Source organism: Streptomyces diversicolor, from assembly GCF_057537855.1.
Window position 1 is genome coordinate 1 of sequence record NZ_BAAJXA010000029.1, and the last position, 110,801, is coordinate 110,801.

Annotated in this window: 106 protein-coding genes, 7 pseudogenes and 1 riboswitch (1 of these 114 running past the window's edge); of the genes and pseudogenes, 60 read left to right on the forward strand and 53 right to left on the reverse strand. The window is 72.8% G+C overall.

Annotation, left to right across the window (positions count from 1 at the left end; all coding sequences use genetic code 11):
* Positions 1 to 108: 108 nt before the first annotated feature.
* The 11 genes and pseudogenes from clsA to AC27LF_RS29855 all read left to right on the forward strand — a co-directional run.
* Positions 109 to 717 carry a cardiolipin synthase ClsA gene (gene clsA / locus AC27LF_RS29805; protein ID WP_351742118.1) on the forward strand — a complete coding sequence of 203 codons (609 nt, stop codon included), beginning with the start codon at positions 109 to 111 and terminating at the stop codon, positions 715 to 717.
* A gap of 115 nt (positions 718 to 832) precedes the next feature.
* A complete protein-coding gene (locus tag AC27LF_RS29810) occupies positions 833 to 3,328 on the forward strand; it encodes a sugar phosphate nucleotidyltransferase (protein WP_479659842.1) in 2,496 nt (831 codons plus the stop codon).
* Between the two features lie 98 nt (positions 3,329 to 3,426).
* Complete coding sequence (locus AC27LF_RS29815) at positions 3,427 to 4,335, forward strand: DUF881 domain-containing protein (RefSeq protein ID WP_479659841.1); 909 nt, start codon at positions 3,427 to 3,429, stop codon at positions 4,333 to 4,335.
* The gene (locus AC27LF_RS29820; RefSeq protein ID WP_003988855.1) at positions 4,332 to 4,664 is read left to right on the forward strand and encodes a small basic family protein; all 333 of its coding nucleotides are present in this window, start codon (positions 4,332 to 4,334) and stop codon (positions 4,662 to 4,664) included. Before AC27LF_RS29815 ends, AC27LF_RS29820 begins: the two co-directional genes overlap by 4 nt.
* Before the next feature lie 5 nt (positions 4,665 to 4,669).
* Positions 4,670 to 5,503 (forward strand): DUF881 domain-containing protein, encoded by an 834-nt coding sequence (locus tag AC27LF_RS29825; protein ID WP_479659840.1) that lies wholly within the window; start codon positions 4,670 to 4,672, stop codon positions 5,501 to 5,503.
* A 130-nt stretch (positions 5,504 to 5,633) separates the two neighbouring features.
* Complete coding sequence (locus tag AC27LF_RS29830; RefSeq protein WP_479659839.1) at positions 5,634 to 6,524, forward strand: zinc-ribbon and FHA domain-containing protein; 891 nt, start codon at positions 5,634 to 5,636, stop codon at positions 6,522 to 6,524.
* A 43-nt stretch (positions 6,525 to 6,567) separates the two neighbouring features.
* Positions 6,568 to 7,305, forward strand: coding sequence for a transcriptional regulator FtsR (gene ftsR, locus AC27LF_RS29835; protein ID WP_479659838.1), 738 nt, complete (start codon positions 6,568 to 6,570; stop codon positions 7,303 to 7,305).
* Between the two features lie 86 nt (positions 7,306 to 7,391).
* Entirely contained in the window at positions 7,392 to 7,865 is a 474-nt protein-coding gene (locus tag AC27LF_RS29840) for a bifunctional nuclease family protein (protein ID WP_026253112.1), read from the forward strand.
* A gap of 271 nt (positions 7,866 to 8,136) precedes the next feature.
* A complete protein-coding gene (locus AC27LF_RS29845) occupies positions 8,137 to 8,823 on the forward strand; it encodes a MerR family transcriptional regulator (RefSeq protein ID WP_479659837.1) in 687 nt (228 codons plus the stop codon).
* 321 nt (positions 8,824 to 9,144) lie between these two features.
* A complete protein-coding gene (locus tag AC27LF_RS29850; protein WP_479659836.1) occupies positions 9,145 to 10,548 on the forward strand; it encodes a DNA polymerase IV in 1,404 nt (467 codons plus the stop codon).
* Between the two features lie 306 nt (positions 10,549 to 10,854).
* Positions 10,855 to 11,172: pseudogene (locus AC27LF_RS29855) on the forward strand (vWA domain-containing protein); the annotation flags it as partial.
* Between the two features lie 250 nt (positions 11,173 to 11,422).
* Here AC27LF_RS29855 and AC27LF_RS29860 read toward each other — a convergent pair.
* The gene (locus AC27LF_RS29860) at positions 11,423 to 11,797 is read right to left on the reverse strand and encodes a PRC-barrel domain-containing protein (protein ID WP_479659835.1); all 375 of its coding nucleotides are present in this window, start codon (positions 11,795 to 11,797) and stop codon (positions 11,423 to 11,425) included.
* Positions 11,798 to 11,911: 114 nt separating this feature from the next.
* A riboswitch (glycine riboswitch) is annotated at positions 11,912 to 12,007 on the forward strand.
* Between the two features lie 176 nt (positions 12,008 to 12,183).
* On the opposite strand from AC27LF_RS29860, the gene gcvP reads away from it, so the two are divergent.
* Positions 12,184 to 15,069 carry an aminomethyl-transferring glycine dehydrogenase gene (gene gcvP / locus AC27LF_RS29865; RefSeq protein WP_479659834.1) on the forward strand — a complete coding sequence of 962 codons (2,886 nt, stop codon included), beginning with the start codon at positions 12,184 to 12,186 and terminating at the stop codon, positions 15,067 to 15,069.
* A gap of 104 nt (positions 15,070 to 15,173) precedes the next feature.
* Here gcvP and AC27LF_RS29870 read toward each other — a convergent pair whose 3' ends face one another.
* From AC27LF_RS29870 to modA, 4 genes are all read right to left on the reverse strand, one after another.
* Positions 15,174 to 15,593 (reverse strand): TOBE domain-containing protein, encoded by a 420-nt coding sequence (locus AC27LF_RS29870; RefSeq protein WP_479659833.1) that lies wholly within the window; start codon positions 15,591 to 15,593, stop codon positions 15,174 to 15,176.
* A 77-nt stretch (positions 15,594 to 15,670) separates the two neighbouring features.
* The gene (locus AC27LF_RS29875) at positions 15,671 to 16,762 is read right to left on the reverse strand and encodes an ABC transporter ATP-binding protein (RefSeq protein ID WP_479659832.1); all 1,092 of its coding nucleotides are present in this window, start codon (positions 16,760 to 16,762) and stop codon (positions 15,671 to 15,673) included.
* Between the two features lie 247 nt (positions 16,763 to 17,009).
* Complete coding sequence (gene modB / locus AC27LF_RS29880) at positions 17,010 to 17,870, reverse strand: molybdate ABC transporter permease subunit (protein ID WP_479659831.1); 861 nt, start codon at positions 17,868 to 17,870, stop codon at positions 17,010 to 17,012.
* Positions 17,867 to 18,694: a molybdate ABC transporter substrate-binding protein gene (modA, locus tag AC27LF_RS29885; RefSeq protein ID WP_479659830.1), complete on the reverse strand. Its 828-nt coding sequence runs from the start codon at positions 18,692 to 18,694 to the stop codon at positions 17,867 to 17,869. The genes modB and modA overlap by 4 nt, the downstream gene beginning before the upstream one ends.
* A gap of 208 nt (positions 18,695 to 18,902) precedes the next feature.
* Between modA and AC27LF_RS29890 the strand changes: the two genes are divergently transcribed.
* Entirely contained in the window at positions 18,903 to 19,364 is a 462-nt protein-coding gene (locus AC27LF_RS29890) for a molybdopterin-dependent oxidoreductase (RefSeq protein WP_479659829.1), read from the forward strand.
* A gap of 18 nt (positions 19,365 to 19,382) precedes the next feature.
* On the opposite strand, the gene AC27LF_RS29895 is transcribed toward AC27LF_RS29890, so the two are convergent.
* The 3 genes from AC27LF_RS29895 to AC27LF_RS29905 all read right to left on the reverse strand — a co-directional run bounded on the left by AC27LF_RS29895 (position 19,383) and on the right by AC27LF_RS29905 (position 22,740).
* On the reverse strand, positions 19,383 to 19,778 hold the full coding sequence (locus AC27LF_RS29895; protein WP_479659828.1) for a TOBE domain-containing protein: 396 nt from the start codon (positions 19,776 to 19,778) through the stop codon (positions 19,383 to 19,385).
* 384 nt (positions 19,779 to 20,162) lie between these two features.
* The gene (locus AC27LF_RS29900) at positions 20,163 to 20,681 is read right to left on the reverse strand and encodes a hypothetical protein (protein WP_479659827.1); all 519 of its coding nucleotides are present in this window, start codon (positions 20,679 to 20,681) and stop codon (positions 20,163 to 20,165) included.
* Positions 20,682 to 20,784: 103 nt separating this feature from the next.
* Positions 20,785 to 22,740: an APC family permease gene (locus AC27LF_RS29905; protein ID WP_479659826.1), complete on the reverse strand. Its 1,956-nt coding sequence runs from the start codon at positions 22,738 to 22,740 to the stop codon at positions 20,785 to 20,787.
* Between the two features lie 698 nt (positions 22,741 to 23,438).
* On the opposite strand from AC27LF_RS29905, the pseudogene AC27LF_RS29910 reads away from it, so the two are divergent.
* Positions 23,439 to 24,949: pseudogene (locus tag AC27LF_RS29910) on the forward strand (glycoside hydrolase family 43 protein).
* 103 nt (positions 24,950 to 25,052) lie between these two features.
* Here the strand turns inward: AC27LF_RS29910 and AC27LF_RS29915 are convergent.
* Together AC27LF_RS29915 and AC27LF_RS29920 are read right to left on the reverse strand one after the other, a co-directional pair.
* A complete protein-coding gene (locus AC27LF_RS29915; RefSeq protein WP_479659848.1) occupies positions 25,053 to 25,259 on the reverse strand; it encodes a DUF5999 family protein in 207 nt (68 codons plus the stop codon).
* 304 nt (positions 25,260 to 25,563) lie between these two features.
* Positions 25,564 to 26,148, reverse strand: a complete 585-nt coding sequence (locus AC27LF_RS29920) for a hypothetical protein (RefSeq protein WP_404031949.1) — start codon at positions 26,146 to 26,148, stop codon at positions 25,564 to 25,566.
* Between the two features lie 553 nt (positions 26,149 to 26,701).
* Between AC27LF_RS29920 and AC27LF_RS29925 the strand changes: the two genes are divergently transcribed.
* The gene (locus AC27LF_RS29925) at positions 26,702 to 28,219 is read left to right on the forward strand and encodes a glutamate-cysteine ligase family protein (protein WP_479659825.1); all 1,518 of its coding nucleotides are present in this window, start codon (positions 26,702 to 26,704) and stop codon (positions 28,217 to 28,219) included.
* A gap of 50 nt (positions 28,220 to 28,269) precedes the next feature.
* Here AC27LF_RS29925 and AC27LF_RS29930 read toward each other — a convergent pair whose 3' ends face one another.
* Complete coding sequence (locus AC27LF_RS29930) at positions 28,270 to 30,051, reverse strand: substrate-binding domain-containing protein (RefSeq protein WP_479659824.1); 1,782 nt, start codon at positions 30,049 to 30,051, stop codon at positions 28,270 to 28,272.
* 187 nt (positions 30,052 to 30,238) lie between these two features.
* On the opposite strand from AC27LF_RS29930, the gene AC27LF_RS29935 reads away from it, so the two are divergent.
* Entirely contained in the window at positions 30,239 to 31,039 is an 801-nt protein-coding gene (locus AC27LF_RS29935) for a CPBP family intramembrane glutamic endopeptidase (protein ID WP_479659847.1), read from the forward strand.
* Positions 31,040 to 31,090: 51 nt separating this feature from the next.
* Here the strand turns inward: AC27LF_RS29935 and AC27LF_RS29940 are convergent, their stop codons facing one another.
* Positions 31,091 to 31,900, reverse strand: coding sequence for a PhzF family phenazine biosynthesis protein (locus AC27LF_RS29940; RefSeq protein ID WP_479659823.1), 810 nt, complete (start codon positions 31,898 to 31,900; stop codon positions 31,091 to 31,093).
* Between the two features lie 186 nt (positions 31,901 to 32,086).
* On the opposite strand from AC27LF_RS29940, the gene AC27LF_RS29945 reads away from it, so the two are divergent.
* On the forward strand, positions 32,087 to 32,710 hold the full coding sequence (locus AC27LF_RS29945) for a PadR family transcriptional regulator (RefSeq protein WP_479659822.1): 624 nt from the start codon (positions 32,087 to 32,089) through the stop codon (positions 32,708 to 32,710).
* 316 nt (positions 32,711 to 33,026) lie between these two features.
* Here AC27LF_RS29945 and AC27LF_RS29950 read toward each other — a convergent pair whose 3' ends face one another.
* Positions 33,027 to 33,455 carry a type II toxin-antitoxin system Rv0910 family toxin gene (locus AC27LF_RS29950; RefSeq protein WP_479659821.1) on the reverse strand — a complete coding sequence of 143 codons (429 nt, stop codon included), beginning with the start codon at positions 33,453 to 33,455 and terminating at the stop codon, positions 33,027 to 33,029.
* 324 nt (positions 33,456 to 33,779) lie between these two features.
* Here AC27LF_RS29950 and AC27LF_RS29955 point away from each other — a divergent pair, with 324 nt between their 5' ends.
* The 3 genes from AC27LF_RS29955 to AC27LF_RS29965 all read left to right on the forward strand — a co-directional run bounded on the left by AC27LF_RS29955 (position 33,780) and on the right by AC27LF_RS29965 (position 36,650).
* On the forward strand, positions 33,780 to 34,418 hold the full coding sequence (locus AC27LF_RS29955; RefSeq protein ID WP_479659820.1) for a peptidase: 639 nt from the start codon (positions 33,780 to 33,782) through the stop codon (positions 34,416 to 34,418).
* A gap of 99 nt (positions 34,419 to 34,517) precedes the next feature.
* Positions 34,518 to 35,516, forward strand: a complete 999-nt coding sequence (locus tag AC27LF_RS29960) for an EamA family transporter (RefSeq protein ID WP_479659819.1) — start codon at positions 34,518 to 34,520, stop codon at positions 35,514 to 35,516.
* A gap of 180 nt (positions 35,517 to 35,696) precedes the next feature.
* Positions 35,697 to 36,650 (forward strand): DMT family transporter, encoded by a 954-nt coding sequence (locus AC27LF_RS29965; RefSeq protein WP_479659818.1) that lies wholly within the window; start codon positions 35,697 to 35,699, stop codon positions 36,648 to 36,650.
* A 116-nt stretch (positions 36,651 to 36,766) separates the two neighbouring features.
* On the opposite strand, the gene AC27LF_RS29970 is transcribed toward AC27LF_RS29965, so the two are convergent.
* Entirely contained in the window at positions 36,767 to 37,399 is a 633-nt protein-coding gene (locus AC27LF_RS29970; protein ID WP_479659817.1) for an FMN-binding negative transcriptional regulator, read from the reverse strand.
* A complete protein-coding gene (locus AC27LF_RS29975; RefSeq protein ID WP_479659846.1) occupies positions 37,399 to 38,082 on the reverse strand; it encodes a pyridoxamine 5'-phosphate oxidase family protein in 684 nt (227 codons plus the stop codon). The genes AC27LF_RS29970 and AC27LF_RS29975 overlap by 1 nt, the downstream gene beginning before the upstream one ends.
* Before the next feature lie 35 nt (positions 38,083 to 38,117).
* Here AC27LF_RS29975 and AC27LF_RS29980 point away from each other — a divergent pair, with 35 nt between their 5' ends.
* Complete coding sequence (locus tag AC27LF_RS29980; RefSeq protein ID WP_479659816.1) at positions 38,118 to 39,449, forward strand: aminotransferase class I/II-fold pyridoxal phosphate-dependent enzyme; 1,332 nt, start codon at positions 38,118 to 38,120, stop codon at positions 39,447 to 39,449.
* 509 nt (positions 39,450 to 39,958) lie between these two features.
* On the opposite strand, the gene AC27LF_RS29985 is transcribed toward AC27LF_RS29980, so the two are convergent.
* A complete protein-coding gene (locus AC27LF_RS29985) occupies positions 39,959 to 40,939 on the reverse strand; it encodes a DMT family transporter (RefSeq protein WP_479659815.1) in 981 nt (326 codons plus the stop codon).
* Between the two features lie 74 nt (positions 40,940 to 41,013).
* Between AC27LF_RS29985 and AC27LF_RS29990 the strand changes: the two genes are divergently transcribed.
* Positions 41,014 to 41,916: a LysR family transcriptional regulator gene (locus AC27LF_RS29990; protein ID WP_479659814.1), complete on the forward strand. Its 903-nt coding sequence runs from the start codon at positions 41,014 to 41,016 to the stop codon at positions 41,914 to 41,916.
* A 15-nt stretch (positions 41,917 to 41,931) separates the two neighbouring features.
* On the opposite strand, the gene AC27LF_RS29995 is transcribed toward AC27LF_RS29990, so the two are convergent.
* The gene (locus AC27LF_RS29995) at positions 41,932 to 42,399 is read right to left on the reverse strand and encodes a pyridoxamine 5'-phosphate oxidase family protein (protein ID WP_479659813.1); all 468 of its coding nucleotides are present in this window, start codon (positions 42,397 to 42,399) and stop codon (positions 41,932 to 41,934) included.
* A gap of 74 nt (positions 42,400 to 42,473) precedes the next feature.
* On the opposite strand from AC27LF_RS29995, the gene AC27LF_RS30000 reads away from it, so the two are divergent.
* On the forward strand, positions 42,474 to 43,118 hold the full coding sequence (locus tag AC27LF_RS30000) for a cysteine hydrolase family protein (RefSeq protein WP_479659812.1): 645 nt from the start codon (positions 42,474 to 42,476) through the stop codon (positions 43,116 to 43,118).
* 3 nt (positions 43,119 to 43,121) lie between these two features.
* Here the strand turns inward: AC27LF_RS30000 and AC27LF_RS30005 are convergent, their stop codons facing one another.
* From AC27LF_RS30005 to AC27LF_RS30050, 10 genes are all read right to left on the reverse strand, one after another.
* On the reverse strand, positions 43,122 to 43,616 hold the full coding sequence (locus AC27LF_RS30005) for a Rieske (2Fe-2S) protein (protein ID WP_479659811.1): 495 nt from the start codon (positions 43,614 to 43,616) through the stop codon (positions 43,122 to 43,124).
* 330 nt (positions 43,617 to 43,946) lie between these two features.
* On the reverse strand, positions 43,947 to 44,408 hold the full coding sequence (locus AC27LF_RS30010) for a hypothetical protein (protein WP_479659810.1): 462 nt from the start codon (positions 44,406 to 44,408) through the stop codon (positions 43,947 to 43,949).
* A gap of 64 nt (positions 44,409 to 44,472) precedes the next feature.
* Positions 44,473 to 44,880 (reverse strand): gas vesicle protein K, encoded by a 408-nt coding sequence (locus tag AC27LF_RS30015; RefSeq protein ID WP_479659809.1) that lies wholly within the window; start codon positions 44,878 to 44,880, stop codon positions 44,473 to 44,475.
* Complete coding sequence (locus tag AC27LF_RS30020; protein ID WP_479659808.1) at positions 44,877 to 45,122, reverse strand: gas vesicle protein; 246 nt, start codon at positions 45,120 to 45,122, stop codon at positions 44,877 to 44,879. Before AC27LF_RS30020 ends, AC27LF_RS30015 begins: the two co-directional genes overlap by 4 nt.
* The gene (locus tag AC27LF_RS30025; RefSeq protein WP_479659807.1) at positions 45,119 to 45,958 is read right to left on the reverse strand and encodes a GvpL/GvpF family gas vesicle protein; all 840 of its coding nucleotides are present in this window, start codon (positions 45,956 to 45,958) and stop codon (positions 45,119 to 45,121) included. Before AC27LF_RS30025 ends, AC27LF_RS30020 begins: the two co-directional genes overlap by 4 nt.
* The gene (locus AC27LF_RS30030) at positions 45,955 to 46,407 is read right to left on the reverse strand and encodes a gas vesicle protein (RefSeq protein WP_479659806.1); all 453 of its coding nucleotides are present in this window, start codon (positions 46,405 to 46,407) and stop codon (positions 45,955 to 45,957) included. Before AC27LF_RS30030 ends, AC27LF_RS30025 begins: the two co-directional genes overlap by 4 nt.
* Before the next feature lie 84 nt (positions 46,408 to 46,491).
* Positions 46,492 to 46,749 carry a gas vesicle protein GvpG gene (locus AC27LF_RS30035; RefSeq protein ID WP_479659805.1) on the reverse strand — a complete coding sequence of 86 codons (258 nt, stop codon included), beginning with the start codon at positions 46,747 to 46,749 and terminating at the stop codon, positions 46,492 to 46,494.
* On the reverse strand, positions 46,749 to 47,462 hold the full coding sequence (locus AC27LF_RS30040) for a GvpL/GvpF family gas vesicle protein (protein WP_479659804.1): 714 nt from the start codon (positions 47,460 to 47,462) through the stop codon (positions 46,749 to 46,751). The genes AC27LF_RS30035 and AC27LF_RS30040 overlap by 1 nt, the downstream gene beginning before the upstream one ends.
* 3 nt (positions 47,463 to 47,465) lie before the next feature.
* Entirely contained in the window at positions 47,466 to 47,897 is a 432-nt protein-coding gene (locus AC27LF_RS30045) for a gas vesicle structural protein GvpA (protein WP_479659803.1), read from the reverse strand.
* 78 nt (positions 47,898 to 47,975) lie between these two features.
* Positions 47,976 to 48,281 (reverse strand): gas vesicle protein GvpO, encoded by a 306-nt coding sequence (locus tag AC27LF_RS30050; protein ID WP_479659802.1) that lies wholly within the window; start codon positions 48,279 to 48,281, stop codon positions 47,976 to 47,978.
* A gap of 31 nt (positions 48,282 to 48,312) precedes the next feature.
* On the opposite strand from AC27LF_RS30050, the gene AC27LF_RS30055 reads away from it, so the two are divergent.
* The 8 genes from AC27LF_RS30055 to AC27LF_RS30090 all read left to right on the forward strand — a co-directional run bounded on the left by AC27LF_RS30055 (position 48,313) and on the right by AC27LF_RS30090 (position 54,813).
* Entirely contained in the window at positions 48,313 to 48,435 is a 123-nt protein-coding gene (locus AC27LF_RS30055; protein WP_479659801.1) for a hypothetical protein, read from the forward strand.
* Between the two features lie 250 nt (positions 48,436 to 48,685).
* Positions 48,686 to 49,450 (forward strand): HipA family kinase, encoded by a 765-nt coding sequence (locus AC27LF_RS30060; protein ID WP_479659800.1) that lies wholly within the window; start codon positions 48,686 to 48,688, stop codon positions 49,448 to 49,450.
* On the forward strand, positions 49,447 to 49,863 hold the full coding sequence (locus AC27LF_RS30065; protein WP_479659799.1) for a DUF3037 domain-containing protein: 417 nt from the start codon (positions 49,447 to 49,449) through the stop codon (positions 49,861 to 49,863). Before AC27LF_RS30060 ends, AC27LF_RS30065 begins: the two co-directional genes overlap by 4 nt.
* A gap of 173 nt (positions 49,864 to 50,036) precedes the next feature.
* A complete protein-coding gene (gene fabG / locus AC27LF_RS30070; RefSeq protein WP_479659798.1) occupies positions 50,037 to 50,798 on the forward strand; it encodes a 3-oxoacyl-ACP reductase FabG in 762 nt (253 codons plus the stop codon).
* Between the two features lie 20 nt (positions 50,799 to 50,818).
* Positions 50,819 to 51,580 (forward strand): SDR family oxidoreductase, encoded by a 762-nt coding sequence (locus AC27LF_RS30075; RefSeq protein WP_479659797.1) that lies wholly within the window; start codon positions 50,819 to 50,821, stop codon positions 51,578 to 51,580.
* Between the two features lie 251 nt (positions 51,581 to 51,831).
* Positions 51,832 to 53,409: an ABC transporter substrate-binding protein gene (locus tag AC27LF_RS30080; RefSeq protein WP_479659796.1), complete on the forward strand. Its 1,578-nt coding sequence runs from the start codon at positions 51,832 to 51,834 to the stop codon at positions 53,407 to 53,409.
* Positions 53,410 to 53,490: 81 nt separating this feature from the next.
* Positions 53,491 to 54,174: a uracil-DNA glycosylase gene (locus AC27LF_RS30085; RefSeq protein ID WP_479659795.1), complete on the forward strand. Its 684-nt coding sequence runs from the start codon at positions 53,491 to 53,493 to the stop codon at positions 54,172 to 54,174.
* 141 nt (positions 54,175 to 54,315) lie between these two features.
* A complete protein-coding gene (locus AC27LF_RS30090) occupies positions 54,316 to 54,813 on the forward strand; it encodes a hypothetical protein (protein ID WP_479659794.1) in 498 nt (165 codons plus the stop codon).
* Between the two features lie 917 nt (positions 54,814 to 55,730).
* On the opposite strand, the gene AC27LF_RS30095 is transcribed toward AC27LF_RS30090, so the two are convergent.
* Together AC27LF_RS30095 and AC27LF_RS30100 are read right to left on the reverse strand one after the other, a co-directional pair.
* Entirely contained in the window at positions 55,731 to 56,243 is a 513-nt protein-coding gene (locus AC27LF_RS30095) for a DinB family protein (protein WP_479659793.1), read from the reverse strand.
* Positions 56,233 to 56,877 carry a TetR/AcrR family transcriptional regulator gene (locus AC27LF_RS30100; RefSeq protein ID WP_479659792.1) on the reverse strand — a complete coding sequence of 215 codons (645 nt, stop codon included), beginning with the start codon at positions 56,875 to 56,877 and terminating at the stop codon, positions 56,233 to 56,235. The genes AC27LF_RS30095 and AC27LF_RS30100 overlap by 11 nt, the downstream gene beginning before the upstream one ends.
* A gap of 133 nt (positions 56,878 to 57,010) precedes the next feature.
* Between AC27LF_RS30100 and AC27LF_RS30105 the strand changes: the two genes are divergently transcribed.
* Both AC27LF_RS30105 and AC27LF_RS30110 read left to right on the forward strand, forming a co-directional pair.
* On the forward strand, positions 57,011 to 58,186 hold the full coding sequence (locus AC27LF_RS30105; RefSeq protein WP_479659791.1) for an FAD-dependent monooxygenase: 1,176 nt from the start codon (positions 57,011 to 57,013) through the stop codon (positions 58,184 to 58,186).
* A 212-nt stretch (positions 58,187 to 58,398) separates the two neighbouring features.
* A complete protein-coding gene (locus AC27LF_RS30110; RefSeq protein WP_479659790.1) occupies positions 58,399 to 59,310 on the forward strand; it encodes a Gfo/Idh/MocA family protein in 912 nt (303 codons plus the stop codon).
* Here AC27LF_RS30110 and lnt read toward each other — a convergent pair.
* Complete coding sequence (gene lnt, locus AC27LF_RS30115) at positions 59,228 to 60,808, reverse strand: apolipoprotein N-acyltransferase (RefSeq protein WP_479659789.1); 1,581 nt, start codon at positions 60,806 to 60,808, stop codon at positions 59,228 to 59,230. The two genes, AC27LF_RS30110 and lnt, sit on opposite strands and share 83 nt — an antisense overlap.
* Positions 60,809 to 60,884: 76 nt before the next feature.
* Positions 60,885 to 61,370 carry a nuclear transport factor 2 family protein gene (locus AC27LF_RS30120; protein WP_479659788.1) on the reverse strand — a complete coding sequence of 162 codons (486 nt, stop codon included), beginning with the start codon at positions 61,368 to 61,370 and terminating at the stop codon, positions 60,885 to 60,887.
* Between the two features lie 160 nt (positions 61,371 to 61,530).
* On the opposite strand from AC27LF_RS30120, the gene AC27LF_RS30125 reads away from it, so the two are divergent.
* On the forward strand, positions 61,531 to 62,520 hold the full coding sequence (locus AC27LF_RS30125; protein ID WP_479659787.1) for an LLM class flavin-dependent oxidoreductase: 990 nt from the start codon (positions 61,531 to 61,533) through the stop codon (positions 62,518 to 62,520).
* A 129-nt stretch (positions 62,521 to 62,649) separates the two neighbouring features.
* Here AC27LF_RS30125 and AC27LF_RS30130 read toward each other — a convergent pair whose 3' ends face one another.
* Complete coding sequence (locus AC27LF_RS30130; RefSeq protein WP_479659786.1) at positions 62,650 to 63,396, reverse strand: hypothetical protein; 747 nt, start codon at positions 63,394 to 63,396, stop codon at positions 62,650 to 62,652.
* Positions 63,397 to 63,851: 455 nt separating this feature from the next.
* Here AC27LF_RS30130 and AC27LF_RS30135 point away from each other — a divergent pair, with 455 nt between their 5' ends.
* Both AC27LF_RS30135 and AC27LF_RS30140 read left to right on the forward strand, forming a co-directional pair.
* Positions 63,852 to 64,028, forward strand: coding sequence for a hypothetical protein (locus AC27LF_RS30135; protein WP_479659785.1), 177 nt, complete (start codon positions 63,852 to 63,854; stop codon positions 64,026 to 64,028).
* A gap of 321 nt (positions 64,029 to 64,349) precedes the next feature.
* Positions 64,350 to 65,090, forward strand: a complete 741-nt coding sequence (locus AC27LF_RS30140; RefSeq protein ID WP_479659784.1) for an SDR family oxidoreductase — start codon at positions 64,350 to 64,352, stop codon at positions 65,088 to 65,090.
* 91 nt (positions 65,091 to 65,181) lie between these two features.
* On the opposite strand, the gene AC27LF_RS30145 is transcribed toward AC27LF_RS30140, so the two are convergent.
* Positions 65,182 to 65,361: a hypothetical protein gene (locus tag AC27LF_RS30145; RefSeq protein ID WP_479659783.1), complete on the reverse strand. Its 180-nt coding sequence runs from the start codon at positions 65,359 to 65,361 to the stop codon at positions 65,182 to 65,184.
* Between the two features lie 96 nt (positions 65,362 to 65,457).
* Positions 65,458 to 65,595: pseudogene (locus AC27LF_RS30150) on the reverse strand (undecaprenyl-diphosphatase); the annotation flags it as partial.
* A gap of 403 nt (positions 65,596 to 65,998) precedes the next feature.
* On the opposite strand from AC27LF_RS30150, the gene AC27LF_RS30155 reads away from it, so the two are divergent.
* From AC27LF_RS30155 to AC27LF_RS30165, 3 genes are all read left to right on the forward strand, one after another.
* Positions 65,999 to 67,582 (forward strand): ATP-binding protein, encoded by a 1,584-nt coding sequence (locus AC27LF_RS30155; RefSeq protein WP_479659782.1) that lies wholly within the window; start codon positions 65,999 to 66,001, stop codon positions 67,580 to 67,582.
* Between the two features lie 713 nt (positions 67,583 to 68,295).
* Positions 68,296 to 69,075: a hypothetical protein gene (locus tag AC27LF_RS30160; RefSeq protein ID WP_479659781.1), complete on the forward strand. Its 780-nt coding sequence runs from the start codon at positions 68,296 to 68,298 to the stop codon at positions 69,073 to 69,075.
* Positions 69,076 to 69,194: 119 nt separating this feature from the next.
* A complete protein-coding gene (locus AC27LF_RS30165) occupies positions 69,195 to 70,292 on the forward strand; it encodes an integrase core domain-containing protein (RefSeq protein WP_479659780.1) in 1,098 nt (365 codons plus the stop codon).
* Between the two features lie 135 nt (positions 70,293 to 70,427).
* Here the strand turns inward: AC27LF_RS30165 and AC27LF_RS30170 are convergent.
* Positions 70,428 to 70,721, reverse strand: a pseudogene (locus tag AC27LF_RS30170) (helix-turn-helix domain-containing protein); the annotation flags it as partial.
* A 137-nt stretch (positions 70,722 to 70,858) separates the two neighbouring features.
* On the opposite strand from AC27LF_RS30170, the pseudogene AC27LF_RS30175 reads away from it, so the two are divergent.
* The 3 genes and pseudogenes from AC27LF_RS30175 to AC27LF_RS30185 all read left to right on the forward strand — a co-directional run.
* Positions 70,859 to 71,742, forward strand: a pseudogene (locus AC27LF_RS30175) (IS630 family transposase); the annotation flags it as partial.
* Positions 71,743 to 71,783: 41 nt separating this feature from the next.
* Positions 71,784 to 72,968, forward strand: coding sequence for an IS4 family transposase (locus tag AC27LF_RS30180; RefSeq protein WP_479659779.1), 1,185 nt, complete (start codon positions 71,784 to 71,786; stop codon positions 72,966 to 72,968).
* A 231-nt stretch (positions 72,969 to 73,199) separates the two neighbouring features.
* A pseudogene (locus AC27LF_RS30185) lies at positions 73,200 to 73,388 on the forward strand (IS630 family transposase); the annotation flags it as partial.
* 48 nt (positions 73,389 to 73,436) lie between these two features.
* On the opposite strand, the gene AC27LF_RS30190 reads toward AC27LF_RS30185, so the two are convergent.
* Complete coding sequence (locus AC27LF_RS30190; RefSeq protein WP_479659778.1) at positions 73,437 to 74,312, reverse strand: undecaprenyl-diphosphate phosphatase; 876 nt, start codon at positions 74,310 to 74,312, stop codon at positions 73,437 to 73,439.
* A 278-nt stretch (positions 74,313 to 74,590) separates the two neighbouring features.
* Here AC27LF_RS30190 and AC27LF_RS30195 point away from each other — a divergent pair, with 278 nt between their 5' ends.
* Positions 74,591 to 75,724: a Gfo/Idh/MocA family protein gene (locus tag AC27LF_RS30195; RefSeq protein WP_479659777.1), complete on the forward strand. Its 1,134-nt coding sequence runs from the start codon at positions 74,591 to 74,593 to the stop codon at positions 75,722 to 75,724.
* 232 nt (positions 75,725 to 75,956) lie between these two features.
* Here the strand turns inward: AC27LF_RS30195 and AC27LF_RS30200 are convergent, their stop codons facing one another.
* Positions 75,957 to 76,421 (reverse strand): winged helix-turn-helix transcriptional regulator, encoded by a 465-nt coding sequence (locus tag AC27LF_RS30200; RefSeq protein WP_479659776.1) that lies wholly within the window; start codon positions 76,419 to 76,421, stop codon positions 75,957 to 75,959.
* Between the two features lie 116 nt (positions 76,422 to 76,537).
* Here AC27LF_RS30200 and AC27LF_RS30205 point away from each other — a divergent pair, with 116 nt between their 5' ends.
* Entirely contained in the window at positions 76,538 to 77,707 is a 1,170-nt protein-coding gene (locus AC27LF_RS30205; RefSeq protein ID WP_479659775.1) for a thiolase family protein, read from the forward strand.
* Between the two features lie 4 nt (positions 77,708 to 77,711).
* On the opposite strand, the gene AC27LF_RS30210 is transcribed toward AC27LF_RS30205, so the two are convergent.
* Positions 77,712 to 78,503 (reverse strand): TVP38/TMEM64 family protein, encoded by a 792-nt coding sequence (locus AC27LF_RS30210; RefSeq protein ID WP_479659774.1) that lies wholly within the window; start codon positions 78,501 to 78,503, stop codon positions 77,712 to 77,714.
* Positions 78,504 to 78,889: 386 nt separating this feature from the next.
* Between AC27LF_RS30210 and tuf the strand changes: the two genes are divergently transcribed.
* Positions 78,890 to 80,068: an elongation factor Tu gene (gene tuf, locus AC27LF_RS30215; protein ID WP_479659773.1), complete on the forward strand. Its 1,179-nt coding sequence runs from the start codon at positions 78,890 to 78,892 to the stop codon at positions 80,066 to 80,068.
* A 571-nt stretch (positions 80,069 to 80,639) separates the two neighbouring features.
* Positions 80,640 to 81,485 (forward strand): spermidine synthase, encoded by an 846-nt coding sequence (locus AC27LF_RS30220; protein WP_479659772.1) that lies wholly within the window; start codon positions 80,640 to 80,642, stop codon positions 81,483 to 81,485.
* Between the two features lie 274 nt (positions 81,486 to 81,759).
* On the opposite strand, the gene AC27LF_RS30225 is transcribed toward AC27LF_RS30220, so the two are convergent.
* Positions 81,760 to 82,767: a DUF8017 domain-containing protein gene (locus AC27LF_RS30225; RefSeq protein ID WP_479659771.1), complete on the reverse strand. Its 1,008-nt coding sequence runs from the start codon at positions 82,765 to 82,767 to the stop codon at positions 81,760 to 81,762.
* Between the two features lie 102 nt (positions 82,768 to 82,869).
* On the reverse strand, positions 82,870 to 83,955 hold the full coding sequence (locus AC27LF_RS30230) for a lysylphosphatidylglycerol synthase transmembrane domain-containing protein (RefSeq protein WP_479659845.1): 1,086 nt from the start codon (positions 83,953 to 83,955) through the stop codon (positions 82,870 to 82,872).
* Between the two features lie 514 nt (positions 83,956 to 84,469).
* Here AC27LF_RS30230 and AC27LF_RS30235 point away from each other — a divergent pair.
* Positions 84,470 to 85,114, forward strand: a complete 645-nt coding sequence (locus AC27LF_RS30235) for a DedA family protein (RefSeq protein ID WP_479659770.1) — start codon at positions 84,470 to 84,472, stop codon at positions 85,112 to 85,114.
* On the opposite strand, the pseudogene AC27LF_RS30240 reads toward AC27LF_RS30235, so the two are convergent.
* Positions 85,081 to 85,351 (reverse strand): annotated as a pseudogene (locus AC27LF_RS30240) (3-phosphoshikimate 1-carboxyvinyltransferase); the annotation flags it as partial. The gene AC27LF_RS30235 and the pseudogene AC27LF_RS30240 sit on opposite strands and share 34 nt — an antisense overlap.
* The gene (locus tag AC27LF_RS30245; RefSeq protein WP_479659769.1) at positions 85,350 to 85,877 is read right to left on the reverse strand and encodes a gamma carbonic anhydrase family protein; all 528 of its coding nucleotides are present in this window, start codon (positions 85,875 to 85,877) and stop codon (positions 85,350 to 85,352) included. The pseudogene AC27LF_RS30240 and the gene AC27LF_RS30245, both read right to left, overlap by 2 nt.
* Before the next feature lie 140 nt (positions 85,878 to 86,017).
* Here AC27LF_RS30245 and AC27LF_RS30250 point away from each other — a divergent pair, with 140 nt between their 5' ends.
* The 3 genes from AC27LF_RS30250 (at position 86,018) to AC27LF_RS30260 (ending at position 88,080) form a co-directional block, all read left to right on the forward strand.
* Positions 86,018 to 86,782 (forward strand): acyltransferase, encoded by a 765-nt coding sequence (locus AC27LF_RS30250; protein ID WP_479659768.1) that lies wholly within the window; start codon positions 86,018 to 86,020, stop codon positions 86,780 to 86,782.
* Between the two features lie 137 nt (positions 86,783 to 86,919).
* Positions 86,920 to 87,492 carry an XRE family transcriptional regulator gene (locus tag AC27LF_RS30255; RefSeq protein WP_479659767.1) on the forward strand — a complete coding sequence of 191 codons (573 nt, stop codon included), beginning with the start codon at positions 86,920 to 86,922 and terminating at the stop codon, positions 87,490 to 87,492.
* A 30-nt stretch (positions 87,493 to 87,522) separates the two neighbouring features.
* On the forward strand, positions 87,523 to 88,080 hold the full coding sequence (locus tag AC27LF_RS30260) for a YbaK/EbsC family protein (protein WP_479659766.1): 558 nt from the start codon (positions 87,523 to 87,525) through the stop codon (positions 88,078 to 88,080).
* Between the two features lie 2 nt (positions 88,081 to 88,082).
* Here the strand turns inward: AC27LF_RS30260 and AC27LF_RS30265 are convergent, their stop codons facing one another.
* On the reverse strand, positions 88,083 to 89,336 hold the full coding sequence (locus tag AC27LF_RS30265; protein WP_479659765.1) for a cation diffusion facilitator family transporter: 1,254 nt from the start codon (positions 89,334 to 89,336) through the stop codon (positions 88,083 to 88,085).
* A 61-nt stretch (positions 89,337 to 89,397) separates the two neighbouring features.
* On the opposite strand from AC27LF_RS30265, the gene AC27LF_RS30270 reads away from it, so the two are divergent.
* Positions 89,398 to 89,763: an ArsR/SmtB family transcription factor gene (locus AC27LF_RS30270; RefSeq protein WP_479659764.1), complete on the forward strand. Its 366-nt coding sequence runs from the start codon at positions 89,398 to 89,400 to the stop codon at positions 89,761 to 89,763.
* 42 nt (positions 89,764 to 89,805) lie between these two features.
* Here the strand turns inward: AC27LF_RS30270 and AC27LF_RS30275 are convergent, their stop codons facing one another.
* A complete protein-coding gene (locus AC27LF_RS30275; RefSeq protein WP_479659763.1) occupies positions 89,806 to 91,023 on the reverse strand; it encodes a 4-hydroxybenzoate 3-monooxygenase in 1,218 nt (405 codons plus the stop codon).
* Positions 91,024 to 91,057: 34 nt separating this feature from the next.
* On the reverse strand, positions 91,058 to 91,477 hold the full coding sequence (locus AC27LF_RS30280; RefSeq protein ID WP_479659844.1) for a CoA-binding protein: 420 nt from the start codon (positions 91,475 to 91,477) through the stop codon (positions 91,058 to 91,060).
* A gap of 191 nt (positions 91,478 to 91,668) precedes the next feature.
* Here AC27LF_RS30280 and AC27LF_RS30285 point away from each other — a divergent pair, with 191 nt between their 5' ends.
* The 5 genes from AC27LF_RS30285 to AC27LF_RS30305 all read left to right on the forward strand — a co-directional run bounded on the left by AC27LF_RS30285 (position 91,669) and on the right by AC27LF_RS30305 (position 97,930).
* Positions 91,669 to 92,427, forward strand: coding sequence for a hypothetical protein (locus tag AC27LF_RS30285; protein ID WP_479659762.1), 759 nt, complete (start codon positions 91,669 to 91,671; stop codon positions 92,425 to 92,427).
* Positions 92,424 to 92,996, forward strand: a complete 573-nt coding sequence (locus AC27LF_RS30290; protein ID WP_479659761.1) for a SixA phosphatase family protein — start codon at positions 92,424 to 92,426, stop codon at positions 92,994 to 92,996. Before AC27LF_RS30285 ends, AC27LF_RS30290 begins: the two co-directional genes overlap by 4 nt.
* Positions 92,997 to 93,005: 9 nt before the next feature.
* On the forward strand, positions 93,006 to 93,632 hold the full coding sequence (locus AC27LF_RS30295) for a YigZ family protein (RefSeq protein ID WP_479659760.1): 627 nt from the start codon (positions 93,006 to 93,008) through the stop codon (positions 93,630 to 93,632).
* Between the two features lie 141 nt (positions 93,633 to 93,773).
* A complete protein-coding gene (locus AC27LF_RS30300) occupies positions 93,774 to 94,937 on the forward strand; it encodes an exonuclease SbcCD subunit D (RefSeq protein WP_479659759.1) in 1,164 nt (387 codons plus the stop codon).
* Positions 94,934 to 97,930, forward strand: coding sequence for an AAA family ATPase (locus tag AC27LF_RS30305; RefSeq protein ID WP_479659758.1), 2,997 nt, complete (start codon positions 94,934 to 94,936; stop codon positions 97,928 to 97,930). The genes AC27LF_RS30300 and AC27LF_RS30305 overlap by 4 nt, the downstream gene beginning before the upstream one ends.
* 98 nt (positions 97,931 to 98,028) lie before the next feature.
* Here the strand turns inward: AC27LF_RS30305 and AC27LF_RS30310 are convergent, their stop codons facing one another.
* A complete protein-coding gene (locus tag AC27LF_RS30310) occupies positions 98,029 to 98,475 on the reverse strand; it encodes an Lrp/AsnC family transcriptional regulator (RefSeq protein ID WP_479659757.1) in 447 nt (148 codons plus the stop codon).
* Between the two features lie 142 nt (positions 98,476 to 98,617).
* Between AC27LF_RS30310 and AC27LF_RS30315 the strand changes: the two genes are divergently transcribed.
* Together AC27LF_RS30315 and AC27LF_RS30320 are read left to right on the forward strand one after the other, a co-directional pair.
* Entirely contained in the window at positions 98,618 to 99,091 is a 474-nt protein-coding gene (locus AC27LF_RS30315) for a rhodanese-like domain-containing protein (protein WP_479659843.1), read from the forward strand.
* A gap of 76 nt (positions 99,092 to 99,167) precedes the next feature.
* Positions 99,168 to 99,683 (forward strand): immunity 21 family protein, encoded by a 516-nt coding sequence (locus AC27LF_RS30320; protein ID WP_479659756.1) that lies wholly within the window; start codon positions 99,168 to 99,170, stop codon positions 99,681 to 99,683.
* 118 nt (positions 99,684 to 99,801) lie between these two features.
* Here the strand turns inward: AC27LF_RS30320 and AC27LF_RS30325 are convergent, their stop codons facing one another.
* The 4 genes from AC27LF_RS30325 to AC27LF_RS30340 form a co-directional block, all read right to left on the reverse strand.
* Positions 99,802 to 101,493: a DUF885 domain-containing protein gene (locus tag AC27LF_RS30325; RefSeq protein WP_479659755.1), complete on the reverse strand. Its 1,692-nt coding sequence runs from the start codon at positions 101,491 to 101,493 to the stop codon at positions 99,802 to 99,804.
* Between the two features lie 158 nt (positions 101,494 to 101,651).
* Positions 101,652 to 103,100 (reverse strand): GNAT family N-acetyltransferase, encoded by a 1,449-nt coding sequence (locus tag AC27LF_RS30330; RefSeq protein ID WP_479659754.1) that lies wholly within the window; start codon positions 103,098 to 103,100, stop codon positions 101,652 to 101,654.
* 259 nt (positions 103,101 to 103,359) lie between these two features.
* Positions 103,360 to 104,946 carry an alkaline phosphatase D family protein gene (locus tag AC27LF_RS30335; protein WP_479659753.1) on the reverse strand — a complete coding sequence of 529 codons (1,587 nt, stop codon included), beginning with the start codon at positions 104,944 to 104,946 and terminating at the stop codon, positions 103,360 to 103,362.
* A gap of 273 nt (positions 104,947 to 105,219) precedes the next feature.
* A complete protein-coding gene (locus tag AC27LF_RS30340; protein WP_479659752.1) occupies positions 105,220 to 106,062 on the reverse strand; it encodes an alpha/beta fold hydrolase in 843 nt (280 codons plus the stop codon).
* A 178-nt stretch (positions 106,063 to 106,240) separates the two neighbouring features.
* Between AC27LF_RS30340 and AC27LF_RS30345 the strand changes: the two genes are divergently transcribed.
* Together AC27LF_RS30345 and AC27LF_RS30350 are read left to right on the forward strand one after the other, a co-directional pair.
* Positions 106,241 to 107,125 carry an RNA polymerase sigma-70 factor gene (locus AC27LF_RS30345; RefSeq protein WP_479659751.1) on the forward strand — a complete coding sequence of 295 codons (885 nt, stop codon included), beginning with the start codon at positions 106,241 to 106,243 and terminating at the stop codon, positions 107,123 to 107,125.
* 235 nt (positions 107,126 to 107,360) lie between these two features.
* A complete protein-coding gene (locus AC27LF_RS30350) occupies positions 107,361 to 108,122 on the forward strand; it encodes a GntR family transcriptional regulator (RefSeq protein ID WP_479659750.1) in 762 nt (253 codons plus the stop codon).
* Between the two features lie 20 nt (positions 108,123 to 108,142).
* On the opposite strand, the gene AC27LF_RS30355 is transcribed toward AC27LF_RS30350, so the two are convergent.
* The 3 genes from AC27LF_RS30355 to AC27LF_RS30365 all read right to left on the reverse strand — a co-directional run.
* The gene (locus tag AC27LF_RS30355) at positions 108,143 to 109,300 is read right to left on the reverse strand and encodes an ROK family transcriptional regulator (protein WP_479659749.1); all 1,158 of its coding nucleotides are present in this window, start codon (positions 109,298 to 109,300) and stop codon (positions 108,143 to 108,145) included.
* Between the two features lie 100 nt (positions 109,301 to 109,400).
* The gene (locus AC27LF_RS30360) at positions 109,401 to 110,066 is read right to left on the reverse strand and encodes a response regulator transcription factor (RefSeq protein WP_479659748.1); all 666 of its coding nucleotides are present in this window, start codon (positions 110,064 to 110,066) and stop codon (positions 109,401 to 109,403) included.
* A gap of 14 nt (positions 110,067 to 110,080) precedes the next feature.
* Positions 110,081 to 110,801, reverse strand: partial view of a sensor histidine kinase gene (locus AC27LF_RS30365; RefSeq protein WP_479659747.1) — the 3' portion only. Its footprint extends 434 nt past the window's final position; 721 of the gene's 1,155 nt are visible here — the last part of the coding sequence; the start codon falls outside the window, past its right edge — the gene reads right to left on this strand; it ends in the stop codon at positions 110,081 to 110,083.

Below are 110,801 nucleotides of genomic sequence, written 5' to 3' on the forward strand. Positions count from 1 at the left end.
TCCCTTTATAGCTCCGGCTCTTGGGCATACAGCCCGAGGGCCGGAGCTTTTTTGCGTGAGGTAGGGTCAGGGAGAGTCGTCGGTTCTTTTCCCACAGGAGGCCCCCGGGTGGAGGTCCAGGAGACCCGAGTCCAGACGGACCGGGTCCTCACCATCCCGAACATCCTCAGCATGGCGCGTCTCGTCGGCGTACCGCTCTTCCTGTGGTTGATCCTCAGGCCCGAGTTCGGCGGCCCCAAGAGCGACGGCTGGGCACTGTTGGTGCTCGCGCTGAGCGGGATCAGTGACTACCTGGACGGCAAGCTCGCCCGGCGCTGGAACCAGATCAGCAGCCTCGGCCGGCTCCTGGACCCCGCCGCCGACCGGCTCTACATCCTCTCGACGCTGGTCGGCCTCACCTGGCGCGAGATCCTGCCGCTCTGGCTCACGGCCGTACTCCTGGCGAGAGAGCTGGTCCTCCTGGTGATGGTGGGCATCCTCAGGCGTCACGGCTACCCGCCGCCGCAGGTGAACTTCCTGGGGAAGGCCGCGACCTTCAATCTGATGTACGCTTTCCCGCTGCTCCTGCTCAGTGACGGAACCGGCTGGATCTCGTCACTCGCTGCTATTTTCGGATGGGCGTTCGCCGGATGGGGTACGACGCTGTACTGGTGGGCAGGAGTGCTCTATGTAGTGCAGGTCCGCCGACTGATCCGTGCGGACACCATGGCCGATTGAACTCGGCGATTGTCCGGACGTACCGGCTCGATGGCCCTCGGCGGAAAAGTGCGGGACAATCTTGACGGGTGAAGTCGGCTAGACCGTTCGTCTCTTGGAGGAGGACGCTTCCGACATGAAGGCCGTCGTGATGGCCGGTGGTGAAGGCACACGCCTTCGCCCGATGACCTCAAGCATGCCCAAGCCGCTCCTGCCCGTGGCCAACCGCCCGATCATGGAGCACGTCCTGAGGCTGCTCAAAAGGCATGGGCTCACCGAGACCGTGGTCACCGTGCAGTTCCTGGCCTCGCTCGTCAAGAACTACTTCGGTGACGGCGAAGAGCTCGGAATGGAGCTCACCTATGCCAATGAGGAGAAGCCACTCGGTACCGCCGGAAGCGTCAAGAACGCCGAAGAGGCGTTGAAGGACGATGCCTTCCTCGTCATCTCCGGCGACGCGCTGACCGACTTCGACCTCACCGACCTGATCAATTTCCACAAGGAAAAGGGCGCGCTCGTCACGGTGTGTCTGACGCGGGTGCCCAATCCTCTGGAGTTCGGCATCACCATCGTCGACGAAGAGGGCAAGGTCGAGCGTTTCCTGGAGAAGCCGACCTGGGGGCAGGTCTTCTCCGACACCGTGAACACGGGCATCTACGTGATGGAGCCCGAGGTCTTCGACTATGTCGAGCCGGACGTTCCCGTCGACTGGTCCGGTGATGTCTTCCCCCAGCTGATGAAGGAGGGCAAGCCGGTCTACGGCTATGTCGCCGAGGGCTACTGGGAGGACGTCGGCACCCACGAGTCGTATGTGAAGGCGCAGGCCGACGTCCTTGAGGGCAAGGTCGACGTGGAGATCGACGGATTCGAGATCTCCCCGGGCGTGTGGGTGGCCGAGGGCGCCGAGGTGCACGCGGACGCCGTGCTGCGCGGGCCGCTCTACATCGGCGACTACGCCAAGGTGGAGGCCGGCGCCGAGATCCGGGAGCACACGGTCGTCGGGTCCAATGTCGTCGTCAAGAGCGGGGCGTTCCTGCACCGGGCCGTGGTGCACGACAACGTGTACATCGGACAGCACAGCAATCTGCGGGGCTGTGTCGTCGGGAAGAACACCGACATCATGCGCGCGGCCAGGATCGAGGACGGCGCGGTCATCGGCGACGAGTGCCTGATCGGTGAAGAATCGATCGTTCAGGGCAATGTGCGGGTCTATCCGTTCAAGACGATCGAGGCCGGTGCGTTCGTCAACACCTCGGTGATCTGGGAGTCCCGCGGTCAGGCACACCTGTTCGGCGCGCGTGGCGTGAGCGGGATCCTGAACGTGGAGATCACACCGGAACTCGCCGTGCGGCTGGCCGGCGCCTATGCGACCACCCTGAAGAAGGGGACGACCGTCACGACGGCCCGTGACCATTCGCGGGGCGCGCGTGCCCTGAAGCGCGCGGTCATCTCCGCCCTTCAGGCCAGCGCCATCGACGTACGGGACCTGGAGAACGTGCCGCTGCCTGTGGCCCGGCAGCAGACCGCGCGGGGCAGCGCCGGCGGCATCATGATCCGGACCTCGCCGGGGGTGCCGGACTCGGTGGACATCATGTTCTTCGACGGACAGGGCGCCGACCTCTCCCAGGCCAGCCAGCGCAAGCTGGACCGGGTGTTCGCCCGGCAGGAGTACCGGCGGGCGTTCCCCGGGGAGATCGGCGACCTGCACTTCCCGGCCAGCGTCTACGACTCGTACACCGGGTCGCTGCTGCGGAACATCGACACCACCGGGATCGCCGAGTCGGGGCTCAAGGTCGTCGTGGACGCCTCCAACGGCAGTGCGGGTCTCGTCCTGCCCAGCCTGCTCGGCAAGCTCCGGGTGGACTCCCTGACCGTCAATCCCGGCCTGGACGAGGCGCGGCCCACGGAGACCGGCGACATGCGCCGCGCGGGGCTGGTGCGGCTCGGTGAGATCGTCGCGTCCTCCGGGGCGGCCTTCGGGGTGCGGTTCGACCCGGTGGGCGAGCGGCTGTCCCTCGTCGACGAGAAGGGCCGCATCATCGAGGACGACCGGGCACTGCTCGTGATGCTCGATCTCGTGGCCGCGGAGCGGCGCAGCGGCCGTGTCGCGCTGCCGGTGACCACGACGCGGATCGCGGAGCAGGTGGCCGCGTACCACGGCACCCAGGTGGAGTGGACCACGACGTCCCCCGACGACCTCACGCGCGTGGGGCGCGAGGAAGGGACGATCTTCGGAGGAGACGGCAAGGGCGGGTTCATCGTCCCGGAGTTCAGCGGCGTCTACGACGGTACGGCGGCCTTCGTACGGCTGATCGGGCTGGTGGCCCGGACGCAGCTCACGCTCAGCCAGATCGACGCGCGGATTCCGCGGGCGCACGTCCTCAAGCGTGATCTGGCCACTCCGTGGGCCGTCAAGGGGCTGGTCATGCGGCGGGTCGTCGAGGAGGCCGGAGACCGGTCCGTCGACACCACGGACGGCGTGCGGGTCGTGGAGCCGGACGGTCGCTGGGTGATGGTCCTGCCCGACCCGGCGGAGGCGGTCACTCATCTGTGGGCGGAGGGACCGGACGACGAATCCGCCCAGGCACTGCTCGACGAGTGGTCGTCCGTGGTGGACAGCGCCGGGCGCTGAAACCCCCAGCACGCGCGCGTGCCGGACATGTGTCCCCAAGGGGGCCTGTCCGGCACGCCGGTGGGGCCATTCGGAGGTACTGCTCGCGACGTGCGACGATGTGCGGCATGCCGCAGCATCCCCCCGTTCGGAGCACACCGGCCTCACGGCCCGCGCGCCCGGACGCCTCCATGTCGTTGATCACCAACGTCATGGATCACAGCCTCGACGACGGGTACGCCGAGGCCGCCGCCCGCAGGAAGACCCAGGGCGAAGGGGGCCTGCCGAAGACGCTCCGGGCGAAGCTCGGTCTCGCCGGCGGTCTGGTGCTCGCCGCGCTCGTCGTGACCGTCGGAGCGGCCCAGGCCCGCGTGGCGGCGCCCGTGGTCGCCAAGGAACGGCAGGAACTGCTCGATCGCATCGACCGGGAGACCGAGACGGCGGACCGGCTGGAGGGCGGCGTCGACAAGCTGCGGGACGATGTGAGCGCCCGGCAGCGGGCCGCTCTGCGGCAGAGCGGCGGCAGCGAGCAGGCCGATCTCGTGGGCATCCTCTCGGGCGCCGTGGCGGTGCACGGCCCCGGAGTGAAGCTCGTCGTGAACGACGCGAAGGACGCCACCACGGGCGGCGACGGCAACCCGCGCACGACATCCGGATTCTCCGACACCGGCCGGGTGCGCGACCGTGACATGCAGCGCGTGGTCAACGGGCTGTGGGCGGCGGGCGCGGAGGCCGTCTCCATCAACGGGCAGCGGCTGACCGCCCTGTCCGCGATCAGGGCCGCGGGCGACGCGATACTGGTCGACAACAAGCCGCTGGTGCCGCCCTACACGGTGCTGGCGGTGGGGGACGGGGACCAGCTCAGCACCCGGTTCCAGGACGGCGCCGACGGACTGTATCTGCATGCCCTTGAGGACGGCTACGGCATTCGGGCCGACATCTCCGTGGAGAGCGACCTTCGGCTGCCCGCCGCGCCGAGTGTGATCGTACGTACAGCACAGCCGAACACTGGGAAGGGCACATCGTGATCGCCGTACTGGGCCTCGTCGTGGGAGTCGTGGCCGGGCTGTTGGTTCGTCCGGAGGTTCCGGCGGTCGTCGAGCCGTATCTGCCGATCGCCGTGGTCGCGGCGCTCGACGCCGTATTCGGCGGTCTGCGGGCCATGCTGGACGGGATCTTCGACGACAAGGTCTTCGTGGTCTCGTTCCTGTCGAACGTGGTCGTGGCCGCCCTGATCGTGTTCCTGGGTGACAAGTTGGGCGTGGGCGCACAGCTGTCCACCGGTGTCGTCGTGGTCCTCGGCATCCGCATCTTCTCCAATGCCGCGGCCATCCGGCGGCATGTGTTCCGGGCGTGAGGCCGATGAGCAAGCAGGACGAGCAGTCGGAGAACAGGCTGCGCAGGGAACTGCCCGACGAGGTGCCCGCGCCGGGCCCCGTGCCGCAGCCCCGGACCAAGGAGCCCGAGCAGGAGCTGACCGGCCGCCAGCGGCTGGTCGACGGCCTGTGGCCGCCGCGGGTCTCCCGGGCGCAACTCATCGTCGCCCTGCTGCTGTTCGGCCTCGGCTTCGGGCTGGCCGTACAGGTCGCGTCGAACAGCGACAGCGACAATGCGCTGCGCGGCGCCCGCCAGGAAGATCTTGTGCGCATCCTCGATGAACTCGACAACCGTACGCAGCGTCTTGAGGACGAGAAGACGGGACTCGAACAGCAGCGTCAGGAGCTGGAGAACAGCTCGGACCAGGCCCAGGAGGCACGCAGGCAGACGGCCGAGAAGGAGCGGCAACTCGGCATTCTGGCGGGCACCGTGGCGGCGCAGGGCCCCGGCATCACGATGACGGTCGACGACTCGAAGGGAACGGTCAAGGCGGACATGCTGCTCGACGCGATCCAGGAGCTGCGCGCGGCCGGCGCGGAGGCGATCCAGGTCAACGGCGTACGCATCGTCGCCGGCACGTACTTCACCGACTCCGGCAACAGCGTGAGCGTCGACGGGAACAAGATCAACGCCCCTTATCGTTTCAAGGTCATCGGCAAGCCGCAGGACCTTGAGCCGGCGCTCAACATTCCGGGAGGCGTGGTGCAGACTCTGGAGAAGGAGCAGGCCACCGTGACCATCGAGCGGTCCGACAAGATCATTGTTGACGCCTTGCGACCGGTGAAGCAGCCTGACTACGCTCGGTCGTCCTCCCGGTGAATCGGCAGTGCATGGCGGAGGTCCGGCAGGGGCATGAGGTTGCGGGGGGTCGGCGCACCGAAGGGGTGGTGCGTGGTGGAAACTGTTTGGTGGATACGGACGTTGTGAGGATGTCCGGGTCGACCGGTGTATGGAATCAGGGTTCGTCCTGCCCCACGGGCGGGTCTGTTTCGGTCAAGGGGAATCGCCCGTGAAGTTGTTTGCGAAGTTGTTCGGCAAGAGCGCGCGAGAGGGCGGCGGCAACGCGACCGCCCGCCACCGCGCACAGCCTGACGCAGAGGGCCAGCGCCCGCTGTTCCGGGACCAGCTGGGTGGCCCGGGCGGCGACATTTCCGGAGGTCAGGGCGCGCCGTCTGTTGACCCTGCCCAGTCCAGCGGCATAGGTTTCGGGCAACCGTCAACCTCAAGTGCGGGTGGAGGGTTTACCCCCGGCCCGTACGCGTCCAATGTCCCGGCGGGGCAGCCGCGGCAGGAGGATCCGTCCATGTCGGTCCTGGTGTGTACGAGGTGCGGTAACCGCAACGCGGAGAACGCCCGCTTCTGTTCCAACTGTGGCGCGCCGCTGCGTGCCGGCGCCGCCGCCGAGCGGCCGTCGGAGACGACGTCCACCATCTCCATCTCCGGTCTTGAGGCGTACGACGCCGAGACCACCGGGCAGACACAGCTGCCGGCGCTCTCTCCCGAGGCGCAGGCCGCCGTCGACGCGCTGCCGCTCGGCTCGGCGCTCCTGGTGGTCCGCCGCGGCCCGAACTCGGGCAGCCGCTTCCTGCTGGACGGGGACCTGACCACGGCCGGCCGTCATCCGCAGAGCGACATCTTCCTGGACGACGTGACGGTCTCGCGCCGTCACGTGGAGTTCCGGCGCTCTCCCGACGGCTCGTTCACGGTGGCCGACGTGGGCAGTCTGAACGGCACCTACGTCAACCGCGAGCGGATCGACCAGGTCGCTCTGTCGAACGGTGACGAGGTGCAGATCGGCAAGTACCGGCTGGTCTTCTACGCGAGCCGGCACGGCATCTGACCAGCCCCCCGGACACCGTCCGGGGGGACTCCAGGGAAGGTCCATGCTTCAAACACCGCGCGGTGGTGCCGGACACGGCACCACCGCCAGGGACAGCGGGCTGATGAGCATCGGCGCTGTGCTGAACGTGCTGCGTGAGGAGTTCCCCGAGGTCACCGTCTCCAAGATCCGCTTCCTGGAGTCGGAGGGCCTGGTCGAGCCGCAGCGGACCCCTTCGGGGTACCGCAAGTTCAGCGCCGGCGACGTCGAGCGACTGGGCCACGTCCTGCGGATGCAGCGGGACCACTATCTGCCGCTCAAGGTGATCCGGGAGCACCTTGACGCCGTGGAGCGGGGCGAGGCGGTACAGCTGCCGGTCATGGGGCGGCAGCGGGACGCCGAGGACGCCCTGGAGCCCGTCGAGGGGCGCACGGCGGCCCGGATCGGGCGGGCGGAGCTGCTGGCCGCCGCCGAGATCGAAGAGGACGATCTCCAGGAGTGGGAGTCGTACGGGCTTCTCGCCCCCTTGGAGGACGGGGTGTACGACGCGGAAGCGGTGACCGTCGCCTCCCTTGTGGCCGAGCTGGGTCGGTTCGGGATCGAGCCGCGCCACCTTCGGGTGATGAAGGCCGCTGCCGACCGCGAGGCGGGCCTCGTCGACCAGGTGGTGGCCCCGCTCAGGCGCCACCGGAACCCGCAGACCAGGGCCCATGCGGAGGCCCGCACGAGGGAGCTGGCGGCGCTCACCGTCAGGCTGCACGCGGCGCTGGTGAAGACCGCGCTGGGCGTGCGGCTGCCGTGAGCGGCGCCGGTGCTCCGTCGGCCACATCGCGCACCCGTTCCCTGCCCGACTACCCAAACGTCCCGGGCACGGCCTAGGGTTGCTGTGTGAACGAGCTCGATGTCGTAGGTGTCCGGGTCGAGATGCCCTCCAACCAACCGATCGTGCTCCTGCGTGAAGTGGGCGGCGACCGGTACCTCCCCATCTGGATCGGGCCGGGGGAGGCGACCGCGATCGCCTTCGCCCAGCAGGGGATGGCTCCCGCACGGCCGCTGACCCACGACCTGTTCAAGGACGTGCTGGAAGCCGTCGGTCAGGAGCTCACCGAAGTACGCATCACGGATCTGCGTGAGGGCGTCTTCTACGCGGAGCTGGTGTTCGCCAGCGGGGTCGAGGTCAGCGCCCGTCCGTCCGATGCCATAGCGCTGGCACTGCGCACCGGAACACCGATCTACGGCAGTGACACGGTGCTCGACGACGCCGGCATCGCCATTCCGGACGAGCAGGAGGACGAAGTGGAGAAGTTCCGCGAGTTCCTCGACCAGATCTCGCCCGAGGACTTCGGCACCAGCAGCCAGTGAGTCCGGCGGCCCGGCCCGGCGGACCAGGGGTCCGCGTCGGGCTGGTGCTGGTGGACGGTCCCGTGACGGGGGCTCGGCCGGGCACATGCCTGCGGCCTTTGAGAGCGTCCTGCGGCTCCCCGCGAGCGCATTCGGCTAGCCTTTCCCCGCGGTGGGGCACGGCAAACCACTCTTAGGGTGATTATCACTCGGCGTGGCGAGTGTGGCGATCGTTGACGCACTCCTGGCGACTGCCTACCGTCGTGAAGGCAGGTCAAGGACGGAGGTCGGCGTGAGAAGCAGCGGCGACGGTACGGCTGGGGGTGCCCCCGGACGCGATTTCGGGGAGAGCGGTCCGTACCCTTCCTCAAGCGCTCGGCTCCGCCCCAGCGGGGGGTACCCCCCATCCGGCAGCGGCGCGGCCGAGCACGCCCCGCAACGGCCCACGGCCGTACCGGGCGGCGGAGGGGCGGTGTCCATGACATCCGAGCAGATCGGCTACCGGGGGCCTACGGCTTGCGCGGCGGCCGGCATCACCTATCGGCAACTGGACTACTGGGCCCGCACGGGCCTCGTCGAGCCCAGTGTGCGGCCCGCCTACGGGTCGGGGACGCAGCGGCTGTACAGCTTCCGGGACGTCGTCGTCCTCAAGATCGTCAAGCGGTTCCTGGACACCGGAGTGTCGCTGCAGAACATCCGGAGCGCCGTCCAGCACCTCAGGGAACGCGGTTTCAGCGACCTGGAGCGCATGACGCTGATGAGTGACGGGGCCACCGTCTACGAGTGCACCTCGCCCGACGAGGTGCACGCGCTGCTCCAGGGCGGGCAGGGCGTCTTCGGCATCGCCGTGGGAGTGGTCTGGCGGGACGTGGAAAGCGCCCTCTCCCAGCTGCACGGGGAGCGCATCGACACCGGCGAGACGCTGGTCGGGCACAACCCCGCGGACGAGCTGGCACGACGACGCAACAGGGCGGTCTGAACGGCGCGGGTCCCCTGCCGGTCTGGGCGGGGTGGCTGCGGTTCTCTGCCGGTCTGCGTGGCGTGGCTGGGGTCCTGTGTCGGTCTGCGTGGGCCGACTGGGGGCCCTGCCGGTCCGAGCGGCGGGCCTGTGTGTGCCTGCGGTCCGCGGGGGCGGCCGAGGTCCCCTGTTGGTCTCATGGGGTGGCTGCTTCCTTCGCCGGGGCTGCGTGGGGTGGCTGGGGTTTCCGGGGCTTCCGCGCCGGGGGCTCTGGCCTGGTCCCCGGCCGTGTCGTCGGCCGGCGGCGGGGCATTGTCAGTGGCGTGGTGCAGCATCGGAGATGTGAGGAACACGCCCACGATCCTGCATCTCGACATGGATGCCTTCTTCGCCTCGGTGGAGCAGGCGTCCAAGCCGAGCCTGCGCGGGAAGGCCGTCATCGTGGGCGGGCTCGGGCCGCGTGGGGTGGTCGCCACCGCCTCCTACGAGGCGCGGGTCTTCGGGGTCCACTCGGCGATGCCCATGGCGCAGGCGCGCCGGCTGGCCCCCAACGCCGCCTACCTCGTGCCGCGCTTCGGGCTGTACCGCTCGATCAGCGAGCAGGTGATGCGGCTGCTGGGGGAGCTGTCACCGCTGGTGGAGCCGCTGAGCCTGGACGAGGCGTTCGTGGACCTGGAGGCCGGCGGGACGGCCTGGGACGAGGGATCGGCGCGGCTGGCCGGAGTGAAGCTGCGCGCGGACATACGGGCCGTCACCGGGCTCACCGGCTCGGTCGGGCTCGCCGCCTCCAAGATGCTCGCGAAGATCGCCTCCGAGCAGGCCAAGCCGGACGGTCTGGTACTGATCGAACCGGGCACGGAACGCGCCCTGCTCGGGCCCATGTCGGTGCGGACCCTGCCGGGGGTGGGCCCGGCGACCGGCGACCATCTGCGGCGGGCCGGGATCGCCACGGTGGAGGAGATCGCCGAGGCGGGCGAGGACGAGTTGGTCCGGCTGCTGGGCAAGGCCCACGGGCACTCGTTGTACGCGATGGCGCTGGCGCACGACGAGCGGCCCGTGGTGGCCGAGCGGGAGACCAAGTCGGTGTCCGTCGAGGACACGTACGACGTGGACATCCACGATCGGGTCCGGGTCGGCCTGGAGGTGCAGCGGCTGGCCGACCGGTGTGTGCGGCGGCTGCGCGAGGCGGGACTGTCCGGGCGGACCATCGTGCTGAAGGTACGGCGGTACGACTTCTCCACGCTGACCCGATCGGAGACGTTGCGAGGGCCCACGGACGATCCCGCGGTGGTGCGGGAGGCGGCGGCCCGGCTGCTGGATTCCGTGGACACGACGGGCGGGGTACGGCTGCTCGGGGTCGGTGTCTCCGGCCTCGCCGACTACACGCAGGAGGACCTGTTCGCGCAGGCGGCGGGGGAACTGGCCGAGGCGGTGCCGGAGGAGAGCGTGACCGAGGCCATGGAAGAGCCGCCGTCGGCCGCTGAGCGGCACTGGCCCGCGGGGCACGATGTGCGGCACGCCGACCACGGACACGGCTGGGTGCAGGGCAGCGGCCTGGGGCGGGTCACGGTCAGATTCGAGACACCGGGGTCCGAGCCGGGACGGGTACGGACGTTCCGGGTCGACGATCCCGACCTTGAGCCGGCGGATCCGCTGCCACTGGTGCCGGGAGGAGCGCAGGGGAGCGAGGGTGGAGCGGTGGGGGGACCCGGTGGTGGGCCGACGGTAGTGCGAGACAGCGGCTGAAGCGGGGGCGCCGGGCGGGGCCCGGTGGGATTCGCCGACGGGGTCGCCGGGGCCATGTGGGGTGTGCGGCTGCCGCCGCGGGTGTGCTCGGCGGTCGTGCGGCCGCTGGGGTGCGGTGGCTGGGGTGTGGTGATTGAGGGTGCGGTGGTGGGGGCGGGTGTCGGTATCCGGACGGGCCGTTGGGGCGCCGGGGGCGCAGGCAAGGGGCGGATGCCGGTGGGTGGCGGGGGGCGCGCGGGATGCCGGTGGGGTGGTGGAGGGCAGGCGGGATGCCGGTGGGGATGGCGCGAGTCATAGGGGGCCACAGGTGGGGGCACCCAGCGGGACCGGCTGTCGGCGGCGTTCGGCGGCCTCGAACCGGTGCCGGGCGGCGCCACGGGCCTGTACGACACGACGCTGGCCGCGTACCGGGCGGCGACGGCGTCGTACGCGAAGGGCAGGTTCAACGCGCTGGTCGGGCTGAGGGACGGGGTGAACGAGGACCCGGGCAGCATCTCCCGCTCCGCGCTCGTCGCCGAACTGGAAAAGCTCAGCGACCCCGGGCGGCCCGTCCCGCTGGTCGTCATCGCCGTGGGTCCCGAGGCGTCCCGGGACGAGGCCGCGCGGGCGGCCGGGGCCACGGGGTGCGGGGATGTGTTCTTGGCGCGTTGGTCGGCGGGGTGGGAGGTGGGCGCGGATGTGCGGGGGTGTTCGTGGGCGCGGCCGGAGGAAGGGGCAGGCGAGTGGGCGGTGGTGTGAAGGGCGGCGACCGGTGCGGCGGGTTGTGGCGTGGACGGCGTGGCGGAGAGGGCGTCGGGTGTGGCCGGTTGTGGGAGGGAGGGGGCCGGGTGGGCGTGGGACGGGGGCGTTGGGCCGTACAGGGAGCCGGGGGGTGTCAGCCGTCGTCGTGGTCTGCCAGGTGGCCGAAGGTGTGGTCCGGGTGTGGGGGTGGCGGTGCGGCCACGTCCAGGCCGTAGTGGTGGTAGAGCTGGAGTTCCTGCTCGGGGGAGAGGTGGCGGCCCACGCCGAAGTCGGGGGCGTCCTTGATGAGGGCGCGGTCGAAGGGGACGCGCAGGGTGCCCTCGACCAACTCGCTGGGCTCAAGGGGGACGAAGGCGTCCCTGGAGAACAGGCCGGTCCGTATGGCCGCCCACTCCGGCACGCCCGTGGCATCGTCGAGATAGACCTCGTCAATGGTGCCGATCTTGGTGCCGTTGCGGTCGAACGCCTTGCGGCCGATCAGGTTGCGCGGATCGATGTCGGTCTGCACCGGGCCCTCCTCATGGTCGCAGATCATTCGTAAGCACTACAAAAGAGCAGATTCGGGGACGCGGCCACTCGAAGCCCCGTCGCTGACCTCGCTGGTACGCTGGCAAGCGGCTGCTGACCCCGTGCGGGAGAGTCCTCCGGACAACGTCGGAGGCGCCGAAGGAGCAAATCCTCCCCGGAATCTCTCAGGCTCACGTACCGCATGGACGAGGTCACTCTGGAAAGCAGGGCGGGTGTCGACGGCTCCCGCTCTCACCGACGGGGAAAGCCGCGCACCCTCGGGTGACGCGGTGAAGCTCTCAGGTCGAGATGACAGAGGGGGAGGCCGTCGGGGTGCCCGCGCCGGGGCGCCCCTCGAAGGTCGCGTCAGACCAGGAGGCCTCCGCAATGACCGCCCATCGCACTCCGCTCTTCGAGCTCGAACAGGGCATCCCCTTCGAGCAGCGGCACATCGGGCCCGACCAGGAGGCGCGGGCCAAGATGCTCGCGCAGGTCGGCTACGGCTCGCTCGACGAGCTGACCGCCGCAGCCGTACCGGAAGTGATCAAGAACGCCGACGGGCTCGACCTGCCGGGCCCGCGCACCGAGGCTGAGGTGCTGGCCGAGCTGCGCTCCCTCGCGGACCGCAACCAGGTCCTCGGATCGATGATCGGGCTCGGCTACTACGGCACATTCACGCCGCCCGTCATCCTGCGCAACGTCATGGAGAACCCGGCCTGGTACACCGCCTACACGCCGTACCAGCCGGAGATCTCGCAGGGGCGGCTCGAAGCCCTGCTGAACTTCCAGACCATGGTCGCCGACCTCACCGGACTGCCCACCTCCGGTGCCTCCCTCCTCGACGAGGGCACGGCCGCGGCCGAGGCGATGGCCCTGTCCCGGCGCATGGGCAAGAACAAGAAGGGCCTCTTCCTGGTCGACGCGGACACGCTGCCGCAGACCATCGCCGTGATCCGGACCCGTGCCGAACCCACCGGCGTGGAGGTCGTCGTCGCCGACCTGAGCGAGGGCATCCCGGCCGAGATCGCCGAGCGGGAGATCAACGGCGTACTGCTCCAGTACCCCGGTGCCTCCGGAGCGGTGCGTGACATCGCGCCGGTCGTCGACCGGGCCCATGAACTCGGCGCGCTCGTCACCGTCGCCGCCGACCTGCTCGCCCTCACGCTGCTGAAGTCGCCGGGCGAGCTGGGCGCGGACATCGCCGTCGGTACGACCCAGCGTTTCGGCGTGCCGATGGGCTTCGGCGGGCCGCACGCGGGCTACATGGCCGTGCGCGAGAAGTTCGCGCGCAGCCTGCCGGGCCGCCTCGTCGGCGTGTCCGTCGACGCCGACGGGCACAAGGCGTACCGGCTCGCCCTGCAGACCCGTGAGCAGCACATCCGGCGTGAGAAGGCCACCAGCAACATCTGCACCGCGCAGGTGCTGCTCGCGGTGATGGCCGGCCTGTACGCCGTCTACCACGGACCCGAGGGGCTGCGGGCCATCGCCCGGCGCACGCACCGGTACGCCGCGCTGCTCGCTGCGGGTCTTGCGGGCGGCGGGTTCCAGACCGTGCACGGCGCCTACTTCGACACGCTGACGGTCAGGGCGCAGGGCCGCGCCGCGCAGATCGTCGCCGCAGCGCGCGACAACGGCGTCAATCTGCGCCTGGTCGACCCCGACCACGTCTCGATCGCCTGCGACGAGACGACCGACCGGGACCGGCTCGGCGCCGTATGGGCCGCCTTCGGCGTGCGGGGCGACATCGAGGCGCTGGACGCGGCCACCGAGGACGCGCTTCCCGAGGCGCTGCTGCGTGCCGACGCGTTCCTCACCCATCCCGTCTTCCACCAGCACCGCTCCGAGACCGCGATGCTGCGCTATCTGCGCAGGCTGGCCGACCGCGACTACGCGCTGGACCGCGGCATGATCCCGCTGGGCTCCTGCACGATGAAGCTCAACGCGACCACCGAGATGGAGCCGGTGACCTGGCCCGAGTTCGGGCAGCTGCATCCGTTCGCGCCCGCCGAGCAGGCGCAGGGCTATCTCACGCTGATCCGCGAGCTGGAGGAGCGGCTTGCCGAGGTCACCGGCTACGACAAGGTCTCGCTGCAGCCCAACGCGGGCTCGCAGGGCGAGCTGGCCGGTCTGCTGGCCGTGCGGGGCTACCACCGCGCCAACGGTGACGAGGGGCGCGTCGTGTGCCTGATCCCGTCCTCCGCGCACGGCACCAACGCCGCGAGCGCCGTGATGGCCGGGATGCGGGTCGTCGTCGTCAAGACCGCCGAGGACGGCGAGATCGACGTGGCGGACCTGCGGGCGAAGATCGAGCAGCACCGCGACGAGCTGGCCGTGTTGATGATCACCTACCCGTCCACGCACGGCGTGTTCGAGGAGCACGTCGCCGACATCTGCGCCCAGGTCCACGAGGCGGGCGGCCAGGTGTACGTGGACGGCGCCAACCTCAACGCCCTGGTCGGGCTCGCCAAGCCGGGCCACTTCGGCGGTGACGTCTCGCACCTCAACCTGCACAAGACGTTCTGCATCCCGCACGGCGGCGGAGGTCCCGGCGTGGGTCCTGTGGGTGTGCGCGCGCACCTGGCGCCGTATCTGCCGAACCATCCGCTGCAGCCCGCCGCCGGTCCCCAGACCGGTGTCGGCCCCATCTCGGCCGCTCCGTGGGGCTCGGCGGGGATCCTGCCCATCTCGTGGGCGTACGTCCGGCTGATGGGCGGCGAGGGGCTGCGGCGGGCCACGCAGGTGGCCGTGCTGTCCGCCAACTACATCGCCAAGCGTCTGGAGCCCCACTACCCGGTCCTCTACACCGGCCCCGGCGGCCTGGTCGCGCACGAGTGCATCATCGATCTTCGCCCGTTGACGAAGGCGACCGGCGTGAGCGTGGACGATGTGGCCAAGCGGCTGATCGACTACGGCTTCCACGCGCCGACGATGTCGTTCCCGGTGGCCGGTACGCTGATGATCGAGCCGACCGAGTCGGAGGACCTGACGGAGCTGGACCGGTTCTGCGAGGCGATGATCGCGATCCGTGCGGAGATCGAGAAGGTCGGCTCCGGCGCGTGGCCGGCCGACGACAACCCGCTGCGGGGTGCCCCGCACACCGCGGCGGCGCTCGGCGGGCAGTGGACCCACCCCTACAGCCGTGAGGACGCGGTCTTCCCGGCGGGTGTCTCGGCCGCCGACAAGTACTGGCCGCCGGTCCGCCGTATCGACCAGGCCTTCGGCGACCGGAACCTGGTCTGCTCCTGCCCGCCGCCGGACGCGTACGAGGACTGAGCCGGGCGAACGCGTGAGGGTGCCCGCCGCAGGACCGGGCGGGCATCCTCACGCGTTGCCCCCGCGGAGGCAGGACCGTGCGGGGAGTTCGGACCACGGTGTCCTCAGGCCGTCGCCAGCGACACCTCGGTCGACTTGATCAGGGCGAGGACGGCGGAACCCGCCGACAGACCCAGGTCGCTGACGGACTCGCTGGTGATCGCCGAGGTCAGCTCGCCGCCCTCGACCGCGATCTTCACGGAGGCCATCGCGCCGCCGGCGGCGATGGAGGTGACCGTGCCGGGCAGCTGGTTGCGGATCGAGACGCGTTCCACCGGGGCGGTGGCCAGGGCGACCTCCGTCGACTTCACGAGGGCGCGCACGGCGGAGCCCGTGGCGAGACCGAGGTCTTCGGCGGCCTCCCGGGTGATCGCGGCGGTCAGGTCCTGCCCGCCGGTGAGGCGGACCTTCACCGTGGCCATCACCTCGCCCGGGGTGACGGCGGTGACGGTGCCGGGGAGCTGGTTGCGGATGCTCAGGCTCATGGGAACGCCTCGCAGGATGTGGGGGATTCGGGGTCGATGGGCCCCTGGCGGTCCCCACCGTAGCCGCAGCCGCCACCTCAGGCCGGGTAGGCGTGGGTCTGCGTCGCCTTGACCGTCGCCCACACCGGGGCACCCGGGCGCAGATCGAGTTCCGCGGCGGCGACCGTGGTGAGGTCGGCCGCGAGCGGCAGTTCACCGGTCAGGTCGGCGCGGATCTGGTCGCCGTGGGTCTCCAGGCCGGCCACCTCGCAGCGCCACAGGTTGCGGGCGCTGGAGCCGGTGGGACGGTCCCGGTGGAGGGTGACGGCGCCCGGTGGGAAGGCCACGAAGACCGGGCCCGACAGGTCCTCGGTCGTGGTGACGGCGGGCCCGCCGTCCAGCCGTACCGTGTGGCCCTCGGCCCGGCCCCGGTAGAGATTGAGGCCGACGAGTTGCGCGATGTAGTCCGTGCGCGGATGACGGGCGATGTCGGTGGGGGAGCCTTCCTGGACCACGCGGCCGTGCTCGACCACGACGAGCCGGTCGGCGAGCACCATGGCGTCCAGCGGATCGTGGGTCACCAGGACGGCGATCGCCTCGAACTCGGCGAGATGGCGGCGCAGCTGGGCGCGCACCTGGAGCCGGGTGCGGGCGTCCAGGGCGGCCAGCGGCTCGTCGAGGAGCAGCAGACGGGGGCCGGTGGCCAGGGCCCGGGCCAGGGCGACCCGCTGGGCCTGGCCGCCGGACAGCCGGCGCGGCTTGGCGCCCGCGTGCTCGGCCAGGCCCATGCGGTCCAGCCAGGCGGCGGCCAGGGCGCGGGCCTCGGCCTTGGTCGCGCCCCGGCAGCGGGGGCCGAAGGCCACGTTGTCCAGGGCGGACAGGTGCGGGAAGAGCAGATAGTCCTGGAAGACGACGCCGACGGGGCGTGACTCCGGGGCCGTGCGGTCGAGGGCGGTGCCGTCCAGCCGCAGATGGCCGCCGGTGAGCGGGGTGAGACCGGCTAGGGCGCGCAGGGCCGTGGTCTTTCCGGCGCCGTTGGGTCCGAGCAGGGCCACGACGTCCCCGGGCGCGGCCCGCAGGGTGATGTCGAGGCGGAAGGAGCCGCGGTCGACGACGAGCCGGGCGTCGAGCCCGTCACCGCGGGTGCCCTCGGCGACGAGGCCGGCCGTGGTGTCGTCGATGTCCGTCATGGGGTGCACATCCAGAGGTCGGGCGGGCGGGACCGGATCGACCGGGCCGGTGGGCGCGGCGGTCGTCGGGTGGGTGGTGCCGTGCGGCGGGGGCGCGGCGGGCCGGGGCGTGGACGGTACGGATGCGGCTGCTCGTACCGGCGATCGTACGGCCGTACGCCGCGGGAGCGCTCCCGGATCGTGTCCGTGGCCTTTCGCACGGCGTTGCCGCCGCGGCACGCGCGTGGACGGCGTGGGGACGGGGGTGTCACGGTGTGGTCAGCCAGCGGTCCCGCAGCCCGGCCAGTACCGCGATCGAGACCGCGAGCAGGACGAGGCTGAGTGCGATGGCCGCCTCGGGATCGTTCTGGAGGGCCAGATAGACCGCGAGGGGCATGGTCTGGGTGCGGCCGGGGAAGTTGCCGGCGAACGTGATGGTCGCGCCGAACTCACCGAGCGCACGGGCCCAGGCCAGGACCGCGCCCGCCGCGATGCCCGGGGCGATCAGCGGCAGCGTGACCCGGCGGAACGCGGTGAACCGGGAGGCGCCGAGGGTGGTGGCCGCCTCCTCGAAGCGCGGGTCGGCGGCGCGCAGCGTGCCCTCGACGCTGATGACGAGGAACGGCATCGCGACGAACGCCTCGGCGATCACCACGCCCGTCGTGGTGAACGGCAGCGTGATGCCGAACCAGGAGTCGAGCCACCGCCCGACGACTCCGTTGCGGCCCAGGGCGAGGAGCAGGGCCACACCGCCGACCACCGGGGGAAGCACGAGCGGCAGGGTGACCAGGGCGCGTACGACACCGCGGCCGGGGAAGTCGGTGCGGGCCAGCAGCCAGGCCAGCGGCACCCCCAGGACCAGGCTCACCCCGGTCGCCGCGGTCGCCGTGATCAGCGACAGCTGGAGCGCCTGCCACACCTTGGTGCTGCTCAGCAGCTCCGGCAGGCTGCCCCACGGGGCCCGGACGAGCAGGGCGAGCAGGGGAAGCAGCAGGAACGTCAGCGCGACGACGCCGGGCAGCAGGAGCGGGAGCGGCACACCGCGCCGGCCCGGCGCGCGGGCGTCCCCGCGCCGCGGCCCGCCCTTCGAGGCGCGGGGCGCGGCGCCGGACGCGTCGAGCCGGGTCACGGCTTGAGGAACCCGGCCTCGCCCAGCACCCGCCGGCCCTCGGCGGAGCGTACGAGGGCGATGAACGCGCCGGCCGCCTCGGCGTTGGGCGCGTTCTTGAGCAGGGTGATCGGATAGTCGTTGACGGCCTCGGCCGACTCGGGGAAGTCCACGCCCTCCACCTTGTCGCCCGCGGCCTTCACATCGGTCTTGTAGACGACCGCCGCGTCGGCCTCCTTCAGTTCCACCTTCGTCAGGGCGCTCTTGACGTCCTGTTCGTAGGAGACCGGGGTGAGCTTGAGCTTGCTGGCCTCCAGGGCCTTCTGGGCGGCGGCGCCGCACGGCACGGTCTTGTCGCACAGGACGACCTTCAGACCGGACTTGGTGAGGTCCTTCAGGGAGGAGACCTTGTCGGGGTTGCCCGGCAGGGTGGCGATCTCCAGCTGGTTGCGGACGAAGGTGACCGGGGTTCCGGCCGCGTCGCCCTTGTCCGTCACGATCGCCATCGTCTTCGGGCTCGCGGCGGCGAAGACATCGGCCGGCGCGCCGCCCGTGATGCTCGCCGCGAGCGTGTCGCTGCCGCCGAAGTTGAAGGTGACCTTGGTGCCCGGGTGCTGCTTCTCGAACGTGGCGCCCAACTCGGTGAAGCTCTCCTGCAGCGACGCCGCGGCGAACACGGTCACCGTGCCGGACAGCTTCGGCGAGGCAGAGGAGGAGCCGGACGCGGAGTCGTCCGTGGACGACGAGTCGTCCGCGGAGGAGCAGGCGCTCAGCGCCATCAGGGCGGCGGCTCCCGCGCCGGTCACTTGCAGCATCCGCCGGGACCGGCGCTCGGAACGGGTCATCACGGTTCTACTCCTTCGAGCCTCGGACAGGCGGTCGCGCTCCGCCACGGCCGCAGCGGGCCGTGCCGCGATGAGATGATACTGCCGCATCTGCCAGGCATGAGCCTTCACTTGCCTCGCATGAGCTGGAGAAGCGACGGATCAAGCCGGGCATCTGCGTTTGCGCGGAGTCGTGCCGTGGGTACCGTCATCCGGGAGGTGGTCGCACGTGACGCTCGCCGAACTCGCCCTGACCGGCGACCTGACCCGGCCGGCCCGCCTCACGGTGCCGGATCTGCTCGCCTGGCCGCAGCACCGGGTACGGGTCGCCTTCGAGTGCGCCACCAGCGGAACGCAGCACCACCGGTTCGCCGGGCCGCTGCTGTACGACGTCCTGTCCGACGCGGGGCCCGGCTTCGATCCCGTGCGGCGCAAGGACCGACTGCGCTTCCTCATCGCCGTCGACGGCACGGACGGGCACCGCGCGCTGCTGTCCTGGGCCGAGATCGACCCGGACTTCGCCCATGCGCCCGTGCTGCTCGCGGTCAGCATCGACGACACCCCGCTCGACCGGCACGGGCCCCAGCTGGTGCTCCCTCAGGACCGGTGCGGGGCGCGGCACATCAGCGGCATCAACGCCATACGCCTGGACGGGCGCTACCGGTGCGCCGTGCGGACCCCGACCGGCTGAGCCGGGCGGGGGTCGTTCTCACACGCGGTCGATGTGTACGTTCGTCGACTTCACCCGGGCCGTGGCCTCCATGCCGACCTCCAGGGCCAGTTCCTCCACGGCCTCCCGGGTCAGCAGGGAGACCAGCCGGTGCGGGCCCGCCTGGATCTCGACCTGGGCCGCGACATCGCCTAGCTTGATCGCGGTGACGATCCCCGGGAAGGCGTTGCGCACCGAGGTGTACGACGCTTCCTCGTCGCCCCCGCCCGCCCTGGCCAGTTCGACCGAGAACGCCGCCAGGTCCCTGCCGTCGATGAGCCGCCGTCCGGCCTCGTCGCGATGGGTCGCCATCCGGCCCGCGTCGGCCCAGCGGCGTGCGGTGTCCGGGCTCACGCCGAGCAGCCGTGCCGCCTGGCCGATCGTGTAGGACTGCATGCCGGTCACGATAGGGCCACGGGCCCGGAACGGCGCAGTTGGGGCGGGTGGCGTCGGGTCGATCCACATCGACCGCCCCGACGCGACCCGAACGGATTCCTGACGCGGGTTCGAGGCGCAGCGCCCGAACGGGGCACGGGGACTGTGCGCTCAGCCGTGACGCCGTGACGCCGCGGCGCCGTGTCACGGCGAGCGCCCGACCCGGTCGGGGCGGCCCGGGGGCGGTGTCGGCGCCCTGAAGGGGTGGGGAACCGCGTGCTGAGCCGCGACGCCGCGGCACCCGGCTGCCGGCGTGCCGTGTCATGAGTCGCCGACCCCGGCAAGAGCCCACGGCGCCGACCGCGAGGACCGTCGCCGAAACGCCGTAGGCGTCGCCGCGGCGGGTCAGGACATCCCGGATTCCTTGAGCACGGCCCGGGCCCCTTCGTCGTCGATGGCCCGTTCCAGTCTGCGCAGCACCTCCACGCCCTGGCACAGGGTGCCGCTCTGCAGCGAGTGGCGCAGTCCCGTGTCGACCTCGTGCCACAGGAACGGGTTGGCGGCGAGCACCCGGGGGTCGAGTTCGAGGCGCCGGCCGTCGATGTCCCGGAACACCAGGTGCGAGGAGACGCCGTCGTACTGGCGGACCCCCACCAGCGCGTCCGTGCGGACCGCCCGCCGGCACAGCGGCCCGCGCACCGAGAGCCAGCCGCGGCCGGCGGCGACGCGCGGCGGCATCAGGAGCAGTCCGATGGCGGTGGCGAGCCCCAGCCACAGGGCCGCGCGTTCCGGGGTGAGCGAGCCCGCCTCCCAGTCGGTCAGCGTCGCCAGGGTGCCGAAGACGAGCGCGTAGGCGACCGCCAGCCGGGCGCTGCCGCGCCAGTGGCGGTCACCGGCCGAGGTGAGTGCCGCGCCACGCTCCATACCATCGAGGCTAGGCCGCTCCGATGGCCGCCACACGCCGGGCTGACACGGCTCTGATGCCGTCACACTCTTTCCTTACGCTCCCTTGACGTGGGGGTTCCCGTCAGCCCGTGTGGACCCGCGGGCGCCGGCCGCGGTTCGGCTCCGCCTCGCGCAGCACCTCGCGGGTGACCGGGGCGACCTCGCCCTGGCCGAACAGGAAGAACCGCAGGAAGTTGGCGAACGGATTGCCCTCGGTCCACTCGAAGTAGATGTGCGGGGTGCACCCGGTGCTGTCCCGGACGTGCAGCAGGAGCGCGGCGAGGGCGTTGGGGATGGAGGCGGATTCCAGGGTCATGACACGGTAGCGGTTGTGCAGGACCTCGCCGTGCACCGTCAGGCCCGCCTCGAACTCGGACGGGTCGGTGACCGTCACCTCGACGAAGACGAAGTCCTCCTGCTCGGGGAGGTCGTTGTCCTGGCGGATCTGCTCGATCTTGTCGCGGTACTCGGCCTTGTCGCGCCGGTCGGGCTCGTTGGCGATGAAACGGATCTTCCGGCTGGCCATGTCCCTGACGAAACGGTCCGCCATGTCGTCCAGCGTCACACTGGTCACGCGCAGTTCGAAGGCCCGGGCCAGCCGGGACAGCAGCGAGACCAGGATGATGCCGGCGATGAAGCACGCGCCGATCTTCACGCCGTCGGGACGCTCGATGACGTTGACGACCGTCGTGTACAGGAACACCGTCGCGATGACCCCGAACACGACCGTCCAGCGGCGCTGCCCGGACTTGCGCGAGGCGATGGTCACCGCGATCGCCGCGGAAGAGATCAGCACCAGCACACCGGTGGCGTAGGCGCCGCCCTGCGCGTCGACGTTCGCCTTGAAGATCCAGGTCACCAGGAAGGCGATGAGGGTGAAGACGATGACCATCGGGCGCACGGCGCGCGCCCAGTGCGGGGCCATGCCGTAGCGGGGCAGATAGCGCGGCATCAGATTGAGCAGGCCCGCCATCGCGGAGGCGCCCGCGAACCACAGGATCGCGATGGTCGAGATGTCGTAGACCGTGCCGAAGGCGTTGCCGAGGTACTCGTGCGCGAGGTACGCCAGCGCGCGGCCGTTGGCCCGGCCGCCGGACCTGAACTCGTGCGCGGGGATGAGCAGCGTGGTGATGAAGCTGGTGGCGATCAGGAAACAGCTCATGATCACGGCCGCGGTGGTCAGCAGCTTCCTGGTGTCCCTGATCCGGCCGGTGGGACACTCCTCGGTGTCGGCCGGGTCGCCCCGGACGTGCGGCATGACGGCGACGCCGGTCTCGAAGCCGGACAGGCCGAGCGCGAGTTTCGGAAAGACGATCAGGGCCAGCCCGACCATGACGAAGACATTGCCGTGCTCGGTGGTCAGGGCGCTGGTCCAGTCGGTGACGACATGGCTCGCGGTGACGATGTGCCACAGGCCGGTGATCACGACGACGAGGTTCAGCGTGAGATAGACGCCGACCAGCGCGACGGCGACACCGATCGCCTCCAGGAAGCCCTTGAGGAAGACCGCGCCGAGCAGGGCGACGAGGAGCAGGGTGATCAGCATCTGCCGGCCGTGCAGCGCGCTGTTCAGATGCGGGTTCTCGATCAGGTGGGTGGAGGCGTCGGCGGCCGACAGGGTGATGGTGATCAGGAAGTCGGTGGCCGCGAAGCCCAGCAGGGTCAGCACGAACAGCTTGCCCTTCCAGAAGGACAGCAGCCGTTCCAGCATCGCGATCGAGCCCTGGCCGTGCGGGCTCTCCTCGGCCACGCGCCGGTAGACCGGCAGGGCGCCCGCCAGGGTGACGATGACCAGCACGATCGTGGCGAGCGGGGAGAGCAGGCCGGCCGCCAGGGCGGCGATGCCCGGCTGGTAGCCGAGGGTGGAGAAGTAGTCCACACCGGTCAGGCACATCACCCGCCACCAGCGCTGCCCCCGGTGGGCCGGCTGCGGCTCGGCGTGGGGTCCCGTCAGGCCGCCCTTCCTGCCCATGTCGGCCAGGCCCTCCAGCATCCAGGCACGCAGCCGACCGGTGGGCGGGTGCTCGATCGTGGCCATCGGGGTGCTCCTGACGTGCGGCTCAGCCCTGTTTTCGGCCATCATGCGGCGGCGGATCCAGCGTAAGCAGACCGTGACGTGCGGGCCTGTGGGCCGTGGGGCCGAACGGCGTCAATCTTGCGTTAAGAAAGCCCGGCCGCACCGGCGTTCGCCCGGCGGGCCGCCCCCGGCCACGCGCTGGGCCGTACGGCGGACAACCGCCCCCACGCGCTCTCCGGACCGCGTCGCCACGCGGCTCATGGCGTCGCCGACACGGGGGCCGGCGGGCCGGTGCCCACGTAGGTGGCCGCCGGTGCCGGGGATGAAGCCGCCGAGCACCAGGCGGCCGGCCGGAGCGCCGGTGCGCAGGGCGTGGATGGCGCGGTCGCGGTGGGCGGGGTCCTGGTCGTCGATCTTGCGGGCGGGTTTCGCGGGGGTCTTCCTCGCATCTCCGTCGGCGATCGCCGCGAACGCGGCGCCGCACAGGGGTGCACGGCGGCCCCGGCCCGGTCGGAACCGCGCGGACACGGGTGCGCGGACCTCCACAACGGGGCGATCCGCGAGGGGGCGGTCGGCTTGGTCGACCGCCCGGGTCGGGCGCCCCGCGTTTCTGGCATGGACCGGGCGCCCGGCGGGCCGGTCCAGCGAGGCGGGGCAGTAAGATTCGGGATTGGATTCGAAACTTTCGACGGGCGGGACGAGCGGCTTTGGGGGCGGACATGCGGACGTACGGCAACCCGGTGATCCCCGGATTCCATCCCGACCCCAGCGTGTGCCGCGTGGGCGAGGACTACTACCTCGTCTGTTCCAGCTTCGAGTACGTGCCCGCCATCCCGCTGTTCCACAGCCGGGACCTGGTGCACTGGCGGCAGATCGGCAATGTGCTCGACCGGCCGGGCCAGTGGGAGGCGGCGGACGACACCCCGGCCTCCGGTGGCATCTACGCGCCCACCATCCGCCATCACGACGGCCGCTTCCATGTGATCACCACCGACGTGGGCGGCCGGGGCACCCTCCTCGTCACCAGCGAACGGCCCGAGGGGCCGTGGTCGGATCCGGTCCTGATCGACGTGCCCGGCATCGACCCGGACCTCGCCTGGGACGACGACGGCTCCTGCTGGTGCGCGGTGGCGGGCGTCCGGGTGGCCCGGACCGACCCGGCGACGGGCCGGGTCCTGGAGGGGCCGCTGCCCATGTGGTCGGGGACCGGGCTGCGGGACCCGGAGGCACCGCACCTGTACCGGATCGACGGGTGGTGGTACCTGTTCCTGGCCGAGGGCGGCACCGCGCTCGGGCACGGCGTCTCGGTCGCCCGGTCCCGTTCCCCGCGCGGTCCCTGGGAGCCGGCGCCGGGCAATCCGCTGCTGACGCACCGCGGCACCGGGCTGCCGATCCAGTGCACCGGCCACGCCGATCTGGTCCAGGCGGGCGACGGCACATGGTGGATGGTCCTGCTCGGCACCCGACCGCGCGGCTACTTCCCGGAGTACCACGTGCTGGGGCGGGAGACGTTCCTGGTGCCGGTGGAGTGGGTGGACGGATGGCCGCGGACGGGACCGGTGGGTGAGCGGCATCCGGCGCCCGCGGCCTGGCACCCGGTCGAACCGCCGCCGGAGCGGGACGACTTCGACGGCCCGGCCCTCGCGCCGTACTGGATATCGCCGCGCCGCAGGCCCGAGGGCTCCTGGTCCCTGGAGGAGCGGCCGGGCCGGCTGACGCTGACGGCCACGGGTGACTCGCTCGACCGGCCCGGGTGCACCTTCGTGGGCCGGCGTCAGCAGCATCCGGACTGCCGAGCGGCGGCCCGGGTGGATCCCGGGGACGGCCGGGCGGGGCTGTCCGTGCGCATGGACGAGGCGCATCACTACGACATCGAGGTGGGCGGCGGAACGGTCGGGGTGGTCGCGCGGATCGGACCGGTGCGGCAGCGGCTCGTGGAGCGGGTCGTGCCGCCGGGGCCTGTCACGCTTGTCGTGGAGATCCGTACGACGTCGGTGGTGGCGCCCACCGCGACGGCCGCCGGGCAGCGGGCGCCCGGGATCAGGGCGGGCGGCCGGACACCGTGGCCTTCTCCGTCGAGCAGGACGAGGGCGTCCTGCCGCTGGCCGAACTCGACGGGCGGTATCTGTCCAGCGAGGTGGCGGGCGGTTTCACCGGACGTGTCATCGGGCTGTACGTCACCGAGGGCCGGGCCCATGCCGACTGGTTCGACTACCGGCCCACCGCCTGACGCGCCGCGGTCACGGACACGCGTCGGGGCCGGTGCGCACCGGATGTGTGCGAGCCGGCCCCTCATGTCACCGGGCGTGGCACCGCACCGCCCGGGTGGTACGTCAGGCGGCGGTCATCACCTGGTGGGCGCCCAGCGGGCGGTGCGGGGCGATGATCTGGCCGTCGGGCAGGAGCTCACCGGTGTCCTCGAAGAGCAGAACCCCGTTGCACAGCAGGCTCCAGCCCTGCTCCGGGTGGTGCGCCATGAGACGGGCGGACTCCCGGTCGGCGGATTCGGCGGTCGGACACGGTGGCTGGTGCTGGCACATGGGTGGGATCTCTCGCTGTGTCGTGGTCATGTTGGCCCCCGTGGTGATGAGTCGGTCGGAATCCAGTGTTGCCCTCTGGGCGTCGATTCGCAGGGGTTTCACAGCACCGCTTCTTCACAGGGTGATGACGCATCGCGCACGCGTTTGGTTCAGCCCAACTCCGGGACGGTTGGGGAGCGTTCACGACGAGGGCGGCAACGGCGCCGGGTGTCAGGCCCCCGTCCGCCCGCGAGGCCGTGCGCGCAGACGGACGTACCCCGCCTCCGGGCGCCGGAGACGGGGTACGGCAGGGGCGCGGGGCGGTTCAGGCGGGCGAGCCGAGCAGCGGCACGGGCGTCACCCGGTGGGTCAGGACCGGCAGCAACTCGGCCACCCGGTGCGGGGTGTGGGCCGCGATGCCGGGCGGCGCGGGGGCCAGCGGCACCAGCAGGTCGGTGGCGGCCGGACGGTCCTCGGCGCCGTCCGCCGCGCGGTCCCCGTGCAGCCACAGCGTGAGCATGTACAGGCCCGGTACGGACAGCAGCCGCGGCTGGTAGGGCTGGGTCAGCGTCTCGGCCTGGTGCAGGGCGCGTTCGGTGGAGGCGATGTAGGGGCCCTCGAAGAAGCGGGAGAACGCCCAGCCGTCCGCGGTGAGCACGGTCTCGGCCGCGGCCACCGAGCGGCCGCCGCAGCGGATCATGAACCGCCAGCCGGTCAGCCGTGTGACGGCCCCGGACTGTGCCGTGATCCGGTCCAGCACATGGACGGCCAGCGGGAGTTCGGCGGTGACGGGTCCCTCCGCGTTGCGCAGGGAGGGGGTCGGGGCCTCGCGGACCGCGGTGGGGGAACCGAGGGCCGTGAGGACGGAGCGCAGTGCGGGCGTGGGAGCAGGGGGGACTTGCAGCGGCATGGTGGGTCGCCTCTCTCGTTCGACAGGCGCGCTGGCGCGAGGGCGTGGGCGGACGGCGCTGTCAGCTCGATGCGGGCAGTGAGGGCGGGACCCGGGTCGGTGAGCGAGGTGCGGGCGAGGCCTGCCGCACGTCACCTTGACGGCAGGAATCAGGACCGTGGGTGCCAGCCGTCTGCCTTGGTGCGGAGTTTATACGACAAATGTTCAGCTGCTGTTTCAGCTAACCGTTGCCGGTGAATAGCGCAAGGCGCTATTCGGCCGCCGATTCGCGGTATTCATGCCGATTCAACGCCCGATCCGGCCCGCTGACCTCGGAATACGCTCCGCCCGCGGTCGGCCGAATGCCGTCGGTGTTTTTCACGAGATCGACGGGGCACCCGAAGACACGGACGACTTCATGCCCGGTGAATGTGCCACAGGACACATTCCGAAGCGTAGCGGTCGCGGGGGTCGCGCGGGACGTTATCGATCGCTTCGGCTGGGCATCATCCAACCTGACCGGTACCACCGGCGGCCGGAGGCTCGGCCCGCCCATCCGAGGAGGGACGCTTCGATGGGGGAGAAGGTCGTGGCGGGGTCGTTCGACCTGTCCGAGCGCCGGCGCCACCGCGACAAGCTCGTGAGGTGTCTCACGGGACTGGAGCGCCTGCTGGCCGAGAAGCGGTTCGACCGCCCGAAGAACCTCATGGGCGTGGAGATCGAACTGAATCTCGCCGGCCCGGACGGCATGCCCAGAATGCTGAATGGAGAAGTACTTGAGCGCATCGCGAGCCGCGATTTCCAAACAGAACTCGCCATGTTCAACCTGGAAGTCAACATAGCTCCACACCGATTGGGCGGCCGGGTATTCGACCGGCTCGCGGAGGAACTTCGCACCGCACTCGCCTACGCCGACCGTAAGGCCCAGGAGGTGGACGCCGGGATCGTGATGATCGGTATTCTGCCCACCCTCGACCGCGACGACCTGGTCTCCTCCAACCTCTCCGAGGCCGATCGCTACACGCTGCTCAACGATCAGATCGTGGCAGCGCGCGGCGAGGAGTTCATGCTGGACATCGCCGGCGTGGAGCACCTGACCTGCACCTCCAAGTCGATCGCGCCCGAGGCGGCGTGCACCTCCGTCCAACTGCACCTCCAGGTCACCCCGGCACGCTTCGCCGACGTGTGGAACGCGGCGCAGGCGGCCTGCGCGGCCCAGATCGCGGTCGGCGCCAACTCGCCCTTCCTCTTCGGGCACGAGTTGTGGCGCGAGTCCCGGCCGCCGCTGTTCCAGCAGTCCACGGACACCCGCCCGCCCGAACTCCAGGCCCAGGGGGTGCGCCCGCGCACCTGGTTCGGCGAGCGCTGGATCTCCTCGGCGTACGACCTGTTCGCGGAGAACCTGCGGTTCTTCCCGGCGCTGCTGCCGATGTGCGACGACGAGGACCCGCTGGAGGTGCTGGACGCCGGTGGCGTGCCCCGGCTCGCCGAACTCGTCCTGCACAACGGCACGGTGTACCGCTGGAACCGCCCGGTCTACGGCATCGCGGACGGCGTACCGCACCTGCGGGTCGAGAACCGCGTACTGCCCGCGGGACCGACCATCACCGACGTCATCGCCAACGCCGCCTTCTACTACGGCCTCGTGCGCGCCCTCGCCGAGGAGCAGCGGCCCGTGTGGACCAGGATGCCCTTCGCCACGGCCGAGGCCAACTTCGACGCCGCCTGCCGGTACGGCATCGACGCCCGCTTCCGGTGGCCGCGGCGCGGCCGCTACGGCGGCATCGGCGAGGTCGACGCGGTCACCCTCGTACGCGACGAACTGCTGCCGCTGGCATCGGCCGGCCTGGACGCGTGGGGCGTCGAGCCCGCCGACCGCGACCTGTACCTGGGCGTCATCGAGGAACGCTGCCGGCGCCGGGTCAACGGCGCGGCCTGGCAGACGGCGACCTTCCACCAGGCCCTGGAACAGGGGCTGTCCCGCGACGCGGCGCTGGCCGCGACCACCCGCCGCTACGCCCAGTTGATGCACCTCGGCGAGCCCGTCCACGCCTGGCCGGTGGGGCTGCCGCAGCCGGCACCCCTCGGCTGACCGCACGGACACCGGCGGTGCGGCCGGCCTCCCACGCCGCCTTCGCGGGTTCAGCCCGCGTTGTCGCCCGCGCCCGCCGCGCCCGCCGCCACGATCGCCTTCAGGATCACCGCGTGGATCTGGGCGGGATCGTCGACCATCTCGGCGATACCGCCCGTGGCCCCGGCCAGCCGCGCGGCCTCGTCCCGGGACGCCTCGGGACCCACGGCGATGACGACCAGCGGGACGGGCCGCCCGGGGTCGCTGAGCTTTTCCAGTTCGGCGACGAGCGCGGAGCGGGAGATGCTGCCCGGGTCCTCGTTCACCCCGTCCGTCAGCACGACCAGCGCGTTGAACCTGTCCTTCGCGTACGACGCCGTCGCCGCCCGGTACGCGGCCAGCGTCGTGTCGTACAGGCCCGTGGCGCCGCCCGGCACCGGTTCGAGGCCGCCGAACGCCGCCGACAGCCGGTCCCGCTGGGTACCGCCGCCCTTGCGGTCGCCGAGCCGTTCGGTCGGCACCAGGACGCGGTAGTCCGCGTCGCCGTCCAGATGGGTGGCGAAATCCCACAGCCCGATCTCGTCCTCGGCCGTGAAGGTGTCCAGGGCCTGGAGCAGCGCCGCCCGGGTCACGTCCATGCGTGTGCGGGACGTACCCGGCACCGCCTGCGCCATCGACGCGGAGGCGTCCACGACCGTGGTGATCCGGGCGCTCTGCACCGTGATCGTCCACGTGCCCAGCGCCTGTTGGAGTGCCGTGCCGGTCGGCGGCTCGGCCGACGGCTCCGCGTACGGCTGCGGGGTGCTGCCCCCGGCCCGGTCGACCACCGTACGGGGGACGGCGTCGTCCGTGCGGAAGCCGTACTTCTCCAGCAGCCGGTGCTGCGCGGGCTGCCACAGATACGTCATGAACCGGACCGCGGCCCGGCTCTCGTCCGTGGTCAGTTCCGCCTCGTCGACCAGCGCGTAGGGATGGTCGAGCGACGGGGACCCGTCCGTGGGGTAGAAGAGGTCGAGCCGCCGGCCGGGGGCGGCGGTCGCGTTGTGGGCGAACGCGGCCTGTTCGCTGAGGATCAGCGCCGCGTTGCGCTCCGGGTCGTCCTGCCCGGTGCCGGAGGAGGCGTCGCGCGGCAGCGTGCGCAGCACCTGCTCGTCGGTGGCGGAGACGCGCTGCGCGAGCGCCTTCATCATGGCCGCCGCCCGGGTCTGCCCGTTCTTCGTCCCGGCCGCGGCGGCGTTCAGCCGGGTGAGCGCGAGCAGCCCGGTCGCGCTGCGCGCCGGATCGGCCGCGCCGAGCCGCGGGGCGCCGCCCCGCAGCGCGGCACCCGCCAGTTCGGTCCAGGTGTACGTCTTCTTCGGCCAGCCGAGCGAACGGGCGGCGGCCGGCAGCATCGCCACCGCCACCGGGCTGGCGGCGACATGGCCCAGCTGGTTGACCTGCGTCGCCCTCGCGTCCGCCGCGACCCGCTCGACCCACGCCTCCGAGTCGGGCACCCACACCTGCGCGTCGGGCTTGCCGCCCCTGCGCAGCGTGTCCGCGACGTCGAAGGAGTCTTGCGCGCTCACCGTGAGGGCGATGCAGCGGCCGTCGGAGGTGACGTCCTCCTCGCGCGCCCGCTCTGCCGCCGCCCGCAGCGCCGGGGCCAGGTCCGGGGCGGCGGCCAGCGTCAGCCGCACCGGGTCGTCCTGGCAGGAGGAGCCGAAGGAGAGCAGTCCGCCGCGGACGGCCGCCGCCGTGCCGGCCGCGACGGTCAGGACGAGCACCGCCGCGACGGCGACGCTGCGGCGACGGGCGCGCGGACGGGGGTCGGCCGCGCCCGCCCGGGACCGATCGGGCAAGCTGTGACGTCCCATGGCGGTGGTGCCCCTCCCTGGTGAGCCGCGCGGCGGAATCCGGCCACACGGCACGCCACAGGGAGGTACGCCCCGTGCGGCGTCCGTCCCCCCGGGCGGCCTGTCGCGCACGTCCTTCGTAACTTCTTTCGAGACCCTAGCGGGGCGAGGGCGACCATGGGGCGTGATCAGTCAACTGGAGGCAGATGTGCAGGTGGAGGCGGACCCGGTGGCCGGTTCTGAGCCGCGGGAGCGGCCCGCGCGGCGGATTCTCCGGGACGAGACGCTGCTCGTTCTGGCACTTTCGCTCGGCGCGAGCGGAGTGTCCGCTCTGATCAGCTTCATCGGATCGGTCACGAAACCGGGCGGCCTCAAGGACCAGGCCGCGACCCTCAACGCCTCGGCCGCGCCGGGCCGGCCCTGGCTGGATCTCGCCTGGCAGCTGTTCGGCATCGCGACGGCGCTCGTCCCCGTCGCGCTGGTCGCGCACCTGCTTGTGCGCGAGGGGAAGAGCCTGCGCACCCTCGGCTTCGACCGCACCCGGCCCTGGCCCGACCTGGGCCGCGGAGCCGGTGTCGCGGCCGTGATCGGCAGCGCCGGGATCGCCTTCTACCTGGCCGCCCGCAGCCTCGGGTTCAACCTCACGGTGGTGCCCGAGGCGCTGCCCGACGTGTGGTGGAAGTACCCGGTGCTGATCCTGTCCGCGGCGCAGAACGCGATCCTCGAAGAGGTGATCGTCGTCGGCTATCTGCTGCGCAGGCTCGGCCAGTTGGGCTGGGGCCCGGGCGCCGCGCTGGCGGCGAGTTCGGTGCTGCGCGGCTCCTACCACCTGTACCAGGGCATCGGCGGCTTCATCGGCAACCTGGTCATGGGCGTCGTCTTCGTCCATCTGTACCGGCGCTGGGGCCGGGTCGGTCCGCTGGTGGTCGCGCATTGCCTGCTCGACATCGGTGCGTTCGTGGGCTACGCGCTGCTCGCCGGCAAGGTGGGGTGGCTGCCGACGGCGTGAACACGTCCGCGTGGGGGCGTACGGCCGGCTCGTACGCCCCCTGGGCGGGTCTCAGGCGAGCAGTTCTCCGTCGATGACGGTGACCGCGCGGCCGGTGAGCAGCGTGCGCTCGCCGCGCAGCACGGTGCGGACGACTCCGGAGCGCGCGGATGCCTGCAGGCCGGTGAGCGCGGAGCGGCCGAGGCGCGCGGACCAGTGGGGCGCGAGGGCCGTGTGCGCGCTGCCGGTGACCGGGTCCTCGTCGATGCCGACGTTCGGGAAGAAGCACCGGGAGACGAAGTCGTGGCCGCGGTCCGGGTGCGCGGCGCGCGCCGTGGCGATGATGCCGCGCGTCGAGTAGGCGGCGAGCGCCTTGTGGTCGGGCGCCAGGTCCAGGACGGTCTTCTCGTCGGCGAGTTCCAGCAGCAGATCGCCGACCTGCGGGCCGGTGTCGAAGGCGGCGACCGGCTCGGCGCCCAGGGCTTCGGCGACGCCGGCCGGGACCTCGACGGGGGTGAGCGGCGCGGTCGGGAAGTCCAGCGTGATCGAGCCGTCCGCGCCGGGAGTCGCGATCAGCACGCCGCTGCGGGTGGCGAAGCGCACCGGCCCGTCGTGCGCGCCGGTGGTGTGCAGGACGTGGGCGGCGGCGAGCGTGGCGTGCCCGCACATCGCCACCTCCGTGACCGGTGTGAACCACCGCAGGGCCCAGTCCGCGGAGCCGCCCTCGGGCAGGCGGTGCGCGAACGCCGTTTCGGCGTGGTTGACCTCCATGGCGATGTCCTGGAGCCGGCCGTCCTCGGGGAAGGCGTCGAGGAGCAGGACCCCGGCGGGGTTGCCGGCGAAGGGGCGGTCGGCGAAGGCGTCGACGATTCGAATGCGCATGCCGACGACGCTAGAGGTGTCGGCGCGGGGCGCACCAAGGCCAATCCGCGAACTCTGGCCCGATCGCGGCTCCGGGTCCCGCTTCTCCTCCCTGGGGGCGACTCAGGCCGGGGGGGTTGTCGTTCGAATGGTTCCGATATATCGTTGAGGCATCGCGACTGATCAACGATGAATGGAGTGATGGCGATGCGTACCCACGGATTCGAGCGTGGACATCGACAGGACGGTCCCCACCGGCGCGACCGCGGCGGGTTCGACGGGCGGCGGGCCGCCTTCGGGCCGTTCGGCCCGGGCGGACCCGGCTTCGGGCACGGTGGACCCGGCGGACCCGGGCCCTGGGGGCCGCGAGGGCGCGGCGGGCCGCGCGGCAGGGCGCGGCGCGGTGACGTACGGGCCTCGATCCTGGCCCTGCTCAAGGACCGCCCGATGCACGGCTACGAGATGATCCAGGAGATCGCCGAGCGCAGCGGCGGGGCGTGGAAGCCCAGCCCCGGCTCGGTCTACCCCACCCTCCAGTTGCTGGAGGACGAGGGGCTGATCGCCAGTGAGAGCGAGGGCGGCAAGAAGCTGTTCTCGCTCACCGAGGACGGCCGTGCCGCGGCCGACCAGGGGCCCGAGGCTCCCTGGGAGGAGGCCACGCGCGGGGTCGACTGGGAGGCGCTGGGCGAGATCCGCCAGGCCGGCTTCGGCCTGATGGAGGCATTCGGGCAGGTCTGGCGCACGGGCTCGAAGGAGCAGCGCGAGAAGGCGCTGGCCGTCATCAACGAGTCCCGCAAGAAGCTGTACCTGATCCTCGCCGACGAGGATTGACATCGCGTTCCGCGCGCCGCGACCGCAAGATGCGGCGCGTACGGCCGGACGGCGCCCCGCGGAGCGATCCGCGGGGCGCCGTCGCCTGGGTGCGTGGCCGGGCCCTGGTCCGTGCGCTGCGGCTGGGAGGCGGGATGGGCGCGGTCCGGGGTGCCAGTGGGGTGATCCGCGAGGGTGCCTCCGGTTGGGTGCGTGGTCGGGCCGCGGCCCGGGCGGCGCGCTCGTGCGACCGGGGTTGTGGTCGGGGGGTGCTGCGGTGCGGTCGGGGTGTCTCGTGGGGGGATGCGCGGGGCGGGTCGCCTGGGTGGGGGCTGGGTCAGGTGACCAGGTCGTTCAGCTTGCGCAGCGACTCGTTGAGGGCGGCGGTCGCCGAGTCCTTGAGCCTGCCCGCCATCAGCGAGACGGCGGCGCCGGTGAACTCGCCGTCGATCCGGACCGTCGTGGCCTCACCCTCGGGCGTGAGCGTGTAGCGGGTGGCGACGGTCACCCCCATCGGCCCCTTGCCGCGGATCGCGAGCACCCGGGCCGGCTCCAGTTCCTCGATGGTCCACTCGACCTCCGCCGGGAAGCCCATCAGCTTCATGTTCTCCTGGAAGGTCCCGCCCACCGCCAGGGTCTTCGGGCCGCCGTCGGGGAAGTTGGTGTGAGTCGCGTTCCACTCTCCGTACGCCGGCCAGTCCGTGAGCCGGGCCCACACCTTCTCGGCCGGTGCCTGGATGCGTGCCTCCGCGCTGACTTCGGCCATGCGACCACCCCTTCGTATCGGGCTACGGTGTCGCGGAACGTAGCCGCAGCGCGTCGAACATTCAATACTGATGAACCGTCAGGAAATGTGCGGATGCGGCCCCGGGCCGGCCCACCGGCCGTATCGCCGCCGCGTCGGACCGGTCCCGGGTGCCCGCTGGTTTTCGGGGGCGTGGGGCAAGGCGGCGCGCGCCGGCGCGGGGGAAACGGCCTGATCTCCTCCGTAAGGAGGAGATTGCGGCCCGCGGCGTCCACTTTGTGTGGGACGCCGAAATGCTTCCCGTCGGGGATGACTCCGGCTCCCGGGGCTGATGGGGTAGGGGATGTGCAACCCCGTATTCCCCGCCAGTCCGCCCATGACCAGGGCACGGACCGCGCGGGCGGCGATGCCGGACTCAGTGCCGAGCTGGCGGCGGTGGTCGCCGCTGCCCGCCGGAGGGCCGTCCGGGACGGGGACCGGCAGATCGACACCGCCCATCTGCTGCACTCGCTGCTGGAGTCCGATCCGGACGTGCGCGCCGTCATCGGCGACACCCCGCAGATCGCCCGCCTGCTCGGCTATCTCGTGCAGCGCAGCATCGGTTACGGCCTGCGCTGGCAGAACTCCGTCGAGGACTCGGGCCCGATCGCCGTGCTGCGCGATGCGGGACCGGCCGGCGCGCAGCAGAAGGAGCCGCAGCCGAAGGAGCCCGAGCCGGACGGACCGGCGGCCAAGGGCGCGGACCCACGCGAGACGGAGGGCTGCTCTCCGCTGGCCGCAGCCGCCATGCGGTACGCCGCGAGCCGCGCCGCCCTCCGCGGCGCCGACCGCGCCGTCGGCACCGACCTGCTCGCGGCCGTCGTCGGCGACCGGCAGTCCCGGGCCGTCGAAGTGCTCGGCCGCGCAGGCGTCGACGTGCCCGGCCTGCTCACCCGGATCGACAGCCGCGCGGGGGAGTACGCGGCGGACGGCGAGGCGTCCTGAGACGGGACCGGCCGCCGAGCCGAGCCCGGCCCCCGTCCAGCCGGTGAGACAGGTGTCAACGGGGGTGACGGTCCTGACGTCGCCTGTCATCATGGGCCGGTGCCTACGTCTGAGAGCAGTCCGGGCAGCCACGGAAAGGGCGTCGGCCTCGGCCTCGCGCTCGGTTCGGCGCTCGCCTTCGGAGGATCCGGTGTCGCGGCCAAGCCGCTGATCGAGGCGGGACTCGATCCGCTGCACGTGGTGTGGCTGCGGGTGACCGGTGCCGCCCTGGTGATGCTGCCGCTCGCCGTGCGCCACCGCGCCCTGCTGCGCCGCCGCCCCGGGCTCCTCGCCGGCTTCGGCCTGCTCGCCGTGGCCGGCGTGCAGGCCTGCTACTTCGCCGCGCTCTCCCGCATCCCGGTCGGCGTCGCGCTGCTCGTGGAGTACCTGGCCCCCGCCCTGGTGCTCGGCTGGGTGCGGTTCGTGCAGCGGCGGCCGGTGACCCGGGCCGCCGCGCTCGGCGTCATCCTCGCGGCCGGCGGCCTCGCCTGTGTGGTCGAGGTGTGGTCGGGGCTGGGCTTCGACGCCCTCGGACTGCTGCTGGCCCTCGGCGCCGCCTGCTGCCAGGTCGGCTACTTCGTCCTGTCCGACCAGGGCAGCGACGCGGGCGAGGCGGCACCGGACCCGCTCGGCGTCATCGCGTACGGCCTGCTCGTCGGCGCCGCCGTGCTGACCGCCCTGGCCCGCCCCTGGACCATGGACTGGTCCGTGCTCTCCGGTACCGCGCGGCTGCACGGCGACGCGGTGCCGGCCGTGGCGCTGCTCGCCTGGATCGTCCTGGTCGCCACGGTCGCCGCGTACATCACGGGAGTGCTGTCCGTGCGCCGGCTCTCCCCGCCGGTCGCGGGGGTCGTGGCCTGCCTCGAAGCGGTCGTCGCGACCGTGCTCGCCTGGGTGCTGCTCGGCGAGCACCTGTCGCTTCCGCAGGTGGCCGGTGGCGTGATCGTGCTGGCCGGCGCCTTCATCGCACAGTCCTCGACGCCCGCCAGGGGCTCCGCCGAGCCGGTCGCGGGCGGCGGCGCGGAACGCGAGTTGTCCGTGAAGGGGAGGGCCGCATAGGGTGCGGGGCATGCCGTCGAACGCACTCGTCCTTCCCCCTCCGGCCGCCTGAGGCGGGCCTCCGGACACCACGCCCGGCACATCGCCGCCGGGTCGGACGGTGCTGCCCGCAGATGAAGTCCGCGCGCCCCGCCTGAGCGGGCCGCCTCCCGTACTTCTGCACCTCTGCGGAGAAGATTCGTGTCGAACCCTGCCTTCGGCCTGCCCGTCGGGCGTGGCCTGCTCTATCTGACCGTCGCCGGTGCCGCCTGGGGCACCGCCGGAGCCGCCGCCTCCCTGGTCTACCGGGCCAGTGACATGGGCGCCACCACCCTGTCCTTCTGGCGCTGCGCCGCCGGGCTCGCGCTGCTGCTCGCCGGCCGGCTGCTGCGCCGCGGCGCCCCGCGCCCGGCCGTCCCCGAACCGCTCGGCCGCAGGGCCGTGAAGGCGGTCGCCACCGGCCTCGGCCTCGCCGTCTTCCAGACCGCCTACTTCGCTGCCGTCTCCGCCACCGGACTCGCCGTGGCGACCGTCGTGACCCTGGGCGCCGGACCCGTCCTGATCGCGCTCGGCGCCCGGTTCGCGCTGGGCGAGCGGCTGGGCCGCGGCGGGGCAGCCGCCGTCGTCGGGGCGCTCGCCGGGCTTGCCGTGCTCACGCTCGGCAGCGCGGGCGCGTCCGTACGCCCCTCCGGGGTGCTGCTCGCGCTGGCCTCGGCGGCCGGCTACTCCGCGATGACGCTGCTCACCCGCTGGTGGGGCCGGCACGGCGACGCGGACGCCTCCGGTACGACGGTGTGGGCGTTCGCGGTCACCAGTGCGTGCCTGCTGCCCTTCGCGCTGGCGGACGGCCTGATCCCGCACACCGCGCATCCCGCGCGGGTCCTGTGGCTGGTGGTCTACATCGCGGCGATCCCCACGGCGCTCGCCTACGCCCTCTACTTCGCGGGCGCCGCCGTCGTACGGTCGGCGACCGTGTCGGTGATCATGCTGCTGGAGCCGGTGAGCGCGGCGGTCCTCGCCGTCACGCTGCTCGGCGAGCACCTGACGGCGTCGACGGTGGCGGGCACCCTGCTGATGCTGGCCTCGGTCGGCGCTCTGGCGGCGGCGGAGGCGAGGGCCGCCCGCCGGACGACGGCAGACCCGGCCCCGGCCTGACCCACCGCCCGACCCGCCGCGCCCGTGGCCGCCCGGTGTCCCGTGTCCGGCCGGCCTCTGGAGCGCGGTCGGCACCCCGGTCGCCCGGCCTTGGGGAACCCGCGGGGCACCTCGGTTCAGGAGCCGCGTCGGCGTAGCAGGTGGTCACGGGCCGCGTCGTCGCGTGGGCCTCGGCGCCGCGCCAGCGCCGAGGCGATCCGCTCCCGGACCTCCTCGGGCTTCTGGCCCGCGTACTTGAACTTGGCCCGTACGCCGGTCACTTCGAGGCGCAGCCCGCGGATGCCGGGCAGCATCCTGCCGTACGGCGGCCCGTCCGGTGTCGCGGCTGCCGAGCCGCCCGCGGGCTGGAAGTGGCCGAGCTGGCGGTTGAGGAGGTCGGCCTTCTCGGCGGGATCGTCCACCACATGGGCCGTGCAGCGGAGCTGGACGGCCGCGTAGAAGCTGGTCGGAACGCCGTGCTCGGCCGGGGTGCCGGGGGCGGCCTGCCAGGGGCCGGGGACGTAGACGTAGTCGTCGACCACGCTGAGCAGCACCTGCGGGTCGGCCTGGAGCGCGGCCCACAGGGGGTTGGGGCGGGCGAGGTGGGCGACGACCTCGGCGCGGCCGGCGTCGTAGGCGAAGTGGAGTGGCTGGACGGCGGGCGGCTCGCCGGGCAGGCCGTTGACCGCGAGCTGGCCGAAGTCGTGCGCGGCCAGCCAGGTCTGCCACTCCGTGTCCTCGTGCGGCGCGTCCCAGGGGTGGATCAGCATCACAGGGCCTTGAGGTAGCCGGGGAGTTCGACGCCGGGGGCGAGGTCGGCGTTGGGGAGCGGCGTGTCGTAGCCCTTGCGCAGCGGTACCACGCCCGCCCAGTGCGGGAGGGCCAGGTCCTCGGGTTCGTCGTTCGCGCCGCCGGTGCGCAGCTTGGCGGAGACCTCGTCCAGGTCCAGCCGGATCACCGCGGTGGCGGCCAGTTCCTTCTTGTCGGCGGGCCGGGAGTCGGCCGCGCGGCCCGGGACGACGTGGTCGACCAGCGCGTCCAGGGCCAGCCGCCGCTCCTCGACGTCCGTGACCTCGTATGCGGTGCCGTGCACCACGACGGACCGGTAGTTGACGGAGTGGTGGAAGGCGGACCGGGCCAGGACCAGGCCGTCTACATGGGTCACCGTCAGACAGACGGGGAGCCCGGGGTCGGCCTGCCCCGTCATCCGCAGCGGGCGCGATCCGGTGGAGCCGTGGACGTACAGCCGCTCGCCGACCCGGGCGTACAACGTCGGCAGCACCACGGGCGCGCCGTCGCGGACGAAGCCGAGGTGGCAGACGTAGCCCTCGTCGAGTATCGCGTGCACCAGGTCGCGGTCGTACGAGGCCCGGTCCGCGGAGCGGGTGGGGACGGTGCGGTCGGTCGGGGTGTAGGCGGCGGGCTGTGGCGGTGTCTGCTGAGGCCCCTGCATGGCGTTCTCCATTGCACTAGTGCATAATATGGTTTGTGCTAGGAGAGTATCCGATCGAAGGCCGTGGCGCAGCGGAGATCGCCGCGAGCGTCGAGCGCGCGGTGGGTGACGGCCGCCTGGAGCCGGGCCGACTGCTGCCGCCCATGAGGGAGTTGGCGGCCACGCTGGGCGTCAACCCGAACACCGTGGCCGCCGCCTACCGCACCCTGCGGGAGCGCGGGGTCATCGAGACCGCCGGCCGCCGGGGCAGCCGGATCAGGCCCACGCCGGCCACGACCGGCCGTGCGCAACTGGATGTGGCCGTGCCGCCCGGGGTGCGCGACCTGTCCGACGGCAACCCGGACCCCGCGCTGCTGCCTCCGCTCGCGCCCGCCTTCGCGGCGGTCGCGGCGGCGGGGGACAGGGAGCCGGTCCTGTACGGCGCCGAGCCGGTGGAGCCGGAGCTGGCCCGGATCGCACGGGCCGAACTCGACGCCGACGGGGTGCCCGACGGGCCCCTCGCGGTGGTGTCCGGATCGCTGGACGCCGTGGAACGGGTGCTCGTCGCCCACCTCAGACCGGGCGACGCGGTCGCCGTCGAGGACCCCGGCTGGGGCCGCACCCTGGACCTGGTGCCCGCGCTCGGGCTGCGCACGACTCCCGTGGGCGTCGACGACGACGGGCCGCTGGTGGACGGCCTGCGGCGCGCCCTGGAGTCGGGCGCGCGTGCGCTGATCGTCACGGCCCGCGCGCAGAACCCCACCGGCGCCTCGGTGAGCGCCGCACGCGCGCGTGCCCTGCGATCCGTGCTGCGCGCGCACCCGCACACCCTGCTGATCGAGGACGACCACGGCCACGGCATCGTCGATCTGCCGCTGCACCCCCTGGCGGGCGGCACGCGCCACTGGGCCCTCGTCCGCTCGGTGGCCAAGGCGTACGGCCCCGATCTGCGCCTCGCCGTCCTCACCGGCGATCCCGTCACCCTCGACCGGGTGCGGGGCAGACAGCGGCTGGGGCCGGGCTGGGTCAGCCGGCTGGTGCAGCGGGCCGTGGTCCGGCTGTGGACGGACGGCGCGGTGGACGGACCGGCGGTGGCCGCGGCGTACCGGGCCCGCCGGGAACCGCTCGTCGACGCGCTCGCGGAACGCGGGATCCGCGCCCATGGGCGCAGCGGCATGAACGTGTGGATTCCCGTACCGGACGAGACCGGCGTGGTCGCCCGCCTTCTGCACGCCGGCTGGGCCGTCGCCCCCGGCGCCCGGTTCCGCCTCGCCGCCCCGCCCGCCATCCGCGTCACCGTCTCCACGCTCACACACCAGGAAACCGCTCCACTGGCAAACGCCATAGCCACAGCCCTGACCCCCGCCCCGTCCCGAAGCTACGTCTAACACGGCCCGACAGCCCCCCAAAGAGGCGCGCCGCTGTTCCGCCGCGCGGGGCTGTATCAATGTGCGGCTCCGCCGCGTGGGCGCGCCCAGCCACGACGGCGCGGCAGCCGCCCGACGGCGGGTGCGCCCCGAAGGGGCGCGGGGAACTGCGCGACCAACCACGACGGCGCGGCAGCCGCCCGACGGCGGGTGCGCCCTGAAGGGGCGCGGGGAACTGCGCGCTCAGCCACGACGGCGCGACAGTCGCCCGACGGCGGGTGTGCCCCGAAGGGGCGCGGGGCTGTATCAATGTGCCGCTCCGCCGCGCGGGCGCGCCCAGCCACAACGGCGCCGCAGCCGCCCGACGGCAGGTCGCCCCGGAAGGGGCGCGGGGAACTGCGCGACTAGCCACGACGGCGAGGCAGCCGCCCGACGGCGGGTCGCGCCCGAAGGGGTGCGGGACTGTTTCGATGTGCGGCTCCGCCGCGCGGGCGCGCCCAGCCACAACGGCGCCGCAGCCGACCCACGACCTATCGCGGCGCACCCAGCGGAGCGCTCGGCGGAGCGCTCGGCGGAGCGCTCGGCGGAGCGCTCGGCGGAGCGCTCAGCGCGGCCCCCGCCAAGACAATCACCGCGCCCACCGGTGTCGTCCAGGCCAGTGACTCGCCCAGGAGCGCGACACCGGCCGCGGCGGCGATGACCGGGATGAAGTAGGTGACCATCTGGGCCGTGGTGGGCCCGACCTCGGCGACCAGGCCGTACTGCACCAGCACGGCCAGCCCGGTGCCGAGCGCACCGAGGGCGGCGACGGCGAGCAGCGGGACCAGCGGGAAACGGCTCGGGAAGGACGTGAACAGGGGCGTGACGACGGCCAGTTGGACCGTCGCCAGGAGCAACTGCGCGCCGGTCGCCGACAGATGCGAGTGGCCCGTGCCGGCCAGCGTGCGGCGGACGTAGATCCAGCCGACGGGATAGCTGAGCGACGCCAGCAGCGCCATCGCCGTACCCGTGGCGTCCAGTCCGTGGAAGCCCTGCCAGGCGCCGAGGACGGTCAGGACCCCGAGGAAGCCGAGGCCGAGCCCCGCGACCCGCCGCCGCGTCGGGCGGTCCTCGGACAGGGCGACCAGGGACAGGGCCATGCCCCACAGGGGCGAGGTGGCGTTGCAGATGCCGGCCAGCGTGGACGGGATCGTCAGCTCCGCGTAGGCGAACAGGGAGAACGGCAGGGCGTTCAGCAGGAACGCGGCGACCGTCAGATGCAGCCAGGTGCGCGCGCCGCGCGGCAGCCGCTCCCGCTTCACGGCCATCGCCGCGAAGAGCACCGCCGCGCCGAACACCAGCCGGCCCAGCGTGACCTGGAACGGTGCGTAGCCCTCCGTGCCCACCTTGATCAACAGGAAGCTGAAGCCCCAGATCAGCGACAGCGCGCCGAACCGGAGACGCCAGTCGAGGCGGGGACGGGAAGCGGCGGCGGGGCGGGCCCCGGTCCTGGCGGGGGTGACGGTGGTCATGGACGCAACGATGCTGGACCCAACTCCGTAGCACAATCGAGAATTCTCACCGGATACCTCTTAGTATTGCTTACATGTTGAACCTGGAGCGCCTGCGTACCCTCGACGCCCTCGCCCGGCACGGCTCGGTCAGCCAGGCGGCCGAGGCGCTGCATGTCACCACCTCCGCCGTCTCGCAGCAACTGGGCAAGCTGGAGCGGGAGGTGGGGCAGCAACTCCTCGCCAAGAACGGGCGGGGCGTGCGCCTCACGGACGCCGGCCGGCTGCTCTCCGAGCACGCGGCACGCATCCTCTCCCAGGTGGAGCTGGCCCAGTCCGACCTGGAGGCGCACCGCGGTCAGGTCGTCGGCGAACTGCGGCTCTCCGCGTTCCCGACCGCCGCGCGCGGGCTGTTCCCCACCGCGCTCGCGGCCCTGCGCGCCCGGCATCCGGCCCTGCGGGTGCGCTCGTGCGAGCTGGAACCGGAGAGCGGTGTCGCCGGGGTGGTGCGCGGCGACCTCGACCTCGCCGTCGTACTGGACTGGTACAACAAGCCGATGCCGGTCCCGGACGGGCTGGTGAAGGCGCCCCTGCTGGACGATCCCGCCGATGTCGCCATGCCCGCGGGCCACCGGCACGCGGAGCGCGCGGAGGTGGACCTCGGGGAGTTCGCCGACGACGAGTGGATCACCTGGGGAGAGGGCGAGTTCTGTCACGAGTGGCTGGTCTTCACGCTGCGCTCGCGCGGCGTCGAACCGATCGTCGGCCACCGCGCCGCCGAGACGCACACCCAACTGGGGTTGGTCGCCTCCGGGTTGGGTGTGTGCATCGCCCCGCGGCTGGGCCGCCACCCGGTGCCGCCCGGTGTGGTCATGGTCCCGCTCACCCAGCGGGTGCGCCGCCATGTGTACGTCGTCTGGCGGGCCGACGCCGACCGCCGCCCGTCGATCAGGGCTGCGGTCAAGGCGCTGCGGATGGCGGCCGAAACGGTGGGCTGAGCCCGGCGATCCGCCCTAGGGCAGGCCCAGTTTGCGGAAGTCCCAGGAGACGATCTTCTCGGGGGTCAGCCGCGCCCAGGCGTGCCGGCCGTCGTGCGGCATCTCGTCGAGGCCGAAGTTCTTGCGGGCGAACAGGGTCTCCGGGGTGTCGAGTTCGGCGCACAGCTCCCCGGTGCGCGGCACCTCGCCGACGAACTCCACGGTCCCGGACAGCTCCACGCCGCGCAGTTGCTCGTACTCCTCGCCCGAGTCCACCACGACGGCCACCCGCGGATCGCGGCGCAGCTGCGACCAGCGTCTGCTGCGCACCACCGAGTACAGCCAGAGCGAGGTGCCGTCCCAGGCGAACCAGAGCGCGCTGACGTGCGGCGCGCCGTCCGCGGAGACGGTGGCGACCCGGCAGGTGCGCTGGCCGGTGAGGAACGCGTCCAGTTCACCGGGCGTCATCATGATCTTCCGGCCCCGGCGTTGAGCGACGGTCATACGGCCCCCTTCTTCCCCTCTCGGGCAATGCTGGTTAGTCTCGCCCGCCCCGCACCCAGGCGAAAGGGGGCGTCGTGCCGTCCTCAGAACGGCTCAGTGAACTCCTCGATCCCACGGTCACCGTGCTGCTCACCGTGGAGTGCCAGCAGGGCGTCGTGGGACCCGACGGGGCGCTGCCCGAACTCGCCAGGCAGGCCCGCTCGTCGGGCGCCCTCGGCAGGGTCGCCCGGCTCGTCGCCGCCGCGCACGACAGCGACGTCCAGGTGATCCACGCCATCGCCGAGCGCCGCCCGGACGGCCGGGGCGCCGGCCGCAACGCGCGGCTGTTCCGCGCGGCCGAACGGCTCCCCGTGCAGCAGCTGTCCGGCACCACCGCGGTGCGCGTCGCGCCGCCGATCGAGGTGGCCGAGCAGGACATCGTCGTACGCCGTCTGCACGGCCTGTCGCCCATCCAGGGCACCGAAGTCGACGCGCTGCTGCGCAATCTGGGCTGCCGCACGCTGATCGTCACCGGTGTCTCGGCCAACGTGGCGATCCCCAACGCGGTCTTCGACGCCGTCAACCGCGGCTACACCGCCGTCGTGCCGGCCGACGCCATCGCGGGGGTGCCCGCCGACTACACCCCCGCGATGATCCGCCACACCCTCGCGCTGGTCGCCACGGTCGTGACCACCGACGAGGTACTGGACTGCCTCAGACGTTCACGCCGCGGGGCCTGAGCCTCACGCGAGCGTGATCTGGTCCCCGGACACCGTGATGTTCTTGGCGGGCAGCGGCTGGGTGGCCGGGCCGCCCTGCACCGTGCCGTCGGCGACGGAGAACCTGCTGTTGTGGCAGGGGCAGACGATCGCGCCGTCGGAGACGCTGCCCACCGCGCACCCCTGGTGGGTGCACGTCGAGGAGAACGCCTGGAACCGCCCCGCCGTCGGCTGCGTGACCACCACGCCCTGGTCCTTGAAGATCTTGCCGCCGCCCTCCGGGATCTCGGAGGTCTTCGCGAGCACGGTGCCGCCGGCCGCGGCGTTTTCGCCGCCGCCCGAACCGCCGCCGGTGGACGCGCCGTCGCTTTGCGCGCCGGCGGCGGCCGGGTCGGACGAGCCCGAGCCGCTGTCCGATCCGCAAGCGGCCAGAACGAGGGCGAGCCCCGTCGCTCCGGCCGTCGCGACGACGGTACGGCGGGTCTGCCCCGCCCCGGATTCGAGCGATGCGCTGGTCATGAGGGGATTCCCTTCCGCGGAGCTGTCTCGTGATCCGTCAAGGGGTACGGCCCGCGGGGCCCGCCCGTTCAGACCAGGCCCAGATCCCGGCGCCCTCGGGGCCCACGGGGCGTGAGCGCCGGATGTGACAGCTCCCGCGGCATGCGCGGGCCGCCCTCGTGCCACTCGTTCGAGGGCGCTCCGGATGACCGGCTCGGGAACCGAGACGTCGACGTGGCCGTCACACGACGTCGGCCGCCCCGGAACCGGGGCAGCCGAAGAAGGGGCGGTGTCGGGTGTCGCCTGGGGCCCGAGCGGTCGTGGGCGGTCCGGCGCTCCCGAAGGAGCGTGTCACACGCGTCCGTTCGTCAAACGGGTCAGAAGGCCGCCCTTGGCGGCCGGATGGGCGGTGGCCCGGCCCGCCGCGAACGTCGCGCCCAGCACTCCGACGAGTCCCGCGCCGACGCCCATCGCGGTCTTCTTGCGGTTCTTCACGACCGTCCAGGCGGTCGTGGCGCCCGAGGCGACACCGGAAGCGGCGGCGGCCGTGGTCCGCCGAGTCGACTCGACGCCCGCGGCGGCGGCCCGTCCCGCGTGCGAGGCCGCCGCGCCCAACGACGTGGTGCCGGACTCGGCGGCCTTCTTCGCCGTGGCCGCGGACTCCTTGGACTGCCGCGCCGAGTCGGCGCCGCTCCTCCTGGCCTGCCCGGCGGTGGCCTGGGCCTTCTTGCGGACGGTGCCGGCGCCGCCTGCGGTGCGCGTACGCGCGGCCTGCGGGCCCTTGCTCGAATCCTTGTTCTTTTCGGTAGCCATGATGTGCGTCTTGCCGCTGAACGGCCCGCAAAACCGGCGGGGACGGCGGTCCGGGGCCATGGCGTCAGCCGCCGTGTCCGGGCGGCAGCAGCGATCCGAGCGGGCCGAGGTCCAGGTTCAGGTCGTCCATCGTCAGCCCGTAGCGCTCGCACAGTTCGGCCATGCGGTCCTCCAGGATCATCAGCGTCATGCCGATGCGTTCCTCCTGGGATTCGTCCAGGTCGCCCTGGTCCACCCGGTGCAGGGCCGTGCGTTCCATCAGCTGGCGCAGCAGCTCGACGATGGTGAGGACCAGCTTGATCAGGTCGCGTTCCACCGTCTCCGGGTCCGTGCGCAGCCGCTGGGCGATGTCCCCGCCGCGCGAGCCCGGTTCCGCGCCCCCGCCCGCATCCCGAGGGGGCGCGGGCACGAGGTCGAAGGCGCGGGCCGCCGCCCGCGCGACCGCCGCGAAGTCGTCGTTCTCCGCCGTCATGGCTCACGCACCCACGGCGACGGCTCGTCGCCGGTGATCGACCGGATGACCGCGCGCAGATTGATGTGGACCAGATCGACGTCCGCGACGGACAGCACGAGATCCCCGGTCAGCACGGCGCCGCCGGTCAGAAGCCGGTCCAGCAGGTCGATCAGGGCCACTTCACGACCCGGCAGCGACTCCTCCTCGAAGCCGTCGAGCCGCGCGCCGGCCGCCGGGATGCCCCAGGGCAGGTCCGTCATCGGCCCTCCGCCTCCTTCATGCCGTCGTGTGCCGTGAACGAGTACGGCGCCCAGGGGCCCGTCACCTCGACCCGCACCCCCGGCACTCCCTGAGCCAGCGAGGAGACGGCGGTACGGAATGCCGCGCGGTCGGAACGGGCCACGAGATACGCCTCGTTGGCGATGTTCTCGCCCGGCCGCGGGCCGAGGCCGGCCTGTTGGGGGCGGTGCGCCACGCGGGCCCGCGCAAGCCCGGACACCGTCTGCGGCAGGCGTGCCGCCACCTCGCCCGCGGCGCGGTACGCCTCGCGGTGGCCGCGCCGCTGCGCCTGGCGGCGACGGAGATACGCACGCCCCGGAGCGTCGGCGCCGGCCCCCGCGTTCGGCGACCGCGAGGCGGCGCCGGACGCCGCGGGCCGCTCCGGAGCCACCGGGGTCGCGTACACCTTCACGCCCAGTTCCTCATGGCCGTCCAGCCAGTCGAGGAGCCGCCGGAACCGGTCGGCGTCGCACCGCAGAACGCCGGCCACGCGCGCGTCGTCGAGATACACCGTCGCGAGCCGCATGGGCAGCACGGTGGTGCGGCCGTGCACGGCGTCCACCACCGCGTTGTGGGCGCGGGCAAGGGCCTCAAGCCGCTCCAGATCGCCGAGGCGGGCTTCAAGGCCCTCGGTGCCGAACTCCTCGGCGGGCACGGAGGCCACCACGGCCGCCAGCCCGCTGTGCCGGACCAGTCGCAGGCCGGTGCCGCCCGCGGGCGCCGGGGTCGCATCGGGCCCGAACGGCGGGTCGGGGGCGTCCCCGCGGCACACCGCGTACAGGTAGGAGAGGGTGCCGGCTCCACGGTCCGCCGTCACCGCTCCTCGCTCCCTTCGGGGACATGCGGCCCCCGCTCGCCGTTGCGGCTCCCGGCATCGGGGAGGGCCGCGGCGGCGCGCAGCTCCGCGACCTCGGCACGCAGCCGGTCGATCTCCGCGGCCTGACCGTCGGTGCTCCCGGCTGGTGCGACCGTCTGGGCACGGCCCGGCGCGTTGTCACCGGCGCGGGAGGAGAGCGAAGGGTCGTGTTCCCACCAGTCGATGCCCATCTCCTTCGCCTTGTCCACGGAGGCGACGAGCAGCCGCAGTTTGATGGTCAGCAACTCGATGTCGAGCAGGTTGATCTGAATGTCCCCCGCGATGACCACGCCCTTGTCGAGGACGCGTTCCAGGATGTCCGCGAGGTTGGCGGAGTTGCCGTGCGGCGGCGGCCCGTAGGGGACTTGGGCAGGGGACCGACCGGTACGGCCGGCCAGTGAGTCGGGCATGTCGGTTCACCCTCGTACTGATCGTCGTGGCGTCACGGACACAAGGAGCCGGCGCAGCCCCGATCCGGACCTGGCCGTGCGGCGTCATGGGTCGAGGCCGAGCCGCCATCGCTCGTACCGGATGGACTCCAACGCGTCGAGCAGTTCGTCCTCGCGCCGGTCGAATTCCTCCGCGGAGATCCGCCCCGCGACGAACTCCCGCTCCAATTCCGCCAGTTGGTCGCGTACCGGGCCGGGGTCGTAATACTCCCGCTCGGCAGCCGTCAGCGCCTGTCCGAGCACCCAGGCGAATCCGCGGACCGGGGCCACCGGCAGGGTGAGGAGCTGAGTGATGAGCCCCATCAGACGAAGCTGTACGGCGGGAGCGGGCCGTTCAGCCGGACCGTGTACCCCTTGCCGTGCAGGGCGGCCTCCGCGTGCACGGCCTGCGAAAAGGCGGCGGCCTCGGCCCGCTTCACCAGGAACGACACGCTCAGCAGGGTGTCCCGGGACGCCTCGCCCCGCACGGTGTCGAGCGCGGCGGGGGAGAGGCGTTCGGTCATCTCCTTCGCCTCCCGTTCCTGGCGGGCCTTGACCTCCTCGGCGATGAGTTCGCCGAGGCGCATCTTCTCGCTCTGCGCGTCCGGGTTCGCCCGGGTGAACTCGTTCAGTCGGCGGACCTCGTCCGATGTTCGGACGATCTCCCTCAGCAGGTCGTCCGTGTCCCGCGAGACCTTCACATGGAACTCAAGGCAGCCGTCGAGCCGCGCGAGCCGTTCCTTGTAGCTTTCCCGGTGGTCGTCGAGGACCGCCGCCACCTGTGCGTCATCCGGTCCCACGAGCCCGAACCGCATGGGCAGCACGGCGCCGTCGGCCATCAGGCCCTCCAGCACGGACTGGTGCGCGGCCACGTCCCTGCGCTTGGCCCGCAGGCCGTCGGGCGCGTCGCTGACGACCGCCGTCAGGTCCCCGGCCCGCACCAGACGCAGTGCGGCGGCGGGCTCGCCCACCCCGCTCAGGGCGTCGACGCGGAGCGGATGGTCCGACGCGGTGATCGCGTAGACGTAGGTGGCCATGGACTACTCCTCCCGGCGGCGGGTCGTACGGCGGCTCGACGACGTCGACTTGCCGGCGTGCTCGCCCTCTCCCGCGTCGTCGGAGCCGCCCTTGAGGGAATCGGTGATCGCCTCGACCGCTCCGGACAGTGCTCCCTTGCTCTTGCCCTTCGCGCCGCTCTCCATGGAGTCACCGACGATGTCGGTGAGGCCGGAGGGCTTGTTGCGGCCCGACTCCAGGTCGAGCCGGTTGCACGCCTCGGCGAAACGCAGATAGGTGTCCACACTGGCGACGACGACGCGGACGTCGATCTTGAGTATTTCGATGCCGACCAGGGACACCCGGACGAAGGCGTCGATGACGAGACCGCGGTCGAGGATCAGTTCCAGGACGTCGTAGAGGTTGCCTGAACCGGTTCCGCTCGTCGGGGCGTTGGACTGCTGAACTATGCTCACGTCGCTTCTCCCGTTCTATCTCGTTCTGTCTCTTTCTGTATCTTTCTGTCTCGTTCTGGTCTTGTTGCTTCTCGTGCCTCATCGGTCGACCCGGCCGCGCGCGTAGCGTTGTGTGCGCTCATAGCCGGTCAGTTCGCCCCGGTCGTCCATGTCGACGCGATACGACGCCATGACACTCGACGTGTCCGGAACGCGTTCGATCTCCACGACCTCCACGCAGGCGGTCCAACCGTCGTCGGTCCTCTTGATCGCGGACACCGAGTCCGGCTCCCTGCCGAGCAGTCCCGCGAGTTGGGCAGCGGCGCGGCGCATCGCTTCTGGAGCACCGATGCGGCCGCCATCGCTCCCGCTGTCGCCTGCGTCGTTCCTCTCGGTTCGCGTCATCGTCCGTCCGTAGCCTCGTGGAAGGGGAAGGGTGGCCACAGCCGCGGCGCGGTGCGGGGCGTCGTCGCCGTACGCACTCGGCGGTTTCGGCAGCGTCCTCGCGCACCGGCGCCGCGAGCTGTCCGACCGTTTCCGGGTCGTGCTCTTCGCGTAGGAACCGCGTGCCCGACACCACCGGATCCATGCCCGAAACACGTCAGCACGGCGACCCACCACACGACTTGAGCCGCCGCGGTCCACGGCCGAGCTGTTCCCTGCTTCGCGGGAGCCCGCGTCGCGTGATCGACGTCCGGCCTGCGGTGTCTGCGTCGGGGTCGAGGTCTTCCCAGTGGAAGCCGAGGAGTCCGCCGCGCCTCGGAGGCGGTCGTCAATTGTAAGGTCAAGTAGGCGTGTAGCCTGGGGAAATGTTGTCTGAGGTCACCGCGGTCCGCTACATCACGCCGTTGCGTGAGGGGGGTTCGCTGCCGGGGCTCGTCGAGGGGGACGACCTCCATACCTATGTCATGAAGTTCACCGGGGCGGGCCAGGGTCGCAAGACCCTGGTCGCCGAGGTGGTCTGCGGGGAACTGGCGCGCCGGCTCGGCTTCCGGGTGCCCCCGCTGGTGACGATCGCGCTCGACCCGGTCCTGGGACTCGGCGAGCCCGACCGGGAGGTGCAGGAACTCCTCAGGTCCAGCGGCGGCACCAACCTCGGCATGGACTTCCTCTCCGGCGCGCTCGGCTTCGACCCGCTGGCCTTCGCCGTGGACCCCCAGGAGGCCGGGCGGATCGTCTGGTTCGACGCGCTGGTGAACAACGTCGACCGCTCCTGGCGCAACCCCAATCTGCTGATGCACCACGGCGACCTTTGGCTCATTGACCACGGCGCCACCATGATCTGGCACCACAACTGGCCCGGCGCCGACTCCTCCGCCGCCCGCCCGTACGACGCCTCGGACCACGCCCTGGCCCGGTTCGCGCCGGACGTCGCGGCGGCCGCCGCCGCGCTGGCCCCCCTGGTCACCGGGGACCTGCTCGCCGAGGTGACCGCCGAGATCCCCGACGCCTGGCTCGCCGACGAGCCCGGCTTCGACACGCCGGACGACCTCCGGCGCGCCTACGCACGGCCGCTGCTCGCCCGGGCCGCCGTCATCCACCAGCGCATCACCGGCATCGAGGGGGCCAAGTGACCGAGCGGCACATCATCAGGCCGGGCCAGGGCGGCGGCCGTGACGTCTTCGAGTACGCCGTGCTGCGCGTCGTGCCCCGCGTCGAGCGCGGTGAGTGCATCAACGCGGGCGTGGTCGTGTACTGCCGGGCCAGGGCGTACCTGGGTGCCCGCATCCAACTGGACGAGGCCAGGCTGCTGGCGCTCGACCCGGCCGCGGACACGGACGGCGTACGGGCGGCGCTGCGCGCGATCGAAGGGGTGTGCGCCGGCGGCGAGGCGGCCGGGCAGGCGGCCGGGGACGACGCGGGACGACGCTTCCGCTGGCTGATCGCGCCCCGCTCGACGGTGGTGCAGCCCGGCCCCGTGCACACCGGGCTCACCACACATCCGGCGGCCGAGGCGGAGCGATTGCTGGACCTCCTGGTGAGGTAATGGATCACATGCGCCGGGTGTGCCGTTGACACCGGGTGCCCTGGCTTCTAGCGTCACGTCCACCGAGGGTACTAAGCGGTCGCTCACCGGTCGGGCGTACCGTGGGAGCCGCAGACCGGCCCGGCCGGCCGGCTCTGCCGACCAGGATTTCTCAAGGGCGAGGAGAACCAGCAATGTCCACCACAGAGCAGCGGGTCGCCGTGGTCACCGGAGGCGCCCGCGGTATCGGCGCCGCCACCGCCGTACGACTGGCCGCCGAGGGCCGCGCGGTCGCGGTGATCGACCTTGACGAGGCCGCCTGCAAGGACACCGTGGAGAAGATCACCGCCGCCGGCGGCAGGGCCGTCGCGGTCGGCGCCGACGTCTCGGACGAGGCGCAGGTCGAGGCCGCCGTCGCGCGCGTCGTCGGGGAACTTGGCGCCCCCACGATCCTGGTCAACAACGCCGGCGTACTCCGGGACAACCTGCTGTTCAAGATGACGACGGCCGACTGGGACACCGTCATGAACGTGCACCTGCGCGGCTCGTTCCTGATGACCAGGGCCCTCCAGAAGCACATGGTGGACGCGGGCTGGGGCCGGATCGTCAACCTCTCCTCGTCCTCGGCGCTGGGCAACCGCGGCCAGGTCAACTACTCCGCCGCCAAGGCCGGCCTGCAGGGCTTCACCAAGACCCTCGCCATCGAACTCGGCAGGTTCGGCATCACCGCCAACGCCGTCGCCCCCGGCTTCATCGCCACCGAGATGACCAAGGCCACCGCCGAGCGCGTCAAGATGGGCTTCGAGGAGTTCAAGGCGGCCGCCGCCACCCAGATCCCGGTGCAGCGCGTCGGCGAGCCCGAGGACATCGCCAACGCCATCGCCTTCTTCACCGGCGAGGCGGCCGGTTTTGTCTCCGGGCAGGTGCTGTACGTGGCCGGCGGACCGCTCGACTAGGACCGATGAGGGACACGGACATGACTGAACTCCCGGAGCCGTCCGGCAAGGTCGCCCTCGTCACGGGCGCCAGCCGGGGCATCGGCTACGGCGTCGCCGCGGCGCTGGTCGCGCGCGGCGACCGCGTCTGCATCACCGGCCGCGGCGAGGACGCCCTCAAGGAGGCCGTCGACAGGCTCGGCGCCGACCGGGTCGTCGCCGTCGCGGGCAAGGCCCACGACCTGGCGCACCAGGCCGAGGCCGTGGAGCGCGCCATGGACGCCTTCGGCCGCGTCGACTTCCTGGTCAACAACGCCGGCACCAACCCGGTGTTCGGGCCGATGGCCGACCTCGATCTGGACGTCGCGCGCAAGGTGTTCGAGACGAACGTGATCTCCGCGCTCGGCTTCGCCCAGAAGACCTGGCACGCCTGGCAGAAGGACAACGGCGGCGCGATCGTCAACATCGCCTCGGTGGCGGGCCTCGCGCCCTCCCCGTTCATCGGCGCCTACGGCGTCAGCAAGGCCGCGATGATCAACCTCACCCAGCAGCTGGCGCACGAGTTCGCGCCCGGGGTGCGGGTCAACGCCATCGCCCCGGCCGTCGTCAAGACCAGATTCGCCAAGGCCCTGTACGAGGGCCGCGAGGCGGAGGCCGCCGCGGCCTACCCGCTCGGGCGGCTCGGCGTGCCCTCCGACATAGGGGGAGCGGCGGCGTTCCTCACCTGCGAGCAGTCCGACTGGATCACCGGGCAGACCCTCGTCGTGGACGGCGGCATCTTCCTCAACGCGGGCGTCGGCTGACCGCCCGACGCCGACGGGCCGCGCCCGCGTCCGGGCGCGCGGAGAGTCGTCGCGCGGGTGACGATCGGGCGCACGAGAGCGTCGTTTCCTTGACGGGAACGGCGCTCTCGTCCGTGCGCGGGGGCCTGCGGGGCGATGACAACGTCGTCATGAACGACCTGATCAGAGCCCTGCGCGAAGCGGGTTCGCCCGGCACGGCACTGCGGTATGGTCTGCCGACCCCTTGGTATGCCAGATCGAGGAGCGTGCGCGTGTTCAACCGGAACCGATGCCTGCGTCACCTGGCGGCGATCGCGTCCATATCCCTGGTGACCGGGTGCGCGGTCTTCTCCGACGGCGATCCGAACAGCGAGGAACCGATCGTCGTCGGGACCACCAGCGCGCCGAGCACGCTGGATCCGGCCGCGGCCTGGGACGGCTCGTGGGAGCTGTTCCGCAACATCTACCAGACCCTCGTCGCCTACCCCAACGGCTCCACCACGCCCCAGCCGGACGCCGCCAGGAGCTGTGCGTTCACCGACGGTTCGAACCGCACCTACCACTGCGCGCTCCGCCCGGACCTGCGGTTCGCCGACGGCGACCCGCTGACCGCCGAGGCCGTCAAGCACTCCGTCGACCGGATCAGGGCCATCGACGCGCCGAGCGGCCCCGCCGGACTCCTCGGCAGCCTCGACCGGGTCGAGATCCGCGGAGACCACGACGTCTACTTCCGCCTCAACCAGCCCGACGCCACCTTCCCGTTCGTGCTCGCCACTCCGGCCATGTCGATCGTCGACCCGCGCGACTACCCGGCCCGCTCGCTGCGCGAGGACGGCACGGTGCACGGGTCCGGGCCGTACGAGCTGCGCTCGTACGAGGAGGGCGAGAAGGCCGAGCTGGTCCGCAACGACCGCTACCAGGGCTTCGCCGACCGGCGGAACGAGGCCGTGACGATCCGCTACTTCCAGGACTCCGCCGCCATGGTCGAGGCGCTGCGCGCCAGGGACATCGACCTGACCTACCGCGGTCTCGCGGCGGGCGACATCATCGCCCTCCAGAGCCATGAGTCGCAGGACCTGCAACTGGTCGACGGCGCAGGCACGGACATCAGCTACCTGGTCTTCAACCCGAAGGACCGCTGGGCCGACCGACTCGCCGTACGCAAGGCCGTGGCCCAGGTGGTGGACCGCGCCGCCATCGCGCACAAGGTCTACAAGGACACCGTGGACCCCCTGTACTCCATGGTCCCCAAGGGCCTGACCGGCCACACCACCGGCTTCTTCGACGACTTCGGCGAACCCGACGTCGCCCGGGCGCGCACCCTCCTCACCGAGGCGGGCATCACCGGGCGCGTCCCGCTGACCCTCTGGTACACCACCGACCGGTACGGCTCCGAGACCGCCAAGGAGTTCCAGGAGCTGAAGCGGCAGCTGGACGACTCCGGCCTGTTCCGGATCACCCTGAAGAGCCGCCCCTGGAAGACCTATGTGGTGGGCTACCAGAAGGGCGAGTACCCGGTGTTCGGCCGCGGCTGGTTCCCCGACTTCCCCGACGCGGACAACTTCATCGCCCCGTTCGTCGGCGAGCAGAACGCCCTCGGCACCCCCTACCCTGCGCCCCGCATCACCAAGGAACTGCTGCCCGCGTCCCGGCGCGAGAGCGACCGCGCGAACGTGGTGAAGCAGTTCGAGGAGGCGCAGCAGATACTGGTGGACGACGCCCGGCTGCTGCCGCTGTGGCAGGGACGGCAGTACGTGGCGGCCAGCGACGACATCTCGGGCGGCGAGCGCGCGCTCGACCCCTCGACGATCATGATGATGTGGGAGCTGCACCGCAAGACCAGCTGGTGACGGCGGTCGCGGCACCGATTGTCAGTGGTCGCCTGTAGGTTCTGAGACCAGCAAGTGACCGTACACCGTAAGGACGTTGACGTGACCGACACCGCCATGCTGCCCGAGTCCTGGCGCGGGGTTCTGGGCGACGAACTGCAGCAGACCTACTTCAAGGAGCTGACCGAGTTCGTCGAGGAGGAGCGGGCGAAGGGTCCCGTCTACCCGCCGCGCGAGGAGGTCTTCGCCGCGCTGGAGGCGACGCCGTACGAGAAGGTCAAGGTGCTCATCCTCGGCCAGGACCCGTACCACGGCGAGGGCCAGGGTCACGGCCTGTGCTTCTCGGTGCGGCCCGGGGTGAAGACCCCGCCCTCCCTGCGGAACATCTACAAGGAGATGAAGGAGGAGCTGGGCACGCCGATCCCGGACAACGGCTATCTGATGCCGTGGGCCGAGCAGGGCGTGCTGCTGCTCAACGCGGTCCTCACGGTGCGCGGGGGCGAGGCGAACTCGCACAAGGGCAAGGGCTGGGAGAAGTTCACCGACGCGGTGATCCGCGCGGTGGCCGAGCGGCCGGACCCGGCCGTTTTCGTGCTGTGGGGCAACTACGCGCAGAAGAAGCTGCCGCTGATCGACGAGACCCGCCATGTGGTGGTCAAGGGCGCGCACCCCTCGCCGCTGTCCGCGAAGAAGTTCTTCGGCTCCCGGCCGTTCACGCAGATCAACGAGGCGATCGCCCGGCAGGGCCATGAGCCGGTCGACTGGACGATCCCGGACCTCGGCTGACCGCGCCGAAGCCCGCCGGTGCCGTACGGGGGCGCCTGACCGGGATTGCCGGTGCCCCCGGTTAGCGTCGGGGTGGGACGGGGAGCGCGGCGGCCGGCGGGCGGCTTGCGGTGCCTGCGGCCACGAGACGGAGGAGGCGCCGTGGTGGAGCGACAGGAGCAGGCCGCGCCTGAGGGCGTACTGACCCGCATCGGGCAGGTCGTCATGCTGCACCACGGCGGGGACCGCGAGGAGGCCAGGCGCCGCCTGCTCGACCTGTGGACGGAGATCGGTCAGGACGGGGACCCGCTGCACCGCTGCACACTGGCGCACTATCTGGCCGACACGCAGGACGATCCCTCGGACGAACTGGCCTGGGACCTGAGGGCGTTGTCGGCGGCCCAGGAGGCCGCGCAGGCGGCGCACGGCGGTCCGGACGGCGCTGCGGGCGCGGTCCGCGGCTTCTACCCGTCGCTGCACCTCAACCTCGCCGCCGACTATGTGAAGCTGGGCCGCACCGACGCGGCCCGCAGCCATCTGCGCCGGGCCCGCGGCGCGGCCGTGGCCCTAGCCGACGACAGCTACGGCGACGGCGTGCGAGCGGCGATCACCAGACTGGCCCACCACCTGGGCGACCCACCCCCCGACCACACCCCCTGAAACCCCACCCAGCCATGACAGCGCGGCAGCCGACCGACGGCGGGTGCGCCCCGGAAGGGGCGCGGGGCTGTATCAATGTGCGGCTCCGCCGCGCGGGCGCGCCCAGCCACGACGGCGTCGCAGCCGACCGACGGCGGGTGCGCCCCGGAAGGGGCGCGGGGAACGGCGCGCTCAGCCACGACGGTGCCGCAGCCGACGCACGGCGGGTGCGCCCCGGAAGGGGCGCGGGGAACTGCGCGACCAGCCACGACGGCGCTGCAAACGACGACGGCGCTGCAACCGACGACGGCGCTGCAACCGACGACGCGCATCGCGGCATGACCAGCGGAGCGCACCGCACCGTCAACGGCCGTACGCCCGCTCGCAGATGCGGGACTCCGGGCTGTCCGGGTGCCAGCCGCCGTACTGTCTGCCCAGGGCGCACACGTCCGGGGGCGCGACGGTGGTCCGGGACCGTTCGGGGGCGTCGGCGCGCGGGCGCGGTGTGCGGTGCGGCCGTGGGTGGGGATGTGCACGGGGTGAGGAGGATCGCCGGGGCGACGCCGTCGCCGCCGGAGCGCTCGGCGCGGCCCGCTCCTTTTGCCCGGGACGCCGGGAGGGGCCGACCATCTCCAGCGCCTCCCGGGCCGGTGCCTGCACCACCCGGGGCTCGGCGCTGCCGTCCGGCCGGGGCGCCGAGGGCTGCGACCGTGCCGTACTACCCGGCGGCCCGGCGGTCGGCGGACGCTGGACGGTGACACAGCCGGTCAGGGCCGAGACGGCCACGGTGACCAGAAGCGCGGCGGCGGTCGTCGTTCGATGCACCCACGCAACTCTGCTGCTTCAGCCACCCGATCGGGACGACGGGCGAGCGCAGGATGCCCCGCACGGGTGATCTCCCGCCCCGCGTGGGTGAAGCGGCGGTGCGCACGGTGACGTCATTCGCCGGTGGCGCCGTCGATCCGCTCGCGGATCAGGTCCGCGTGGCCGTTGTGCCGGGCGTACTCCTCGATCATGTGGGTGTAGATCCAGCGGAGGCTGAACGGTTCCTTGGAGAACCGGCTCACGCCCCGGGAGAGGTCGTCGAGTCCGAAGCCGGCCGCGTGGCGCCGGGCGGTCTCGATCTCGCCCTGCCAGGTGGCGTACGCCTCCTGCCAGGTGTCCGCCTCGGTGACGTGGAAGTCGCCGTCCGGGTCCTCGTCGCTGTAGTAGATCGGGCCCGGATCGTCGCACACCAGCACCTTGCGGAACCAGTTCCGTTCGACCTCAGCCAGGTGCCGCACCAGCCCCATGAGGGACAGCTCGGACGGTGCGACCGCGGCGGTTCTGAGCTGGGCGTCGGTCAGGTCCGCGCACTTCAGGGCGAGGGTGTCGCGGTGGTAGTCGAGCCAGCCCTCCAGCATCGTCCGCTCGTCGGCGTTCTGGGCCGGTTCCCGGCGCTCATTCGTCATGGCCGCCATTGTGGCCCGCCCGGCCCGCCCGCGGCACGGAATTTCCGCCGCCCAGCATCCCGTCGAGCAGTTCCCGCACCCCCGCCCGTACGTCGGCGAGGCTCGGCACCCGCGCGCTGAACGATCCGGCCGCACACGAGAACATCAACCCGTCCGCCCAGGCGACCAGGGACAGCGCGTGCCGCTCCGGCTCGGTCGAGCCCAGCGCGGCGGCCATGGCGGCCAGCTGCTCCCGGAAGACGGCGCCCGTCGCGTCGTAGAAGGCCCGCAGGGCGGGGCGGCGCGTGGCCTCCAGGGCCAGCTCGTAACGGGAGATCAGCAGCTCGCGGTGGCGGGTGACGGTCCGGTGCGTCGCCAGGGCCAGGGCGTCCACCAGCGCGTCGCGGCCGCCGCGCGGGTCGGGCATCTCGTCCAGGGCGAGCACCCGCGCCTCCCGGACGGCATGCCGCCGCACCACCAGCTCCAGCAGGGCCTGGCGGGTGCGGGCGACGTTCGAGGTCGAGCCCTGCGGCAGGCCGGCCGCCTCGTCGACCGCGCGATGGGTCAGGCCGCGCATGCCGCGCTCGGCGAGCAGCGCGATGGCGGTGTCGGCGACGAGGTCCGCACGGGAGGCGGCCGGGGTGTGGGCGGACATGGGACGACCCTACCCGCGGCACTACACCTGTAGTACAGTCGAGGCGCCGCCTTACTACACATGTAGTGCGTCCGGCGGCGGAACCCGGTCACCCGGGTCTGTGGTGGACCGTCCGCGCGCTCTTGGAGGAGTCATGGCACAGTCGTTGCGCGCCGTCGTCATCGGTGGCGGAATCGGAGGTCTGACCGCCGCCGCGGCCCTGCACCGGCACGGCTGGCAGGTCACCGTCCTGGAACGGGCCGGCTCCCTGGCCCCGGTCGGCGCGGCCATCTCGCTCGCCCCGAACGCGCTGCGCGCCCTCGACGTCATCGGCATCGGCGACCAGATCCGCGACCTGGCCGCCTGGCAGGGGGACGGCGGACTGCGCACCCCGAGCGGTCGCTGGCTCTCGCGTACCAGCGCCGAGGCCGCAACGGCCCGGTTCGGCGGCCCCCTCGTCCTGCTGCACCGCTCCACCCTCATCGACAGCATCGCCGCCCTGCTCCCGCCGGACGCCGTCCGCACGGCCGCCGACGCCGCCCTGGCGGACCCCGGCGGCACCGGCCGGCCGGCCAGGGTGACCGCCGCGGGCGAGGAGTGGGAGGCCGACCTGGTGGTCGGCGCGGACGGCATCCGCTCCGCCGTACGCGCGGCGCTCTTCCCCGACCACCCCGGACCGGTGTACGCCGGGTTCACCACCTGGCGGATCGTGATCCCGGTGCCCGGAGCCGAGTTCGCCTCGCACGAGACATGGGGCCGGGGCCGCATCTGGGGCACGCACCCGCTCAAGGACGGCCGGGTGTACGCGTACGCCGCCGCCACCCTCCCGGCCGGCGGCCGCGCCCCCGACGACGAGAAGGCCGAACTGCTGCGCCGGTTCGGCGACTGGCACGACCCGATCCCCGCCGTCATCGCCGCGGCCGGCCCCGAGGACGTCCTGCGGCACGACGTCCACCACATCGCCGAGCCGCTGCCCGCCCACCACCGCGGCCGCACCGCGCTCCTCGGCGACGCCGCGCACGCGATGCCGCCCACCCTCGGCCAGGGCGGCAACCAGGCCATCGAGGACGCCGTCGTCCTCGCCCACCACGCCCGCGACCTCGCCGCCTACACCGCGGCCCGGCTGCCGCGCACCACCGCCATCGCCCGGCAGGCCGTCAGGGTGAGCCGCCTCAACCTGACCGGGAACCGCGCCGCCATCGCCGTGCGCAACACCACCGTCGCCGCGCTCTCCAAGGCCGGACCCGCCCTGTTCCTGCGCGGATTCGACGGCATCGCCGACTGGCGTCCCCCGTATGCTTCCGAGCAGGCACCGCTGGGCAAGCGCTAGGCCCTGTCGTCAAACCCCCGCCTGCCCCGCGACGCCCTGCACGCACTCTCGCCGCACCGGCCACAGGCCCACGTACGTCCAGTACGTCCAGTACGAGCCCTGCGCCCGGCACACCGAGAGCACAACCTGACGCCGCAGGGCCCGCCCTCCGGGCGAACGACGGGAGTTTGACGACAGGAACTACAGGAACTACAGGAACTAGGGGAGAGCACGTGAAGGTCGGTTGCATCGGACTCGGCGACATCGCGCAGAAGGCGTATCTGCCGGTGCTCGGCGCGCTGCCCGGGCTCGAACTGCATCTGCAGACCCGGACGCCCGCGACCCTCGACCGGGTCGCCGACGCCCTGCGGGTCCCCGCCGCCCAGCGGCACCCCACCCTGGACGCGCTGCTCGACCGGGGACTCGACGCCGCCTTCGTGCACGCGCCCACCGAGGCCCACCCGGAGATCGTCACCCGCCTCCTCGACGCGGGCATACCGACCTATGTCGACAAGCCGCTGGCCTACGAACTCGCCGACTCCCGGCGGCTGGTGGCGCTCGCCGAGCAGCGGGACGTCTCCCTGGCCGTCGGCTTCAACCGGCGCCACGCCCCCGGCTACGCGCAGTGCGCCGATCACCCGCGCGAGCTGATCCTGATGCAGAAGAACCGCGTCGGGCTGCCGGAGGAGCCGCGCACGATGATCCTCGACGACTTCATCCACGTCGTCGACACCCTGCGCTTCCTGGCCCCCGGCCCCGTCGAGGACGTGACCGTGCGGGCCCGCCTGCAGGGCGGACTGCTGCACCACGTCGTGCTGCAACTCGCCGGGGACGGCTTCACCGCGCTCGGCGTGATGAACCGGCGCAGCGGCTCCGCGGAGGAGATCCTCGAAGTGTCCGGACAGGACACCAAGCGTCAGGTCGTCAACCTCGCCGAAGTGATCGACCACAAGGGCCAGCCGACGGTGCGGCGGCGCGGCGACTGGGTGCCGGTGGCCCGGCAGCGCGGCATCGAGCAGGCGGTGCTCGCCTTCCTGGACGCCGTGCGCGCCGGCACGGTGCTCAGCGCCCGTGACGCACTGGCGACTCACGAACTGTGCGAGCGTGTGGTGCGTGCGGTGCGGGAGCGCCCCGCCGCGCCCTGACCGCCCGTGTGCCCTCCGCCACACCCAGGGCGGCCAGCACCAGCAGCGCCCCCTGCACCGGCCAGTCGCCGTAGCGGACGTACGGCGTGACCCCGTGCGCGAGCGGCACCTCGTAGACACGGGCGGCGCTCGCGTCGGTGCCGAGCCACGGGCCGAGCCGCCGCCCGTCCGGACCGTAGACGGCGGAGATCCCGGTCAGCGTCGCGTGCACCATGGGACGGCCGGTCTCCGCTGCGCGCAGCGCTGCCAGCGAGGCATGCTGCGCCGGCGCCCAACTGCGCTGGAACGTCGACGTGGAGGACTGGCCCAGCAGCACGTCCGCACCGTCCTGGGCGAGACGCCGGCTCATGTCGGGGAACGCGGTCTCGAAACAGACCATCGGGCCGAGACGCAGCCCGTGCCCGACGTCCATCACCACCTGCTCGGTGCCCCGCCTGCGGTCCTCGCCCGCCGCCTTGCCGACCGATGTCGCCCAGCCCAGCAGCGAGCGGGCCGGTATGTACTCGCCGAAGGGGACCAGCCGCATCTTGTCGTAGCGGGCGCCGGTCGGGCCCTGGGGGCCGATCAGCACCGAACTCTTGTAGATGCCCGGCCGGTCCGAGCGGCGGGCGTCCACGTTGACCAGCACGTCCGCGCCCGTCTCGCGGGACAGCGCGGCGATCCGACGGGCCAGGTCGGGCCGGTCGGCCAGGTCGAAGCCGACGCTGCTCTCGCCCCACACGACCAGGTCCGGGTGCCGGCCCACCAGCTGCCGGGTGAGCTGTTCCTCACGGTCGAAGCGCCCCTCGCCGCTGTCGCCGCCGCCGATGACGCCCGGCTGGACGACCGCGATCCGGACCCGGCCCTCGTCGGACGGGCGCGGCGACCACGCCCAGGCCGCCGAGGTCGCCGCCGCCGTGGCGACGAGCGAGGCGAGCGCCGGCGTCCGGGACTCGCGCACCGACACCAGCACCGCCACCGCGACGTTCACGGCCACCACCAGGAAGCTGAGCAGCCACACCCCGCCCACCGAGGCGAGCCGCAGCGCCGGCTCCACCTGCCACTGGCTCGACCCGAGCATGCCCCAGGGGCCGCCGAGCCCCTGCCAGGACCGGACCAGCTCCACGGCCAGCCACGCCGACGGCAGCACCAGCAGCGCGGCGGCGCCCCGGCCCGGCGCGGGCGTCCCGCCCAGGAAGCGGCGCACCAGCCAGCCCCAGGGCAGCCACAACGCGCCCAGCAGCGCCGCTATCAGGAACAGGAAGACATGCAGGCTCGGCAGCAGCCAGTGGTGCACCGCCACCATGAAGCCGATACCGCCGCACCAGCCGTCGAGCGCAGCGCGCCGCCCGGTGGGTGCCGAGCGGGCCAGCAGGATCCACGGGACCAGAGCGACGTACGCGAACCACCACAGGGCGGGCGCCGGGAAGGACAGCACCGGCAGGGCGCCCGCGAGGACGGCGGCGGCCGAGCGGCGCCACGCGGAGGCCAGCAGGCGGTCGAGCGTCCGCGTCCTCATGATGCCTGGCCTCCCTGCGCAGCGGCTGTCTCCAGTGTGCGCGCCGGGCGGCACCCGCCGACAGGGGGCCTTGGACTCAGTCGGCCAGCGGCGCGGGACGCGGATCGGGCAGGCGGCGCCACTTCTCCTCGACGACCACCTCGCGCAGCCGCCAGCCGTCCGGCGTGCGCAGCAGCCCGAAGCCGTAGCGGCCGCCGCACACGAAGTCGGGCGCCGTCGAGCCGCCGTCGCCGCCGGCCAGCCTCATCGGGTTGAGGTAGTCGGCCCGCACCTCGGCGGTGTCCCCGGTGTCCCGTTGCAGGATCCCGAACCGCACCCGGCGGTTGACGATCAGATGCTGGCGCATCACGAACCGGCCGAGGCTGCCGGCCAGCCAGTCGGCGACCCGGGCCGCCTCACCCTCGATGCCGCCGGCGGACCGGTAGTCCGCCCGCCCGTCGTCGGTGAACAGGGCCCGGTACGCGCCCCAGTCCCCGTCGTCCACGGCCGTCGCGTACTCGGTGACGAGCCCGTCCACGGTCATTCGGTCCATCACGGTAGCGAGGTCCACACGCTGCGTCATCGCCTCAGTGTTGGTCACGGGGCCCGCGGAGCCAAGGGGGTGTGCGACGACATTCGGGCGAAACTTCGGACGACTCACCACCACAACGGGTCCGACCGCCCGCGCGGCGCGCATCCCGCCCGCCCGGTCGTGCCGTCAACTCCCTTTCTATACTGGGCGGATGATCACCGTTCCGGTCGGCGCACTCGAAGTGGCCATGGTGCAGGCGGGCGCCCGGGCCGAGGACACATTGCGGGACACCGGCGCGTTCGCCCGCCGTCTCGACGCCCTCGGTTACCGGCGCCTCTGGTACGCCGAGCACCACCACTCCCCGGCCATCGGGGCGTTCCCGCCCCTCGTCCTGATCGCCCACGCCGCCGCGTCGACGTCGTCCGTCCGTCTCGGATCCGGCGGCGTCCTCGCGCCGAACCACGCCCCGATCATGCTGGCGGAGCAGTTCGGCACGCTGGCCGCGCTGCACCCCGGACGGATCGACCTGGGCATCGGCCGGGGGCCTGGCACCTTCGACGAGGCGACGGCGCGGGCGCTGCGGCGCGGCGCCGCACCGGCGACGGACGACGAGTACCGCGACGACGTGGCGGCGACCCTGCGGCTCCTGGTGGACGAGGTGGCGCTCGACCCGCTGCCGGAGCCCTGGCTGCTCGGCTCCAGCACGGCCGGCGCCGCGCTCGCCGCGGAACTCGGCCTGCCGATCGCCTTCGCCCACCACATACGCCCCGACAACACGCTCGCCGCGCTGCACCACTACCGCGCGCACTTCTCCCCGTCCCGCTGGTGCCCGCGCCCCCGCGTGCTCCTGTGCGTGGAAACGGTGTGCGCCGAGACCCAGCAGGAGGCGGCCCGGCTCGCCGGCCCGATGGACGTCGTCAAGGCCGGACTCCTCCAGGGGCGGGGCGACATCCCCTTCCCGACGCCCGAAGAGGCGACCGCCCACGCGTTCACCGCGGACGAGACACGGGCGTTGGCGGCCTTCCGCGCCCACCAGGCGCACGGCTCACCCGAGACGGTCGCACGGCGCCTGAACGACCTGGTGGCCGCGACCCACGCGGACGAACTCATGCTGACGACACCCGTCTACGCGTTGGCCGACCGGCTCAGGTCGTACGAACTCCTCAAGGAGTACGTCACACCGGCCGCTTCCGGCCGCTAGGCCGGGTTTCAGGAAGGGACGGGCGGCCATTCGGTGAGGCCGCTCGCGGACCCGGTGCGCACGGGTGGCCCCTCGGGTCTGCCGCTGCGGACCGGGTCCTGACCGGCGCGCCCGCCCTCCGAGCGGGCTTCAGCTCTTGAGACGCTCACGGTCCCCCATCACCACGACGGGGTGGCGGGCCGGATCGAGGGTGCGCAGCAGGGTCTTCATCCCGGACTCGGGAACGGTCACGCAGGCCGACGTGCCGTCACCGTGGTCCAGGTGCAGCCATATGCCGCCGCCCTTCTCCACCCCATCGGGCCGGTTCCAGTCGTACGGCGGGGCGCCCTTGAGCCGGTTGTAGTTGATGGCTATGACGTAGTCGAAGTCATGGGCGTGGGCTTCGTCATCGCTGATCGTGGGGGCGAAGGCGTTGTCGTCGTGCCAGTACTCAAGCCGGCTGCCCGGATCCGCCAGCGCGCCGCCCGCGTCGGTCAGCGTGAACACACCGACGGGGCTGCGCTCGTCGTCCATGCGATGCTCCGTCGTCCAGCCCATCCGGCCGTTGTGCCCGCGCCAACTGCCCGTGGCGTCCCAGGCCGTGCCCCGCTTCTCGTAGAGCACGACGAGACTGTCGGGCGAATCCCGGCTGTCGCCGTAGACCACCACGAGCTGACGGGTGTCGGCCGGCACCTGCTTCCACATCCGGTCCCCGAGGCCCGGGGGGCGTGTGCCCACCGCCGGGCGCGCGGAGCCGGACGACGCCGGGTTGTTGATACCCGGGGCACCGCCCGGGTAGGTCCGGTCCGCGGGGTCACCGCAGGCCGTGGTCGCCGCCAGCAGCACGCCGCAGGCGAGGGCCGCGGGTATGGCGTGGCGCGCACCGCCGCGTCGCATCGGCCGCAAGAAGGGCCGGGTAACAGTTGATGTCCGCATGATCAGGATCTTGTGGCGGAACGAACCCCCTACGCATCCGCACACGGGCATCTGGCCTAAGCACATCGGCCGACCGGCGTGCCGTCCGCCCGGCGCGGTCACCGGGGGCGGACCGCCGTCACGCGGCGGCCCTCGGGGTCGGTGGCGGGACCTGACGCGGACGCGTTCGCGCCGGGCTTCGGGGATGCCGGCGAACTCCACCGGCTCGCGGTGCGTCGGGCGGGCGCGGTGTCCGCCCGACCGTCCGACGCCCCCCGGGCCGGCCGCTCACCGCGACGGCGATCATGCCGCCCAGGGTGAACGGCTGCGCAGAGGACGCCGGCTGCCGTACGGCGGCTTCCGGGGCTGACGGGGCGGTGCCGGGCCGGGCGTCGCGTGTCATCAGGAGCAGCACGACCGGCGCGAGTACGACGGCCATGACCAGGAACACCCTCCAGCCACCGCACGCGAAGGCTCCAGCACCTGCCGCCGCCGCCCGCTCCGGCGGGCCGGGCCATGCCGCGCTGCCCGGCGTCGGGCCCGCCATCGCACCCGGCGCCATCCTGCTCCGCGCCTCCCACAGCGGGGCCGACCCGACCCCGCGCACCACATGACCTCGCCGAACCGCTCCCACGCCCCTGTAAGGGCCTCGGCCCGGCGAACGACCGTCGCCCGCCGAGACCACCCGCGTCCCCTGACCGGGGTGCTGCGACGACCACTGGAACGGAAGCCGTGCTCGTGCTGGTCGGGCCTCGCCCACGGGCTCGGCGAAGGCCCACCCGCGGCGGCGGCTTGTCGCGGGCGCCGTGTTGTTCCGCGGGCGTGCCGCGCGTGGGGATCCGGTGCCTCGTCGTCGGCGGGCGGGGTGCGAGGCGTGGTTCCGGGCGGTCGTAGAGTGAGTGATCTTCGAGCGCGTACATCACCTGGAGGTCCCCATGACACGTCCCGTCACGGTCGTCACCGGCGGCAGCCGGGGGATCGGCGCCGCGACCTGTCTGCGGCTCGCCGCGGACGGTCACGACCTGGTCGTCGGCTACGTCCGGGACGCGGCGGCGGCCGAGTCGGTCGCGGACGGGGTGCGCGCGGCGGGGGGCCGCTCGGTGACCGTGCGCGTGGACACGGCCGTGGAGGCCGACGTGGAGCGGCTGTTCGACACGGCGGAGGAACGGCTCGGACCCGTCACCGGTCTGGTGAACAACGCCGGGGTGAGCGGTCCCCTGGGACGGCTGGCCGACACGGACACCGCCGATCTGCGCCGGGTCGTCGAGGTCAATCTCCTCGGCACGCTGCTGTGCTCGCGTCGGGCCGCCCGTCTCATGACGGCCCGGGGCGACGGCGTGATCGTGAACGTGTCGTCCGGGGCCGCCACGCTGGGCAGCCCCGGGGAGTACGTCCACTACGCGGCGACCAAGGCCGCCGTCGACACCCTCACCCTCGGCCTGGCCAAGGAACTCGGCCCCGACGGCGTCCGCGTCAACGCGGTCGCCCCCGGCGCGATCGACACGGAGATGCACGCGGCGATGGGCGATCCGGACCGCGCGCACCGCATGGCCGCCACGATCCCGCTGCGCCGGCCCGGCCGGGCGGAGGAGATCGCCGCCGCGATCGCCTGGCTGATGTCCGCGGATGCCTCGTACACCACCGGCGCGGTGTTGCGGGTGGCGGGCGGCCGGTAGGGTCCGGCCGTCGGGCCCGGCGCCTTCCCGGCGGGCGTCGCGCGCCGGGGCGGGCGGAGCACACCCGCGGGTCCCCCGTCCGCCCGGAAGGTCAGGCCGCCTCGATGATCTCGCCGCGGATCGCCTCGGCCCACTCGACCACCAGCAATTCGTACTCCGCGCGCTCCTGGGCCGACAGGGATCCGCCCGCACGCAGCCACAGGGCCCGGATCTGTTCGTTCACCTCGGCGGCAGACCGCAGGGAACCAGGGGGCACGGAATCGGGGGACATGCGGACAAGCCTAGGGGTAAGCACTGACACTGCGCTACCGCACCGCTACGGAGACCGTATGGAGTCGGTCACGGGCGCGGCCGGCGGCCCGGACGGTCAGCCCGCCGACTCGGCCGCGTGCGGGCTGAGCACCCCCGCCGTCACCAGGGCGATGATGACGATGCCGAGCGCGACCCGGTAGTAGACGAACGGCATGAAGCTCTTCGACGAGATGAACTTCATGAACGAAACTATGTCGACGTGTCGTGAGCGGCTTTGACCTGCTGTTTTCCACCACTTTTCAAGATCGAATGGTAGAGCAGTGGGAGATGGCGCCTTCAAGTGCTCTCCCTCGCCGACCGCGAACGGCGCAGCCACCTGCTTTGCAGCGAATCGGCAATCCCCTGCTCCATGGCCAGGGCAACGTGCGAGTAGAGACCTTCCACGCCGGCGACCTCGCGGCCTGGCGGTCGCCGGAGGCGCTCCAGCGGTCACCGCACCCCAGCGGGCGCTGGCCGCGTTTCTGCGTCTGTCCGCCGGGTGATCCCCGCACCGGGGCACCGCTGCTCTGGCACTCGTGTCTGTACGGGGCGGTGTAGCCAGTGGTGGGGTGCACGGTCGCCTCAGGTTGTCGGTGCCGTCGGCTAGCGTGCGAGGTATGCGCTACTTCAATACGGCCGGGCCGTGCGTCCCCACGCGTCACTACATGGTGCCGGCCCAGGAGCGGCTGCCCAGGGCCCGCGGGTACATCGAGCAGGGCCAGTACTTCGTGGTGCACGCGCCACGGCAGACCGGGAAGACGACGGTGCTGGCGGCGATGGCCCGGGAACTGACGGCCTCGGGCCGGTACGCGGCGCTGCACTTCTCGTGCGAGAGCGCGGAGGTGGCCGGGGAGGACTATGGCCAGGCCGAGCTGCTGGTGCTGGAGGCGATTCGGCGGTCCGCGGAGGCCGCTGGGCTTCCTGATGAGCTCGTGCCCTGCGCCTCCTGGCCCGACGCGGTGCCCGGGTCCCGGCTCACGCGGGGGCTGACTGAGTGGGTGCGGAGCTGTCCGCGTCCGTTGGTGCTGTTCTTCGACGAGATCGACGCGCTGCGGGGGGAGAGCCTGCGCAGTGTGCTGCGCCAGTTGCGCGATGGCTTCACTGTCAGCCGTGGCGGCTTCCCGCATGCGGTGGTGCTGTGCGGGCTGCGGGATGTGCGTGACTACAAGGCGGCCTCGGGCGGGGATCCGGGGCGCCTTGGTACGTCGAGTCCGTTCAACATCAAGGTGGCGTCGCTGCGGTTGGGTGACTTCACCGAGGACGAGGTCGCCGAGCTGTACGGGCAGCACACCACGGAGACGGGCCAGGATTTCACGGTGGATGCGCTGGAGCGTGCCTTCAGCTTTACCCAGGGACAGCCGTGGCTGGTCAACGCGCTGGCCCGGGAGGTCGTCGAGGAGATGGGGGTGCCGTCGGACACGCCGATCACGGCCGAGCACATGGAGGAGGCGAAGGAGCGGCTGATCCTGGCGCGTGCGACGCATCTGGACTCGCTGGCCGCCAGGTTGGGTGAGGACCGGGTGCGGCGGGTGATCCAGCCGGTGATCGCGGGCGAGCTGCTCTTGCCGACGGACACGTACGACGACGATCTGGCGTACGTGCGCGACCTGGGGCTGGTCGCTCCGGACGCGCCGGTGCGGGTGGCCAATCCGATCTACCAGGAGGTCATTGTCCGGGTCCTGGGAAACAACACGGAGGGCCAGGTCGTCGCCGCCCCGAGCAGCTTCCGGCTGCCGGACGGCCGGATCGACATGGACAAGCTGCTGTGCTCCTTCGCCGAGTTCTGGCGGGAGAACGGCGAGATCCTGGCCACCGCCTCGACCTACCCGGAGGCCGCAGCACAGCTGGTGATGATGGCCTACCTGCACCGGATCGTGAACGGGGCGGGTTTCATCGACCGGGAGTACGGGGTCGGCCGGCGGCGTGTGGACCTGCTGATTCGCCAGCCGTACACCGCTGCCGACGGTTCGCGGGCGGTGCAGCGCGAGGCGCTGGAGCTGAAGGTGTGGCGCCAGGGCCGCACCGACCCCCTCGCCGAGGGGCTGGCACAGTTGGACGACTACCTGGACCGCATGGAGCTGTCCACGGGCACCCTCGTCGTCTTCGACACCCGCCCGCAGACAGCCCCGGTCCACGAGCGCACCGCCTTCTCGCAGCAGACCACGCCCTCCGGGCGCACCGTCACCCTGCTGCGCGCCTGACGGCCGGGAGACCTCAGCCAGAATCGCCCCCGGATCTTTGGCCGTGTTCCCGGAGCAGCACGGGTTCGGTGCGGGAGCTGGAGGGGCTCGGCAGCCAGGAATCACGGCAGTTCGGTGCTGACACTGCGGGTGCCGATAATTCATCCGCGCAGATCAGCAGCCTGGGAGCGGCCTGTACAGGTGCGTGGCGGAGGCGGAGACTGAACGCGCTCAACGATTCGTCTCTGATAGTTGAACGCGTTCAATTTCGTCATCCGGCGAACGCTCAAGTTGGCAGCCCACAGGCTTCCTACCCGCACGGATGGGTTATTGCACCCGCAACCGGCGGCGCCGGTAGGATGAGCCGTCTGACGCTCTGCCGGACACGGACGCACCCGCAGTCGGCCCGTCACCCCTCTCCTCGCACCAAGAGGCTCCCTTGAACACACTCTTCGACGTCGAACTCACGCCGGACCAGCGGAGCCTGATCACGCGGATCGCCGACCCGTGGCTCGCAACGGGTAACTGGCCGGTGTGGGCCAGCATCCAGCACCACTTCGACGCGCGACGTGTGGATGCCGATGAGTTGTTCGAGTCGCTGCCCCGCGTGGGGGTGGCTGCGCCGTTCGGCGCCGGATACGGCTTCACCGCCCCCATGCGTACCCCCCATCGACCCGACCCACCAGGTGTGCCTGACAGTTGCCGCCTGCCGCGTACTGCCCGAACTGCGGAGGGTGGCCGGCGAGCCGTTCGTGAAGGCCCTCCGCCACATGGTCAAGCTGTACGCCGACCGAGCGGTGACCGACCACGCGGTCGCACAGGCCCATCTGCGGTCCGCCGAACTGACAGCCGCGATGCCAGATCTGAAGCCCTGGTTCGTCCATGTCCTGCCCGACCTCCTCTCCTACGAACCCGCGATCGACACGTCCCGCGGAGGCGTCAGCTTCAACGACGGGAGGTGGGAGCGGGAGATCACCCGCAGCGTGATGCAGTTCCGCGACGTACAGAGCGTGGAGGACTACATCGAGCGGACCTGCGAACTCGTCACGGCGGAGGCCGCCAAGTTGGCTCCCCTCACCGAGGCGGCGCAGACGCCGCCGGCCGCCGCACCCACGCGCGGGCCGTACGTCGCCCCCGCCCTCCTGGACGACCTGGAGGCCGCGGCAGCGAACACCAACAAGTGGAAGGTGCACAAGCTCATCGCCCTGTGTCAGGGGCTGAACGATGCCTACGAGGCGGGAAACCCGTACGTGTGCGCCGCGATGATCCGGGCCGTCCTGGACCATATCCCGCCGGTGTTCAGGCAGCCGGGCTTCAAGCAGGTGGCGGCCCAGCACCCGTTCGGGAGGACCGACAAGGCACACGCCCAGTTCCTCGCGAACTCCAGGACCATCGGGGACGACGTGATGCACCGGCAGATCGGCCCCAGCGAACTGGTCATCACCATGGGCGACATCCCGGAGCCCGTCCGTCTCAACGCGGTCCTCCACGAAGTGCTGGAGCTTCTCCGGTAGGAAGCAGCGGTCAGTTCCGGGCCCGGTTCCCCGGCTGACCTTGTGCGTGCCGAGAATCTCGTCCGCGCAGGTCCTCCCGCTTGCGGCCGCTGCCAGTTGCCACGGCATGATGACCACTCGTGCTCCTGCGTCTCGCCTATCTGACCGTGTCGAATGCCTTCGCCGCGCTCTGGCTGCTCCCGATGAGCGACCGCGCCAAGGACGCCGAGATCCTGGCCCTACGCCACCAGATAACGGTCCTTGAGCGCCAACTCGGCCCGAAAAGGGTGAAGTTTGCCCCCGAGGATCGGGCCTTCCTCGCCGCGCTCCTGGCACCGCTGCCGCGCCAGGTGCTGCGTCGTCTCCGGCTTCTGGTACGTCCGGACACGGTGCTGCGGTGGCACCACAACCTGGTGAAGCAGCGGCACGCCCGCATCTGCCGCCCCAAGTGGCCCGGACGGCCGCGCACCGTCCGCTCGATCCGGGCGCTGGTCCTGCGCCTGGCCCGCGAGGACAGCGGCTGGGGCTACCGCCGTATCCACGGCGAACTGGCCGTGCTCGGCATCACGGTCGCCCCGTCCACCGTCTGGGAGATCCTCAAGGCCGAAGGCGTCGACCCGGCGCCGGAACGGACCGCGACTACCTGGGCCAGCTTCCTGCGCTGCCAGGCCGACGCCCTGCTGGCCATGGACTTCATCGAAACCATCACCCTGACCGGGCAGCGGCAGTACATCCTGGCCGTCATCGAGCACGTAACCCGCCGCATCCGCGTCCTGGGCACCACCGCGCACCCCACCGCGGGCTGGGTGACCCAGGCGGTCAAGAACCTCGTCATGGACCTTGAGGACGTGGGCGCGCACGCCGCCTACCTGATCCGAGACCGCGACGCGAAATACCCTGCCCTGATCGACGAGATCCTCGCCGACGTCGGCATCCAGAGCGTGTTCACCGGCGTTCGCATGCCAAGGATGAACTCGATTATTGAGAGATGGGTGCTCAGCCTCCGCCGCGAGCTCCTCGACCGCACCCTCATCTGGAACGCTCACCACCTGCGCCATGCCCTGAGCGAGTACGAGCGGTTCTACAACGAGCACCGCACCCACCGCTCCCTGCAGGCAGCCGCGCCGCTGCGCGCACTCCCCGAAACCATCACCGACCCCAGGGAGATCGCTCGCCTCGACATACGTCGACACGACCGCCTCGGCGGAGTGATCCACGAGTACCAACACGCCGCTTGACCTGCACGGACGTGATTCTCGGCACGCACACTGTCCTTGTTCAGGGAGCAATCGTCCACAGCGGGTGCACGCCCCGGGCAGACACCAGCGCGTTCACGACCCTTGACCGGCTACACCACTCGGCGGGACACCATCCTCATCGTCCCAGCCGTGCGCGAGCGGGCCCCGCTTCAGCTCCCCCTCCAGCCGCTCCCACTGGCGGGAACTCAGCCGTTCCACCGAGGCCGGCCCCTTCGAGCACAGGGCGTCCGCACCGCCCTCCTCCCACGCCCGCCGCCAGCGCCGCACCGACCGCGACGTCACCCGAAGCTCCCTCGCAACGGCCTCGGTCTTCTCACCACGAGCGGACCGCTCAGCCGCCTCCAAACGCACCCATTCCCGCTTCTCCTGCTCCTCTGGCGTCAACCCGCCACCATGCGCGTACCGCATGACGACGTCATACCGCAACGATCAAGAAGCGTCACGGGCTCCGGACTTCGCGAGTTCCTGAGTACTGAACTTGATTGGGTGAAGTCGGGTCATTGCCCTGACAGTTGGGGGGGGGTGGGCCCGGTAGGTCTGTGCAGGTGAGATACGCGCAGGGCGGCGGGCTGACCGACGCAGGGAGGGCCGCGCGGGAGCGCATTCGGCTTCAGGCCGTGGAACGCTTCGAGCGCGGGGAGAAGAACAAGGACATCGCCGCCGCACTGCGGGTGTCGGAGCGGTCGGTGGAGCGTTGGCGGAAGACCTGGCGCGAGCGGGGCGAGGCCGGAGTCCTGTCGAAGGGGTCACCGGGCCGCCCGAGGCTGGGGCCGGCCCAGATGGAGCGTCTGGAGCAGGCGCTGGAGCGTGGCCCGCTCGCCCATGGCTGGCCGGATCAGCGGTGGACCCTGGCGAGGATCAGGACGCTGATCGGCCGACAGTTCCACGTCTCGTACACGATCGAGGGCACCTGGCTGCTGCTGAAGCGGCACGGCTGGTCCTGGCAGCAGCCCGCCCGGCGGGCGATCGAGCGGGACGACGAGGCGGTCGACCTGTGGAAGAAGGAGGTCTGGCCGCGGGTAAAAGACAGGCCGCGGCCCGGGGTGCGTGGATCGCCTTCGAGGACGAGGCCGGACAGTCGATGACGCCGCCGCGGGCCAGGACCTGGGGCCGCGTCGGCCGCACGCCGGTGGTCAGGGTTCGCGGCCGGGGAAGTGGCCGCCTGTCCATGGTGGGCATGTGCTGCTTCAAGCCCGGGTCCCGGTCGAGGCTGATCTACGGGCTGCGGGAGTACCGGGGCCGCAAGGACGAGCCGAAGGGCTTCGGATGGCGCGACTTCTGCCGCCTCCTGGTCAGGGCCCGGGGCCAGCTCGGCGGCCCGATCGTGCTGGTCTGGGACAACGTCCGCCTCCACCTCACCCGTGGCATGCGGGAGTTCATCGAGAAGAACGCCGACTGGCTGACCGTGTTCCAGCTGCCCACCTACGCACAATGCTGCTGACTTTGCGGTGGTCGGCTCGTTGAACTGGTGTGGGCGGGAAGCAGTCAGGATCGCGTGGGCAGTTGGTGGACCAGATCGCGCTGGGCGTGTTGACCAAGGCGTTTCCACCGGAGTTGATCGACGAGGCGGTCGAGGCGACGGGACGGCGCGAGGTTCGGCGGCGACGGCTGCCGGCACGGGTGGTGGTCTACTTCGTGCTGGCCATGTGCCTGTTCCGGTCGGCCGGTTACGAGGAGGTGCTGCGGGTGCTCTCCGCGGGACTGCGCCGCGGGGAGTGGGACGTGCCGTGCACGGCGGCCATCAGCCGGGCTCGGGTGCGGCTGGGACCGGAGCCGCTGCGCGAGCTGTTCGACCGGGTGTGCCACCCGGTTGCCACCGCCGAGACGGCCGGCGCGTGGTACCGGCGGTGGCGGCTGGTGGCCCTGGACGGCACCGCGCTGGAGGTGCCGGACACCGAGGCGAATGCCGAGTACTTCGGGCGGGCGCGCTCCGACCGTGGCGCCGGGGCGTTTCCTCAGGTGCGGGCGGTGCTTCTGGCGGAGTGCGGCACCCATGCCGTCTTCGGCGCCGCCCTGGGCCCCTTCACGGTCAGTGAGGTCGCGCTGGCGGAGCGACTGTGGGGCCGGCTGGAGCCGGGGATGCTGGTGCTGGCCGACCGGAACTTTCCCGCGTTCCCGCGCTGGCGGGCCGCCAAGGCCCGCGGCGCCGATCTGCTGTGGCGGGTGAAGAGCAACGCGGTTCTGCCGTTGTGCCGCCAGCTGGAGGACGGCTCCTACCTGTCGCAGATCTTCGCGGCGAAGGACTACTACCAGTGCTCCGATCCCGAGCACGTCCGGGTCATCGAGTACACCCTGGACGGCGGGAGCGAGGTCTACCGGCTGATCACCACCATCCTCGACCCGGAGCAGGCCCCCGCCCGGGAACTGGCCGTCCTTTACCACCAGCGGTGGGAGATCGAGTCGCTGCTGGACGAGCTGAAGGTCCACCAGGGCGCGGGCTCGGCCCTGCGCTCCAAGAGCCCCGACGGTGTCACCCAGGAGGTCCACGGGATGCTGCTGGTACACCACGCACTACGACAACTCGCCCACCTGGCTGCCCGGTCACGCGACGTCGATCCGGACCGAATCTCCTTCACCCGCACCCTGCACGCAGCCCGCCGCGAGGTCCCCGCTCAGGCGGGTTTTTCCCCCCGGAGGACTGGCCAGGGCCCTTGACCGGACGCTGGCCGAGATCACCCGCAGGCTCCTGCCGCAGCGTCGGCCGCGTTCCTATCCCCGCGTGATCAAGCGGAAGATGTCCCACTGGCGCCTGAAACGGCCCGAGCATCGTCACCGGCGGCACCGGTCATCCCCGACGCCCGAGACGATCACCATCACACCGGCCTCACGGACCGCCTCGAAGGCCAAACGCAAACTCCCACAAGGCACGTAAGTCAGCAGCATTGCACCTACGCACCCGATCTCAACCCGCAGGAGGGCATCTGGTCGCTGGTCAAGCGCGAGATCGGCAACCTCGCTGCAGCCGACCTCTCCCAGGTCACCCGAGCCGCCAAGCGCAAGCTCAAGCAGATCCAGTACCGACCCGACGTGGTCGACGGCTGCCTCGCAGGCACCGGCCTGACCATGAACGACTGACCGACATCACGAATTCAAGTTCAGTAGCGCTACATGTGTGGCCCCGGTTCAGCCCGCCGACTCGGCCGCGTGAGGACTCAGCACACCCACGCTGACCAGCACAATAATCACCACCCCGAGCGCGACCCGGTAGTAGACGAACGGCATGAAGCTCTTCGACGAGATGAACTTCATGAACCAGGCGATCACCGCGTAGCCGGAGGCGAAGGCGATCGCCGTCGCGAACAGCGTCGGGCCCCAGGCGACGTGGCCGCTGCTCATCGCGTCCTTCACCTCGAACATCCCGGAGGCGAGCACGGCCGGAATGGCGAGCAGGAACGAGTACCGGGCCGCCGCCTCCCGCCGGTAGCCCATGAACAGACCGCCGCTGATCGTGGCGCCGGAGCGGGAGACTCCCGGGATGAGGGCGCACGCCTGGCACAGGCCGTAGATCAGGCCGTCCCGGACGCTCAGGTTCTCCAGGGACTTGCGTTGCTTGGGGGCGCGGTGCCGGCCGCCCTTCTCGTCGCGGGCCGCGAGCCGGTCCGCGAAGCCTATGACGAGGCCGACGACGATCAGCATGGTCGCCGTGATCCGCAGATCGCGGAACGGTCCCTCGATCTGGTCCTTGAGCGTCACGCCCAGCACGCCGATCGGGATCGAGCCGATGATCACCAGCCAGCCCATCTGGGCGTCGTGGTCCTGCCGCATCGCCTTGTCGAACAGCGACCGGAACCAGGCCGCGACGATCCGGCCGATGTCCTTGCGGAAGTAGATCAGCACCGCGGCCTCGGTGCCGATCTGGGTGATGGCCGTGAAGGCGGCGCCCGGGTCCTGCCAGCCGGAGAAGGCGGCGGTCAGCCGCAGGTGCGCGCTGGAAGAGACCGGAAGGAACTCGGTCAGCCCCTGGACGAGTCCGAGGACGAGGGATTCAAACCAAGACATGGAGGTGAGAGGTCCAAGTGCTGATCGGGAAAGCCGGGGAATGCGGCGATCATGTGTGCCGAGGGGCAGCGTAGCGCCCCTCGGCGACGCGCCCGACACAGGGGTTCGATCCCGGTTCCCGGCAGCGGACCGGGTGTTGACCGGCCGCGGGGCCGCCGCATACCTTGCGGCGCGGGGAAAGCGCTTGCTGGAAAGGGGTGTTGAAGCGGCTCGCCGCAGCTGCCCCGGCCGCGCAGCCCCACCGCGTCCGCCGTCCCGGAGGAGTGCTGATCACGCCCATGCCCAGCTCCACGTCCCCGTTCACCGGCCGGCGCATCAGGGCCGCCGTCGTCGGCGCCGGCGCCATCGGGCGCGGTTCCCATCTGCCCGCGCTCGCCCGGCTCGCCGAGGAGGGCGAGACGGAGGTCGTGGCGGTCGTCGACATCGACGCCGCCGCGGCCGAGGAGTTCCGTGCCGCCGCGGGCATCCCGCACGCCTACACCGACCTGGAGCGGATGCTCGCGGAGCAGCGGCCCGACCTGGTGACGATCTGCACCCCGCCGACCCTGCACCGCGCGCAGACCGTGGCCGCGCTGCGCGCCGGGGCCTGGGTGTGGTGCGAGAAGCCGCCGGTGCCCGCGCTCGCCGACTTCGACGCCATCGAGGCCGAGGAGGGCGCCGACGGCGGTCCGTACGCGGCGATCGTCTTCCAGCACCGGTTCGGTTCCGGCGCCCGGCACGTCGGCGCGCTGCTCGCCGGGCGGGCGCTCGGCCGGCCGCTGGTGGCGCACTGCCAGACGACCTGGTTCCGGGACGCCGCCTACTACGCGGTGCCCTGGCGGGGCCGCTGGCACACCGAGGGCGGTGGCCCCGCCATGGGCCACGGCATCCACCAGATGGACCTGCTGCTGGATCTGCTCGGGCCGTGGAGCGACGTGCGGGCGATGGCCGGCCGGCTGGTCCACGACGTGGAGACGGAGGACGTCTCGACCGCGCTGGTCCGCTTCGCGAACGGCGCCCTCGCGACGATCGTGAACAGCGTCCTCAGCCCGGACGAGGTCAGTCGCATCCGCATCGACTGTGAACGCGCCACCGTCGAGCTGACCCACCTGTACGGCCATGGCAACGCGGACTGGCGCATCACCCCCGCCCCCGGCGTGCCCCCCGAACAGGCCGCGGCCTGGCGGGACTTCGGCCCGGACGTGCCCAGCTCGCACCTGGCGCAGCTCAGGGAACTGATCGCCGACATGCGCGCGGGGCGGCGACCGCGCAGCAGCGGCGCGGACGGCCGCACCAGCCTGGAGCTGATCACCGCCCTGTACAAGTCGGCATTCACGGACGCGACCGTGCGCCGGGGCGACATCACCCCCGGCGACCCCTTCTACACAGCACTACACGGAAACACCCCCGGCTGGTCCCCCACCACAGCCTGAAACCGAGCGAGGGGGGTTCGTGGGGTCCCGGCTGCGCCGCAGCGCCCCGTCAGGGGCGCGGGGAACGGCGCGCTCAGCCACGACGTATCCGCACCCGAACGACGGTCGCACCACGGTAATCCTGACCGGCCCGCAGCGAACCGGCGCCCCAAAGGGGCGCGGGGAACGGCGCGCTCAGCCACATCACAGCCGCACCCGAACGACGACCCAAACCCACCCACCCACCGCCAAGCTACGCAGGCCCCCGCACAGTCCACCCCACCACCTGCGGATACGCCGTAAGGCCCTCGTGTCGCACCGCGTCCCCGCACGCCGCGCAGGTGACGACCGGCTCCAGTGCGTGCCCGCACGCGTGCTCGATCACCATGGGACGGTCGGCGTCCTCGCGCAGATGGCGGTCGCCCCAGGCCATGAGGGTCAGCAGAACCGGCTCCAGTTCGAGCCCCGCCCGGGTCGGCCGGTACTCGAAGCGCAGCGGGCGCTCGCTGTAGGCGTGCTTGGTGAGGATCCCCGCGTCGACGAGCCGCCGCAGTCGGGTGGCGAGGATGTCGCGCGGTGCCCCGATGTTGCGTACCAGCTGGTCGAAGCGGCCGTTGCCGAGGCACGCCTCCCGAAGCACCAGCAGGGAGTACTTCTCGCCGACGAGCGCGAGCGTGTCGGCGATGGAGCAGGGGCGCGGACTTTTCGTGGCGGCCATGGCCCCAGTCTAGGCGAGGGTTTGATTTTCCAACCGGCCGGGTTATGGTGAGTCCGGATTTCCTACTCACCGGTAGCCGCCCAGCTCACGGCCCGGCGGCCAAGGAGGTCGGCACCATGCGTGACGCAGTCATCGTCGAAGCCGTGCGCACCCCGATCGGCAAGGGCAAGCCGAACGGCTCCCTCGCGCACGTCCACCCCGTGGAACTCCTCGCCCACACCCTGCGCGCCCTCGTGACGCGCTCCGGCGTCGACCCGGCCCTGATCGACGACGTCATCGGCGGCACCGTCGACCAGGTCGGCGAGCAGGCCATGAACACCACCCGGTACGCCGTGCTGTCGGCCGGCTTCCCGGAGACCGTCCCGGCGACCACGGTGGACCGCCAGTGCGGCTCGTCCCAGCAGGCCGTGCACTTCGCCGCCCAGGGCGTGCTGTCCGGCGCCTACGACCTCGTCGTCGCCTGCGGCGTCGAGTCGATGAGCCGGGTGCCGATGTGGTCGAACGTGCCCGCGGGCACGGACCCGTTCGGACCCGGAGTCGCCGCACGCTACCCGGAGGGACTTGTTCCGCAGGGCATCAGCGCCGAACTCATCGCCGCCAAGTGGTCCCTCACCCGCGCGCGGATGGACGAGTTCGCCGTCTCCTCCCACCGAAGGGCCGCCGCGGCGTGGCAGGACGGGCTGTTCGACGCCGAGGTCGCACCGCTGGACGGCGTCGTACGCGACGAGTGCGTACGGCCGGACAGCACGCCCGAGATCCTCGCCGGGCTCAGGCCCGCCTACCACGACCCCGGCTTCGCCGAGCGCTTCCCGCAGATCGAGTGGAACGTCACCGCGGGCAACGCCAGCCCCGTCAACGACGGCGCGTCCGCCGTCCTGATCGCCTGCGCCGACACCGCCGCCCGGCTCGGCCTGCGCCCCCTCGCCCGGCTGCACAGCTTCGCCGTCACCGGCTCCGACCCGTTGCTGATGCTCACGGGTGTCATCCCGGCCACGGAGAAGGTGCTGCGCAGGGCGGGGCTCACCCTCGGCGACATCGACCTGTTCGAGGTCAACGAGGCGTTCGCGAGCGTCGTCCTGGCCTGGCAGCAGGAGACCGGCGCCGACCCCGCCAGGGTCAACGTGCACGGCGGCGCGATCGCCCTCGGCCACCCGCTCGGCGCCAGCGGCACCCGGCTGACCACGACCCTCGTGCACGCGATGCGCGCCCGCGGCGCCCGGTACGGACTGCAGACCATGTGCGAGGCCGGCGGACTCGCCAACGCCATGGTCCTTCAGGCCGTCTGACGGTTCATCGCGGGCGCAGATGGTGGCGCTTGCGCCAGGCCACCACGGCACCCGCCAGGGCCGGTACGGCGATGCAGGCCATCGCGATCAGGAAGGCGGGCGACGTCGGCGCCGAGGCACGCGCGCCCGCCACGACGTACGCGGCGGTGTTCGGGATCGAACCGAGCGCCGTCGCCAGCAGGAACGGCAGCCAGCCCATGCGGGACACGGCGGCGCAGTAGTTCGCCGCCCAGAACGGCACGCCGGGGAACAGCCGCGCCGCCATCATCGAGCGGAAGCCGTGCCGGCTGAGCTGACCGTCGGCGGCCCGCAGCCAGCGCCCGCGCAGCAGCGGCCGGAGCGCGTCCTGGCCCAGCACCCGGCCGAGCCCGAACGCGACGGCGGCACCCAGCACGGTGCCCACCAGGGCCGTGCCGAGCCCCAGCGAGGAGCCGAACAGGGCGCCGGCCGCCAGGTTCAGCAGGGGGCGCGGCACGAACGGCACCGTGCACAGCCCGTACGCGACGGCGAACACGGCCGCCGCGGCGTACCCGCCGAGCTGTGGCGGCCAGCCGTGGGTGAGCAGTCGTTGCGGCTCGAACAGCAGCACCGCCGCGGCGGCCGCCGCGAGCAGCGTCACGAGCAGCGACAGACGCGACCAGGGCGACAGCAACGCGCGCGTGCAGCGCGCCGCGAAGCCCGCGCGCGTGAGCGGCGGACCGGCCGCCGCCGTGGGGACGGCGACGGCCAACTCCGTGGCGGCGGCCCGGGGAGAGGCCGTGGCGGTGCCCCCAGAGCGGTTGGTGGCATCGAGCATGCCGGTGACAGTAACCGACGAAGATGTCGGATCGACGTACGGACCGTCGTATGCCGGTCACCTCGTGGCCCCCGTGCCGCCGCCGGCCCACGCCGGGCAGCCGCCGGCGGCGCCCGCGCCGGGGCAGCCGAGGTCGCGCGCGTCGGCGCGGGAAAACCATTCGACGCGGCATGCCGTGTCGGCGATGATCGACGCCATGTTCCGGCTCGCCTTCGTCCTCGCAGCATCCGCGGTCGCGGATGCCCCGAAGGCTGCCGTCCCGATCGTCGTGGCCGTCGACGGCGCCCGAAGCTGACCCTCTCCGGATCGTCCGGCGGACCCCGCAGGGGGAGGGTCGGTGCCTCTCAGGGGTCCCCACATCAGTCACGAGGCTTCGAGGTACAGCCATGCCCAAGACGGCGTACGTGCGCACCAAACCGCACCTGAACATCGGCACGATGGGCCACGTCGACCACGGCAAGACCACCCTGACCGCCGCCATCACCAAGGTCCTGGCCGAGCGCGGCACGGGCGGCGGCACCCGGTACGTGCCGTTCGACCGCATCGACCGGGCCCCGGAGGAGGCGGCGCGCGGCATCACCATCAACATCGCGCACGTCGAGTACGAGACCGACACCCGGCACTACGCGCACGTCGACATGCCGGGCCACGCCGACTACATCAAAAACATGGTCACCGGCGCCGCGCAGCTCGACGGGGCGATCCTCGTCGTCTCCGCGGTCGACGGGATCATGCCGCAGACCGCCGAACACGTGCTGCTCGCCCGGCAGGTGGGCGTCGACCACATCGTCGTCGCCCTCAACAAGGCCGACGCGGGCGACGAGGAGCTGACCGACCTGGTGGAGCTGGAGGTCCGCGAACTGCTCACCGCGCAGGGCTATCCCGGCGACTCCGTACCCGTCGTACGGGTCTCCGGGCTCAAGGCCCTGGACGGGGACCCGCGTTGGACCGCCGCGGTCGAGGCGCTGCTGGACGCGGTGGACACCTATGTGCCGGTGCCGGAGCGGTACCTCGACGCGCCGTTCCTGCTGCCCGTGGAGAACGTGCTGACCATCACCGGCCGGGGCACCGTGGTCACCGGCGCGGTGGAGCGCGGCACCGTCCACGTCGGCGACCGGGTCGAGGTGCCCGGCGCCGGTCTTGAGACGGTGGTCACCGGTCTGGAGACCTTCGGCAAGCCGATGCGGGAGGCGCAGGCCGGGGACAATGTGGCGCTGCTGCTGCGCGGGGTGCCGCGGGACGCGGTGCGGCGCGGGCATGTCGTGGCGGCGCCCGGCAGCGTCGCACCGAGCCGTCGCTTCGCCGCGCGGGTGTACGTCCTCTCCGCGCGTGAGGGCGGGCGGACCACCCCGGTGTCCACGGGCTACCGGCCGCAGTTCTACATCCGCACCGCGGACGTGGTCGGGGACGTCGACCTCGGCGCGACGGCGATCGCGCGTCCCGGGGACACCGTCACCATGACGGTGGAACTGGGCCGCGCGGTCCCGCTGGAGCCGGGCCTCGGCTTCGCCGTCCGCGAGGGCGGCCGAACGATCGGCGCGGGCACGGTGACATCGGTCGGCTGACGGCCCGGCGGGGCCCGTGAAGGTGGCTGGGGCTCACGAGGGGTGGGTCCTTTGACGGTGTGCGGGTGGGTGTCATGTGGTTGCGGGGCGCGGCGGTCGGTGCGATGCCGTTGGCGCCAGGCGGTCCTGGTCCGACCGGCAGTACGCCGTTGCTGGGGCTGGGGCTTGGGCCGGGCCTGGGGCTGGGGCGGTCGGCCGACGGTCCGGTGCGGTCCCGGGCGCGGTGGCGCGTCCGGGACCGCCGCGGCCGGCAGGCCCCGTCCGTGGCGGTCCGTGGCGAGGGCGGCGCGGGTCCGCGCCGGGCGGGCCCCGTGTCGGTGTGCGGGCGCGTGTCACATGGTTGGGGGCGCGGCGGTCGGGGCGGCGCCCGCCGGTGCCAGGGGCCCCGGCCCGACCGGCAGCACGCCGTCGCTCCGGCGGCCGGCCAGGGCTCGCGCGCGGGCGGGCTCGGCACGACCCCGCGGGCGGACCCGGCGCGGGATGCCGGGCCCAGGTGTCCGTCGGGAGGTCGGCCTGGGGCGGGGGTGGGAAGGGGGCGGTCCGGGGGTGGGGGTACCGGCACAATGGGGGAGTGAGTGATGCCATACCCGTTGTCCGTGTCACCGACCACGGCACGGCGAAGTTGATGCCGGACGTGGACCGGGCGCGGGCCTGGCTGCTCACGGTCGACGGCGCGCCGCAGTCGTATGTCGACCTGGACGAGCCGACGCACCTGGAGTTCGAGTACGCCCGCCGGCTCGGGTATGTGCTGGACGTCGCGGCGGAGCCGGGCCGGCCGCTGGACGTGCTGCATCTCGGCGGAGGCGCCCTCACCCTGCCCCGCTATGTGGCGGCGACCCGGCCTGGCTCGCGGCAGGACGTCGTGGAGGCCGACCGGGCGCTGCTGGCCCTGGTCACCGAGCGGCTGCCGGTCCCCGACGGCGCCGGCATCGCCCTGCACCCCGCCGACGCCCGAGCCTGGCTGGAATCGGCCGCCGACGACACGGCGGACGTGCTGATCGCCGATGTCTTCGGCGGCTCCCGGGTCCCCGCACATCTCACCTCGCTCGGCTACGCCCGCGAGGCCGAACGCGTGCTGCGTACGGGCGGCGTCTATCTGGCGAATCTCGCCGACGCCGCGCCCTTCGCCTTTCTCCGCTCCCAACTCGCCACGTTCGCGGCCGTGTTCGAGGAGCTGGCGCTGATCGCCGAGCCGGGTGTGCTGCGGGGCCGACGGTTCGGCAACGCGGTGCTCGTCGCCGCGCACCGGCCCCTGGACACGGCGGCACTGGCCCGCCGCACGGCCTCCGACGTCTTCCCGGCCCGGGTCGAACACGGCCCCACGCTGAGGGAGTTCATCGGCGCGGCCCGACCGGTCCCGGACGCGGAGGCCGTACCGTCGCCCGAGCCGCCCGAGGGGGCGTTCGGCATCGGCTGAGGCCCGGATCGACCCGGATCGGCCCGGATCGGCGCGGGTGGCGCGAATCGGCGCGGTTGGCCCGGACGGGACGGCCGCGGACCCGCCCGATCAGGAACCGCCGAGCAAAGGACCGCCACCCAGGATCGCCCCCTCGCGGGAGGACCGCCCCGCTCCGAAACACGTCCCGCTCAGGACCGCCCCGCTCAGAACGCCCCCTCCCGGGGTCGCCCCGCTCAGGACCGCCGGGCAAAGGCCGCCCCGCTCAGGACCGCCCCTGTCCGGGCCGTCCCGTTCAGGACCCCGTCGGTTCGCCGTGTACCCGCACTGTGCTGAGGATCTTCATGACGGTCTCCGTGTCCAGTTCCCCGTCCACGCCCTTGGCGGCGTAGAGGTTGAAGGACACGATGTCGTCCGCCGAGTTCCGGAAGGCGAACGTGATCGCCTTGCCGTCGCTCGCGCACTTGCCGGTGCGGGGGTTGCCGGTCGAACGCGCCCACGCGTAGGCGCCCTTGACGCCCGTCTTGGTGGTGTAGTCCGTGGCCTTCTTGTCGTAGGTGATGCTCTTCTTGTCCGGCTGCGTGTAGCCGCCGTAGACCCACCAGGGCACGCCCCGGATCGCCGCGTCGCCGGGGCTCTTGGCGCCGCTCTCGCCCTTGGTGCCCGCCACGGCCAGCGGAGTGTCGTCGGTCTTGCCGTCCATGTCGTCGTCGGAGGTGCACCACTTCGACTTGTACTCGGCCGGCGCCGACATCATGATCAGCGGCTTGGCGTCGGGGGACTTGCGGTCCTCGAAGCCGATCGAGGTGCCCGGGGAGTCGAGCTCCCATTCGGCGGGCACGTCGAAGGCCGTGCCCCACTTGGGGTTGACGACCACTTTCCAGCCCGCCACGAGCGGCTTCTCGGTCTCGGTGGTGCGCGGATTGGGTTCCTCGGACGACTCGCTCGCCGTCGGGTCCGCCGAGGACGACTGGCCGGACTTGTTGTCCGCGCCGCCGCCCGCCTTGTCGCCCTTGTCGCCGCCCAGCACCAGGAATCCGGTCACGCTGGCCGCGACGACCACCGCCGTCGCCGCCACGATCGCGACGAGCTTCGTCCGGTTCCCGCCGCCCCCACCCTGCGGCGGCTGCGGCTGGGGCGCTCCGACGGGTGCGGGCGTGCCCCACTGCGACTGCTGCGCATACGGGTTGGGCTGCTGGTAGCCGGGCTGCTGGTACGGGTTGGGTTGTTGGTAACCCGGCTGCTGATACGGGTTGTTCTGCGGATTCTGCTCGCCCCCTGGCGGCTGCTGTCCTGGCCACATGGGCAGTAACCCTAGTGCGGCGCCGGACACGATTCGGTCACCGGACCTCGTCAGGGCCGTACCGAACCGGCACGCCGGCCGCGCGGTGTTCCCCGGCCGTGTTCACAGCACCTTGGCGCGGATCAGTGCCGACAGCACCAGGGCGCCGGGCAGCAGCGGCAGCCAGTCCATGAGCACGCGGAACCCGATGACGGTCGCCGTGGCCAGGGCCAGCGGGGCGTCGAAGGCCACCAGCGTGAAGACCACCGCGGCGTCCACCGCGACGCCGCCCGGCGCGGGCACCGCACCCACCGCGGTGCCCGCGGCCAGGTACGCCACGACCACATGCGTCCATGGCACCGGCAGCCCGAGCGCGGCCCCCACCGACGCGAGCACGCACGCCTGCGACAGCGGCATCGCCGCGGCCCCGCCCCACAGCGCGAGGACCCGGCTGGGCCGGGTGTGCAGCACCCGCGCGTCGGCGAGGGCGGTGCGCAGCAGGCCGGTCACCGGGCGGCGCAGCGGCCGTACGACCGTGACGAGCAGGACCGCGACGGCGGCGCAGGTGCTCACGACGGCGATCACCGCGATCAGGGTGCGTCCGTCCGGCACCAGATCGCCGAGCCTGCGTCCGGCGGGCGAGGCCAGCAGCAGAGTCAGCAGCACCAGCGTCTTGGCGACGGGCTTCACCAGCGAGTACAGGGCGAGCGAGGCCGTGGCCCGGTCCAGCGGAATGCCGCGGCCCCGCAGGAAGCGCAGCGTGACGGCGTGCGCGCCGAGACCCGCGGGCAGCGCGTGGTTCGCGGCACCGGCGGCGAACTGCGAGGCCAGCAGCAGTCCGGGCGGCAACCGGTCGGGGAGGGCGCCCTGGCGGACGCAGGAGGCCGCCACCCAGCCCAGACAGGTGAAGCCGAGCCCGGCCAGCAGCCACCCCGGGTCGGCCGCGGCCAGCCGGGCGACACCCTCGTACAGCAGGGGCCGATTGGTCAGCCCCCAGATCCCGGCCAGCAGGAGCGGGCTCAGGCACAGCACGAGCCGGATCGGGCGGGTCGCCATGAACGGCACCGGACGCCCGGGCGCGTCGATCACGCACGAGGGCGGCTCGGCCCGTGACGTGCCCGCTGCGGCGGGCACGGCGGGCACAGCGGGCACGTCGGTCACGGCGCTCCTCAGGGTGCTCACGGTGCTCGCGAGGGGCACGTCGGCCACACCGGTCACGGCGCTCCTCACGGCGCTCACAGCGCTTACGGCGGACTCATCGGCCGCAGCGGTCACGGCGGTCACCTGGTTCACGGTGCTCCCGGCGGGCACGTCTGCCACATCGGTCACGGCCGTCACGGCGCTCGCCGCGCCGGCCGCAGGTGGTTCGGGCGCGGGCGCGTCCGGCATGGGCCGTTCGGGCGTGAGCGCGTCGGGCGTGCGCGGGGGTGCTTCCGGCCGGAGTGGGGAGGCTGCGGACGGGAGCGTGGGGACTGAGGACACGGGGTACGTCGTCCTTCCGCATCGGGCCGCGCGGCGACGGCCTGAGGGTGCGAGGCGGGGAAACCGCGGGGAGCCTTCCCGTTCCGTGTGACACGCGGATGTCCGAGAGCCGAAGGGCCGTCGGCGGGACGGTGCCGCGGGCCGGTCCGTGCGCCCGCGCCCCGGTGAACGGGTAGCCTGCACAGGGGCGTGCCGTCGCAGCCGCCCGGTGGTGCAGGACCCGACAGGGAAGGAACCGGCGTTGCACGTCCAGGAATGGCTCGACACCGTGCCCGCGGTGGCCGTCTACGCCGTGGTGGCCCTGATCATCGGTCTGGAGAGCCTCGGCATCCCGCTGCCGGGCGAGATCGTCCTGGTGTCGGCGGCGCTGCTCTCCTCGCAGCACTCGGGCATCAACCCGGTGGTCCTCGGCGCCTGCGCGACCCTCGGCGCCGTCGTCGGCGACTCCATCGGCTACGCCATCGGCCGCAAGGGCGGACGTCCGCTGCTCGCGTGGCTCGGCAAGAAGTTCCCCAAGCACTTCAGCGAGGGGCATATCGCCACCGCGGAGCGGTCCTTCGAGAAGTGGGGCATGTGGGCGGTGTTCTTCGGCCGCTTCGTCGCCCTGCTGCGCATCTTCGCCGGCCCGCTCGCCGGCGTCCTGCACATGCCGTACTGGAAGTTCCTGATCGCCAACGTCCTCGGTGGCATCTGCTGGGCGGGCGGCACCACCGCGGTCATCTACTACGTCGGCGTGGTCGCCGAGGACTGGCTGAAGCGGTTCTCCTGGCTGGGCCTGGTGGCGGCGGTCCTGATCGGCCTGACCTCGATGCTGGTGCTCCGCCGCAAGGCCAAGAAGGCGCAGGAGTCCCGGACCGAGTCGGAGCCGGTGCCCGTCCGCGACTGACCGATGACGGCGCCGGCCGTCACCATGCGGTGGTCCTCGTACGTGTGGAAGATCCCGCCGTGCAGCGCGCGGGCGGATGTGCGGGCCGCCAGCGGTCTCGGTCACATCGCCGCCCAGCTCGTTGATCTCCTTGGTGAGCGCGGCCGGCCGGTCCGTCTCGCGCAGCCGCGGAGGGGACACGCCGCCGAGGGCCGACGGGGAGTCCGCGACCGCGGCGACCGCCGCGATGCCCGGGCTACTCGTGCACCGCGCGGTGCGTCCTGGCCAGCTCCGCGTACAGGGTGCCGTTCAGCGTCAGGCCCCGCCGCTCCTCGTCGGTGAGTTCCCGCCTCACCTTCGCGGGCACACCGGCGACCAGCGAACCCGGTGGGACCGTCATCCCCTGCGGCACCAGCGCCTGCGCCGCGACCAGTGAACCAGCCCCGATCACCGCCCCGTTCAGCACGGTCGCGCCCATGCCGATCAGGCAGTCGTCCTGCACCGTCGCCCCGTGCACCACGGCGTTGTGGCCGATGGAGACCCGCTCGCCGACACGGACCGGGAAGCCGGGGTCGGCGTGCAGCGTGACGTTGTCCTGGACGTTCGCGCTCGCCCCGACGGTGATCCGCTCGACGTCGCCGCGCAGCACCGCGCCGTACCAGACGCTCGCGCCCGCGTGCAGCGTCACATCGCCGATCACCGAGGCGGTCGGGGCCACGAACGCCCCCGCGTCGACCCGGGGCTCCCTGCCGCCGATGCCCACGATCAGCGCCCTGTGCGTCATCTGCGTCCACCGTTTCGTCCGCCGGGGCGGGCCCACCGGCCCGCCGAGGGAATCACACCGGCACCGTACGCCATCCGGTGGGGCGAAGATCACAGCGATGCGGTCTCTTGGCCGCGGCGCCCGCTGAGTACCGTGAGCGGGTGCCGAAGCCCAAGAACACGTTCTCGTCCTGGCGGCGCCGCCTCGCCCAGCGAGTCGTCCACGCGGGCTGGGCCTGGGCGCAGCGCGTGGGGTCCGTCACCGCCGAGCACCCGGGCCGGCTGCGCTTCGGCGCGATGGGAACGGGTACCAGGCTCGCCTTCCCGCTCGGCACGGTCTTCGGCGAACCCTGGATCCGTCTCGGCGCCCACTGCATCATCGGCGAGCAGGTCACCCTGACCGCGGGCCTGATGCCCGACCTCGACCTCGGCCCCGAACCGATCCTGCGCATCGGCGACGGGGTCGTCCTCGGCCGCGGCAGCCACGTCATCGCCGACACGACCGTCACCATCGGCAGCGACTGCTACTTCGGGCCGTATGTGTACGTGACGTCCACCAACCACTCCTACGACGACCCGCACCAGCCCATCGGACGGCAGTGGCCGCGGATGGAGCCGGTGCGGATCGGACCCGGATGCTGGATCGGCACCGGAGCGGTGATCCTGCCGGGCGCGCGGATCGGCCGGAACGTGGTCGTGGCGGCCGGCGCGGTGGTCCGCGGCACGGTGCCCGACCACGCGGTGGTGGCCGGCGCACCGGCACGGGTGGTGCGGCGCTGGACACCCGACGACGGCTGGCAGCCCCCGCTGCGCACACCCGCCCCGGTGCCGATCCCGGACGGCGTCACACCGGAGCAACTGCTGGCGCTGGCCGACCTCGACGAGGAGGCCGTGACCCGGCTCGCCGAACTGGAGGCCGACGGCTGACCCGCCCTGGGCGGGCACGCGGACGGGCGCGCAGTACAGTTCGGTGAACGCCCGGGTGCATCGCGCCGTAGTGCAGTCGTAGTTCAGTCAAGTAAACTGTGACATTTGAAATATTGGACCGTAGTAGTGGACGTATCGTGTCGGACCTTGATCTGCTGACCCAGTCCCTCGCGCGCAACGTCAAGCGCTGGCGCACCGAGCGCGGCTTCACCCTGGACGCGCTGGCCGCCCGGGCGGGGGTCAGCCGCGGCATGCTCATCCAGATCGAGCAGGCCCGCACCAACCCCAGCCTCGCCACGGTCGTCAAGATCGGCGACGCCCTCGGCGTCAGCATCACCACCCTGCTCGACTACGCGCAGGGCCCCACGGTCCGCATCGTCCCCGCGGACCGGGCCGTACGGCTCTGGCACACCGACGCCGGCAGCTACAACCGGCTGCTCGCGGGCGCCGAGGCACCCGGCCCGCTGGAGATGTGGGACTGGCGGCTGATGCCGGGGGAGAGCAGTCCCTCCGACCCGCACCCCGCCGGCACGGTGGAACTCGTCCACGTCACGGCGGGCGAACTGACGCTCACCGTGGACGGCGTCGAGCACCGCGTCCCGGCCGGCGCGAGCGCGTCCTTCGACGCCGGCACGGCGCACACGTACGGCAACACCAGCGACGTCCCGATGGAGATGGTGATGACCGTCTCCGTACCGCCCGTGCGCTGAGGCCCGGCGAGCGCCTGTTAGCGTGCGGACATGCGCGCACCCATCGGAGACTTCGACACCGCCGTCCCCGCTCCGGACCGCCTCGACGAGCTGATCGCCCCGGTCGCCGACGCCGTGCGCCACTGGCGCGGCAGCGTACCCGCCGACCAGATCGTGCACGTCGACACCGAGCCCGAGTGGGCGGACACCGCCGTCTTCGTCGAGCACTACGGTCGCGACCTGCTTCAGCGGTCCGCGAACTGCGTGGTCGTCGCGGGCAAGCGGGCCGGTGAGACGACCCTCGCGGCGTGCGTCGTGCCGTCCACCACCCGGGTCGACGTCAACGGCGTGGTCCGCCGCCAACTGGGCGCGCGCAAAGCCTCGTTCGCCTCGATGGACACGGCCACCGGGCAGACCGGCATGGAGTACGGCGGCATCACCCCCATCGGACTGCCCGCCGGCTGGCCGGTGCTGGTGGACTCCGCCGTCGTCGACCTGCCCTACGTCCTGGTCGGCAGCGGTCGCCGGCGCGGCAAACTGCTGGTGCCGGGCAAGGCGTTCGCCGAACTGCCGGGCGCGGTGGTCCTGGAGGGGCTGGGCGTCGCCTGACCTCAGGCGGTCATGTGGTGCGCCAGCGCCCGGTGCGGGTCCGCCTCGCCGGGCGCGTGCGCCGGATCGGCGTGCACCAGGGCGGCCGTCAGCCGCGGCACGGCGTGCAGCAGGGCGTGCTCGGCGTCGACCGCGATCGCGTGCGCCCGCCGGACCGTCGCGTCGCCGTCCACCACGATCGCCACCTCGGCCCGCAGCCGATGGCCGATCCAGCGCAGCCGCACCGCACCCACTCCGCGCACGCCCGGCACCGCGCGCAGCGCACGCTCGGCCCGGTCCACCAGCGCCGGGTCGACGGCGTCCAGCACCCGCCGGAACACCTCGCGCGCGGCGTCCCGCAGGACCAGCGCGATGGCGGCGGTGATCGCCAACCCCACCAGCGGGTCGGCCAGTTGCCAGCCCAGCGCGGACCCGGCGGCGCCCACCAGCACGGCCAGCGAGGTGAAGCCGTCGGTACGGGCGTGCAGGCCGTCGGCGACGAGCGCGGCGGAGCCGATCGCCCGCCCCACCCGGATCCGGTAGCGGGCCACCCACTCGTTGCCCGCGCAGCCGACCAGCGCGGCCACGGCCACGGCTGGCAGATGCTGCACCGGGCGCGGGTCGAGGAGCCGGTCCAGCGCCGTCCACGCCGCGAAGGCCGCCGACGCGGTGATGGTCAGCACGATGGCGATGCCCGCCAGGTCCTCGGCGCGGCCGTAGCCGTAGGTGAAGCGCCGGTTCGCCGCGCGGCGGCCGAGCAGGAACGCGATGCCGAGCGGCACGGCCGTCAGCGCGTCCGCCGCGTTGTGCGCCGTGTCGCCGAGCAGCGCCACCGATCCGGACGCGACCACCACCACGGCCTGCGCGAGCGCGGTCGCACCGAGTACCGCCAGGGAGACCCACAGCGCCCGCATGCCACGGGCCGAGGTCTCCAGGGCCGCGTCGAGTTTGCCGGCGCTGTCGTGGGAGTGCGGGGTGAGGAGATGACCGAGGCGGTGCCGCAGGCCGGAAACCGGCCGGGACGGCCCGTGCCCGTGGTCCTGCCCGTGGTCGTGCCCGTGCCGGCGTTCATGGCCGGCTCCGTGGCCAGGGTCGTGGTCGTGCGCGTGGCCGTACCGGTGCGCGTGCTCGTGGCCGCGCCCCCGCTCGCCGCCGTCCGCGTGCCCGTGACCGTCCGCGGGCCCGTGGTCGTGGGCGTCGGCGTGCCCGTGCCTGTGGTCGTGGGCGTGGCCGTCCGCGTGCCCGTGGTCGTGTTCGTGCCGGTGCCGGTCGCTCACGTGGATCCCCTTCCGGTGCGCGGGAGTGGACGCACGACGCCCACGCCGCCATTATGTGCGTATGAGCGCACGCATGCACCTGTCACCTGCGCAGCATGCGCACCCGCGCACCCCCGGCGAGGAGCAGTTCGCGGTCGCGGCCGACCTGCTCGCCCTGCTCGGCGACCGCACCCGCCTCGCCCTGCTGCACGCCCTCACGGCCGGGGAGGCCGATGTCGGCACGCTCACCGAGGCGTGCGGCGCGGCCCGGCCCGCCGTCAGCCAGCACCTGGCCCGGCTGCGGCTCGCCGGCCTGGTGAACACGCGCAAGGAGGGCCGCCGGGTGGTCTACTCGCTGCGCCACGACCATCTGCGCCGGCTGGTGGCCGAGGCGCTGGACGTGGCGGACCACCGGCTCACCGAAACCCGCCCCGGACAAGGGAGTTGAGCCGGACCGGCCGACGCCGGCCGGGCCCGCCGGCGCACGCGGTCAGTACGTGTCGGCCGCGCCCAGGTACTGCTCCGCGAACGCCCTCCCGGCGGCCGGGGAGGTGAACAGCCGGCGCAGCCGTGCCAGGCCGGTGGCCGCCTGGTACGGGTCACCCGACGCCGGACCGTGGTAGATGCCGGACAGCCACTGCGAGAACTCCTGGTAGTCCCACGCCCGCCGCAGGCACGCCGCCGAGTATCCGGCCAGGCCGGCGCCGTCGCCGCGGGTGACGCGCGCGACGAGCGCGTCGCCCAGCAGGAAGGCGTCGTGCAGGGCCAGGTTCATGCCCTTCGCCGCGATCGGCGCGGTGAGATGGGCCGCGTCGCCCGCGAGGAAGAGCCGCCCGGACTCCATGGACGGGACCACGTAGTCGTGCATGTCCAGCACGCGCTTCTCGATCAGCCGTCCCTCCGTGAGCGCGGGCGCCCCCGCCGCACCGAGCCGCTGCCGCAACTCGGCCCAGACCCGTTCGTGCGGCCAGTTCTCCGGGTCGTCGCCGGGCGGGCACTGGAGGTAGTAGCGGGTGACCCCGGGGCCGCGGGCCATGTGCCCGGCGAACCCGCGCGGATGGATGCCGAACACCACGCAGTCGGCGGACGGCGGCGCCTCGGCCAGCAGCGCCAGCCAGCCGATGCCGTGGTCGTGCCGCGCGAGCGTCGCCCGGGACGCGGGCACCGCCTGACGGGACACCCCGCGCGCGCCGTCGCACCCCGCGACGAAGTCGCACCGGATCACCCGGCGTTCACCCGTCTTCGGGCACAGGTACGACACCGAGGGGCGATCCGTCTCCAGGTCGTGCAGCCCTACCTCCCGGACGCCGAAGCGGATGTCGCCGCCGCGGACATCGGCGTACTCGCGCACCAGGTCCGTCACCAGCAACGGCTGCGGATACACATAGTGGTGACGGCCCGTCAGCTCGTGGTAGCGGAGCCGGTGGCGCTCGCCGTCGAAGCGGAACTCGCACGTGTCGTGCGCCTGCGCCCGCGCCGGCAGACCGGCCGCCAGCCCGCGCCGGTCGAGTTCGCGCACCGCCCACTCCTCGATGACGCCCGCGCGCGGCCGCGTCTCGACGAACTCCCTGCTCTCGGTCTCCAGGACCACGCAGTCGACGTCGGCGGCCCGCAGGATGCCGCCGACGGTGAGCCCGGCGGGCCCGGCGCCCACGACGACGACCGGCCGCCGTTCCACGGACGCGGTGCGGGGGGAGGGTGACGTCACCGGGCCATTATGACGGTGTCCGGTCAGACAGAGGTCACCCAGCCCGCCGGCCCAGGGCGGGGATCTCGATGGCCGGGCAGCGGTCCATGACCATGTCGAGGCCGGCGGCCCGGGTCCGGTCGTAGGCGGCCTCGTCGATCACCCCGAGCTGGAACCAGACGGCCCGCGCGCCCTTGGCGACCGCCTCGTCGGCGACCTGCCCGGCGAGATCGCTGTTCACGAACACATCCACCACGTCCACCGCGAAGGGTATGTCCGCGAGCGAGGCGTACCCGCGCTCGCCGTGGACCGTCTCCGCCTTGGGATGCACCGGGACCACGCGCTTGCCGAACCGCTGCAGCACCTCGGCCACCCCGTAGGCGGCGCGCCGCCGGTTCGAGGACAGGCCCACGACGGCCCAGGTGTCGCCCAGCTCGGTCAGGATCCTGCGGATCGTCGCTTCGTCGCCGTACACGGTCGCGGCCTCCTCGGGCGTGGCGTGGAACTGTCCCTGGCGCAACAGTGCCCGCCGTACGGTGATTCCCGCGCCGGCCCGGCACGGCACCGGGGCGGGCCGGCGCGCGCCGCCTACCGCATTCGCCGCCACGGTGTCCGGTTTCGGCGCCAAGTCCTGCGTACGGGCTTCCGTCCGCCTACGCTCGCCCCGTGCTGCGCATCATCGACGCCCGAACCGGCCGACCCGTCGACGCCGCCCCCGCCCGCCGGGGCCTGACCCGCATCGAGGCCCACGCGTCGGGCTCGGACACCTCGGCCCTGCGGGTGCTGCTCGTCGCCGACGTGCTGGTCCGCGCCCTGGAACTCGGCGGCACACCCGTGTGGTGCCTGCTCACCGGCGGGCGGCGGCAGGCCGAGCTGCGTGCGGCGGCCACCGCCCTGGGCATCCGGCCCTTCGAGGAGGGCCGCGACCTCGCCGCCGGCCTCGGCGAGGCGCAGATCGTGCACGTGGCCGGGGACAGCGGTGTGCTGCCCGAGGGCGGGGTCGTCGTCGGCGTCGCCCCCGCGATCCGTGCGGACCCTGCCGCTGCGGCTCCCGCGGTGGCCGGCGCCTTCGCTGAGCCGCCCGACGATCCCTCCGCACTGCGCCTCGCGCTGCTCGCCACCCGCCGGGACACCCCCGTGCACCTCGACGCGGACGCGCTGGACCGGGCCGGGCGGAGGCTGGCCCGCTGGCGCCGGGCGGTCGCCCACTGGGCACGGCAGCCGTCCCGGCCGATCCCCGACGAGGTGCGCGGGCGGCTGCGGGCCGCCTGGGAGGACGATCTGGACGTGACCGGGGTACTGAACGTCCTGGACGGAGTCGCGGAGGCCGCCGACCTGCCGGACGGCGCCCGCTTCGAGACATACGCCCACGCCGACCGGCTGCTCGGCCTCGACCTCGTCCGCGACCTCGGGAGCCCCGCGTGAGCGCCGGCGCGGCCCCGCTGCGCCGCCTGGTCGTGCTGCGGCACGCCAAGTCCGCCTGGCCCGAAGGCGTCGCTGACCACGAACGCCCGCTCGCCCCGCGCGGCCGGCGCGACGCCCCGGCCGCGGGCCGCGCCCTCGCCGAGGCCGACTGCCTGCCCGACCTCGCCCTGTGCTCCACCGCGCTGCGCGCCCGGAGCACCTGGGAACTCGCCTCCGCCCAGTGGGGCACCCCGCCGCCCGCCCGGTTCGAGCCGCGGCTGTACGCGGCCGGCGTGCCGGACCTGCTGCGGGTCGTGCACGAGGTGTCGCCCGAGGTCGGGACGCTGCTCCTGCTCGGACACAACCCGGGCCTCGCGGACCTGGTCCTCGACCTGGCCGGGGACGGCCTGGACGACACCCTGGAGGTGGTCCGCGGGAAGTTCCCGACGTCGGCCGTCGCGATCCTGTCCTGGCACGGCACCGGCTGGCAGGCCCTCACCCCCGGCACCGCGCTTCTCACCTCGGTCACGGTCCCCCGCGGCAAGCGGCAGGGGAAGCCGAAGGGGAAGCCGAAGAGAAAGGCGGATTAGGCTGGCCGGATGCAGGACGAGTACCGCACCGTCGCCCGCGCGGGCGTGCACGAGACCGAGGTCAATCGCTCACGGTTCCTGTGCGCGCTCGCCCCGGCCGCCACCGAACGCGAGGCCCAGGAGTTCGTCGCCGCGGTCCGCAAGGAGCACGCCGACGCCACCCACAACTGCTGGGCGTACGTCATCGGCGCCGACGCGGCCGTCCAGAAGGCCAGTGACGACGGGGAACCCGGCGGCACCGCGGGCGTCCCGATGCTCCAGATGCTGCTGCGGCGCGACATGCGGTACGTCGTCGCCGTCGTCACCCGCTACTACGGCGGCGTCAAGCTCGGCGCGGGCGGCCTGATCCGGGCCTACGGCGGCGCCGTCGGCGAGGCCCTGGACCAGCTGGGCACCCGCACCCGGCGCCGCTTCCGGCTGGGCACCGTGACCGTCGACCACCAGCGTGCGGGCAAGGTGCAGAACGACCTGCGCGCGACCGGCCGCGCGGTGCGCGACGTCCGGTACGGGGAGGCGGTCGCCATCGAGATCGCCCTGCCGGACGCCGACGTGGACGCCTTCCGCGCCTGGCTGGCCGACGCCACCGCCGGGACGGCCCGCTTCGAGGCGGGCGGCGAGGCGTACGGCGACGCATGACCCTGGGGGCCGACATGCCCCCGGGGCGGCATGCCCCTCGGAGCCGAACGGACGCAACGGGTCCGCGGGGTGCGGCCGGTGACGGGCCGGTACGGGAGTAACCGCCCGTGATGTCAGACCCGGCCGTTAGTCTCGGGGATCATGAGACTCCTGCACACCTCCGACTGGCATCTGGGCCGGGCGTTCCACCGGGTGAACCTGCTCGACGCCCAGGCCGAGTTCATCGGACACCTCGTCACCACCGTGCGCGAGCGCGACGTGGACGCGGTGGTCGTGTCGGGAGACGTGTACGACCGGGCGGTGCCCCCGCTCGCCGCGGTCGAGCTGTTCGACGACGCGCTGCACCGGCTCGCCGGCCTCGGCGTGCCCACACTGATGATCTCCGGCAACCACGACTCGGCCCGCCGCCTCGGGGTCGGCGCCGGGCTCCTCGACCGCGCGGGCATCCATCTGCGTACCGACCCGGCGGGCTGCGGCACTCCGGTCGTGCTGGCCGACGCCCACGGGGACGTGGCCTTCTACGGCCTGCCCTACCTCGAACCCGCCCTGGTGAAGGACACGTTCGGCGTCGACCGGGCGGGCCACGAGAGCGTACTCGCCGCCGCCATGGACCGGGTGCGCGCCGACCTCGCCGCCCGCGCACCCGGCACCCGATCCGTCGTCCTCGCGCACGCCTTCGTCACCGGCGGCGAGACCAGCGACAGCGAACGGGACATCACCGTGGGCGGGGTGGCCGCCGTCCCGGCCGCCGTCTTCGACGGCGTCGACTACGTGGCGCTCGGGCATCTGCACGGCTGCCAGACCCTCTCCCCGCGCGTGCGCTACTCGGGCTCCCCGCTGGCCTACTCCTTCTCCGAGGCCGGCCACCGCAAGAGCATGTGGCTCATCGACCTCGGCGCCGACGGCGCGGTCGCCGCCGAGCGCGTCGACTGCCCGGTGCCGCGCCCCCTCGCCCGGATCCGGGGCCAACTGGACGACCTGCTCGCCGACCCCGCGCTCGCCCGCCACGAGACGGCCTGGGTCGAGGCCACGCTCACCGACCAGGTGCGGCCCGCCGACCCCATGGCCAGGCTCACCGGCCGCTTCCCGCACACCCTCAGCCTCGTCTTCGCCCCCGAGCGGGCCCCGGACGACCCTGACGTGTCGTACGCGCGGCGCCTGGCCGGCCGCGCCGACCAGCAGATCGCCGAGGACTTCGTGGCCCATGTGCGCGGCGCGGGCCCCGACGAGCGGGAACTGGCCGTGCTGCGGGAGGCGTTCGACGCCGTGCGCGCCGACGACACGCTGCGCGAGGTGGCGCGATGAGGCTGCACCGGCTGGACGTGACCGCCTTCGGACCGTTCGGCGGCTCCCAGAGCGTCGACTTCGACGCACTGTCCGCCGCGGGCCTGTTCCTGCTGCACGGGCCGACCGGCGCGGGCAAGACCTCCGTCCTGGACGCGGTGTGCTACGCGCTCTACGGCTCCGTGCCGGGCGCCCGGCACGTCGGCCAGGGCCTGTCCCTGCGCAGCGACCACGCCGACGCCGCGACCCGCACCGAGGTCCGTCTCGAACTGACCGTCGCCGGACGGCGGTTGGAGATCACCCGGCAGCCGCCCTGGGAACGCCCCAAGAAGCGTGGTTCGGGCACGACCCTCGACAAGGCCCAGACATGGCTGCGCGGCTACGACCCGGCCGCCGGCACCTGGCGGGACCTCAGCCGCTCGCACCAGGAGATCGGCGAGGAGATCACCCAACTGCTCGGCATGAGCCGGGAACAGTTCTGCCAGGTGGTCCTGCTGCCCCAGGGCGACTTCGCGCGTTTCCTGCGCGCCGACGCCGAGGCGCGGGCCAGGCTGCTCGGCCGCCTCTTCGACACCCGGCGCTTCGCCGACGTCGAAAAACGCCTCGCCGAACGGCGCCGCGCCACCGAGGCCCGGGTCCGCGAGGGCGACGCCGCGCTCCTCGCCGACGCGCACCGCATGCAGCAGGAAGCGGGCGACGCCATGGAACTGCCGGAACTCGCCCCCGGCGAGCCCGGCCTGGCCGAGACCGTACTGGGCGCCGCCGCCGTCGCCCGCAGCACCGCGCGGGAACGGCTCACCGTCGCCCACTGCCGGCTCACCGCCGCCGAGTCCGCCCAGGCCGCCGCCGAGAAGGCCCTCGCCGGCGTACGCGAACTCGCCCGGCTCCAGGACCGGTTCGCCGGGGCGCGACGGCGGGCCGCGCTCCTTAAGGAGCGGGCCGGCGCCCACCGGGAGGCACAGGTCCGCATGGAGCGGGGCCGCAAGGCCGAGACCGTGGCGCCCGCCCTGGAACTGCGGGAGGCCGCCGAGGCCGAGCACCGGCTCACCGCCGCAGCCGAGAAACGCGCGCGCGGGCCGCTGCCGCAGAGCCTCGCGGACGCCGGTGCCGCGGGGCTCGCCGCCGCCGCCCGCCGGACCGCCGAGGAACTGGGCGGCCTGGAGTCCGCGCGCCGCGCCGAGCAGCGGCTCGCCGAACTCCTCGCCGAGCGCACCGGTCTTGACCGTCAGGAACGCGCCGACGAGGAGGTGCTGCGGGAGGTCGGGACCTGGCTGGCCGGCTGGGACGCCACCCGCGCCGGACTGCAGAACCGGCTGGAAGCAGCCCAGGAGGCGGCCACCCGCGCCGAACAGCTCGCCGTGCAGCGCGAACCGGCCCGGCGCCGGCTCGACGCGGCCCGGCTGCGGGACCAGCTGGCCCGGGACACCGAAACCGCGCGGCAGCGGGCGCGCGAGGCGGAACGGGACGCCCTGGCGGCCCGCGCCCACTGGCTCGACCTCAAGGAACAGCGGCTGAACGGCATCGCTGCGGAACTCGCCGCGCACCTCACCGACGGCGAACCGTGCGCCGTCTGCGGCGCCACCGAACACCCCGCGCCCGCCCGCAGGGTCGCCGGGCACGTGGACCGCGCGGCGGAGGAGCGGGCGCTGGCCGCCCACCAGCGCGCCGACGAACGGCGCGCCGAGTCCGAGCGCCGACTGGGCGTCGTGCGGGAGGCGCTGGCCGCCGCGACCGCCGAGGCGGGCGACACCCCCACCGAGCAACTGGCCGCACAGGCGGACGAGGTGGAGCGGGAGTACACGCGGGCGCGGCGGGCGGCGTCCGGGCTGCACGCCGCCCGCGAGGAGCTGCGGCGGGCCGAGCAGGAGCGCGAGCGACGCCTCACCGACCGTCAGCAGGCCGAGGTCAGGGCCGCCTCCCGGCTCACCCGGCGGGACGCCCTCGACCAGGAACGCGCCCTTTTGGAGGAGGAGTTGGCGCAGGCGCGCGGCGACGCCGGCAGCGTGGCGGCCCGCGCCGCGCAACTGGAGCGGCAGACGGCCCAGCTCACCGACGCCGCCGATGCCACGCGCGCCGCCGAGGACAGCGCCCGCAGGCTCAAGGACGCCGACGCCCGGCTGGCCGACGCCGCCTACCGCGCCGGCTTCGCCACCCCCCGGGACGCGGCGGACGCCCTGCTCGACGACGCGGCCCACCGTGAACTCCAGCACCTCCTCGACGCCCGGCAGTCCGAGGAGGCCGCCGTACGCGCGATCCTCGCCGAGGCCGACACGGCCGCCGCCGCCCGGCGACCGCCCGCCGACGTCGAAGCGGCCGAGCGCGCCGCGGCCTCGGCGGCCGGACGGCTGCGCGAGGCCGCGTCCGCACGCGACGCCGCCGCCCGTTGCTGCGCCGAACTCGACCGGCTCTCCGCCCGCGCCGCCGACGGCGTGCGCGGGCTGGCGCCGCTGCGCGAGGAGTACGACCGGGTGGCCCGGCTCGCCGCCCTCACCGCGGGCACCTCCGCCGACAACGAACGCCGGATGCGCCTGGAGTCGTACGTGCTGGCGGCCCGCCTGGAACAGGTCGCCGCCGCGGCGACGGTACGACTGCGCCGAATGTCCGCGGGCCGCTACACCCTGGTGCACTCGGACGACCGCACCGGACGGGGCCGCAGCGGGCTCGGACTGCATGTGGTCGACGCCTGGACCGGCCGCGAGCGCGACACGGCGACGCTGTCGGGGGGTGAGACGTTCTTCGCCTCCCTCGCGCTGGCCCTCGGCCTCGCCGACGTCGTCACCGACGAGGCGGGCGGGGTCCGGCTGGACACCCTCTTCATCGACGAGGGTTTCGGCAGCCTCGACGACCAGACCCTGGACGAGGTGCTGGACGTCCTCGACTCGCTGCGGGAACGTGACCGCAGCGTCGGCATCGTCAGCCATGTCGCCGATCTGCGGCGCCGCATCCACGCGCAGCTGGAGGTGGTGAAGGGGAGAGCGGGTTCTCGGCTGAGGGCTCAGCTGCAGGGATCCTGACATGCCGTCGTCGGCTGCGGCTGCGTCGTGGCTGGGCGCGCCGTTCCTCGCGCCCCTTCTGGGCGCTGCCGGACCGCGGCTGAGTCCGCTTGGTGCGGTCAGTGGCCCAAGGGGCGGTGGGGGAGGGGGGAGGAGTAGACGACGTTTGTGGTGACCGAGCCCAGGGTGGCGATCCGGCCCGCGATCTCCTCCAGGTGGGGCATCGAGCGTGCGGCGACCTTGATGACGAAGCAGTCGTCGCCCGTGACATGGTGCGCCTCCAGGATCTCCGGCGTCACGGCGACCAGGTCGTGGAACGGCTTGTAGTGGCCGTTCGGGTAGCGCAGGCGCACGAACGCCAGGATCGGCAGGCCCACCCGCTCCGGATCCACGACGGCGGAATACCCCCGGATGACGCCCGCCTCCTCAAGCCGCCGCACCCGCTCGGTGACGGCGCTCGCGGACATCGATACCGCCCGGGCCAGCTCGGCGAAGCTCGCCCGGCCCTCGCGTTGCAGGACATCGAGGATGCGCCAGTCGGTGGCGTCGGGGGAAAACATGGTCATGGTCGAGGAATAACAGGGATTCCCCGGCCGGACAAGCCCCGCACCGCTGAATCCACCTTCAGCCACCGGCGTGGCGACCGTAGATTTTCCGTCATGGATTCCCGCCGTGCCCAAGCCCGGCGACCCGACGGAAAGGCTGCTCATGACCATCGCGAACGCCGTCGACCCGGTGCTGCGCGTGCCCCCGGCCGCCCCGGCCGAGGCCGTCGCCCACTTCCGCGCCGCGCTCGCCTTCCACGCCGACGTCTCCGACGTGGCCGCCGCCCTCGCGGCCGGCGAGCCCGGCTTCGTCGTGCTGGACTCCCGTTCCGCCGAGGCTTTCGACCAGGGCCATGTCCCGGGCGCCGTCCACCTGCCGACCGCGCTCGTCCCCGAGCGGGCCGGCCGGCTCCTGGACAGATCCGTGCCGGTGGTGACGTACTGCTGGGGCCCCGGCTGCAACGGCGCCACCCGCGCCGCCCTCGCCCTGGCCGAACTCGGCTACCAGGTCAAGGAGATGCTGGGCGGATTCGAGTACTGGGTGCGCGAGGGCTTGCCCTACGACACCCGGCGGGGCCGCGAGAGCCGTCCCGTCGACCCGCTGACCGCTCCGGTGGACGCCGACTGCGGCTGCTGACCGGGCAGTTCGGGGCGTAGCGGGCGGGTGGCCGGTCGGTGGGCCCGGCCGGTCGCTGTCCGTGTAGGTTCTGCCCATGGCGCGATACGCGGATCAAGGCGCGGTGGAGTGGGTGGAGTCGGGCGGGGGCCCGCTGATCGTGGTCCCGGAGGCGGTGCTGCCGTTCTGGGCCGGGGCCGACGGCGAGGACCTGGCCACCGACTACGACCGGGCGTGCGAGGTCGACGGCTACGTCGGTCTGCTCCCGGTCGGGGACAGCGCGGCCCTCGTACTGGGCGACGAACCGGCCTCCACGTCCTTCCTGCCGGACCACGGCACCTTCGTACGGTGGAGCGCGGCCGGTTCCGAGGACGAACTGCTGGCGGGCGTCCCCGCAGCCCTCGACGCGGCGGAGTGGCAGAACGAGGTCAGCTGGCAGGTGCCCGGCCCGGTCGTGCTGTTCGACTCGGCCTGGCCCGGCACCGCGACCGACCGCACGGAGCATCTGCGGGTGGCGCTGGAACCGGGCCGGTACGCGGTGCGCGCGGCCCACGCCCAGCCGGGACCGGAGACCTGGCTCGGCCTGGTCCAGTTGCGCAGGCTGCCGGACTGAACCCGCCGGCCGCCCGCCGGTGGTGCCCGCGACGCACGCGTGCGCACCACCGGTGGCTCCGCACCGCGGCCGGCATCCGTTCTCGGGTGCCGGCCCGTGCCGTCGGTCAGCCCGTCTGTCAGAGCGCGGACAGTTCGGCCACCAGATCGTCAAGGCCCAGCGACCCCTGGGACAGGGCCGCCATGTGCCAGGTCTTGAGGTCGAAGGCGTCGCCGTGCCGCCTGCGCGCGTTCTCGCGGCCCAGCAGCCAGGCCCGCTCGCCGAGCTTGTAGCCGATCGCCTGACCCGGGATCGTCAGATAACGGGTCAGCTCGCTCTCCACGAAGTCGGCGGGCCGGCTGCTGTGCGCGGCGAAGAACTCCTCGGCCAGCTCCGGCGTCCAGCGCTCACCGGGGTGGAACGGCGAGTCCGCCGGGATCTCCAGCTCCAGGTGCATGCCTATGTCGACGATCACCCGGGCCGCGCGCATCATCTGCGCGTCGAGGTAGCCGAGCCGGTGCTCGGGATCGGTCAGATAGCCCAGCTCGTCCATCAGGCGCTCGGCGTACAGCGCCCAGCCCTCCGCGTTGGCGCTGACCCCGCCGAGGGTCGCCTGGTAGCGGGAGAGGTCCTTGGCCACATGTGCCCACTGCGCGAGCTGGAGGTGGTGCCCGGGCACGCCCTCGTGGTACCAGGTCGACACCAGGTCGTACTCCGGGAACCGGGTCTGCCCCATGGTCGGCAGCCAGGTGCGGCCGGGGCGCGAGAAGTCCTCCGAGGGGGCCGTGTAGTACGGGGCCGCGGCGCCGCCGGGCGGGGCGATGCGCGCCTCCACCTTCCGTACCCGCTCGGCGAGTTCGAAGTGCGTGCCGTCCAGTTCCGCGATCGCCCGGTCCATCAGGCCCTGGAGCCAGACCCGGACCTCTTCCACGCCCTCGATGTGCGCGCCGTGCTCGTCGAGGTGGGCGAGCGCCACCCAGGGCGTCTCGGCGCCGGGCAGGATCTTCTGAGCCTCCTGGCGCATCTCGCCGAGGATGCGGTGGTACTCGGCCCAGCCGTACGCGTATGCCTCGTCCAGGTCGAGGTCCGTGCCGTTGAAGTAGCGCGACCAGCGCGCGTACCGCTCGCGGCCCACGGTGTTCGGGGCGCCCTCGACGGCCGGCGCGTACACGTCCCGCATCCAGTCCCGCAGCTCGACCACCGAGGCGGTCGCCGCACCGGCCGCCTCGTCCAGCTCGGCGCGCAGGGCCTCGGGCCCGGCCGAGGCGAAGTCCTCGAACCAGCCGCGCCCCGTGCCGTCCGTGTCCGCCCACTCGGTGAGCTGGTCGACAAAGGTGGCGGTCGGGCGCGGGGCCGCGTACAGCTTCCGTTCCAGGCCGAGGGCCAGCGACTCGCGGTAGCCCGCGAGCGCGGCCGGGACCGCGCGCAGTCGCTGGGCGACCGCCGCCCAGTCGTCCTCCGTCCGGGTGGGTGTCACGGTGAACACGTCGCGCACGGCGTGCCCCGGGGTGTGCAGGTTGCCGACCGCGCGCAGGCCCTCGTCGGCCTCGTGCACGGCGAGTTCGGCGGTGAGCCGTTCGCGCAGCAGACGCGCGCAGCGCCGCTCCACGTCGCTGTCCGCTCCGGGCCGCCGCTCGGCCTGTGCGAGCGCGGCAAGGGTGTTCCGCGCCAGTTCCGCCAGGGCCTGCCGGCCCGCCGGTGAGAAGTCCGGCAGCCGACTCGAACTCTCCTTCACTCCGAGGTAGGTACCGGTGACCGGGTCCAGGGCGACGAGTGCGTCGACGTAGGCGTCGGCCACCTCGCGGGGCAGCGGGCTCTTGGTTTCAGACATGCCGTCCATCCTCATACGGCGATGATGTTCTCGTCACCCCCGGGCGAGCCGCCCCGTACCGCGGAGCCGCCCCGTCCCACGGAGCCGGCGGGGGCACGGCCGCCGGCGGCGGCCCGCGGACCGCCGCCGGGCGGGCACCGGCCGCTCCCGGCCCGCGGTCAGTCGCGGCCGGCCGGGCCGCCGGAGTGCCGCCGCGCGCCGTCGTACGGCGGTCGCGAGACGACCGGGGTGGCGTCAAGCCGGGCCGTGATGACGAGCGTGCCCTCCTCGATCTGGTAGTCGAGCGGCAGACCGAGGCCGCGCATCGCGGCGACCATGCCGGTGTTGGACGCCTGCGTCACGGCGTACACGCTCTCGCAGCCCGCCTCGACGGCCATCGACACCAGACGGCCGAGGAGTTCGCCGCCGATGCCGCGCCGCTGCCACTCGTCCTCGACGAGCAGCGCGACCTCCGTCTCGTCGCCGTCCCACAGCAGATGGCCGAGGCCGACGACGCGGCCCGACGCGGTCTGCGCGGCCAGCGTCCGCCCGAAGCGCGGGCCGAGCAGATGGCTGAGGTAGCGGTCGGCGTCCCGGACCGGCCCGTGGTAGCGCAGCCCCAGGGTCCGCGACGAGCACCGGGCGTGCATCGCCTTCGCCGCCTCCAGATCGTCCGGGTCGGCCCGTCGCACGGTGATCGCGTTGCCCTCGGCCAGTGTCAGCACGTCCTGGCTGCGGGGGATCCGCGGGCCGAGCCGCGCGTCCAGTTCCACCAGCGCCCGCGCCCGGGCGAACTCGGCCGGGGTGAACGGCAGATACGGCCGTTCCACGGTGATCACTCCGCCTTCCGGCGCGCGCAGCCGCAGCACGGTGTCCTCCAGGGCCCCCTCGGCCGGTACCGCCTCCGGTCCCCGTGCGTCGTCGGTCGGTGCGGCGGGCAGCGAGCGTATGGTGCAGCGGCCCAGCAACTGCCTTAGTGCCAGCGGGAGTTCCGCGGCATCCAGCGCGGTGCGCGCGGCGAGGCCCAGGACCCGGGTGGGGGCGTCGACCAGATCGTGGGCGTCGGCCCGCTCGATCCAGGTGTGCGCGCCGCCGGCCAGCGAGACCACCCGGGTGATCTCGGCGCCGGTGAGGTCCGCCGGGGAGCGCAGCAGGAACTCGTCCACCGTGCCCGCGGCCAGCGGATGCGTCTGCAGGCTCAGGATGTCGACCTCGCGGCCCGCGAGGGCCGTGCACAGCGCGGCCAGCGAGCCGGGCCTGTCCTGCACCGTCGTCCGCATCCGCCACAGCACGCTCGCCCCGCCGACGGCGCCGGGCGTCTCCTCCGGCCGTTCGGCCGGCCCGGCCCGCCGCGGCTCGGCGGCCGGCCGGGCGCCGGTATGGCTCGGGGGAGGTGCGTGACCGTGGCGCCGTGCCCACCAGGTGTGGAACCCCGCCGTGGCGATCAGCGCCGCCGCGGCGATCATCAGCAGCGCCGGGCCGTCGGGGCCGTGTCCGATCAGATTGGCCACCACGTCCGCCACCGCGACGGCCGTGAAGAGGGCGGCGAGTTCCACGACGTCCCGCCGCCAGTGGTGCACGGGACGCCCGTGCCTGGCTCGTGTCACATCCGACAGGTCTCCAGTCATGCACCCACTGTGAAGGAACGGTGTTGCGTGATCACGAACGCTCTGTGACTTATGGGTAAAGCATGGTTTTGTCCTTTTTCTCCGCCTTTTCTTCGCCTTTTGCCGCCTCTTTGTCTGAGGGGGTGTCAGGAGACGAAGAAGCGCTGCTCGGCGGGGTCGGCGGGCGTCGCCGATCGCGCCGCGCACCGGGGGATGACGCCGGTGCGCGGCACGCCATCGAGGGTACGGGAGCCGGCCGCCCGGCGGGCTCCCGCCGCGCCTACTGGCCGACCCGGCCCGGCTGCAACCGCTGGGTGAACAGCACCGTGCCGTCCTGCTCGCGCAGCCGCACCGTCAGCTCACCGCTGTGGCCGTCGATGTCGACCTCGCCGAAGAACTGGTAGCCGCCCGCGGGGGAGACGTTCGACGCGGTCGGCGCCTTCACGAACACCCGCTCCGGTCCGAAGGTGCCGTCGAGTGCGCTGGCCGGGAAGGCACCCGCGTTGAGGGGTCCGGAGACGAACTCCCAGAACGGCTCGAAGTCGGTGAACGCGGCCCGCGACGGCTGGTAGTGCTGCGCCGAGGTGTGGTGCACATCGGCGGTCAGCCACACCGTGCCGGTGATCCGGCGGTGCTTGATGTACCGCAGCAGCTCGGCGATCTGCAGCTCACGGCCCAGCGGAGCGCCGGGGTCACCCTGCGCCACCGCCTCGATGTTCGGCCTGCCCTCGGTGGCGTCCGGCACGACGAGGCCGAGCGGCATGTCGGAGGCGATCACCTTCCACACCGCGCGCGACCGGGACAGCTCCCGCTTGAGCCACTCCAGCTGCTCGCGGCCGAGGATGCCCCGCGGGTCCACGGTCTGGTCGTCGGGCGAGTTGGCGTTGCGGTAGGTCCGCATGTCCAGGACGAACACATCGAGCAGCGGTCCGTAGCGCACCACGCGGTGGACGCGGCCCTCCTTCGCGCCCGGCCGCAGCGTCGGGATCGGGAAGTACTCGCTGAAGGCCCGCCGGGCGCGCGCCGCCAGCACGTCGACGCTCTTCTCGGTGTAGCGGGCGTCCGAGTCCGCGATCACCTGGCCCGGGTACCAGTTGTTGCGCACCTCGTGGTCGTCCCACTGGATGATCGACGGAACCTGCGCGTTGAACCGCTTGAGGTTGTCGTCCAGCAGGTTGTAGCGGAAGTTGCCGCGGAACTCCGCCAGCGTCTCGGCGACCTTGGACTTCTCCTCGGTGGTGATGTTCCGCCAGGTCCGGCCGTCGGGCAGGGCCTGGGTGGCGCTGATCGGACCGTCGGCGTAGATGTTGTCGCCGCTGCACAGGAAGAAGTCCGGGTCCAGCTTCGCCATGGCGTCATAGATCCGGTAGCCCCCGAGGTCGGGGTTGATGCCCCAGCCCTGGCCGGCCAGGTCGCCCGACCACAGGAACCGCACGCCGTCGCGGCTGCGCGCCGACACGGTGCGGAACGTGCCGGTCACCGGCTCGCCGGTGCGTCGCGGGTCGTCCGGGTCGGCGAGCAGCACGCGGTAGTGGATCTGTTCGCCGGACGGCAGGCCGCGCAGCTGGGTGGTGCCGGTGAAGTCGGTGCCCTGGCCCAGCAGCGGGCCGTGCCATCTGCGCGGGTTGCGGAACGACTCGGTGGCCGAGGTCTCCACCACCATCCGGGCCGGCCGGTCCGAGCGCACCCACACCAGACCGGAGTCGGAGGTCACGTCGCCGACCTGCACGCCCCAGCCCGCCTTCGGGCGTCCCGACAGGGCGAACGCGGGTGCGGCGCCGGCGGCGGCCGGCAGGGCCAGGGCCGCGGACGCGGCGAGGGAGCCGCGCAGGACGCTGCGGCGGCCGGGGAAGGAACGGTGTGACATGACTGCGCCTCCGGGGGTCGGGAACCGGACCGTGTGCAGTGCCACACCTACTGGTGTGCCGCAGCGGGCACGGAAACCACAAGTGAACAACTGGCCCGGCGGCCACGGAAACCGGAGGACACCTCCATGGCCCCGCGGGGCCCGGCGCCACCAGGCAGCGCGCCGCGAGGCGGGCGCTGCGCGGGGTGTGATGGCCGGTGGGTGACTGCGGGGACGTCGTGGCTGCTCGCGCGGTTCCCCGCGCCGCTGTGGGGCGCCGTCGCCGGGGCGCTTCTACCGGCCTGGTCGGCGGCTGCCGTCGAGGATGACGCGTGCGACGAGGGCCGGGTCGTCGTTCATCGGGCAGTGCCCGCAGCCGGGCAGGCGCACCAGCCGGGCCCGGGGGATGATCTGCTTGGCACGGATGCCCTGACGGCGCACCAGCACCAGGTCGCGGGTGCCCCAGGCGACCGTGACCGGGACGGTGGGGATGTCGTCGGTGAACCGGACGGCGCTGCCTGCCCGCAGGGTCGCGTCGAAGCCGGTGGCCCGCGCCAGCGCCAGCGTCTCGGCGACGACCGCCTGAGGTGAACGCCGGGCGGGCCGGGCGTAGATCGTGCTCGTCAGGGCGGTGCGGCCGGCCGCCGTCCGGGCCAGCCGCTCCACCAGGGGCCGCGGCAGCTGCCGGGAGGCCCGCCGCATCGCCGTCAGCACACCGAAGGCGTAACGCCGTTCGCTCGGCGACCAGAATCCGGCGGGGGACAGCGCGGTGACGGACCGTACAAGCTTCTCGCGGCCCAGTTCGAGGGCGAGCAGCCCGCCCAGCGAGTTCCCGGCCACATGCGGGCGGTCCAGCCCCAGGGCCTCGAACAGCGCCCGGAGGACGACGTTGGTCGTCGGCAGGTCGTAGGCGAGGCCGTCCGGCAGGCCCGGGGAGGCGCCGAACCCGGGCAGATCCACGGCGATCACGTCGCGTTCCACGGCGAGGATGTCCACCAACGGGTCCCACGCCTGCCGGTGGTGGCCGATGCCGTGCAGCAGGACCAGCGGTTCGCCGTGCCCCACGCGCGCGTAGGAGACGGTGACGCCCCGTGGGCCGTGCGCGGTGGGGACCTCGAAGGAGACGGTCGCGGACATGGAGTGCTCCTCGTCTGGGACGGGCCTGCGGGCAGTGGTAGACAGCTTGTCAGCAATTACTACCCACAGGTAGCCCCCGGTGCCCGCGTGTTCCGCCGCCCCGGCACAACGCGCCGCGCCCGCCCCGGCCTCCGCGCTCGCCTGGACAATCACGGGCCGCATTGGATGGGATGGGGCCGTGAGCGCCGACACTCCGACCGACGTCTTCGAAGCGCACCGACCCGTCCTCATGGGAGTCGCCTACCGCATGCTCGGACGCGTGACCGACGCGGAGGACGTCGTCCAGGACGCCTGGCTGCGCTGGTCCGGCGCCGACCACGGCCAGGTGCGCGAGCCGCGCGGGTACCTGGTGCGCATCACCACACGGCTGGCCGTCGACCGGCTGCGCGAGATCCGCGCGCGAGGCGAGGCGTACGTCGGGCCATGGCTCCCGGAGCCGTACATCACCGACTTCGCGGACAGCGCCCCGGATGGCGCCGAACGCGCGGTGCTCGCCGACTCCGTCTCCCTCGCCGTCCTCGTCGTCCTGGAGTCCCTGTCGCCCCTGGAACGCGCCGTGTTCGTCCTCCGGGAGGCATTCGGCTATCCGTACGCCGAGATCGCGGCCGTGCTCGACCGCGGCGAGGCGGCGGTGCGCCAGCTCGCCGCGCGGGCCCGCCGGCACGTCGACGAGCGACGGCCGCGCTATAGGGTCGACCCGGCCGAGCGCCGGGATCTGACGAAGCGGTTCCTCGCCGCCGCGGCCGACGGCGACCTCGCGGCGCTGATGTCCCTGCTCGCCCCGGACGTGCGCCTGGTGGGCGACAGCGGCGGCAAGGCGAAGGCGCCGCTGCGGGTCCTGGAGACGGCGGACAAGGTGGGCCGCTTCCTCGTCGCGGTCACGGCCGCGGAGGCGCCCAGGCTGTCCGTCCGTCTCCTGGAGGCCAACGGCGGCGTCGCGGTGCTCGCCCTCAGCGGCGACAAGCCCGACACCGTCATGCAACTGGACGTGGCCGACGGCGTCGTCCGCACGGTGTACCTCGTGCGCAACCCCGACAAGTTGCGGTCCCTGGCCGGGCGCTGATCCGCTCCGCCCCGAAGCCCCCTGCGACGGGGGCTTTGCCGGCATGTCACGACAGCGGCCGAGTGCGAACGGTCCATGAACGCTCCGCTGCGGCGGGCCCCCGTGCCGCCCCAGGGACCGAGGATTGGTCTTGACCAAGGGTGAGCGCCGCCCTATCGTCGCTGATAAGTGCAACAACCTTTAATAAACAAGGGCGCTAAAACGCCGCCGGACCACGGCGATCGCGGAGGACAGGGTGGGGACCACGCAGCTGGAATCGGTGCCGGAACCGAAGTACTGGCATCTCAGGACCGTGCTCAGTGAGGCTTTGGACTCCGAGTTCTCGGTCGGTGAGATCCTGCCCAACGAGCGGGACCTCGCGGCCCGCTTCGGCGTGGCCCGCGCCACGCTCCGCCAGGCCCTCGAACAGCTCGAACTGGAAGGCCGGCTCCAGCGCCGCCGCGGTGTCGGCACGACTGTCGCCCCGCCGCGCGTCGGCGTCGCCGTCGGCACCGAACAGCACGCCTGGCCGGGCGCCGCGGAAGACGCCTGGCAGAGCACCGACTGCACGCAGGCTGTGCCGCCCGCGGCCGTCGCCACGGCCCTGGAGACCGGCGCCGACGAGCCCGTGCACACCGTGCGCCGCACCCGGGTCTTTCACGGCCGGCCGGTGGCCGCCGAACTGCTCTACGTCCCCGTGTCCTCGGTGCCCGACCTGTCGGCGATCGACGCCCCCGCCGGCCCGGCACGCGCGCGTGCCGTGCTGCGCGAACTGCAGCGCCTGGACCTGGAGGGCGAGGACCGCGCCGTGGAACTCGGCTCGGCCGGCGCGGACGACGCCAAGGAACTGGACCGGCTCCCCGGGGCGCCCGTGCTGGTCGTCACGACGCGCTTCTTCGCCGAGGGCCGCACGGCGGCGCTCTCCGTCGCCCTGTACCGCGCCGACACCTGCCGCCTCACCTTCGGTGACTCGGGCAAGGTGGAGATCCACCACGGACCCGAACGGCAGGCTTCGTAACAGACGTCGTAGCCGACGGATCACCGCCGGGCCGTCGCCGTGCCCTCCACCGCGAACAACTGCTCCTCCACATGGTCGAGGGCGAGCCGCAGCGCACCCATGGGCACGGCCGCCTCACCGAGCAGGGAGAGGGTGACCTTCGGCGGGCGCAGACAGTAGCGGGCGAGTTCATGGCGCAGCGGTTCCAGGACGCCGTCCAGGCCGGCCGCCCAGCCGCCGATCACGACCAGCTCCGGATCGAGCGCCAGGACCAGCGCCGCCACATCGTGCACGAGCCGCTGGATGAACCGGTCCACGGCGGCCCGCGCCCGCAGGTCGCCCTTGCGCGCGAGCGCGAACACCTCGGCGACCGCCTGTTCGTCCAGCGGATGCAGCGGCTGGTCCGTGGTGGACAGCAGCGTCTCCGGGGTCACCTCACGGCCCAGCAGGTGCAGCGCGCCGATCTCCCCGGCCGCCCCGCCGAACCCACGGTGCAGCCGCCCGCCGATCAGCGCACCGGCGCCCGGGCTCAGCCCGGCCAGCACGAACACCACGTCGTCCGAGTCGGTCGCCGCGCCCTTCCAGTGCTCGGCGACGGCGGCCGCGTTGGCGTCGTTCTCCACCAGCACCGGGCACTTGAAGGAACGGCTCAGCCGCTCGCCGAGCCGCAGGCCCGTCCACTGCGGCAGCGCCGTGCCCAGCCGTACGGTGCCGTCGGCCTCCACGATCCCCGGCGTGCCGACCCCGACGGCCCGCAGCGAGCCGCGCGCCACCCCGGCCCGCCGCAACAGCTCGGCCACGGCGGTCCGCAGCCGCTCCAGCCGCTCGTCCGCATCGGCCCGCTCGTCGACGTCCTTGGCCTGCGCGCCCAGCACCCGGCCGTCCAGGTCGGACAGGAGCGCCGCGACACGGTGCGCGCCGATCTCCAGGCCCAGCAGATGGCCGGCCTCGGCCCGGAACCGGAACCGCCGCGCGGGGCGCCCCTGACGGCGTGCGGCGCCCTCCTCGGCCGCCGTCTCCACCACGAGGCCGGCTTCGATGAGCCCTTCGACGACCCCTTCGACGGTCGGCCGGGACAGCCCGGTCACCCGGGTGATCTCCGTGAGCGTCGCGCAGTCCGTGGCACGCATCGCGTGCAGCACCACCGCGGAATTGATCCTTCGCAGCAGCGAGGGATCGCCGCCGGTCAGCCGCCCCACCGTCCGTCCTCCCAGCTCGTGCGCGTGTTGGGCGGATCGTACTCGGCGCCGCGGGGCCCGGCGAGTGCCGGGCGCCGACTGCCGCGCGCCGCACGGGCGTTCAGCCCGGCGCGACGAAGCCCGACTCGAACGCCGCGATCACCGCCTGGGTGCGGTCGCGCGCCCCGAGCTTCGCCAGGACGGCGCTCACATGCGACTTGACCGTCTCCGTCCCGACGACCAGCCGGGCGGCGATCTCCGCGTTGGACAGCCCACGGGCCATCAACCGCAGCACCTCCGCCTCCCGTTCGGTCAGCCGGGCCCGCTCCAGCGCGGCCCGCGCCGCACGGTTGCCGTGCCCGTCGTCGCCGTAGCGCGCGGCGAGCTGCCGCACCGACGCCGGGAACAGCAGCGACTCGCCCTCGGCGACCAGCCGCACCGCGTGCACGATCTCCGCGGGCCGTGCCCGCTTCAGCAAGAACCCGTCGGCACCGGCACGCAGCGCCTCGTACACGTACTCGTCGTTCTCGAATGTGGTCACCACCAGGATCTTCGGCGGATCGGCCACGGTGCGCAGCACCGCGCGCGTGGCCTCGATCCCGTCCAGGAGCGGCATCCTGACGTCCATGGCGACCACGTCCGGCCGCAACCGCCGCACCAGAGGGATCACCGCCGCGCCGTCCGCCGCCTCCCCGACCACCTCGATGTCGGGCTGCGCATCGAGGACCGCGCGCAGCCCCGCGCGGACCAGGGGTTCGTCATCGACGATCAGAACGGTGACCGGCATCCGGCCAGCGTAGATCAGCGCACCGGCAGCTCCACGCGCACCTGCCAGTCGCCCGCGTCCGGACCCGTGCGCGCGCTGCCCCCGAGCAGGGCCGCGCGCTCGCGTATGCCGCGCAGGCCGCTGCCCCGGCCGGCACCGGACACCGCGGCCGTCAGCGGATTGCGCACCTCCAGGGCGAGCGTGCCGTCCGCCACCGTGACCCGGACCAGGACCGGCACGCCCCCCGCGTGCCGCAGCACATTGGTCAGCGCCTCCTGGAGGATGCGGTAGCCCTCCCGGGACACCGGACCCGGGACCGTCTCCAGGGGACCGGTCACGTCCGCGTCGACCTTGGCACCCGAGGCACGCGCCGACTCCAGGAGCCCGTCGGCGTCGGCCAGCGTCGGACGGGCGCTCGCCGGGCGCTGCGTCTCGCGGAGCACGCCCAGCACCCGCTCCAGGTCCTCCAGCGCGGCCCGGCCCGTCTCCTCGATGGCGCCGAGGGCCCGGTCGGTGAACTCCGCATCGCCCGCCGCCCGCGCCGCCCCGGCCTGCACCACCGCCACCGTCAGGGCGTGCCCGATGGAGTCGTGCAGTTCGCGCGCGATGCGGGTGCGCTCCAGGAGCTGTTCGGTCTGTTCCTCCAGCGCGGCCAGGCGCTCCGCCGCGGACGGGCCGAGCAGCCGGCGCGCGAGAGCGGTGACCAGCGCGCCGAGGCCCACCACCACGCCGTACAGGGCGATCAGGGGGAGCGGG

Excerpts from the sequence above, each read along its gene's own strand:
- AC27LF_RS29810 (WP_479659842.1), top strand. The coding sequence starts at position 833 with ATGAAGGCCGTCGTGATGGCCGGTGGTGAAGGCACACGCCTTCGCCCG.
- AC27LF_RS29815 (WP_479659841.1), top strand. The coding sequence starts at position 3,427 with ATGTGCGGCATGCCGCAGCATCCCCCCGTTCGGAGCACACCGGCCTCA.
- AC27LF_RS29825 (WP_479659840.1), top strand. The coding sequence starts at position 4,670 with ATGAGCAAGCAGGACGAGCAGTCGGAGAACAGGCTGCGCAGGGAACTG.
- AC27LF_RS29830 (WP_479659839.1), top strand. The coding sequence starts at position 5,634 with ATGGAATCAGGGTTCGTCCTGCCCCACGGGCGGGTCTGTTTCGGTCAA.
- ftsR (WP_479659838.1), top strand. The coding sequence starts at position 6,568 with ATGCTTCAAACACCGCGCGGTGGTGCCGGACACGGCACCACCGCCAGG.
- gcvP (WP_479659834.1), top strand. The coding sequence starts at position 12,184 with ATGACCGCCCATCGCACTCCGCTCTTCGAGCTCGAACAGGGCATCCCC.
- AC27LF_RS29870 (WP_479659833.1), bottom strand. The coding sequence starts at position 15,593 with ATGAGCCTGAGCATCCGCAACCAGCTCCCCGGCACCGTCACCGCCGTC.
- AC27LF_RS29875 (WP_479659832.1), bottom strand. The coding sequence starts at position 16,762 with ATGACGGACATCGACGACACCACGGCCGGCCTCGTCGCCGAGGGCACC.
- modA (WP_479659830.1), bottom strand. The coding sequence starts at position 18,694 with ATGACCCGTTCCGAGCGCCGGTCCCGGCGGATGCTGCAAGTGACCGGC.
- AC27LF_RS29895 (WP_479659828.1), bottom strand. The coding sequence starts at position 19,778 with ATGCAGTCCTACACGATCGGCCAGGCGGCACGGCTGCTCGGCGTGAGC.
- AC27LF_RS29900 (WP_479659827.1), bottom strand. The coding sequence starts at position 20,681 with ATGGAGCGTGGCGCGGCACTCACCTCGGCCGGTGACCGCCACTGGCGC.
- AC27LF_RS29905 (WP_479659826.1), bottom strand. The coding sequence starts at position 22,740 with ATGGCCACGATCGAGCACCCGCCCACCGGTCGGCTGCGTGCCTGGATG.
- AC27LF_RS29915 (WP_479659848.1), bottom strand. The coding sequence starts at position 25,259 with ATGTGCCAGCACCAGCCACCGTGTCCGACCGCCGAATCCGCCGACCGG.
- AC27LF_RS29920 (WP_404031949.1), bottom strand. The coding sequence starts at position 26,148 with ATGCCGCTGCAAGTCCCCCCTGCTCCCACGCCCGCACTGCGCTCCGTC.
- AC27LF_RS29925 (WP_479659825.1), top strand. The coding sequence starts at position 26,702 with ATGGGGGAGAAGGTCGTGGCGGGGTCGTTCGACCTGTCCGAGCGCCGG.
- AC27LF_RS29930 (WP_479659824.1), bottom strand. The coding sequence starts at position 30,051 with ATGGGACGTCACAGCTTGCCCGATCGGTCCCGGGCGGGCGCGGCCGAC.
- AC27LF_RS29940 (WP_479659823.1), bottom strand. The coding sequence starts at position 31,900 with ATGCGCATTCGAATCGTCGACGCCTTCGCCGACCGCCCCTTCGCCGGC.
- AC27LF_RS29945 (WP_479659822.1), top strand. The coding sequence starts at position 32,087 with ATGCGTACCCACGGATTCGAGCGTGGACATCGACAGGACGGTCCCCAC.
- AC27LF_RS29950 (WP_479659821.1), bottom strand. The coding sequence starts at position 33,455 with ATGGCCGAAGTCAGCGCGGAGGCACGCATCCAGGCACCGGCCGAGAAG.
- AC27LF_RS29970 (WP_479659817.1), bottom strand. The coding sequence starts at position 37,399 with ATGCTGATCCACCCCTGGGACGCGCCGCACGAGGACACGGAGTGGCAG.
- AC27LF_RS29975 (WP_479659846.1), bottom strand. The coding sequence starts at position 38,082 with ATGCAGGGGCCTCAGCAGACACCGCCACAGCCCGCCGCCTACACCCCG.
- AC27LF_RS29985 (WP_479659815.1), bottom strand. The coding sequence starts at position 40,939 with ATGACCACCGTCACCCCCGCCAGGACCGGGGCCCGCCCCGCCGCCGCT.
- AC27LF_RS29990 (WP_479659814.1), top strand. The coding sequence starts at position 41,014 with ATGTTGAACCTGGAGCGCCTGCGTACCCTCGACGCCCTCGCCCGGCAC.
- AC27LF_RS29995 (WP_479659813.1), bottom strand. The coding sequence starts at position 42,399 with ATGACCGTCGCTCAACGCCGGGGCCGGAAGATCATGATGACGCCCGGT.
- AC27LF_RS30005 (WP_479659811.1), bottom strand. The coding sequence starts at position 43,616 with ATGACCAGCGCATCGCTCGAATCCGGGGCGGGGCAGACCCGCCGTACC.
- AC27LF_RS30010 (WP_479659810.1), bottom strand. The coding sequence starts at position 44,408 with ATGGCTACCGAAAAGAACAAGGATTCGAGCAAGGGCCCGCAGGCCGCG.
- AC27LF_RS30015 (WP_479659809.1), bottom strand. The coding sequence starts at position 44,880 with ATGACGGCGGAGAACGACGACTTCGCGGCGGTCGCGCGGGCGGCGGCC.
- AC27LF_RS30020 (WP_479659808.1), bottom strand. The coding sequence starts at position 45,122 with ATGACGGACCTGCCCTGGGGCATCCCGGCGGCCGGCGCGCGGCTCGAC.
- AC27LF_RS30030 (WP_479659806.1), bottom strand. The coding sequence starts at position 46,407 with ATGCCCGACTCACTGGCCGGCCGTACCGGTCGGTCCCCTGCCCAAGTC.
- AC27LF_RS30035 (WP_479659805.1), bottom strand. The coding sequence starts at position 46,749 with ATGGGGCTCATCACTCAGCTCCTCACCCTGCCGGTGGCCCCGGTCCGC.
- AC27LF_RS30040 (WP_479659804.1), bottom strand. The coding sequence starts at position 47,462 with ATGGCCACCTACGTCTACGCGATCACCGCGTCGGACCATCCGCTCCGC.
- AC27LF_RS30050 (WP_479659802.1), bottom strand. The coding sequence starts at position 48,281 with ATGACGCGAACCGAGAGGAACGACGCAGGCGACAGCGGGAGCGATGGC.
- AC27LF_RS30060 (WP_479659800.1), top strand. The coding sequence starts at position 48,686 with ATGTTGTCTGAGGTCACCGCGGTCCGCTACATCACGCCGTTGCGTGAG.
- fabG (WP_479659798.1), top strand. The coding sequence starts at position 50,037 with ATGTCCACCACAGAGCAGCGGGTCGCCGTGGTCACCGGAGGCGCCCGC.
- AC27LF_RS30075 (WP_479659797.1), top strand. The coding sequence starts at position 50,819 with ATGACTGAACTCCCGGAGCCGTCCGGCAAGGTCGCCCTCGTCACGGGC.
- AC27LF_RS30095 (WP_479659793.1), bottom strand. The coding sequence starts at position 56,243 with ATGACGAATGAGCGCCGGGAACCGGCCCAGAACGCCGACGAGCGGACG.
- AC27LF_RS30100 (WP_479659792.1), bottom strand. The coding sequence starts at position 56,877 with ATGTCCGCCCACACCCCGGCCGCCTCCCGTGCGGACCTCGTCGCCGAC.
- AC27LF_RS30105 (WP_479659791.1), top strand. The coding sequence starts at position 57,011 with ATGGCACAGTCGTTGCGCGCCGTCGTCATCGGTGGCGGAATCGGAGGT.
- lnt (WP_479659789.1), bottom strand. The coding sequence starts at position 60,808 with ATGAGGACGCGGACGCTCGACCGCCTGCTGGCCTCCGCGTGGCGCCGC.
- AC27LF_RS30120 (WP_479659788.1), bottom strand. The coding sequence starts at position 61,370 with ATGACGCAGCGTGTGGACCTCGCTACCGTGATGGACCGAATGACCGTG.
- AC27LF_RS30125 (WP_479659787.1), top strand. The coding sequence starts at position 61,531 with ATGATCACCGTTCCGGTCGGCGCACTCGAAGTGGCCATGGTGCAGGCG.
- AC27LF_RS30130 (WP_479659786.1), bottom strand. The coding sequence starts at position 63,396 with ATGCGACGCGGCGGTGCGCGCCACGCCATACCCGCGGCCCTCGCCTGC.
- AC27LF_RS30135 (WP_479659785.1), top strand. The coding sequence starts at position 63,852 with ATGACCAGGAACACCCTCCAGCCACCGCACGCGAAGGCTCCAGCACCT.
- AC27LF_RS30140 (WP_479659784.1), top strand. The coding sequence starts at position 64,350 with ATGACACGTCCCGTCACGGTCGTCACCGGCGGCAGCCGGGGGATCGGC.
- AC27LF_RS30145 (WP_479659783.1), bottom strand. The coding sequence starts at position 65,361 with ATGTCCCCCGATTCCGTGCCCCCTGGTTCCCTGCGGTCTGCCGCCGAG.
- AC27LF_RS30155 (WP_479659782.1), top strand. The coding sequence starts at position 65,999 with ATGCGCTACTTCAATACGGCCGGGCCGTGCGTCCCCACGCGTCACTAC.
- AC27LF_RS30190 (WP_479659778.1), bottom strand. The coding sequence starts at position 74,312 with ATGTCTTGGTTTGAATCCCTCGTCCTCGGACTCGTCCAGGGGCTGACC.
- AC27LF_RS30195 (WP_479659777.1), top strand. The coding sequence starts at position 74,591 with ATGCCCAGCTCCACGTCCCCGTTCACCGGCCGGCGCATCAGGGCCGCC.
- AC27LF_RS30200 (WP_479659776.1), bottom strand. The coding sequence starts at position 76,421 with ATGGCCGCCACGAAAAGTCCGCGCCCCTGCTCCATCGCCGACACGCTC.
- AC27LF_RS30205 (WP_479659775.1), top strand. The coding sequence starts at position 76,538 with ATGCGTGACGCAGTCATCGTCGAAGCCGTGCGCACCCCGATCGGCAAG.
- AC27LF_RS30210 (WP_479659774.1), bottom strand. The coding sequence starts at position 78,503 with ATGCTCGATGCCACCAACCGCTCTGGGGGCACCGCCACGGCCTCTCCC.
- tuf (WP_479659773.1), top strand. The coding sequence starts at position 78,890 with ATGCCCAAGACGGCGTACGTGCGCACCAAACCGCACCTGAACATCGGC.
- AC27LF_RS30225 (WP_479659771.1), bottom strand. The coding sequence starts at position 82,767 with ATGTGGCCAGGACAGCAGCCGCCAGGGGGCGAGCAGAATCCGCAGAAC.
- AC27LF_RS30245 (WP_479659769.1), bottom strand. The coding sequence starts at position 85,877 with ATGACGCACAGGGCGCTGATCGTGGGCATCGGCGGCAGGGAGCCCCGG.
- AC27LF_RS30260 (WP_479659766.1), top strand. The coding sequence starts at position 87,523 with ATGCGCGCACCCATCGGAGACTTCGACACCGCCGTCCCCGCTCCGGAC.
- AC27LF_RS30270 (WP_479659764.1), top strand. The coding sequence starts at position 89,398 with ATGAGCGCACGCATGCACCTGTCACCTGCGCAGCATGCGCACCCGCGC.
- AC27LF_RS30295 (WP_479659760.1), top strand. The coding sequence starts at position 93,006 with ATGCAGGACGAGTACCGCACCGTCGCCCGCGCGGGCGTGCACGAGACC.
- AC27LF_RS30300 (WP_479659759.1), top strand. The coding sequence starts at position 93,774 with ATGAGACTCCTGCACACCTCCGACTGGCATCTGGGCCGGGCGTTCCAC.
- AC27LF_RS30305 (WP_479659758.1), top strand. The coding sequence starts at position 94,934 with ATGAGGCTGCACCGGCTGGACGTGACCGCCTTCGGACCGTTCGGCGGC.
- AC27LF_RS30310 (WP_479659757.1), bottom strand. The coding sequence starts at position 98,475 with ATGACCATGTTTTCCCCCGACGCCACCGACTGGCGCATCCTCGATGTC.
- AC27LF_RS30315 (WP_479659843.1), top strand. The coding sequence starts at position 98,618 with ATGACCATCGCGAACGCCGTCGACCCGGTGCTGCGCGTGCCCCCGGCC.
- AC27LF_RS30320 (WP_479659756.1), top strand. The coding sequence starts at position 99,168 with ATGGCGCGATACGCGGATCAAGGCGCGGTGGAGTGGGTGGAGTCGGGC.
- AC27LF_RS30325 (WP_479659755.1), bottom strand. The coding sequence starts at position 101,493 with ATGTCTGAAACCAAGAGCCCGCTGCCCCGCGAGGTGGCCGACGCCTAC.
- AC27LF_RS30330 (WP_479659754.1), bottom strand. The coding sequence starts at position 103,100 with ATGACTGGAGACCTGTCGGATGTGACACGAGCCAGGCACGGGCGTCCC.
- AC27LF_RS30335 (WP_479659753.1), bottom strand. The coding sequence starts at position 104,946 with ATGTCACACCGTTCCTTCCCCGGCCGCCGCAGCGTCCTGCGCGGCTCC.
- AC27LF_RS30340 (WP_479659752.1), bottom strand. The coding sequence starts at position 106,062 with ATGTCCGCGACCGTCTCCTTCGAGGTCCCCACCGCGCACGGCCCACGG.
- AC27LF_RS30360 (WP_479659748.1), bottom strand. The coding sequence starts at position 110,066 with ATGCCGGTCACCGTTCTGATCGTCGATGACGAACCCCTGGTCCGCGCG.